The organism is Mesorhizobium sp. CA6, from assembly GCF_020165035.1.
In the GTDB taxonomy this organism is placed as follows: domain Bacteria; phylum Pseudomonadota; class Alphaproteobacteria; order Rhizobiales; family Rhizobiaceae; genus Mesorhizobium.
Genome location: NZ_JAIUHI010000016.1, coordinates 57,378 through 147,114 on the forward strand (window position 1 = coordinate 57,378; position 89,737 = coordinate 147,114).

Annotated in this window: 87 protein-coding genes, 1 tRNA gene and 1 other RNA gene (1 of these 89 running past the window's edge); 46 read left to right on the forward strand and 43 right to left on the reverse strand. The window is 64.3% G+C overall.

What is annotated here, in order from left to right; genetic code table 11:
- Positions 1-699, forward strand: the 3' portion of a protein-coding gene (locus tag LB526_RS22815; protein WP_126079682.1) for a dipeptide ABC transporter ATP-binding protein. The gene continues 126 nt to the left of window position 1, outside the view; only the last 699 of its 825 coding nucleotides appear in the window; the start codon falls outside the window, past its left edge; the stop codon is at positions 697-699.
- A 208-nt stretch (positions 700-907) separates the two neighbouring features.
- On the opposite strand, the gene LB526_RS22820 is transcribed toward LB526_RS22815, so the two are convergent.
- The 5 genes from LB526_RS22820 to LB526_RS22840 form a co-directional block, all read right to left on the reverse strand.
- Positions 908-2,194 carry a cysteine desulfurase-like protein gene (locus LB526_RS22820; protein WP_224629911.1) on the reverse strand — a complete coding sequence of 429 codons (1,287 nt, stop codon included), beginning with the start codon at positions 2,192-2,194 and terminating at the stop codon, positions 908-910.
- Positions 2,195-2,236: 42 nt separating this feature from the next.
- Positions 2,237-2,911: an amino acid ABC transporter permease gene (locus LB526_RS22825; RefSeq protein ID WP_095766038.1), complete on the reverse strand. Its 675-nt coding sequence runs from the start codon at positions 2,909-2,911 to the stop codon at positions 2,237-2,239.
- 217 nt (positions 2,912-3,128) lie between these two features.
- Complete coding sequence (locus tag LB526_RS22830) at positions 3,129-3,926, reverse strand: ABC transporter substrate-binding protein (protein ID WP_140543112.1); 798 nt, start codon at positions 3,924-3,926, stop codon at positions 3,129-3,131.
- 73 nt (positions 3,927-3,999) lie between these two features.
- Positions 4,000-5,199 carry a pyridoxal phosphate-dependent aminotransferase gene (locus LB526_RS22835; protein ID WP_224545175.1) on the reverse strand — a complete coding sequence of 400 codons (1,200 nt, stop codon included), beginning with the start codon at positions 5,197-5,199 and terminating at the stop codon, positions 4,000-4,002.
- A gap of 160 nt (positions 5,200-5,359) precedes the next feature.
- Complete coding sequence (locus LB526_RS22840; RefSeq protein WP_224629912.1) at positions 5,360-6,133, reverse strand: HpcH/HpaI aldolase family protein; 774 nt, start codon at positions 6,131-6,133, stop codon at positions 5,360-5,362.
- Positions 6,134-6,253: 120 nt separating this feature from the next.
- Here LB526_RS22840 and LB526_RS22845 point away from each other — a divergent pair, with 120 nt between their 5' ends.
- The gene (locus tag LB526_RS22845) at positions 6,254-7,345 is read left to right on the forward strand and encodes an LLM class flavin-dependent oxidoreductase (RefSeq protein ID WP_224629913.1); all 1,092 of its coding nucleotides are present in this window, start codon (positions 6,254-6,256) and stop codon (positions 7,343-7,345) included.
- On the opposite strand, the gene LB526_RS22850 is transcribed toward LB526_RS22845, so the two are convergent.
- From LB526_RS22850 to LB526_RS22910, 13 genes are all read right to left on the reverse strand, one after another.
- Positions 7,346-7,741, reverse strand: a complete 396-nt coding sequence (locus LB526_RS22850; RefSeq protein WP_224545178.1) for a RidA family protein — start codon at positions 7,739-7,741, stop codon at positions 7,346-7,348. It abuts the gene before it with no gap.
- A 29-nt stretch (positions 7,742-7,770) separates the two neighbouring features.
- Positions 7,771-8,919 (reverse strand): acyl-CoA dehydrogenase family protein, encoded by a 1,149-nt coding sequence (locus LB526_RS22855; RefSeq protein WP_224629914.1) that lies wholly within the window; start codon positions 8,917-8,919, stop codon positions 7,771-7,773.
- Positions 8,920-9,150: 231 nt separating this feature from the next.
- Positions 9,151-9,963: an enoyl-CoA hydratase family protein gene (locus tag LB526_RS22860; protein ID WP_224629915.1), complete on the reverse strand. Its 813-nt coding sequence runs from the start codon at positions 9,961-9,963 to the stop codon at positions 9,151-9,153.
- Positions 9,960-10,424, reverse strand: a complete 465-nt coding sequence (locus tag LB526_RS22865) for a MarR family winged helix-turn-helix transcriptional regulator (RefSeq protein WP_140543119.1) — start codon at positions 10,422-10,424, stop codon at positions 9,960-9,962. Before LB526_RS22865 ends, LB526_RS22860 begins: the two co-directional genes overlap by 4 nt.
- Positions 10,418-11,191: an SDR family NAD(P)-dependent oxidoreductase gene (locus LB526_RS22870; protein ID WP_224629916.1), complete on the reverse strand. Its 774-nt coding sequence runs from the start codon at positions 11,189-11,191 to the stop codon at positions 10,418-10,420. The genes LB526_RS22865 and LB526_RS22870 overlap by 7 nt, the downstream gene beginning before the upstream one ends.
- Positions 11,188-13,482, reverse strand: coding sequence for a bifunctional salicylyl-CoA 5-hydroxylase/oxidoreductase (locus tag LB526_RS22875; RefSeq protein WP_224629917.1), 2,295 nt, complete (start codon positions 13,480-13,482; stop codon positions 11,188-11,190). The genes LB526_RS22870 and LB526_RS22875 overlap by 4 nt, the downstream gene beginning before the upstream one ends.
- A gap of 192 nt (positions 13,483-13,674) precedes the next feature.
- Positions 13,675-14,274, reverse strand: coding sequence for a VOC family protein (locus LB526_RS22880; RefSeq protein ID WP_224526834.1), 600 nt, complete (start codon positions 14,272-14,274; stop codon positions 13,675-13,677).
- A 78-nt stretch (positions 14,275-14,352) separates the two neighbouring features.
- Positions 14,353-15,177, reverse strand: a complete 825-nt coding sequence (locus LB526_RS22885; protein ID WP_224629918.1) for an ATP-binding cassette domain-containing protein — start codon at positions 15,175-15,177, stop codon at positions 14,353-14,355.
- Entirely contained in the window at positions 15,170-16,048 is an 879-nt protein-coding gene (locus LB526_RS22890; protein ID WP_224629919.1) for an ABC transporter ATP-binding protein, read from the reverse strand. The genes LB526_RS22885 and LB526_RS22890 overlap by 8 nt, the downstream gene beginning before the upstream one ends.
- The gene (locus LB526_RS22895) at positions 16,045-16,893 is read right to left on the reverse strand and encodes an ABC transporter permease (RefSeq protein WP_224545186.1); all 849 of its coding nucleotides are present in this window, start codon (positions 16,891-16,893) and stop codon (positions 16,045-16,047) included. The genes LB526_RS22890 and LB526_RS22895 overlap by 4 nt, the downstream gene beginning before the upstream one ends.
- Positions 16,886-17,893, reverse strand: a complete 1,008-nt coding sequence (locus LB526_RS22900; RefSeq protein ID WP_224545187.1) for an ABC transporter permease — start codon at positions 17,891-17,893, stop codon at positions 16,886-16,888. Before LB526_RS22900 ends, LB526_RS22895 begins: the two co-directional genes overlap by 8 nt.
- Before the next feature lie 181 nt (positions 17,894-18,074).
- The gene (locus LB526_RS22905; RefSeq protein WP_224545188.1) at positions 18,075-19,601 is read right to left on the reverse strand and encodes an ABC transporter substrate-binding protein; all 1,527 of its coding nucleotides are present in this window, start codon (positions 19,599-19,601) and stop codon (positions 18,075-18,077) included.
- A gap of 167 nt (positions 19,602-19,768) precedes the next feature.
- A complete protein-coding gene (locus LB526_RS22910; RefSeq protein ID WP_224629920.1) occupies positions 19,769-21,343 on the reverse strand; it encodes a phytoene desaturase family protein in 1,575 nt (524 codons plus the stop codon).
- Between the two features lie 120 nt (positions 21,344-21,463).
- On the opposite strand from LB526_RS22910, the gene LB526_RS22915 reads away from it, so the two are divergent.
- The 6 genes from LB526_RS22915 to LB526_RS22940 all read left to right on the forward strand — a co-directional run bounded on the left by LB526_RS22915 (position 21,464) and on the right by LB526_RS22940 (position 28,785).
- Positions 21,464-22,255, forward strand: coding sequence for a cyclase family protein (locus LB526_RS22915; RefSeq protein WP_224602771.1), 792 nt, complete (start codon positions 21,464-21,466; stop codon positions 22,253-22,255).
- Positions 22,256-22,600: 345 nt separating this feature from the next.
- On the forward strand, positions 22,601-24,172 hold the full coding sequence (locus LB526_RS22920; protein WP_224629921.1) for a phytoene desaturase family protein: 1,572 nt from the start codon (positions 22,601-22,603) through the stop codon (positions 24,170-24,172).
- Positions 24,172-24,654, forward strand: coding sequence for a MarR family winged helix-turn-helix transcriptional regulator (locus LB526_RS22925; protein WP_140724517.1), 483 nt, complete (start codon positions 24,172-24,174; stop codon positions 24,652-24,654). The genes LB526_RS22920 and LB526_RS22925 overlap by 1 nt, the downstream gene beginning before the upstream one ends.
- Before the next feature lie 45 nt (positions 24,655-24,699).
- The gene (locus tag LB526_RS22930; protein WP_224629922.1) at positions 24,700-26,853 is read left to right on the forward strand and encodes an indolepyruvate ferredoxin oxidoreductase subunit alpha; all 2,154 of its coding nucleotides are present in this window, start codon (positions 24,700-24,702) and stop codon (positions 26,851-26,853) included.
- Positions 26,846-28,444 (forward strand): indolepyruvate oxidoreductase subunit beta family protein, encoded by a 1,599-nt coding sequence (locus tag LB526_RS22935; protein WP_224629923.1) that lies wholly within the window; start codon positions 26,846-26,848, stop codon positions 28,442-28,444. Before LB526_RS22930 ends, LB526_RS22935 begins: the two co-directional genes overlap by 8 nt.
- A 74-nt stretch (positions 28,445-28,518) precedes the next feature.
- Complete coding sequence (locus LB526_RS22940) at positions 28,519-28,785, forward strand: GCG_CRPN prefix-to-repeats domain-containing protein (protein ID WP_224629924.1); 267 nt, start codon at positions 28,519-28,521, stop codon at positions 28,783-28,785.
- 346 nt (positions 28,786-29,131) lie between these two features.
- Here the strand turns inward: LB526_RS22940 and LB526_RS22945 are convergent, their stop codons facing one another.
- From LB526_RS22945 to LB526_RS22985, 9 genes are all read right to left on the reverse strand, one after another.
- Complete coding sequence (locus tag LB526_RS22945; protein WP_224629925.1) at positions 29,132-30,370, reverse strand: DUF1501 domain-containing protein; 1,239 nt, start codon at positions 30,368-30,370, stop codon at positions 29,132-29,134.
- 19 nt (positions 30,371-30,389) lie between these two features.
- Positions 30,390-31,877, reverse strand: coding sequence for a DUF1800 family protein (locus LB526_RS22950; protein WP_224629926.1), 1,488 nt, complete (start codon positions 31,875-31,877; stop codon positions 30,390-30,392).
- A 55-nt stretch (positions 31,878-31,932) separates the two neighbouring features.
- Entirely contained in the window at positions 31,933-32,220 is a 288-nt protein-coding gene (locus tag LB526_RS22955) for a GCG_CRPN prefix-to-repeats domain-containing protein (RefSeq protein ID WP_095766014.1), read from the reverse strand.
- A 110-nt stretch (positions 32,221-32,330) separates the two neighbouring features.
- Positions 32,331-32,774 (reverse strand): periplasmic heavy metal sensor, encoded by a 444-nt coding sequence (locus tag LB526_RS22960; protein ID WP_224629927.1) that lies wholly within the window; start codon positions 32,772-32,774, stop codon positions 32,331-32,333.
- The gene (locus tag LB526_RS22965; RefSeq protein WP_224629928.1) at positions 32,771-33,220 is read right to left on the reverse strand and encodes a hypothetical protein; all 450 of its coding nucleotides are present in this window, start codon (positions 33,218-33,220) and stop codon (positions 32,771-32,773) included. Before LB526_RS22965 ends, LB526_RS22960 begins: the two co-directional genes overlap by 4 nt.
- Before the next feature lie 74 nt (positions 33,221-33,294).
- Positions 33,295-33,837 carry an RNA polymerase sigma factor gene (locus LB526_RS22970; protein WP_224629929.1) on the reverse strand — a complete coding sequence of 181 codons (543 nt, stop codon included), beginning with the start codon at positions 33,835-33,837 and terminating at the stop codon, positions 33,295-33,297.
- Between the two features lie 45 nt (positions 33,838-33,882).
- Entirely contained in the window at positions 33,883-34,326 is a 444-nt protein-coding gene (locus LB526_RS22975) for an EF-hand domain-containing protein (RefSeq protein ID WP_224629930.1), read from the reverse strand.
- A 154-nt stretch (positions 34,327-34,480) separates the two neighbouring features.
- Positions 34,481-34,669, reverse strand: coding sequence for a YodC family protein (locus LB526_RS22980; protein WP_095766010.1), 189 nt, complete (start codon positions 34,667-34,669; stop codon positions 34,481-34,483).
- Between the two features lie 1,511 nt (positions 34,670-36,180).
- Positions 36,181-36,256, reverse strand: a tRNA-Thr gene (locus LB526_RS22985).
- A 337-nt stretch (positions 36,257-36,593) separates the two neighbouring features.
- Here LB526_RS22985 and LB526_RS22990 point away from each other — a divergent pair.
- Entirely contained in the window at positions 36,594-37,790 is a 1,197-nt protein-coding gene (locus LB526_RS22990; protein WP_224629931.1) for a hypothetical protein, read from the forward strand.
- Between the two features lie 165 nt (positions 37,791-37,955).
- Here the strand turns inward: LB526_RS22990 and LB526_RS22995 are convergent, their stop codons facing one another.
- Both LB526_RS22995 and LB526_RS23000 read right to left on the reverse strand, forming a co-directional pair.
- Positions 37,956-39,557 (reverse strand): cisplatin damage response ATP-dependent DNA ligase, encoded by a 1,602-nt coding sequence (locus tag LB526_RS22995; RefSeq protein ID WP_224629932.1) that lies wholly within the window; start codon positions 39,555-39,557, stop codon positions 37,956-37,958.
- A 235-nt stretch (positions 39,558-39,792) separates the two neighbouring features.
- Entirely contained in the window at positions 39,793-40,803 is a 1,011-nt protein-coding gene (locus LB526_RS23000; protein ID WP_224629958.1) for a ligase-associated DNA damage response exonuclease, read from the reverse strand.
- Between the two features lie 110 nt (positions 40,804-40,913).
- On the opposite strand from LB526_RS23000, the gene LB526_RS23005 reads away from it, so the two are divergent.
- The 3 genes from LB526_RS23005 to LB526_RS23015 all read left to right on the forward strand — a co-directional run bounded on the left by LB526_RS23005 (position 40,914) and on the right by LB526_RS23015 (position 42,972).
- On the forward strand, positions 40,914-41,858 hold the full coding sequence (locus LB526_RS23005; RefSeq protein ID WP_224629933.1) for a class I SAM-dependent DNA methyltransferase: 945 nt from the start codon (positions 40,914-40,916) through the stop codon (positions 41,856-41,858).
- A 135-nt stretch (positions 41,859-41,993) separates the two neighbouring features.
- A complete protein-coding gene (locus LB526_RS23010; RefSeq protein ID WP_140843790.1) occupies positions 41,994-42,368 on the forward strand; it encodes a hypothetical protein in 375 nt (124 codons plus the stop codon).
- Positions 42,369-42,441: 73 nt separating this feature from the next.
- A complete protein-coding gene (locus LB526_RS23015) occupies positions 42,442-42,972 on the forward strand; it encodes an AAA family ATPase (RefSeq protein WP_224629959.1) in 531 nt (176 codons plus the stop codon).
- On the opposite strand, the gene LB526_RS23020 is transcribed toward LB526_RS23015, so the two are convergent.
- The 7 genes from LB526_RS23020 to LB526_RS23050 all read right to left on the reverse strand — a co-directional run bounded on the left by LB526_RS23020 (position 42,969) and on the right by LB526_RS23050 (position 52,526).
- Positions 42,969-43,910, reverse strand: a complete 942-nt coding sequence (locus LB526_RS23020) for a 2-hydroxyacid dehydrogenase (RefSeq protein ID WP_224629934.1) — start codon at positions 43,908-43,910, stop codon at positions 42,969-42,971. The two genes, LB526_RS23015 and LB526_RS23020, sit on opposite strands and share 4 nt — an antisense overlap.
- A gap of 40 nt (positions 43,911-43,950) precedes the next feature.
- On the reverse strand, positions 43,951-45,579 hold the full coding sequence (locus LB526_RS23025) for an ABC transporter ATP-binding protein (protein WP_224629935.1): 1,629 nt from the start codon (positions 45,577-45,579) through the stop codon (positions 43,951-43,953).
- A complete protein-coding gene (locus tag LB526_RS23030) occupies positions 45,576-46,715 on the reverse strand; it encodes an ABC transporter permease (protein ID WP_224602820.1) in 1,140 nt (379 codons plus the stop codon). Before LB526_RS23030 ends, LB526_RS23025 begins: the two co-directional genes overlap by 4 nt.
- Positions 46,715-47,809, reverse strand: coding sequence for a microcin C ABC transporter permease YejB (locus LB526_RS23035; RefSeq protein ID WP_140545611.1), 1,095 nt, complete (start codon positions 47,807-47,809; stop codon positions 46,715-46,717). The genes LB526_RS23030 and LB526_RS23035 overlap by 1 nt, the downstream gene beginning before the upstream one ends.
- Positions 47,810-47,839: 30 nt before the next feature.
- Positions 47,840-49,717, reverse strand: a complete 1,878-nt coding sequence (locus LB526_RS23040) for an extracellular solute-binding protein (protein ID WP_224629936.1) — start codon at positions 49,715-49,717, stop codon at positions 47,840-47,842.
- On the reverse strand, positions 49,717-51,597 hold the full coding sequence (locus LB526_RS23045; RefSeq protein WP_224526768.1) for an extracellular solute-binding protein: 1,881 nt from the start codon (positions 51,595-51,597) through the stop codon (positions 49,717-49,719). The genes LB526_RS23040 and LB526_RS23045 overlap by 1 nt, the downstream gene beginning before the upstream one ends.
- 257 nt (positions 51,598-51,854) lie before the next feature.
- Positions 51,855-52,526 (reverse strand): c-type cytochrome, encoded by a 672-nt coding sequence (locus LB526_RS23050; protein ID WP_224526766.1) that lies wholly within the window; start codon positions 52,524-52,526, stop codon positions 51,855-51,857.
- Positions 52,527-52,719: 193 nt separating this feature from the next.
- On the opposite strand from LB526_RS23050, the gene LB526_RS23055 reads away from it, so the two are divergent.
- Together LB526_RS23055 and LB526_RS23060 are read left to right on the forward strand one after the other, a co-directional pair.
- Positions 52,720-53,448 carry a 3-deoxy-manno-octulosonate cytidylyltransferase gene (locus LB526_RS23055; RefSeq protein WP_224629937.1) on the forward strand — a complete coding sequence of 243 codons (729 nt, stop codon included), beginning with the start codon at positions 52,720-52,722 and terminating at the stop codon, positions 53,446-53,448.
- Between the two features lie 9 nt (positions 53,449-53,457).
- The gene (locus LB526_RS23060) at positions 53,458-54,321 is read left to right on the forward strand and encodes a prephenate dehydratase (protein ID WP_224629938.1); all 864 of its coding nucleotides are present in this window, start codon (positions 53,458-53,460) and stop codon (positions 54,319-54,321) included.
- A gap of 276 nt (positions 54,322-54,597) precedes the next feature.
- On the opposite strand, the gene LB526_RS23065 is transcribed toward LB526_RS23060, so the two are convergent.
- From LB526_RS23065 to LB526_RS23075, 3 genes are read right to left on the reverse strand one after another with little or no spacing between them, the layout of a single operon-like run.
- Positions 54,598-54,900, reverse strand: a complete 303-nt coding sequence (locus tag LB526_RS23065) for a Dabb family protein (protein WP_140843772.1) — start codon at positions 54,898-54,900, stop codon at positions 54,598-54,600.
- 10 nt (positions 54,901-54,910) lie between these two features.
- Positions 54,911-55,852 (reverse strand): NAD(+) diphosphatase, encoded by a 942-nt coding sequence (gene nudC, locus LB526_RS23070; RefSeq protein WP_224629939.1) that lies wholly within the window; start codon positions 55,850-55,852, stop codon positions 54,911-54,913.
- A 43-nt stretch (positions 55,853-55,895) separates the two neighbouring features.
- Entirely contained in the window at positions 55,896-56,315 is a 420-nt protein-coding gene (locus LB526_RS23075; protein ID WP_224629940.1) for an HIT domain-containing protein, read from the reverse strand.
- A gap of 183 nt (positions 56,316-56,498) precedes the next feature.
- Between LB526_RS23075 and ffs the strand changes: the two genes are divergently transcribed.
- From ffs to LB526_RS23135, 12 genes are all read left to right on the forward strand, one after another.
- Positions 56,499-56,595, forward strand: an RNA gene (ffs, locus tag LB526_RS23080) — signal recognition particle sRNA small type.
- 106 nt (positions 56,596-56,701) lie between these two features.
- Positions 56,702-58,516 carry a DNA polymerase III subunit gamma/tau gene (locus LB526_RS23085; RefSeq protein ID WP_224629941.1) on the forward strand — a complete coding sequence of 605 codons (1,815 nt, stop codon included), beginning with the start codon at positions 56,702-56,704 and terminating at the stop codon, positions 58,514-58,516.
- A gap of 21 nt (positions 58,517-58,537) precedes the next feature.
- Positions 58,538-58,861 (forward strand): YbaB/EbfC family nucleoid-associated protein, encoded by a 324-nt coding sequence (locus tag LB526_RS23090; RefSeq protein WP_095765991.1) that lies wholly within the window; start codon positions 58,538-58,540, stop codon positions 58,859-58,861.
- A 217-nt stretch (positions 58,862-59,078) separates the two neighbouring features.
- On the forward strand, positions 59,079-60,062 hold the full coding sequence (locus tag LB526_RS23095) for a cell wall hydrolase (RefSeq protein WP_224629942.1): 984 nt from the start codon (positions 59,079-59,081) through the stop codon (positions 60,060-60,062).
- A gap of 201 nt (positions 60,063-60,263) precedes the next feature.
- Complete coding sequence (gene recR / locus LB526_RS23100) at positions 60,264-60,869, forward strand: recombination mediator RecR (protein WP_140687603.1); 606 nt, start codon at positions 60,264-60,266, stop codon at positions 60,867-60,869.
- A gap of 172 nt (positions 60,870-61,041) precedes the next feature.
- Positions 61,042-62,319: a lytic murein transglycosylase gene (locus LB526_RS23105; RefSeq protein WP_224629943.1), complete on the forward strand. Its 1,278-nt coding sequence runs from the start codon at positions 61,042-61,044 to the stop codon at positions 62,317-62,319.
- 268 nt (positions 62,320-62,587) lie between these two features.
- Positions 62,588-64,225: an ABC transporter substrate-binding protein gene (locus LB526_RS23110; protein WP_411968009.1), complete on the forward strand. Its 1,638-nt coding sequence runs from the start codon at positions 62,588-62,590 to the stop codon at positions 64,223-64,225.
- Between the two features lie 15 nt (positions 64,226-64,240).
- Positions 64,241-65,305: an ABC transporter permease gene (locus tag LB526_RS23115; RefSeq protein WP_224602847.1), complete on the forward strand. Its 1,065-nt coding sequence runs from the start codon at positions 64,241-64,243 to the stop codon at positions 65,303-65,305.
- A 196-nt stretch (positions 65,306-65,501) separates the two neighbouring features.
- Complete coding sequence (gene nikC / locus LB526_RS23120) at positions 65,502-66,428, forward strand: nickel transporter permease (protein WP_224602849.1); 927 nt, start codon at positions 65,502-65,504, stop codon at positions 66,426-66,428.
- Complete coding sequence (locus LB526_RS23125) at positions 66,425-67,261, forward strand: ABC transporter ATP-binding protein (RefSeq protein ID WP_224629944.1); 837 nt, start codon at positions 66,425-66,427, stop codon at positions 67,259-67,261. Before nikC ends, LB526_RS23125 begins: the two co-directional genes overlap by 4 nt.
- Positions 67,258-68,004 (forward strand): ABC transporter ATP-binding protein, encoded by a 747-nt coding sequence (locus LB526_RS23130; RefSeq protein ID WP_095766200.1) that lies wholly within the window; start codon positions 67,258-67,260, stop codon positions 68,002-68,004. The genes LB526_RS23125 and LB526_RS23130 overlap by 4 nt, the downstream gene beginning before the upstream one ends.
- A gap of 182 nt (positions 68,005-68,186) precedes the next feature.
- On the forward strand, positions 68,187-69,464 hold the full coding sequence (locus tag LB526_RS23135; RefSeq protein WP_224629945.1) for a 4-aminobutyrate--2-oxoglutarate transaminase: 1,278 nt from the start codon (positions 68,187-68,189) through the stop codon (positions 69,462-69,464).
- 48 nt (positions 69,465-69,512) lie between these two features.
- On the opposite strand, the gene LB526_RS23140 is transcribed toward LB526_RS23135, so the two are convergent.
- Genes LB526_RS23140 through LB526_RS23150 form a run of 3 tightly spaced genes read right to left on the reverse strand, consistent with a single transcriptional unit; the run spans position 69,513 to position 71,366 of the window.
- Positions 69,513-69,839, reverse strand: coding sequence for a type II toxin-antitoxin system RelE/ParE family toxin (locus LB526_RS23140; protein ID WP_224629946.1), 327 nt, complete (start codon positions 69,837-69,839; stop codon positions 69,513-69,515).
- 4 nt (positions 69,840-69,843) lie between these two features.
- Entirely contained in the window at positions 69,844-70,074 is a 231-nt protein-coding gene (locus LB526_RS23145) for a type II toxin-antitoxin system ParD family antitoxin (protein ID WP_224526731.1), read from the reverse strand.
- Positions 70,075-70,112: 38 nt separating this feature from the next.
- Complete coding sequence (locus LB526_RS23150) at positions 70,113-71,366, reverse strand: NAD(P)/FAD-dependent oxidoreductase (protein WP_224629947.1); 1,254 nt, start codon at positions 71,364-71,366, stop codon at positions 70,113-70,115.
- A 415-nt stretch (positions 71,367-71,781) separates the two neighbouring features.
- On the opposite strand from LB526_RS23150, the gene LB526_RS23155 reads away from it, so the two are divergent.
- The 18 genes from LB526_RS23155 to trmB all read left to right on the forward strand — a co-directional run bounded on the left by LB526_RS23155 (position 71,782) and on the right by trmB (position 89,155).
- Positions 71,782-73,071, forward strand: a complete 1,290-nt coding sequence (locus LB526_RS23155; protein WP_224629948.1) for an imelysin family protein — start codon at positions 71,782-71,784, stop codon at positions 73,069-73,071.
- A gap of 101 nt (positions 73,072-73,172) precedes the next feature.
- Entirely contained in the window at positions 73,173-73,484 is a 312-nt protein-coding gene (locus LB526_RS23160) for a (2Fe-2S)-binding protein (protein WP_224526726.1), read from the forward strand.
- A complete protein-coding gene (bfr, locus tag LB526_RS23165; protein WP_224629949.1) occupies positions 73,450-73,935 on the forward strand; it encodes a bacterioferritin in 486 nt (161 codons plus the stop codon). Before LB526_RS23160 ends, bfr begins: the two co-directional genes overlap by 35 nt.
- Before the next feature lie 129 nt (positions 73,936-74,064).
- Positions 74,065-75,549, forward strand: a complete 1,485-nt coding sequence (locus tag LB526_RS23170) for a di-heme oxidoredictase family protein (protein ID WP_411968014.1) — start codon at positions 74,065-74,067, stop codon at positions 75,547-75,549.
- 20 nt (positions 75,550-75,569) lie between these two features.
- The gene (locus tag LB526_RS23175; protein WP_224629961.1) at positions 75,570-76,643 is read left to right on the forward strand and encodes an imelysin family protein; all 1,074 of its coding nucleotides are present in this window, start codon (positions 75,570-75,572) and stop codon (positions 76,641-76,643) included.
- A 4-nt stretch (positions 76,644-76,647) separates the two neighbouring features.
- Entirely contained in the window at positions 76,648-77,754 is a 1,107-nt protein-coding gene (locus LB526_RS23180) for a DUF1513 domain-containing protein (protein WP_224629951.1), read from the forward strand.
- Positions 77,755-77,893: 139 nt separating this feature from the next.
- Positions 77,894-78,649, forward strand: coding sequence for a tRNA (adenosine(37)-N6)-threonylcarbamoyltransferase complex dimerization subunit type 1 TsaB (gene tsaB, locus LB526_RS23185; protein WP_224629952.1), 756 nt, complete (start codon positions 77,894-77,896; stop codon positions 78,647-78,649).
- Positions 78,649-79,143, forward strand: coding sequence for a ribosomal protein S18-alanine N-acetyltransferase (gene rimI / locus LB526_RS23190; protein ID WP_224629953.1), 495 nt, complete (start codon positions 78,649-78,651; stop codon positions 79,141-79,143). The genes tsaB and rimI overlap by 1 nt, the downstream gene beginning before the upstream one ends.
- A 26-nt stretch (positions 79,144-79,169) precedes the next feature.
- Positions 79,170-79,970 (forward strand): lysophospholipid acyltransferase family protein, encoded by an 801-nt coding sequence (locus LB526_RS23195; protein WP_224629954.1) that lies wholly within the window; start codon positions 79,170-79,172, stop codon positions 79,968-79,970.
- A gap of 144 nt (positions 79,971-80,114) precedes the next feature.
- Positions 80,115-81,524 carry a tRNA (N6-isopentenyl adenosine(37)-C2)-methylthiotransferase MiaB gene (gene miaB, locus LB526_RS23200; protein ID WP_224629955.1) on the forward strand — a complete coding sequence of 470 codons (1,410 nt, stop codon included), beginning with the start codon at positions 80,115-80,117 and terminating at the stop codon, positions 81,522-81,524.
- 84 nt (positions 81,525-81,608) lie between these two features.
- Positions 81,609-82,601: a PhoH family protein gene (locus LB526_RS23205; protein ID WP_411962568.1), complete on the forward strand. Its 993-nt coding sequence runs from the start codon at positions 81,609-81,611 to the stop codon at positions 82,599-82,601.
- Positions 82,602-82,613: 12 nt separating this feature from the next.
- Positions 82,614-83,111, forward strand: a complete 498-nt coding sequence (gene ybeY / locus LB526_RS23210) for an rRNA maturation RNase YbeY (protein ID WP_224602907.1) — start codon at positions 82,614-82,616, stop codon at positions 83,109-83,111.
- Between the two features lie 27 nt (positions 83,112-83,138).
- Positions 83,139-84,212, forward strand: coding sequence for a hemolysin family protein (locus LB526_RS23215; protein WP_224602909.1), 1,074 nt, complete (start codon positions 83,139-83,141; stop codon positions 84,210-84,212).
- Between the two features lie 12 nt (positions 84,213-84,224).
- Entirely contained in the window at positions 84,225-84,743 is a 519-nt protein-coding gene (locus tag LB526_RS23220; RefSeq protein WP_224545235.1) for a VOC family protein, read from the forward strand.
- Positions 84,744-84,871: 128 nt separating this feature from the next.
- Positions 84,872-86,458 carry an apolipoprotein N-acyltransferase gene (gene lnt / locus LB526_RS23225; protein WP_224545236.1) on the forward strand — a complete coding sequence of 529 codons (1,587 nt, stop codon included), beginning with the start codon at positions 84,872-84,874 and terminating at the stop codon, positions 86,456-86,458.
- Positions 86,459-86,597: 139 nt separating this feature from the next.
- Entirely contained in the window at positions 86,598-87,020 is a 423-nt protein-coding gene (locus tag LB526_RS23230) for a helix-turn-helix domain-containing protein (protein WP_140545192.1), read from the forward strand.
- Positions 87,021-87,182: 162 nt separating this feature from the next.
- On the forward strand, positions 87,183-88,448 hold the full coding sequence (gene metK / locus LB526_RS23235; protein WP_095765968.1) for a methionine adenosyltransferase: 1,266 nt from the start codon (positions 87,183-87,185) through the stop codon (positions 88,446-88,448).
- On the forward strand, positions 88,445-89,155 hold the full coding sequence (gene trmB / locus LB526_RS23240) for a tRNA (guanine(46)-N(7))-methyltransferase TrmB (protein ID WP_224545245.1): 711 nt from the start codon (positions 88,445-88,447) through the stop codon (positions 89,153-89,155). Before metK ends, trmB begins: the two co-directional genes overlap by 4 nt.
- A 29-nt stretch (positions 89,156-89,184) precedes the next feature.
- Here trmB and LB526_RS23245 read toward each other — a convergent pair whose 3' ends face one another.
- A complete protein-coding gene (locus LB526_RS23245; protein WP_181174833.1) occupies positions 89,185-89,346 on the reverse strand; it encodes a hypothetical protein in 162 nt (53 codons plus the stop codon).
- On the opposite strand from LB526_RS23245, the gene LB526_RS23250 reads away from it, so the two are divergent.
- Both LB526_RS23250 and LB526_RS23255 read left to right on the forward strand, forming a co-directional pair.
- Positions 89,330-89,572, forward strand: a complete 243-nt coding sequence (locus LB526_RS23250; RefSeq protein ID WP_224526699.1) for a CopG family ribbon-helix-helix protein — start codon at positions 89,330-89,332, stop codon at positions 89,570-89,572. The genes LB526_RS23245 and LB526_RS23250 overlap by 17 nt on opposite strands.
- A partial coding sequence (locus LB526_RS23255; RefSeq protein ID WP_224629962.1) for a type II toxin-antitoxin system RelE/ParE family toxin occupies positions 89,569-89,737 on the forward strand: 169 nt, incomplete at its 3' end. The genes LB526_RS23250 and LB526_RS23255, both read left to right, overlap by 4 nt.

Sequence of the window (89,737 nt, forward strand, 5' to 3'; positions counted from 1 at the left end):
CTTGCCATCGTCGGCGAGAGCGGCTGCGGCAAGTCCACGCTTGCCCGCATCATCACGCTGATCGATCCGGCCACCTCAGGCGAGCTCTTCATCGACGGCAACAAGGTCGATATCGCCAGGGACGGGCTCACTAAGGAAATGCGCCGCAAGGTGCAGATCGTGTTCCAGAATCCTTATGGCTCGCTCAATCCGCGCCAGAAGATCGGCGATGTGCTGGGCGAGCCGTTGCTCATCAACACCGACAAGCCGGCCGAAGAGCGGCGCGACCTGGCGATGAAGATGCTGAAGAAGGTCGGTCTCGGACCCGAGCACTACAACCGCTACCCGCATATGTTCTCGGGCGGCCAGCGCCAGCGCATCGCCATTGCCCGGGCGCTGATGCTGAACCCGAGCCTGCTGGTGCTCGACGAGCCGGTCTCGGCGCTCGACCTCTCCGTGCAGGCGCAGGTGCTGAACCTGCTTGCCGACCTGCAGGACGAGTTCCAGCTGACCTATGTCTTCATCAGCCACGACCTCTCGGTGGTCCGCTATATCGCCGACGACGTGATGGTCATGTATTTCGGCGAAGCCGTCGAATACGGCCCGCGCGACGAGGTCTTCTCCGACCCCAAGCACGCCTACACCAAGACGCTCTTCGCCGCGACGCCGCGCGCCGACATCGCCAGCATCAAGGCCCGGCTGGCGAAGAAGGCGGCGTAGGCCTCCTGCTTCGTCATTCTAGGGCGGAGCGCAGCGAAGCGGCGCGAAGACCCTAGAATCCATGCCGGTACCTCAGCCGAAGAATGCAGCGGAGTAGAATTTCTGCACCGTGAGCGGCGCTCTCATGTCACGGAATGGATCCTCGGGTCTGCGCGCGTCGCTTCGCTCCTTGCTTCGCCCGTGGATGACGACGCGGAGGTGGTCGGGATCACCGCAACTTCGCAATAACCGCCCGCAGCGCTTCCCCAAAACGGTGCACCTCTTCCACCGTGTTGTAATGCACCAGCGAGGCACGAATGGCGCCGCTGTCCATCGACAGATTCAGCCGCTTCATCAGCCGCGGCGCATACATGTGACCGTCGCGTATGCCGATCTGCATGGCGGCCATCTCCTCGACGATCCGCTGCGGCGACAGCTTGCCGATGTTGAAGCAGAAGGTCGGCACGCGCTCGGTGATGCGCGCCTCGTCAGCGACGCCGTAGATCGTGGCATTGCAATCCCTCAGCACCTTCAGCATTGCGCGCGCCAGCATCAGCTCATAATCGCGGATGGCGTTCATGCCGGCGACGATGTTGTCGCGGCGCGAGCGGTTGTTTTCGGGAAGGAAGTTGCGGCCGATCGATTCCAGATAGCGCACCGCCGCGTCCATGCCGGAGACGTTCTCGTAGATGAAGGTGCCGGCTTCGACCTTGTAGGGCGGCTCGTCGGGAATGAAGTCCTCGCGGAAGGTCGGCAGCCGCTTCAGCGTGTCGAAGCGGCCCCATAGGAAGCCCATATGCGGCGAGAAATTCTTGTAGCCGGAGCAGACGAGATAGTCGCACTGCCAGGCTTGCACGTCGATCAGCCCATGCGGGCCGTAATGCACGCAATCCAGGAACACTTCGGCGCCGGCCGCATGCGCGATCCTGGCCACCGAGGCGACGTCGACGATCGAGCCGATCGAATGCGCCGTCACCGTGCAGGCGACGAGGCGCGTGCGCTCCGACACCAGCGGCTTGAGGTCGTCGACATGCAGATTGCCGTTCTCGCGCATGCGCCACCATTTGAACTTGGCGCCGGCGGATTCCAGCGCCAGCCAGGTGGCGATGTTGGCGTCGTGATCCATGTCGGTAACGACGATCTCGTCGCGCCCCCCAGGATCTTTCGCGAGCATCTGGCCGATGCCGAGGCTGACCAGGCGGATGAACGAGGTGGCGTTCATGCCGAAGCAGATTTCGGACGGACTGTAGGCATTGATCAACAGCGCCACACTCTCGCGTGCGTCGGCGACCGACTGATCGACGGTGACGCTGCGGCCATAGCGGCCGCCGCGCTGCACATTGTGTGAAACCAGATGGTTGGTCACGGCGTCGAGCACGCTTTGCGGGATCTGCGCGCCGGCGGCATTGTCGAGGAAGATGAAGTCGCCGGCCTGTTGAAGCGCCGGAAACATGGCGCGGATCTTCTCGACCGGGAACGCGGCGGCGTTGGTATTGTCGGACTGGTGCTTGTTCACGGGCAGGCTCCTGCGGGGACTTGGACGATCGGTGGACGGGGTTCAGCGCGTCTTCTCGGTCTGGAAGCGGCGCTCGAGCAGGCTGACGAGGCGCACCATCGGCCAGAGGAAGATGAGGTAGACAAGCGCCGCGCCGATCAGCGGCGAGGGATTGGCGTAGAGCGACTGCGCATTGGTCGCTTCCTTGAGCAGCTCCGGCAGCGCCACGGTCGAGGCGAGCGAGGTGTCCTTGAACATCGAGACGCAGTTGCTGGTCATCGGCGGGATGACCACGCGGATCGCCTGCGGCAGCACGACCTTGCGCAGGGTCAGCATGAACGGCAGGCCAAGCGCCTGCGCCGCTTCGAACTGGCCGCGCGGAATGCTTTCGATGCCGGAGCGAAATACCTCGGCCGAGTAAGCCGACATGATGATGGCGAAAGCCGTCACGGCGGACGCCCAGGACGACAGGCGTATGCCAAGGAAGGGCAGCGCGTAGTAGATCAGGATCAAAACCACCAGCACCGGCAAAGCGCGAAAGATGTCGGTGTAGCCGACTGCGAGCAGCCGCAGCGGCTTCGGCGCATAGAGCCGCACGAGGCTGATCGCCAGGCCCGCCGCGATGCCGATGACGATGCTCATCACTCCAAGCAGCAGCGTGTTGAGAAAGCCGCGCAGCAGCGCCGGCAGGCTGGCTGCAATAACGCCGGGATTGAAGAAGGTGTCGATCAGCGACATGGGAGCGTTCCCGAACCGTTTTGCGCCCAGAGCAATTCCACGAAAAGTGCGAAACGGCTTTTCATCCGCAATTGCATCAAATCAAGGAGACAGACGCCAGAGCCAAGCACCGATACCGATTTTGCCGCACCGGCTTCGGCGATGGCAGGGCTCATGGGTGAAAAAAACGGACGTGCCGGCCTCTCGCGCCGGCACGTCCTGTTGTGTTCGTCGCCGCTCAGGCCTTGGGCAGCGGCATTTCCTTGACCGTGGAGGAGTCCGCCGGAGCATCGCTGTCGAACCACTTCTTGTGGATCGCGGCCAGCGTCCCGTCCTTCTTCATCGCCGTCAGCGCGTCGTTCAGCTTGCCGAGCAGCGGGTGGTCCTTGGTCATCATCAGGCCGTATTGCTCGCCGGTCTTGATGCGCTGCTTGACGACGAGGTCCTTCATCTTCTTGAAGGAATATTGCATGCCGGGGATATCGCTGACGGCGGCATCGACGCGGCCGGCGCTGAGGTCGAGCAACAGGTTCTGCTGCGTGTCATAGCCCTTCACGTCGCTGAAGCCGTCGGCCTGCTGATGGTCCTTGACCCAGGTTTCGCCGGTGGAACCGGAAAGCACCCCGACGACCTTGCCCTTGAGGTCCGCCTCGGTGCTGATCGGGCTGTCGGCCTTGGTGGCGATGCCCATGTCGGAGTCATAATAGGGCTGCGTGAAGGACTGCGACTTCAGCCGCTCCTGCGTGATGGTGATCGAGGAGATGGCGACGTCGATGCGCTTGGAGGTGGTAGCGGCGAACAGCGCCTGGAACCCGAGATCGGCGATGTCGGTGGTCATGCCGATGCGCTTGGCCGCCTCGTTGACGATGTCGACCTCGAAACCCTCGAAGGTGCCGCTCTCGTTCTTGTATTCGAAAGGCGGATTGGTCGGGTAAGCGCCGACATTGAGCACATCCGCGGCGTAAGCGGTGGCGGGGCCGGCGGCGATGCCGATAGCGGCGGCCATGAGAAGCAGGTTGCGACGAGTAAAGCTCATTTCTGTTCCCTCTGTTGTTGAACGGGCGGGTTTTCCCCGCACGGTTTTTTGCCGCCCCGCTTCCGGCAGGGCGTCAATTCATTGCGGCGGTCATGCGTTGAAGCGCCGTTTCTATCTGGCTGGTGTCGCGGCACACGCACATGCGCAGGAACGCCGCCGCCGAATTTCCGAACAGGTGACCGGGCGCAAGCCCGACCCGCGCCGTCTCCAGAATGCGGGCGCAGGCGCGGCGCGCGTCGTTCTCACCCTCCAGGGCGAAGAACGCATACATGCCGCCGCGCGGCTTGGTCGGCAGGATGGTGCCTGGGATTTGCGCCAGCCGCTCATAGGCGAGGTCGAGGCCTATCCTGATCCGCTGCCTGATTTCCTCGACCAGCGGCTCGCCCTGGCGGATTGCGGCGACGGCGCCGGCCTGGATCGGCGCGGCGGTGCCGCTGTTGACATATTGCGTCATCGCGCCGAGCTGGTCGGCAACGCCCGACGGATGGGTCAGCCAGCCGATGCGCCAGCCGGTCATCGCCCAAGCCTTCGAAAAACTGTTGACCGACAGCACCCTGTCGCCGTCCTCGGCGATCTGCAGGATGGAAGGGGCGACGTCGCCTTCGAGATAGAGCCGGCCATAGACCTCGTCGGAGATGATCCAGATGCCGGTGCGCCTGCTGAAGTCGAGCAGCGCCTGCATCTCCTCGCGCGTCGCGGTCCAGCCGGTCGGATTGGACGGCGTCGACAGGAAGATCGCGCGGGTGCGCGCATCGCAGCTTGCAAACAATCGGTCGAGATCGAGTTGCCAGTCGCCCTTGAAGTCGAGCGAGAACGGGCGCGGCTCGCCGCCGATCAGATGGATGGCGTTGTGGATGTTGGGCCATTGCGGCGCGACATAGACGACGTTGGTGCCGGTATCGACCAGCAGTTCCAGCGCCAGATAGAGCGCCTGCATGCCGCCCGGCGTCACCGTGGTCCGCGCGATCGGGATCGAGCGGCCGTGGATGCGCGTCTGGTACTCTGAAAGCGCCTCGTTCAGCGGGCCGTGCCCGCGCATGTTGGGAACGTAGAAGGTCAGGCCTTCGTCGAAGGCGGCCTTCGCCGCGTCGCGGATGAAGGCTGGCGTCACCATATCGCCTTCGCCGTACCAGAGCGCGATGACATCGCCGAGTTCCCGCGCGCGAACCGCGAGGTTGGCGATGTTTTCGGTGTGCAGATCGCGAATCTGGGCACGCACGCCATCGAAGGCATAGCGCGCGCTGGACGACGAATGGGGCAATATGAACGACAAGGACCGAACCCCTCTCACCCGGAACACTGCGATGGACCGGAAAAGCCCCTCCAGCCGGACAGTCGCGATCTTGATGCTATCCAAAGTACGGCGCTTTTCAAGGCGAAAGTTTTAAGCTTAAAGTTTGATGGCTCCGTGTCCTGCAGATACGCTCTTTCGCCTAGCCGGCTCCTTGCGCCAGTTCGGCGCGGGCGGCGGTGCCGTTGGCCGCGGCGCCGGCGCCGAGAAACATCGTGTCGCTGGCCAGCACGAAGAAACTCGCGCCGATGGCTGCCCATCGGGTGACGGTCTGCGCGCTGGCGCAAAATATGCCGGCAGTCCTGCCATGTGCGATCGTTACGCGAATGATTGTTCCTATCGCCTCGGAGAGCTTGTCCGCGCCTGCCGGGCCGACAGCGTCGATCGACACCGAAAGATCGCCAGGGCCGACGAAGACCACGTCGATGCCGTCGACGGCCGCGATCGCTTCGATGTTGGCCAGCCCCTCCGATGTCTCGACTTGGAGCGCGACGATCGTCCGGTCGTTGGCGGAGGCATGATATTCGGGAATGCGATAGCCATAGCCCGCGGCCCGGCCGGGACCGACACCGCGCGCGCCTTGCGGCGGATAGCGCGAGGCCTTCACCGCCATCGCGGCCTGCTCCGCTGTCGAGACGCGCGGCACGAGTACGCCTTGCGCGCCGCTGTCCAGCGCCGCCTGAATGGCTTCCGGCGCATGGCCGGGAACCCGGACCATCGCCGGCACGCGATGCACGTCGGCTGCTCGCACCATGGCCTCGATCATGTCGCGCGAGATCTGCGCGTGCTCCCAGTCGATGCATAGGAAATCGAGGCCGGACAGCGCCATGACCTCGACGGCGACCGGATGGGGAATGGCGGCGAATGACCCGACGAGGTTCGTCTTGCCGATGCACTTCTGGCGGAACTCGCTCATGCCATCCCCTTTTTGAGTTGCCCAATGCATACGCGCAAATGGCGGCGAGGCGAAGCTATTTCAGGCTTGAAATATTTTCACGCCGGCCTAGCGTGTGGCGTCCCGCCGCGAGTTTCCGAGATGATCAAAGCCCATCCCCTGCACGGCCCGAACAGACTGAAGCTCGGCGTCTTCTCGACCAATGCCGATGGCGGGCTTGCCATCACCGACGTGCCGGAACGCTGGACGGCGAGCTGGCGGGATAATCTGACGGCGGCGCAGATAGCCGACCGCGCCGGCCTCGAATTCATGTTGCCGATCGCGCGCTGGCGCGGTTTCGGCGGTCGCAACAAGGTCCGCGAATTCTCCTTCGAGACCTTCACCTGGGCGGCGGCGCTCGCGGCCGTGACCGAGCAGATCGGCCTGTTCATGACGGTGCATGTGCCGCTGGTGCATCCACTCTACGCCGCCAAGGCGCTGGCGACGGTCGACCACATCAGCCAGGGCCGCGCCGGGCTCAACATCGTTTGCGGCTGGAACCCGAAGGAATTCGGCATGTTCGGCACCCCGCTGGTCGAGAAGGGCTATGATCAGGCGGCGGAATGGATTGAAATCCTCGAGCGGCTTTATGCATCGAGCGAGCCTCTCGACTACGAAGGCGCTTATTATCGGCTCAAGCAGGCGGTGAGCCGGCCGGCCAGTCTTCAGGTTCCGCGTCCGGTGACGATGAATGCCGCTTTCGGCGGCCCGGGCCGGGATTTCGCCGCCGCCAGATGCGACTATCTGTTCACGACCTTTTCCGAGATGAACGATGCCGGCAAGCATGTCGCCGACATCAGCGAGCGCGCCGACAAGGCGGGCCGCGATGTCGGCGTCTATACGGTTGCGCATGTCGTCTGCCGCCCGACGGTGGAAGAGGCGCAGGCCTATTACACGCGCTACGCCGTCACGATGGCCGATCACGAAGCCGTCGATGCCCATATGGCCGGCAAGAAGGAATTCTCCCAGTCGCATGACCCGCACGCCTATGATCTCTATCGGCAGCGCTTTGCCGGCGGCGCCGGTACTTATCCATTGATCGGAACCCCTGAAAAGATTGCCGCCGATATGGTCGCCATTGCCGGGCATGGCTACCAGGGCATCGCATTGTCCTTCGTCAACTACACCCAGGAACTGCCCTATTTCTGCGACCATGTTCTGCCGCTGCTGCGGCAGGCCGGGCTTCGCGGGTAACTATTCCGGGATAACAGCCGTCGCCTGAATCTCAACCTTGGCCCGGTCCTCGACCAGCGCCACCACTTGCATCGCCGCCATCGCCGGGAAGTGTCGGCCGATCACGTCGCGATAGGCCTCGCCGATGCCCTTGAGGTTGCCGACATACTCGGCCTTGTCGGTAAAGTACCAAGTCATCGAGGTGATGTGCCGCGGCTCGCCGCCGGCTTCGGCGAGCACGGCAACGATGTTGGCGAGCGTCTGGCGCACCTGGCCGACGAAGTCGTCGGTCTCGAACCGGCATTCGGCATTCCAGCCGACCTGGCCGCCGATAAAGACGAGCCGGCCACGCGCGGCCACACCATTGGCGTAGCCGATCGGTTTGGCCCAGCCTTCCGGCTGCAGGATGGTGTGCATGTCCAGTTCCCCCTGGTTCAAACTCGTTGTCACGCCCCGCCCATCACCTGCCTGGCGATGACCACCTTCTGCACGTCCGAGGCGCCCTCATAGATGCGCAGCGCCCGGATCTCGCGATAGAGGCTCTCGATGATGTGTCCTTTGCGGACGCCATCGCCGCCATGCAGTTGCACCGCCTTGTCGATCACGTCCTGCGCCTTGTCGGTGGCGAAGAGCTTGGCCATGGCGGCCTCGCGCGTCACCCGCGCGGCGCCCATGTCCTTGGTCCATGCGGCGCGGTAGATGAGGAGCGCAGCCGCGTCCACATCCAGCGCCATGTCGGCGAGGTGACCCTGCACCATCTGCAACTCCGCCATCGGCGCGCCGAACAGCTTTCGCTCGGTCGCGCGTTTGATGCTTTCGTCCAGTGCGCGCCGCGCAAAGCCGAGGGCGGCCGCGCCGACCGTCGAGCGGAACACGTCGAGCACCGACATGGCGACGCGGAAACCGTCGCCCGGCTTGCCGATCAGCGCGGAAGCCGGAATGCGCACATTATCGAAGGAGAGCCGCGCCAGAGGGTGAGGGGCGATGACCTCGAGCCGCTCGGCGACGCTGAGCCCCTTCGTCTCCGCCGGCACGACGAAAGCGGAAATCCCCTTGGCGCCGGGCGCCTCGCCGGTGCGGGCAAACACCACGTAGAGGTCGGCGATGCCGCCATTGGAGATCCAGGTCTTTTCGCCCGAGAGCAGATAGTCGCCGCCTTCGCGGACAGCGGTCATTTCCATATTGGCGACATCCGACCCCGAGCGTGGCTCGGAGAGCGCAAAGGCGGAGATCGCTTGGCCGGCCCGCGTCTTCTCCAGCCAGCGCTGCTGGTCCGGCGTGCCGAACAGCGTGATCGCGCCGGTGCCCAGCCCCTGCATGGCGAAGGCGAAATCGGCGAGTCCGTCGTGGCGGGCAAGCGTCTCGCGCGTGATGCAGAGCGTGCGCACATCGAGCGGTCCGGGTTTGGCCGGGTCGAGCGCCGTCGGCTTCAGCCACCCGTCGCGGCCGAGCATCGCCACGAGATCGCGGCAGGCGGCGTCGACATCGTGGTGGTCGACGGGAAGGTTTTGTTGGCACCAGGCCTCGAGACGCTCGGCGAGTTGGCGGTGGCGATCTTCGAGGAAGGGCCACGAGAGGAAGGTGCGGTCAGGCATTTGCACCTCCGCAGTGCTTAGGGCGTTGCGCTCTACGGCGCCCCCCTCTGTCCTGCCGGACATCTCCCCCTCTAGGGGGGAGATTGGCAGTTTTGGCGTCCCGCTCAATCCTGCGGCGTTGGTGGTTGGCGAAAGCGGGGGCGACATCCGATCTCCCCCCTAAAGGGGGAGATGGCCGGCAGGCCAGAGGGGGGCGCTGTCCTGCCAACCTCTCCAAGAACACACCCATCCTCAACTCCCCTCGAACACCGGCTTTTCCTTCGCGGCGAACGCCTTGTACGCCCGCTCGAAATCGCCGGTCTGCATGCAGATCGCCTGTGCCTGCGCTTCCGCCTCGATCGCCTGGTCGAGGCCCATCGACCATTCCTGGTTGAGCTGCGTCTTGGTGATGCCATGCGCGAAGGTCGGGCCGGAGACGATGCGCGCCGCCATGTCGAGCGCGTCGTCCTCCAGGGCCGCGGGCTCGACAAGCCGATTATAGAAACCCCAGCGCTCGGCTTCGGCGGCGCTCATGGTGCGGCCGGTGTAGAGCAGTTCGGCGGCGCGGCCCTGGCCGATGATGCGCGGCAGGATCGCGCAGGCGCCCATGTCGCAGCCGGCGAGGCCGACGCGCGTAAACAGGAAGGCGGTCTTTGCCTCCGGCGTGGCGATGCGGATGTCGGAGGCCATGGCGATGATCGCGCCGGCGCCGACCGCGACGCCGTCGACGGCCGCGATGATCGGCTTGCCGCAGTTGAGCATCGCCTTGACGAAATCGCCGGTCATGCGGGTGAAGGCGAGCAGCGCCTTCATGTCCATCTTGACCAGCGGCCCGATGATGTCGTGGACATCGCCGCCCGAACAGAAATTGCCGCCATTGGGCAGGAACACCACGGCATCGACGTCGTCGGCATAGACGAGCTCGCGAAACGTGTCGCGCAGCTCGGCATAGCTGTCGAAGGTCAGCGGGTTCTTGCGCTCCGGCCGGTCGAGCCGGATCTTCGCGATCTTGCCTTCGACCTGCCAGAGGAAGTGCTTCGGCTTGAGCTTGGCCATGGCGCTCATTCGCGTCCCTCCCAATTGCTGCGGAACGATTTCAACATGCCGGTCAGCTGCCGCGCCTCGTCCTCGCTGACATTGCCGAGAAGCTCGCCGACCCAATTCTCATGCGCGGCGGCGATCGCGGCGAAGGATTTCGAACCTTCCTCGGTCAGACGCACCATCGAGGTGCGGCGGTCGCCATTGCGCCGCGCCCGTGTCACCAGCCCTTCCGAAACCAGCCGGTCGACGATGCCCGTCACATTGCCGTTCGACACCAGCAGAAAGCGCGACAGGTCGCTCATCAGCATGCCTTCCGGCGAGCGGTAGAGCGCCGCCATCACGTCGAAGCGAGGCAGTGTGGTGTCGAATTCCTTCTTCAGCCGTTCGCGCAACTCGGCCTCGATGGTGCGCGAGGCGCGTAGCAGGCGTATCCACAGCCGCAGCCTGTCCTTGCCCGGTCCGGCGGAAGTCGGTCCCGCTACCATGTCTCGCCCCCCGAGATCGAAATGGCCTGCCCGGTGATCGACCGCGCGGCGTCGCTGCACAGCCAAAGCACCGCCGCCGCGACTTCTTCCGGCTGGATGAAACGCCCTTGCGGGTTCGTCGCCGCAAGGCTCGCGCGCGCCTCGTCGGTGGAACGTCCGGTCTTCTCGACGATGCGCTGGACGGACTCCTCTAGCATCTCGGTTTCGACGAAGCCCGGGCACACGGCATTCACGGTGACACCGGATTTGGCGGTCTCGGCCGCTAAAGCCCGCATCAGCCCGACAACACCGTGCTTGGCCGCGACGTAAGGTGCGACATAGGCATAACCCTTGAGGCCCGCGGTCGAGGCAATGAAAATGATCCGGCCTGTCTTTCGCGCGAGCATTCCGGCGAGCGCCGGCTTCACGGTCAGGAAGGCGCCGGTGAGATTGACGTCGAGCGTGCGCTGCCAGTCGGCCAGCGCGGTCTTGTGCGCCGCCGCGCTGCCCGCCATGCCGGCATTGGCCACGACGATGTCGAAGGGGCCGCGTGCGGCTTCCGCCTTCTGGTACACGTCCGCCATGGCGGCCTCGTTCGTGACATCGGCGGTGACGGCAAAGATGCGGTCGTTTTCCTTTGTAACCTCAGCCAGCGTCGCTTCGCGCCGCCCGCATATGGTGACGGCCACACCTTCTGCCGCCAGCGCTTGCGCAATGGCTTTGCCGACGCCGGAGCCGCCGCCGGTGACCAGCGCGTGCTTGCCGGCAATTTCGCGCACGGCGCTCATACTTTGAGCCCCGCAGCCGCTTCGCGCTCGGCCAGCCGGTAGATCTGGTCGCGTCCCGGCAGATAGGGATCGGGCCATTTGACGCCGCGGTCGCCGAGCGTCACCGCCGCGTGCAGCGTCCAGTAGGGATCGGCAAGATGCGGCCTTGCCAGCGCCACCAGGTCGGCGCGCCCGGCCATCAGGATCGAGTTGGCGTGGTCCGGCTCGTAGATATTGCCGACCGCCATCGTCGCCATGCCGACCTCGTTGCGGATGCGGTCGGAAAACGGCGTCTGGAACATGCGGCCATAGACCGGCTTGGCGGCGATGGTGGTTTGCCCGGCCGACACGTCGCAAAGGTCGACGCCCGCTCCGTGCAGAAGTCTGGCAATCTCGACCGCATCCGAAGGCGTGACGCCTTCGATGCCCACCCAGTCATTGGCCGAGATGCGCATCGAGATCGGCTTTTCGGCCGGCCACACGGCGCGCACCGCATGGAAGATTTCCAGCGGATAGCGCATGCGGTTTTCCAGCGAGCCGCCATAGTCGTCGGTGCGGCGATTGGTCAGCGGCGTGATGAAGGCCGACAGCAGGTAGCCATGCGCGGCATGGATCTCCAGCATGTCGAAGCCGCAGCGTTCGGCCATCTCGGCCGAGGCGACGAACTGATCGCGAACCAGATCCATGTCGGCGCGGTCCATCGCCTTCGGCACCTGGTTCTTCGGCGACCATGGCACGGCCGAAGGCGCCATCACCGGCCAGTTGCCGTCCGGCAGCGGCACGTCGGTTCCTTCCCAGCCCACCCGGGTCGAGCCCTTGGCGCCGGAATGGCCGATCTGGGCGCAGATCTTTGCTTCGGTCTCGGCATGGACGAAATCGACCAGCCGCTTCCACGCGACCTCATGCTCCGGTCTGTAGAAGCCAGGACATCCGGGCGTGATGCGCCCTTCCGGGCTGACGCAGGTCATCTCGATATAGAGCAGGCCGGCGCCGCCCTTGGCGCGCTCGGCATAATGCGAAAAATGCCAGTCGGTCGGACAGCCGTCGACGGCCTTGTACTGCGCCATCGGCGAGACGACGATGCGGTTGCTGAGCGTCATGTCGCGCAGCTTGAACGGCGCGAACATCGGCGCGCGGCGTAAGCTGTTGCCGCCGGCGCCGGCCTTGCGCTGGAACCATTCTTCGGCGCCCGCCAGCCATTCGGCATCGCGCAGCCTAAGGTTCTCGTGGCTGATGCGCTGCGAGCGGGTGAGCAGCGAATAGTTGAATTGAACTGGATCTAAACCGAGATATCGTTCGACTTCTTCGAACCATTCCAACGAATTGCGCGCCGCCGATTGCAGCTTCAGCACCTCGGTGCGCCGCGCATCCTCATATTTGCGGAAGGCCGCATCGAGGTCCGGCTCGGACTCGACATAGTCGGCGAGCGCCACCGCGCTCTCCAGCGCCAGCTTGGTGCCGGAGCCGATGGAGAAATGCGCTGAAGCCGCCGCATCCCCCATAAGCGCCAGGTTCTTGTACGACCAGCGCTCGCACAGCACCCGCGGGAAGTTGATCCACGCCGAACCTCGAATGTGGTTGGCGTTGGTCATCAGCGGGTGGCCGCCGAGATGCTTTGCAAAAATGCGTTCGCAGACCGCGATCGATTCCTGCTGCGTCATCTGGCCGAAGCCGAACGCAGCCCAGGTCGCTTCGCTGCATTCGACGATGAAGGTCGCGGTCTCGCTGTCGAACTGGTAGGCATGCGCCCACACCCAGCCATGCTCGGTCTTCTCGAAGATGAAGGTGAAGGCGTCGTCGAATTTCTGCGTGGTGCCGAGCCACACGAACTTGCATTTGCGGGTGTCGATGTCCGGCTTGAAGACGTCGGCGAACGTGGCGCGGGATTTCGAGTTCAACCCATCCGCGGCGACCACCAGGTCATGCGTTTCCATAAAGGGTTTCGGATCGGAAATCTCGGTCTCGAACATCATCTTGATGCCGAGCTCGCGGGCGCGCCGCTGCAAGAGGATCAGGAGCCGCTTGCGGCCGATGCCGCAAAAGCCATGACCTGAAGACACCGTGCGCACGCCGTCATGGATGACGGCGATGTCGTCCCAATAGGCGAAATGCTTCTTGATCCAGACGGCGCTGACCGGATCGTTCCTGGTCAGGTTCTCCAGCGTCTCCGCCGACAAAACCACGCCCCATCCGAATGTGTCGTCGGCGCGGTTGCGCTCATAGACCGTCACCTCATGCGCGGCATCGCGCAGCTTGAGCGAGATGGCAAAATAGAGGCCGGCTGGTCCGCCGCCGAGAACCGCAACCTTCATGTCTTGCGATCTCCTCTAGAGCAATTCCAGGAAAAATGCGTAGCGGTTTTCCGTCCGGAATTGCATGAAACGCTCTAAGGCATCGGGAACGCCGGCAAGCCGGCGACCCAACTGTCAGTATCGCGCTGGCCGGCCATTATTTCAAGCTTAAAGTTTTATAATTGAATGATCAACGCCAGCCTGTTTGGTTAGTCACTTGGTCGGATCCTTTGGGCTCCACAGCACCGTCTCGGCGCCCTTTTCATACGCCATCCCTTCGGGGTAGCTGATCGTCTCGAGCTGCAGCCCCCACGGCGCCTGGAAATAGAGGATGGTCTGGCCTGCAGCCGGCCCTTCCTTCACCGGCAGCGGCCCCATCCGGGTCTTCACGCCCTTGGCCTCGAGATAGGTCTTCGCGGCGGCGACATCGTCGACATAGAAGGCGATGTGGAAGCCACCGATATCGCTGTTCTTCGGTGTCAAATCCTTCTGGTCGGGCGCGGTATATTTGAACAGCTCGATGTTCGATCCGTAGCCGCAGCGCACCAAGGTGATCTCCTCGATCACCGCCTTCGGATCGACGCCAAGCAGATCCTGCATGAAGGTGCCCTTGTCGTCCGCGAACGGCCCGAAGGACATCGCCTTCTTGCAGCCGACGACATTGGTGAAGAAGTCGACGGCCTGCTTCATGTCGGGCACGGTGATGCCGGTGTGGTCGTGCCCGCGCATGCCGGGGATCGAATCCGCGGAAGCTGCTCCTATTGCGCCGAACAAAGAGGCCGCGAAGGCCGCTGCCTGGATTGCGTATTTCATGTCACCCTCCGTTGGCGGGCTGACTTGTCCTTGCGCACATCCGAGGCCCGCTGGTCGGCGTGCGGATCAAAACTCACGTCATGCCGATGCCTTGGGCCGCAGCCAGTCCGGGTCGATTTCCGGCAGCGGAATGGCGGCGAGCAGGTCGCGCGTGTAAGTCTCCTTCGGGTTCTCGAACAGCGCGTCCGTGGCGCTAGCCTCGACGATCCTGCCTTCGCGCATCACGATGACCTGCTGGCAAAGCCGCCGGATCACCGACAAATCGTGGCTGATGAAGGCCACCGTCAGCCCCATCTCGGCCGCCAGCTTTTCCAGCAGCGTCAGGATCTGCGCCTGCGTCGAGACGTCGAGGCCGGAGACGATCTCGTCGGCCAGCACGAATTTCGGCGACAGCGCGAGCGCTCGTGCGATACCGACACGCTGACGCTGGCCGCCCGACAATTCGTGGCGGTAGCGGCTGGCAAAACTCTGCGGCAGGCCGACGCGCTGCAACGCTTCCGCGACGCGTTCCTTCAGCCTGTCGCCAAGGCCGTTCTGCCTCAAGGGTGCGGCGATGATGTTGAAGATCGTATGCCGCGGATTGAGCGACGACATTGGATCCTGGAAGATCATCTGCAGGTCGCGGCGCAGCGGCCTGAGCTCCGCTTCCGAAAGACGGCTGATGTCGCGCCCCTCGAAGCCGATGGAGCCGGCACTCGGCTCGATCAGCCTTACCAGCGCGCGGCCGAGCGTCGACTTGCCGGAGCCGGATTCGCCGACAATGCCGGTGACAGATCCCTTTGGCAGGTCGAAGTCCAGTCCGTTGAGAATCTCGGCCAGCGGCGCGCGGCCGATCAGCGGCTTGCGCGTCATGTCGGGCAGCGCCACCTTCAGCCCGCGCACAGAAATCAGCGGCTCAGCCATGGCCGGGCCTCCAGTCCTTGTCGGCGGCGGCGATCTCCACGGCCAGTCCGGCAAGCACGCTTTCGTCCACCGGCTTCAGCGAGGCGTATGGGTCGGTGTAGCGCGGTGTCGCCGCCATCAGCGCGCGCGTATAGGGGTGCTGCGGTGCCGCAAACAGCGCCTCGGTCGCGGCTTCCTCGACCACCTTGCCGGCATAGAGCACCGACACTTTCTGGCTGATCTTGGCGACCACGCCGAGGTCGTGGGTGACGAACAGGATCGCCGTGCCGTGATCGCGCTGCAGTTGCGCGATGAGCCGCAGGATCTGTTTTTGCACCGTCACGTCCAGCGCCGTCGTCGGCTCGTCCGCGACAATCAATCGGGGCTCCGCCGCGAAAGCCGCCGCGATCAGCACACGTTGGCGCATGCCGCCGGACAATTCATGCGGATAGCTCTTCAGCACTCGCTCGGGGTCGCGGATCTGCACCTCGTCGAGCAACTGCCATATGCGCTGGTCCGCCCTCTCGCCGCTCCAGCCGAGGATGCGCACCAGCCGGTCGGTCATCTGCGGGCCGATGCGGCGCGACGGGTTGAGCGCGGTGAGCGGATCCTGCGGGATTAGCGCCGTGCGCGCGCCGATCAGGGTCCGCCGCGCCTTGGCATCGAGGCGGCCGAGGTCCTCGCCCTCGATCAGCATCTTGCCTTCGACGATGCGCACGCTCTTCGGCAGCACGCCGAGCACCGCCTTGCCGATCATCGTCTTGCCGGCGCCACTTTCGCCGACAAGCGCGCGCACCTCGCCCGGCTGGACGGCGAGCGACACGGAGCGCAGCACGCGCTGGCCGTTGGGCAGCACGGCGCTCAAACCGCGGATTTCCAGGCACGCGCTCATCGCAGCACCGGATCGAAGCGCGCCTTCAGCGCTTCGCCGAACTGGCTGAAGGAAAGCACGGTGAGGATCAGCGTGATGAGCGGGAACACCAGCACCCACCAAGCCTGGTGGATCGACAGCCGTCCCTCGGCGATGATGCTGCCCCAGGTCGGGTCGTCGGTCGAGATCGACAGATTGACGAAGGACAGGATCGCCTCGACGATGACGGCGATGCCCATCTCCAGGGACAGCAGCGCCACCACCGACGGCAGCACATTGGGCAGCACTTCGCGCAGCATGATGCCGATACGGCCATAGCCGGCGATGCGCGCGCTTTCGACATAATCCATGCGCGCCTGGCTCATCGCCTCGGCGCGGATCACCCGGCAGAAGCGCGTCCAATCGATGATCGCGATGGCGAGGATGATGGAGCTCAAGCCGGTGCCCAGCACCGCTACCAGAAGGATCGCGAACAGCACCGGTGGGAACGCCATCCAGACATCGACGATGCGCGAGATGATGCGGTCGGGCCAGCCGCCGAAATAGCCGGCGATCAGCCCCAGCGCCGAGCCGAGAACACAGGCGGACGTCGCCGCCGCGAAGGCGACGATGAAGGCGATGCGGCCGCCGAAGATCAGCCGCGACAACAGATCACGTCCCAGGCTGTCGGTGCCCAGCCAATAGCCGGGCTCGGCGCCGTCCAGCCAGAAGGGCGGCAGCCGCTCCAGCATCAGATCCTGCGCCAGCGGATCCTGCGGCGCGATCAATGGCGCGAAGATGGCCGCGAGCAGCGCCAGCAGAAGCCAGCCGCCGGCCAGCCACAGCCTCGGAGCCAAACCGCGCCTGGCGACACTTGCCTCATCCATGGCGCAGCCTCGGATTGAGCAGCGCATACGTCATGTCGACGGCGAGGTTGATCAGCACGAAGAGCAGCGCGAAGACCAGCACGATGCCCTGGATCAGCGGCAGGTCGCGGTTGATGACGGCGTCGATCGCCATGTTGCCGAGGCCTTCATAGGAAAACAGCCGCTCGACGATGACGGTGCCGCCGATAAGGAAGGTGAACTGAACGCCGACCAGCGTCAGCGTCGGCAGCGCCGCGTTCTTCAGCGCCTCGCGCAGGATCACCTGTGTCTCGGAAAAACCCTTCACGCGCGCCAGCACCACATAGTCGAGGTCGAGCACTTCCTTCAGCGACTGTTTGAGCAATTGAGCGATGATCGCCGCCAGCGGCAGCGCCAGCGCCACGGCCGGCATCAGCATGTGCTTGATGAGGTCCCAGGTGAGATCGAAGCGCAGCCTGAGAATGCTCTCGGCCAGATAGAACTGGGTGGCGAAGGGCAAATCGAGCTGCGGCGACACGCGGCCGGAAATGTCGAAGACGGGGACCAGCACGCCGAACAGCAGAATCAGCACCAGGCCCCAGAGGAAATCGGGGATGGAGAGCGTCGCGCCGCTGGCGACGTCGATGCCGGCCTCTATCGCCGTGCCGCGTGAGCGCGCGCCGAGGAGCGCGGCGGTCGTGCCGATCGCGATCGCCATCAGCAGCGCGACCGTCGCAAGCTCCAGCGTGGCCGGCAGCCGGTTGAAGACGAGGCCGAGCACGTCCTGACGCAATGATATTGACGTGCCGAAATTCCCATGCAGCACGCCGCCGAGCCAGATGAAGAATTGCTGCACGATGCTCTTGTCGAGTCCATAGAGCGCGCGCAGCCGCGCGATATCGTCATTGCTGGCGCCGGGCGGCAGCATCATCGCGATCGGGTCCCCGGGCGCGACGCGGATGACGACGAAGACGACGACGGCGACTCCGAAAAGCGTCACCATCATCGTCAGCAGACGAACGAGGAATCTTTGCAGCAGCATGCGCCCTAATCACTCTGAACGGACTCCCCCTCATCCGGCCCTCGGGCCACCTTCTCCCTGGGGGGAGAAGAGGTCGCAGACGGCTGAGCTAGTCTCTTCTCCCCTCGGGGAGAAGGTGGCCGCGAAGCGGCCGGATGAGGGGCCCTGCCGGGCGAAGACCGGCAGGGGTCAAGGCCGACACTCAGGCCGGGGTCATCAGCGCCGGCAGCAGCGCGCCGGACACATGCTGCACGACATTGACCTTCTTCGAATGCACGATCGGTTGCGCATATTGGATCAGCGGCAGCACGTAGGCCTGCTCGGCGATGTACTTGTCGACGGCCTTCCAGCCGGCGATGCGCTTGGCCTCGTCCTTCTCGCCCCACAACGGGTTGATCATGTCGATCAGGTCCTGGCTGTCCCACACCGAATGCGGGCTTGGGCCATACATGGCAAATCCGGTCGAGGTGGTCGGATCGCCGATCGAGTTGCCCCAGTTGTAGAAGGCGGCCGGCGCCAGCTTGTCGGCGGCGCGCAGCTCGTAATGCTTGGCGATCTCGTAGACCTCGATATTGGCCTCGATGCCGACCTTGCGCCACATGCCGACGATCGCCTGGATCATCTCGTAATCCTTGGGCTTGAAGCCCTTGGTCGTCTGAATCGTGAACTTGACCGGCTTCTTAGGCGAATAGCCGGAAGCGGCGAGCAGCTCCTTGGCCTTCTCCGGGTTGTGCTCGACCTTGATCGAGGGATCGAAGGCCGTGTATTCCGGCGTCTCCAGCGTCGCGATCGGCTGCCCGTAGCCGCGCAGCAGCCGCTTGACCAGAAGCTCCTTGTCCACCGCCATCACGGCGGCCTGGCGGACGTTCTTGTCCAGCATTGCCTCGATGTCGTTGAAGAAGATCATGCCGATGTCGGAGACGTTCTTGATTGAGCCGGCCAGCCCGTCCTTGGCGATCAGCCGGTCATATTCCTCATAGGGGATTTCGAGCGTCACCTGCGAGGAGCCGGATTCGATCTCGGCGACGCGGCTTGCGGCGTCTGTGACGAACTTGATCGTCACGTTCTCGAAGGCGGGCTTGGTGCCCCAATAGTGTGGATTGGCCTTCAGCCGCAGGAACGCATTGCGCTCGAACTTGTCGACCATATAGGGACCGGTGCCGATCGGCGCCTTCTCGAAGCCTTCCGCGCCGACCTTCTCGTAATAGGCCTTCGGCAGGATGTAGCCGGTCAGGAACGACATCCACTTGAAATAGACCGGGTCGAACTGCACCACGTCGCCGGTGATCTTGTTGCCGTCGATCTTGAAGTTGTTCACGTTCTTCCAGACGAACTGGATCGGATTGCCGGTCTTCTCGTCGCCGGCCCGCTGCAGCGACCACACCACGTCCTCGGCCGTGAAGGGCGAGCCGTCATGCCATTTCACGCCGTCGCGCACCGTCATCGTCACCTTGGTGCGGTCGTCGTTCCAGCCCCATTCGGTGAGCAGGCCCGGCGTGAAGGAGAGGTCCGGCTTCTGGCCGATGATCTGATCGAACACGGACTGGTAAAGACCCTGGATGGTCGGATTGACAGCGGAGGGCCCGGTTGTCGGGTCCCATGAAGGCAGGTTGACGTTGTAGGCGATGGTGAGCTCGTCCGCCGCGTTTGCCGCCCTCGGCAGGCCAAACGTGGCGGCACCGATCGCCGCGGCGCCATATCCAAGCAAGTCACGTCTGTTGATGGTCATGGTCGTTCCCCTTGTTGGTTATCATTTGTCCGCGCGGCATTTTTATTCGGTGGTGGGCAACCGCGCCTTGTCCATCCCGGAATTCTAGCCCTTTGTTGGAGCATGATCTTTCCCGAAAACCGGTTCCCACTTTTTGCGTTCGCTGACCTTCGGTTCGGGATCATGCTCTAGTTCCCTCCCAGCTGTTGGGCGAGCATGAAGCCGGAACCTGCGCCCGTGCCGGCGCCGGGCCATGTCGCGGCGCCGGTGAGGTAAAGGTTCGAGACCGGCGTGTTCCAGCGCGCGAAGCCGCGCGCCGGACGGAACAGGAAATTCTGCGCCAGGTGATGGCTGCCGCAGATCTGGTCGCCGCCGACGAGGTTCGGATTCTCGCGCTCGAGGTCGAGCGGCGAGAAGATCGCGCGGCCGAGGATTTTTTTGCGCAATCCCGGCGCATAGCTCTCGATGATGTCGAGCACGCGCTCGGCATAGGCGTCCTTGACCGCATCCCAGTGCGCGGGCGCGATCTTGCCCGCGGCATCGCCGACGATCTCCGCCGGCAGCATGCGCACCTGCACCCACAGCACATGCTTGCCTGGCGGTGCGCGCGACGGATCGACCGCCGTCGGCTGGCCGACGACCAGCACCGGCTGGTCAGGCAGCAGCCCGGCGATCGCCTGCTGATAGACGCGCGACATGGCGTCGAGCGACGGTGCCAGATGTACATAGGCGAATTGGCGAAGCTCGGCGCCGGCGCTCCAGTCGGGCAGGTCGTCCAGCGCCATATGGATCATCATCGTGCCCGGCGCGTGGCGGAATGTCTTCATCGCCGCATCGAAACCGGCGTCACCGGAACCATTGGGCAGCAGCCCGCCTGCCAGCGCCTTGGGCGCGACGCCGGCGATGACGGCCTTGGCCGCGACATGCGTTTCGCCGGATGCCAGCCGCACCCCCGTCGCTCGGCCGCCGGCCATCGTGATCTCCGACACCTCCGCGCCTGTTACGATCTTGCCGCCGGCCGCCTTGAGCATGCCCGCAAGCGCCAGGATGATGGTATCGGCGCCGCCTTTGCCGAGCACCATGCCGAAACTCTGGTTGGCCATCGATTCCAGATAAGGGAACACGGCGCCGCCGGCGGTGTCGGGCGCGAAATCGAGATGCATGCCCCAGGCCGCGAGTGTCGTGCGCACATGCGGCGTCTCGAAATTTTCCTCGAGCCACGCGCGCGGTGACGACAACAGCAATCGGGCCGTATCGAGCGCGCCGGAAAAACCCTTCTTGCGCCAGAGATTCCAGCCTGTGCCGGCCAGCGCCCTTGCGCTCATCGGCGAACCCAGCAGGCGGAACAGATGCTCGGCCTCGCCTGGAAAAGCACCGACCAGCCGGCGCCACGTGGCCGCGTCGGCGGCCGAGAAAGCGGCCAGTCGCGACGCCGTCTTTTCGAGATCATTGCTGACGCCGAACCATGTTCCGTCCGGGAAGGCGCTGGCGAAACAATCGGCCACCGGCGCGAATTCCAGCCCGTGGCTTTTCAATTCATTTGCATATTTCCGATGGAAGGCCGAGCCTGCAAAGAGGCTCAAATTCATCGCGCCGAAATCGTGCCGGAAACCGGGAAGCGTGTACTCGGCGGTCCGTACCGCGCCGCCGATCGCCTCGCCGCGCTCGTAAACCGCTATTTTCCAGCCTTTGAGCGCCAGATGCGCGGCGCATGCCAGACTGTTGTGGCCCGCCCCGACAAAGATGGCGTCGAACTCGCTCACGCCCCGCCCCAAAAAGCTTTATGCTTAAAGATAATTGCAGATGCATATGTTTTCGTCTAGTAGGTATATTAAGGGCCGCAACGAGCCTTGAAGGTCACGAACAAGAGGGAACAAAAGACCATGGACACGCAAGAACTCCTCGGCGAGGTCGCCGGCCAGCTGCTTTCGGGCGCCATCAAGGTGGTCGACCTGACGGCGCCGCTCGGGCCGAACACGCCGCTGATCAAGCTGCCGCCGGAACTCGCCGTCGACACGCCAAAGGTCGAGATCCACGAGATCTCCAAATACGACAAGAACGGCCCGTGGTGGGCCTGGAACTGGCTGAAGCTCGGCGAGCATTCGGGCACGCATTTCGACGCGCCGCAGCACTGGATCACCGGCAAGGATTATCCGGACGGCGCCACCGACACCATTCCGGCGCAGAATTTCATCGGACCGGTCAACGTCATCGACTGCTCGAAGGAAGCGGCCGCGGACCATGACTTCCTGCTCACCGTCGACCACATCAAGGCCTGGGAGGCCAAGCACGGCGCCATCAACCCCGGCGAGTGGGTGGTGATGCGCACCGACTGGTACAAGCGCAACGGCTCGGAAGCGGAGTTCCTCAACGCCAACGAGACCGGCCCGCACACGCCGGGCCCGACGGCCGAGGCCATCCAGTTCCTGATCGCCAAAGACATCAAGGGCTGGGGCTCGGAAACGATCGGTACCGACGCCGGCAAGGCCGGCGGCATGGAGCCGCCGTTCCCGGCCCACACGCTGATGCACAAGGCCAACCGTTATGGCCTGGCCAGCCTCTGCAACCTCGACCAGCTGCCGCCGAAGGGCGCGATCCTGATCGCCGCCCCGCTCAAGATCGAGCACGGCACCGGTAGCCCGATCCGCGCATTGGCGCTGGTGCCGGGCAAATAGGCGAGGCGACGGTCTTCGGGAGAAGATCATGCTTGCGGGCGATGGAGTGATGACAGCGAGAGGGCGGCAGCCTGGCAAGGCCAGCGCTCTACGGCGCCCCCCTCTGTCCTGCCGGACATCTCCCCCTCTAGGGGGGAGATTGGATGTCACCCCCGCTTTCGCCAATCTCCCACGTCGCAGCACGATGTGGGGCGCCAAAACTGCCAATCTCCCATGTCGCAGCACGATGTGGGGCGCCAAAACTGCTGATCTCCCCCCTAGAGGGGGAGATGTCCGGCAGGACAGAGGGGGGCGCGAAGGAACTCGGCTTCGCGCGATTGACGCCCTCGTACCCGCGAGCCTCCAATGAACGCCCCCGATCACATCATCGTCGGCAGCGGCATCAACGCCCTGGTTTGCGCGGCGATGCTGGGCGCCAAGGGCGCCAAGGTGCTCGTGCTCGAGCGCAACGACCGTATCGGCGGCTGCGTGCGCAGCGAGGAGATCACGGCGCCGGGCTTCGTCCATGACGTGATGGCCACGACCTTCGTGCTGTTCATTACCTCGCCGGCCTTTGCCGCGCTCCGCAAGGACCTTGCACGGCATGGGCTGGAGTTCTGCCACACCGCCACCCCGACAGGCGTGCTCACGCCCGACGGCAGCCATGCCGTGCTCACCACCGACCGTGCCGCCAACATTGCGGCGCTGAACCGGATCGCCTCCGGCGACGGCGACCGCCATGGCGGCGATGTCAGCGGTATCGAGCGCAATGCCGGGCTGCTGTTCGGCCTGCTCGGCGGCGCACTGTGGTCCTATCCGACGACCAAGCTCATCGCCGGCGAGGCCTGGCGGCGAGGCCCGCGCAACCTTGCCGCCTTCATGGGCGAGGCGCTGGTGCCCGCGCGCGGCTGGCTGGAAACGACTTACAGTTCCGGCCTCGTCCGCGCGCTCTGGGCACCCTGGGTTTTGCATGCCGGGCTCGGGCCGGAAGATGCCTTCTCCGGCCAGATCGCCAAGGTTATCGCCTTCGCGCTGGAGGCGGCCGGCGCGCCGATCGTCAAGGGCGGCGCGAAAAACCTGCTCGCCGCCTTCGAGGCGCTGATCAGGGAACGCGGCGGCGAGATCCGCGTCAACGCCGACGTCGCCTCGATCGTCCAGACCGGCGGCCGCGCCGGCGGCGTGCGGCTCGCCTCCGGCGAGACGTTGAACGCCGAGAAAAGCGTCATCTGCTCGGTCACGCCGACGCAGCTCTATGGCCGCCTGCTCGGCGATGCGGCTCCGAAGCGCGACGTCGAAGCGACGCGCGTTTATCGCTACGGCAAGGGCAATTTCCAGGTCCACTATGCGCTGAACAAGCCGCCCGCCTGGCGCGGCGAGGGCCTCGACAAGGTCGCGCTGCTGCATCTGACGCCGGGTTTGGATGGCGTGTCGAAAGCCTGCAACGAGGCGGTGCGCGGCCTGCTGCCGGAAGTGCCGACCATCTGCGTCGGCCAGCCGCATGTGCTCGACCCGTCGCGCTGTCCCGAGGGCAAGGCGATCCTCTGGCTACAACTGCCGGAGGCGCCGCGCCACATCAGGGGTGATGCTGCCGGCAAGCTCGAAACGCCCGCCGACGGCCGCTGGACCGAAGCGCTGCGCGAGGCCTATGCCGACCGGATCGAAGCGATCCTCGCCAACCACATCGACGGTTTCCGCGAGACGGTCATTGCCCGTCGCGCCTATTCGCCGGCCGACCTCGAAGCCATGAACATAAACCTTGTCGGCGGCGATGCCTATGGCGGCTCGTCGACCATCGACCAGTCCTTCCTGTGGCGGCCGTTCAAGGCGAGCCGCAACCACGAGACCGGCATCAAAGGCCTCTACCATATCGGCGCTTCCACGCATCCAGGCGCCGGCCTCGGCGGCGGCTCCGGCTTTCTGCTGGCGGGGAGGCTATGATGGAACAGAAGCTCGCCGAAAAGCGCCAGCGCATCTCGACCCTCGGCCAGATCGGCCTGCAGCAATTCGCGCCCTATCTGATGAACCGCATCATGGGCCGCTACAACGCCACGCTTCGCGACGACTTCCGCAAGCAGGGCCTGACCATCCCGCAGGTACGGACGCTGGCCGTGCTGTCGGTCGCCGACGGCGTCACCGTCAACGATCTCTCGGTCTACACGGTCATCGAGCAGTCGACCTTGAGCCGCACGCTCGATACGCTGGAAGGCCAGGGCCTGGTGCGGCGCGAGCAGGGCGTCACCGACAGCCGCATCCGCCATGTTTTTCTTACCGATGATGGGCGAGCGCTGTTCACCCGCGCCTGGCCCGCAATGCATGACGCTTTCGAGGCCATGTTCGACGGTATCGACGATGCCGAATACGCCGCGCTGATCGCGACGTTGCAAAAAATGCTGAAGAACATCCGCAAGCACGAGATCTAGATGCACGCGCCGCCCCATGGAAGGCGGCAACGGAAGGAGGCGGAGATGGCCGAACGGTCTTTTGCCAAGGAAGTCGAAAAGCTGAGGCTTGGCGCCGGAGAGGAATTCGCCGGCGAGGGCATCCTCGCCATCACCAAGGCGCTCTTGCAGTGCGGCGTAGGCTATGTCGGCGGCTACCAGGGCGCGCCGATCAGCCATCTGATGGACGTGCTGGCCGACGCGCAGGATATCCTGGGCGAGCTAGGCGTGCATTTCGAGGCGAGCGCCTCCGAAGCGACAGCCACCGCCATGCTCGCCGCCTCCGTGCATTATCCGATCCGCGGTGCCGCCACCTTCAAGTCGACGGTCGGCACCAATGTCGCTTCCGACGCGCTGGCCAACCTCGCCTGCGGCGGCGTCACCGGCGGCGCGCTGATCATCGTCGGCGAGGACTATGGCGAGGGCTCCTCCATCATGCAGGAGCGCAGCCATGCCTTCGCCATGAAGAGCCAGGTCTGGCTGCTCGACCCGCGCCCGAACCTGCCGTCGATCGTCAAGGCGGTCGAGGACGGCTTCGAGCTGTCCGAGGCGTCGAATACGCCGGTGATGCTGCAGGTGCGCATCCGCTGCTGCCACGTCCACGGCCACTTCATCGCCAAGGACAACAAGCGCCCGCCAATGTCTGTCGCCGATGCGCTGTCTGCGCCGCGCCGCGACACCGGCCGCATCGTGCTGCCGCCCGCCTCCTTCCTGCATGAGAAGGAAAAGGTCGCCAAGCGCTGGCCGGCGGCTGTCGATTTCATCAAAAACCGCAAGATCAACGAGATCTTCGGCTCGGACCATGGCTCGGTCGGCATCGTCATGCAGGGCGGCATGTATAATTCCGTCATCCGGGCGCTGCAGCGGCTCGGCCTTGCCGACACCTATGGCGAGACCGACGTGCCGCTTTACGTGCTCAACGCCGTCTACCCCCTGGTCGACGATGAGTTTCTCGCCTTCTGCGAAGGCAAGCAGGCGGTGCTGGTCGTCGAGGAAGGCCAGCCCAATTATATCGAGCAGGCCTTTGCCGCGATGCTGCACAAGGCCGGGCGCGGCACCAGGCTGGTCGGCAAGGAACATCTGCCGATGGCCGGCGAATATACCGGGCAGGTCATGCTCGACGGCATCGGCTCCTTCCTGCGCGCCAACGCTCCGCATCTGCTGCCGGGCGAGGTGCGGGCGCCGAACAAGGCGGGCGAGGGCGTCGACACGGCCGACCTCATCAATGTCGTTCCCGGACGGCCTCCGGGCTTCTGCATCGGCTGTCCCGAGCGACCGATCTTCGCCGCGACGAAGCTGGTCGAGCAGGAGCTCGGCAAGCACCACATCGCCTCCGACATCGGCTGCCATCTGTTCTCGATCATGCCACCCTTCGAGCTCGGCGCCACCACCATGGGCTATGGGCTGGGGCCGGCCTCGGCTTCCGCCTTCAACTCACCTGATGCCAAGCGCCGCTCGATCTCCTTCGTCGGCGATGGCGGCTTCTGGCACAACGGCCTGACCTCCTCGATCGGCAATGCTGTCTTCAACAAGAATGACGGCGTCATCGTCATCGTCGACAATTTCTACTCCGCCGCCACCGGCGGCCAGGACATCCTGTCCTCGCGCGCAAACAACCGCACCAAGTCGACCAAGCATCCGATCGATGAAGCGGTGAAGGGCATGGGCGTCAAATGGCTGCGCCATATCGACCGCACCTATGATGTCGGCAAGATGCAAGCCGCGCTGCGCGAGGCGCTGACCACCGAGGAGAAGGGGCCGAAGGTCATCGTCGCCTCGTCGGAATGCATGCTCAACCGCCAGCGCCGCGAGAAGCCGCTGGTCGACAAGGCGATCAAGGGCGGCGAGCGCGTGGTCAAGCCGAAATTCGGCGTCGACGAGGACATCTGCACGGGCGACCATGCCTGCATGCGGCTGTCCGGCTGCCCGTCGCTGTCGGTGAAGTCGCTCGACGATCCGCTGCGCGACGATCCGGTCGCCTCGATCGACCAGAACTGTGTCGGTTGCGGCAATTGCGGCGAGGTGGCGGATGCGGCCGTGCTTTGCCCGTCCTTCTACCGCGCCGACGTCGTCCACAATCCAGGCCGATGGGACCGTTTCCTGGAAGGCGCGCGCCGCGCCGCGATCGGCCTTCTGCAGCGTCGCCGCGAGAGCCGCAGATTGACGTTCGCCGATGCTTGATCAGGCTTCTCCCCTGCGCCCCAAGGCGGGCGCCTCTGACGACGAGCGGGTGATAAAACTCGCCGTGCTCGCGGTCGGCGGCCAGGGCGGCGGTGTGCTCGCCGACTGGATCACCGACGTCGCCGAGCGCAACGGCTATATCGCCCAATCGACCTCCGTGGCCGGCGTCGCGCAGCGCACCGGCGCCACGATCTATTACATCGAGATGGCCCGCGACACCGGCCGGCTGCCGGTTTTCGCGCTGTCGCCCTCGCAGGGCGATGTCGACATATTGATCGCCGCCGAGCTGATGGAAGCCGGCCGCGCCATCATCCGCGGTTTCGTCACGCCCGAACGTACGACGCTGATCACGTCCTCGCACCGCATCGCCGCCGTCTCGGAAAAGATCGAGCCGGGCGACGGCCGCGCCTCGTCGGAAAAGGTCCACGCGACGGCGCAAGCGGCGGCCAGGCGCTTCATCGCCTTCGACATGGAAAAGATCGCCGCGGACAACGGCACCATGATCTCGGCCAGCCTGCTTGGCGCGCTGGCCGGCTCCGACGCGCTGCCCTTCACCCGCGAAACTTACGAGCAGGCGATCGGCGCCGGCGGCCGTGGCGTCAAGCCGAGCCTCGCCGCCTTCGGCGCGGCCTACGAGCGCGCGCGCGGGATCGCGGCAGCGCCGGCCGGGGAAAAGGCGGCGGCGGAACCCGCCGTTGCCCAGCCCAGGCCAACGGCGAGGGTCAGCGGACCGGAAACCCTGCTCAAGGGCTGGCAGGCGCTTGCCGCTCGCGTCGCGTCGCTTCCCGAGCCCGTGCGCGACATGGCCGAGCTCGGGCTGAAGAAGGTCGTCGACTACCAGGACATCGCCTATGGCGGCGAGTATCTCGACCGGCTGGACAGAGCGGTGGCGCTGGACAATGCGGAGCGCGGCTACGCGCTGTCGATCGCCGCGGCAAAGCATCTCGCCAACGCCATGTGCTATGACGACATGATCCGCGTCGCCGATTTGAAGACGCGCTCGACCCGAGACAAGCGGGTGCGCAAGGAGGTTGGCGTGAAGGAAGGCTCGGTCCTGCAGGTCACCGAATATTTCCATCCACGCATCGAGGAATTCTGCGGCACGCTGCCGGCAGGGCTCGGAAGCTACATCGACAACCGGCCCAAGCTCGCCGCTTTCCTCGACCGCCGCATCAATCGCGGCCGCCATATCCGCACCGACAGTTTCACCGGCTTCGCCATGCTCTGGTTCATCGGCGGCCTGCGCCGCTGGCGCCGCCGCCTGCTGCGCCACAAGGTAGAGCTCGAGCATCTTGAGCGTTGGTATAGCCTGGCGCTTAGCCACGCGCGCCAGGACTACGCTTTGGCCACCGAGGTCCTGAATTGCCGCCGGCTGATCAAGGGTTACAGCGACACCCATGCCCGCGCCCAGTCGAAGTTCGACCGCGTGCTCTCGGCGCTGCCGACGCTCGAGGGCAGGGAGGACGCCGCCGACTGGATCCGCCGCCTGCGCGAGGCGGCGCTGAAGGACGAGAAAGGCGACATGCTGGACGGCGCGCTGAAGACCGTAGCGACGCTCAACGAAGGCGCTACCCCGCTAACGAAGACGTGATCCGCACCGCTCCGACGGAATTCGGCCCTGTCCTCCGTTTCACGGAGGTAGGGACAAATTTACGGAGACAACGCATGTTCGCAAAATACTTTCTGCCTCTCGCCATGGCTGCCGGCACGTTGATGCTGTCCAGTGTCGGCTCGCAGGCCATGCCGATGGCCAGGCCCGATGCTGCGCCGCTGCCCATCGAAAGCGTCGGCTGGCGCTGCGGTCCCGGCTGGCACGTGAACCGCTGGGGCAATTGCGTGCCCAACGGCCGCCGGTTCATCCGGCCCGTGCGCCATTGGCATCCCGGCTTCTGGGCGCATCACCGCTGGCACCCCGGCTATTGGAGCCGGTGACCGCTCTCGGATCGCCGTTGATGCCCGCGCTGGCAACGGCGCGGGCGGTTTGGCTAAGGTCCCACGCACAGGTTCGAAACCTCCGCGCCAGCGTTGGTGATTGGCCGAGGCTCCTCAGCCTCGTCATCCACGGGCGGAGCAAGGAGCGAAGCGACGCAGCGCAGACCCGAGGATCCATTCCGTGACGTTCAGGCGTTGCCACGGTTCAGAATTCTGCTCCGCAGCACCCACGATCAAAGTCACGGAATGGATCCTCGGGTCTCCGCGTCCGCTTCGCTCCCGCTCCGCCCGTGGATGACGAACTGACTGGCGCCGCCAGCCTATCGCTGACCGGCAAACTCACGGCTCACGCCACCAGATCCCGCATCGGCTTCACCGCCGCCGACTCCGGAAACACCTTGTCGCAAAGCACTGCCGCCGACAGCCCGAACTGGTCGGCCAGAAGCCCCTTCAGCACCGCACGCACATCGCTGGTTGGCGCCAGGTCGCGCTGTTCATAGAGCTGCGCCGGCTTCAGTCCCGGCCAGTCGGCGATGACGCGGCCGCCCTTGACCGCGCCGCCGGCGAGCAGCACCACCGTGCCGGTGCCATGGTCGGTGCCGACAGTGCCGTTGATGCGCGCCGTGCGGCCGAACTCGGTGATGGCGACGACCGCCGTGTCCTGCCAACGCTCGCCGAGCCCTTTCTCCAACTCCTCGAAGGCGCCGTCCAAGCCGCCGAGCAGATTGGCGAGCCGCCCTGTGGCGCCGCCTTCGTTGACATGGGTGTCCCAGCCGTCGAAGGCGAGCGCCGCGATGCGCGGCCCGTCGTCGGCGGCCATCAGCCGCGCCGCGCCTTGCGCCGATTGCCGCATGCCGGCGGCGTTGTCGAGGCCGCCCTTAGGCTTCATCGTCGTGCCGTCGAGCTGGTCGCCCAGCGCCATGCGGTCGGCGTCGAGCCCTTTCTGAAGCGCGGCCGCCAGCACCGGATCGCGATGGTTGTAGAGATCGAGCACACGCTCCGCCAGCGCATCGCCGGGCGTCGGCAGCGCCTGCGGTGCCCAGCCGAGCACGGGCGCGGCGCCACGGATCACCAGCGGCGTCGACGGCCCGACCGCCAGCCCGCCGAGCCTCGCCACGCGCTCGCCCGCCGGCAGGCTGGCTAAAGCCCGGTTGAGCCAGCCGGTGGTGGCGTTGCCGGGGCCCGGCAGGCCGCTTTCCAGCACGTCCTGGCCATCGAAATGCGAGCGGTCGCGGTAGCCGGTCGCGGCCGCGTGCACGACCGCCGCCTGGCCCGCCTTGAACAGGCGCGCAAACACCGGCATTGCCGGGTTGACGGCGAAGAAACCGTCAAGCGGCAATGCCGGGTTGGCGCCTGAGAGCGAAAGCGCGATGTCGCCATGCAGGCCGGCATAGTTTGGATCGCCAACCGGCCCGACGGTCGACAGCCCGTCCAGCGCGCCGCGCAGCACGACGACGATCAGGCGCGGGTCGCGCTTGTCGGCTGCGCGCGCGAAGCGCGGCAGATAGGCCCAGGCAAACAGCGCGCCGCCGGTCATCAGCACCGCGCGCCGGGAGAGGCTGGGGGTTCCGCAAAGAAGGCTCATGGCCGCATCTCCATCACTGTTACCGGCGCTGGAATTCCGGCGCCATCAGCAGCAGCGCCAGGCCTTGCTGCCTGGACTCCGCGCGCGAAATCGCCTGCCGCGTCTCGGCCGAGACGGATGTGCCGATCAGCGACGCGAGCATCTCGTCGGGATCGCCGATATCGTCCGCCTGCTTCGCCGCCTGCCACGCAATGTCCAGCCGCGTCTTGAGGCCCTCGGCGGAAACCCATGCGTCCGTCCGGTCGGGAAAGCCGTTCGGCCCCGGCGGTCGCCACAGCGGTTCGCCGAGCACGCTCAGCCAGCGAAGCGATCGTTGCGGTTCGTTGCCGGCGGTAGCGCCGACCGCCCGCCGCAGCGCCACGACATAGTCCAACGGCGAGCGCAGCTTCGTGAGCGGCGTCGACCAGGCTTCCGGCATGTCGACCAGCGTCAACGCGATCGCGCGCAGGTCGCCGTCGGTCTTGGTGAAGATCGTGGCCAGGCGGGCGATCGCCGCCGGCGGTGGATCGTCCGCGATGAAATGGCGGGCAAGCTTGGTGGCGATGTGCCGCGCGGTGGCCGGGTGACGGGCAATGTCGTTGAGCGCGGCCTCCGCCTGGCCCATGCCGCCATCGGGATAGGTCTTGCCGAGCAGCACCGCCTTGCCCGGCTGATGCGCATTGGCGTTGAAGACGAAGCTTCCCGGCTCGCCCAGCCGCCCCTCGCGGCCGGCCATCGTCCAGCCGGTCAGCATGTTCGCGAAACTGGTGACGTCGGCCTGGGCATAGCCGCTGTCGACGCCCATCGTGTGCAATTCCAGGATCTCGCGGGCGAGGTTCTCGTTGAGGCCGCGTCCGCGCCGCTTGCCGGCGCGGGAATCGGGGCCGATGGACTGCCGGTTGTCGAGATAGAACAGCATGGCCGGATGGTGCTCGACGGCCAAAAGCATATCGGCGAAGCGGCCGAGCACGAAGGGCCGGATCGCCTCGCGCTCGAAGGCGCCGGCGCAGGCCCGCACGACCGGCGCTTTGGCGACGGAGACGCAGAAATGGTTCGACCAGAAGCCGACCAGGCGCTCCACGAAGCCAGGCGTCGCAGTGAGCGCCTTGTCGAACCGGGCCTGCGCCTCGTCGCGATAGATATCGGCCTCGACACGCGGCACCGCGGGTTTGGCTTTTGCCACGGCCGGGCCGGCTGGATCATCCGCCGCCATCGGCTGCATGACAGCCGCCGCCCTCTCGGCCCGCGCCGCCTTGCGCTCCATGGCTGCCGCCATGCTGGCCTGGATCGCCGCGGTGCTGTCCAGCAGCCCGGCATTCCGTGGGTCGTCGGGGGAAATGAGCGCGATGTCCTGCTGCTTGAGCTCGGCCTCGAGGTAGCCGCGCGGATCGGCGGCGATCTTGCCAAACTCGTCGCCGGGTTTCGCGCCGAGGCCGAAGCGGTTGAGCGCCACCAGGGCGGGGTCCGGCGAGACGGAATTTGCAAACGGTGCGGCCAACGAAGCCTCCGTTGAAGCCGTCGGTTTCATGGATCATCGGGGATCCTCACGATGACGGCCACAGCACCGGCATCGCGAAGGGTTGTTACCAGCGGCGCCAGTGGTGCCAGCGATGGTAGGGATGCCAGACGGGGCCGATATAGACGCGCGGTCCGCCCCAGTAGTAATAGCCAGGATAGATCACGCGGCGATTGGGCACGCAGCGGCCCCAGTGGTTGGGATGCCAGCCTGGACCGCAGCCCCAGGCGACGTGCTCTATCATTGCGGGCGCCGGCGCAACAGGTGCGATCGGCATCGCTGAGGCGGCGCTTGCGGCGGCCGTTCCGCCGAGGGCGAGCGCAGCCGCGATCGAATATTTTGCCAGACTGTTCATGCGATACTCCCGAGAGTTTCGAGGTTGAAGAGAACCTGCCGCCGCCAAAGGCGGTCGCAGGCCTGTCCCTCTTCCCTTGAACGGGGCGTGCTCGCCGTTTCCGTCGCCGCCTATGGCGATTTTTTTGCAGGCGGCGGCTGCCGGCCGGCGCGTCGCAACAAGGCGTCCGCCAGCAGCCGGCGGTCCTCCGGCGAGCCCGATGCGGCGAATTCGATGATGCGTTGCTCGATCCGGGTGCGCACGGTGACATCGGCATTGCGCGCGCGCTCCAGGGCGGCGGCAAGCGCGTTGGTGTCGAGAGCCGGCTGTTGCAGAAGGTTTGCCGCCTCACGCCGCGCGGCTTGGCCGTCGAGGATCACGTCGCGCGACTGCCGGCGAACGTCGCGCAACGCTTGGCGGAAGACCTTGCGGTCGGCGGCAGGCAACCTACCGCCAGCCGATTCCAGCGAATAGCCCGGATTGGACTTGCCGATCAGCCAGCCGGCGCCGCCGGCCACCGCGCCGATCAGAAAAACATTCAGCACCAGCGATGCCGCGACAAGACGGGGGCTCATAGGTTTTCCTCGTAAGGATCGGCGTCGGGGCCGGCATCGCCGAACGACGTCGCATTGGCATCCATCACATAATGGTCGGGCTGCATATCCGGGCTGACGACGGCCACCAGCGCCAGCCCGGCCACGGCGCCGGCCAGGCCGACACCCGCAAGCCCGAAGCCCAGCCACCAGAACCGTCGGCGGCGGCTCTGCCTGACCTCGGCCGCTGCCCGGACGACAATGGTGCGATGGAGCGCCGGGCTGGGTGCGTCGACCCGATGTCGGTCGAGCATGGCGTCGAGCCTGCCGGCGCGCGCCAGGATAGCGCGGCCCTCGTTGGTGTCGGCAAACAGCATCGCGGCCGCCTGATCGGCCGGCGGCCAGCGGTGCAAGGCGCTGCCATAGGCATCCGCCAGCGCGGCGAAGCGCTTGGCATCTATCGGGCCTTCCGTTCTCTTCTCAGCCATCCCGTTCCCCCTTCCGCCGTTCCGACGTGGCCCCCCACGTCCTTGCCCGCAACGCCGGCAATGCCTTTGCTGTCTCAGTCATTGCCATCGTCTCCAATGAGCATGGCCTGCAAAGCGCGCCGGCCGCGCGCGAGCAGGCTTTCCAGCGCATCGACGCTGACTTGCATGGCGCTGGCGGCCTCGATGTTGGACAGCTCCTGATAATAGACCAGCACGATCGCCTCGCGTTGGCGCGGCGCGATGCGCTGCAGTGCTTGGTTGACCCTGCGCTCGTCGTCGTCAGGCATTGCATCGGGAAGCGGCGTTTCATCGGCCACCTCCGGCAGCTCGTCCGTCGTCCATTCGCGCCGGCGCCGCAGCCGGTCGTAGCAGAGGTTGAGCGCGACGCGGTGGACCCAGGTGTCGAAGCGTGCGTGCCCCTGGCGCCAGCCCGAGGCATGGCGCCAGATGCGCACGAAAGTCTCCTGGGCGACGTCCTCTGCTTCCGCCGGGTCGCCAAGCATCCTGGCGGCCAGGGCCAGGATGCGCGGCAGCTTGCGCGCCACCATCACCTGCACCGCGGCGGTGTCGCCGGTGCCGATGCGGCGTACCAGTTCCTCGTCCGGATCGGCGCCCATCACGTCGGGCGCTCGCGGCTGTCATCGTGCGGCATAGCCTCTTGGTCATTGCTCCTGATTGGGAGCGGTTTTATGGCCCGGCCTCTCGTCGGCGCCGAGCACGCCGTCGCTATTCTTGTCGAGCCTGGCGAAGCGCTCGGCGAGAAAGGCGTCGAGCTCGCCCCTGTCGACGAAACCGTCCTTGTTGGCGTCGATGCGCGCGAAGGATTTGGCCGGATCGCCCTTGGCCTTGCGCGCGGTCTGGAAAGCGGTCCATTCGGCGAGGCTGACCTTGCCGTCATTGTCTGTGTCGGCCCGCATGAACGCCCTTTCCCGGCGCGCCTCGAACTTTTCCAGCGTCAGGCCGGATTTGGGTTGGTCAGACTTGGCGGCCGGAGCCGGGCTGCTCGGCGCCGTCTGGGCCGGGGCAGGGGGCGGCGTCGTTGTCTGGGCGACCGCGGCCGCGGTCTGCAGGCCAAGGGCAACGACGAATATGGTGGGGCGGATCATGCTCTCGTCTCCGGTTGGGCGCGGCCATTGGCGGCCACGCTTCAGCCGTTGAACGCGAGACAGAGCAAAATCCGTCGGTCTTTTTCGACCGGACACCAACCTACCGGATCCGGCGCAGCCGGATCGAAGGATTGCTAAGCACAGGAGGCGACGGCTATCTCGGCTGGTCGACCGCCACCAACTGGTCCTGCTTGAAACCTGCATGTTGCGGCGTCCAGACGTCGCCCTCGCGGTTGAACCAGTGGCACAGATACGTGCCGGAAGCCGCCCCGTCGCTGACAGTCATTTCGGGGCCTCCGGACTTCAGCCTGACGACGTCTCCGGTCTTGAAACTATTGGGCATTTCGACCTCCCATGCTGACAAAGGGAGTTTCCCACCAACAGCTGTTCCCGACAATGGCCGAGATGCGCCGATCACGTGGTGCAGGGGGAAGGCGTGAGAATGATGCCGCTTGTGAAACACGCCAGGTAGCACCGTGGGCGTGGCCAGATCATGTCGAGGCTTTGGAGCCGAAGCGAGCGACCCGGTCGCTCCTTGGGTTCAATCGGTGTCGCGCCGTGGGGCCGGCGGCTGTGCCGATTGGCTGTCTTCTGTGGCCGGGCGGACGGTCATGGACCTTTCATCGGGCCACAATGCCTGTGCCTTCATCACCGCCGCCAAAAGATTGTCTGCTTCAACGCTTCCGATTTCAGTTAGAAGCTGTCTGCTGCCCCCTGCTCTGAAACCGACGTGATAGACCGTCCAACTCCTCATTGCATTTCCGGCAGATTGCGTCACGGCACGGGCACGCGGATGGAAGCCCGGCTCGCTTTTGTGGTTAGGATTTTGAGATCCGCAAGCCGGGCATGCACCGACCGATAGGGCGGGGGGCTTGGGGTTATCAGCCGGTGCGATCGCGAGACTGTCTGATTTGCCCGCCAGCCCACAATCGACCGAGGTCCATCCTGCCGAACGCATTGGTCCGAAAGGACCAAAGATATAGCCCCTTATTCCGTTGGGGCAGGTTGCCTGCGCCGGTGACTTTTTGTCATCCGCCGATGGCCCATGGTTCACGGCAGACCGCTCAAGCGCTCGGCCTCCGCTAATGCGCCTGGGCAGAGATGGCGGGGACCGGCGAATCGCGGGACGTGAACCGCTGGACCTCACAGGCCCAGCATTTCGCCGGAGCCTGTGAGGAAGATCCGCCCTAGCCCCCGTTAGCAGGTGCCGGTGCCGGTTTGGCGGGAGCGGCGGGCTTGGAGACGGACGGTGCGGACGGCGCCTCAACCTTGGGCGTGTTCACGCTAACGTTCACATCCTTACCTCCGCCCCCATTTATGTTTATCACCCCCGTGAAGAATAGTAGGGCAACAACTGCGATGATGCCAAGGATTATCGCAACGGCTGTTCCGCCACCACCAGAGTTTACGACTGTAGGGCCGTCAGACATGGCTTTTCTCCTTTTCTTGAGTTCTCACACGGAAGAAAAGAGAACTTTGTGGTATTTGTTCCGCACTCGGGCCACAGTCTTAAAGTACATACGACCGAAGTCCATTGACTGGAATGCCCAGACGGTTGTCGCCGAGCTGTAACAGAATGAAAAAACCCGCCGGCCGAAGCCAGCGGGTGAAGGTGGTTGGGCTCGGCCCCGCCAGGACCGAGCGCCCTATCATGTGCACACGGCCGAACTGGTCGCGCCTACAAATGTTAGGGCTAAAGGAAATTCCGAAGCACGGTCTAGGCGAGCAGGGAGAAAGTTAGCTGATCAGACGGTGAAGTTCGCGGTCGCTCAGGTCTACAGCCTTCGGCATCAGGTGTTTCTGTGCGGTTTCTGTACAAATCCGGCGAGGCGATCGGCTAAGTTATTGGAATTTTGGTGCCGCTTGCGTGACTCGAACACGCGACCCCATCATTACGAATGATGTGCTCTACCAACTGAGCTAAAGCGGCCCGGGAAGCGCTGAGCTTCCAGAATGGGCTGGGTGATAGACTCAACCGCTCGCTAATTCAAGATGGGCAGCGGTGAATTCCGGCCTCGCCGGCGGCAATTCCGATCTACGGTTACCGCGCGACGGGCGCCGGCGCGGCCCGCGGCGGCGTGCGGGTAAGCGGTCCTTCGCATCCGGCTGGCCGGCGCGGCTGCAGCCGCGGTGACGAAAAATGTTGATTCTTCAACAAAAAATGCCGAAATGGCTTTGGCCGGCAAGGCGGCCGCTCGCCGTTGATCGATTGGTCGTCTGCGGCCGACGACCAGACAACCGGGAGCGAACGCGCAGAGGGAGCTCGCTTGGACCCCATCGAGAAAGCGATCCGCAATGCCTTCGAGAAAGGCAATGCCGAGGACCGGGCGTTCCGCGAGAGGGTCTATCGATCCGCTTTTGCCGCGCTCGACCGCGTCCTGCAGGCCAATCCGAACGTCACGGTTGAGGCCGCCATCGGTCGCCGCAAGGCAGTCCAGGCCAAGATCACCGAGATCGAATCGGAGTTCCTGCCGGCCGTGCCAGAGGTGACGCTGCCGCCGGAAAACGTAGCGCCCACCGGCAATGGCGCACCGGACCCCCGCGTCGAAGCGCCGTCCGAATCGGCCGCGCCGTCTGTCGACGCGCCGCTGCCGCCGTCGCAAACCGCGCCCTCGCCCTCGATCACCGTCGACGGCCCGGTCCAGCCCGATGCTTCGGACCGGCCGCGTGCGCGTGTGCTGCCGCGCGTGCCCGACATCATGCCGGATGAGACAGCGCTTCCCGATGCGCCCTCGCTCGATGATTCGCCGGGTGCTCCCGTCGGCAACGGCGCGCAGGTCGCGCCCGACCGTGACGAGCGGCGCATCAGGGGCCGGCGCTTGCCGCTCACCGCGATCTTCGTCGTCGCGACATTGCTCGCGGCCGCCGGCATCGGCCTCTACTTCGCCAAGCAGACCGGTGTCTTCAAGACGGCGGCCGAGCTCAACACCGGCCCGCCGGAGCCGGCGCCGGCGCTGGACGACGAGGACTCCTCGCAGCCGACCGAGCCAGGCTCGCCGCAGAAACCGGGCGAAGCCGACCAGTCGAAGAACTGGATCAACGTCTTCTCGCCCGCCGACCCGACCCATGTCAGCGCGCCGTCCGACGCCGCCGCCGAGGTGATGAAGGACGACACCGGCCAGTTCCTGCGCATCCGCTCGGGCGCGTCCGGTTCGGCCATCGCCTTCGATGTCGGTCAGGGCGTGCTGGAGAAGCTTGCGGGCAAGCATGCCATGTTCGACATCGTCGCGCGTTCGGAAGAAGGCAAGGAGACGCAGATCTCGATCGACTGCAATTTCGGCGATCTCGGCGATTGCGGCCGCAAGCGCTACGCGGTCGGCCACGAGCGCAACGAATATCTGTTCGACGTGCAGTTCCCGAACAAGCATCCGGGCGCCGCCGGCACGATCGCCGTCAATTCCGATTTCGACCAGAAGGGCAAGTCGGTGGATATCTACGAGATACGCGTCTCGATAGCGCAGTGATCGCGCCGCTCTATCCGCCAACGCAGGCGCTGCACCCCACCCGCGCCTTCGGCGCGACCTCCCCATCAAGGGGAGGTAGAAGGTCGCGCCACCCCCTGCCTCCCTTTTTTGATGGGGAAGGTCGGTGCGAAGTGACGGGTGGGGTGAAGCGCCGGCGCTGGTCTATTAACGATCCAGCAATGCCTGCAGCGTCTCGATTCGGTCGGCCTCCGCCGCCGGCTTGTCCCAACGCAGCCGTGAGATGCGGGGAAAGCGCATCGCGACGCCCGATTTGTGGCGGGTCGAGCGGTTGAGGCCTTCGAACGCCACCTCCAGCACCAGGCCGTTCCTGCGGTCGGCGCGCACCGAGCGCACGGGCCCGAAACGCTCGATCGTGTTATCGCGCACATATTTGTCGATTTCTCTCAGCTCCTCGTCGGTGAAGCCGAAATAGGCCTTGCCGACCGGCACCAGCTCTTCTGAGCCCTCCGGACCGGACCAGACGCCGAATGTGTAGTCGGAATAGAAGCTGGAACGCTTGCCATGACCGCGCTGCGCATACATCAGCACCGCGTCGATGGTGTGCGGGTCGCGCTTCCACTTGAACCACGGGCCCTTCGGCCGGCCGGCGAGATAGGGCGAATCCCAGCGCTTCAGCATCACCCCTTCGATGATCGGATGCGGTGGCGCCTGGCGCAGCCGCTCCAGCATCTCCCAGTCGGAAAACGCGACCAGCGGCGAGAGATCGAAACGGCTCGGGTCGAGGGTTTTGACGAAAGCCTCGAGTCGCTTGCGGCGCTCGGCGAAGGGCAGCGCGCGCAGGTCCTCGCCGTCGATCTGCAGCGCGTCGTAGCAGCGCATGAAGGCCGGATATTGCTGCTGGATCTTTGGCGACACGCTCTTGCGGTTCAGCCGCTGCTGCAGGTCGGAGAACGTTCCGGTCGCCTCACGCGGGTCGCCGACCAGCAATTCGCCGTCGAGCGCCGCCTCGAAATTCATGGCGGCGGCAAGGTCCGGGAAGGCGCCGGACACGTCGTCGCCGGTGCGCGAATAAAGCCGGCGCACACCGCCTTCGCACACCGCCTGCACGCGTATACCGTCCCACTTCCATTCCGCCGCATAATCGGCCGGGTCGAGCTTTTCGAGGTCGCTGTCGTCGACGGCATTGGACAGCATCACCGGACGGAACAGCGCCAGCGCGGCGCTCGTTGGCTTTTCCGCCCGGCCCTCGAGCCAAGCGAACAGCTCGGTGTAAGGCGGCGCCAGCCCATGCCAGAGCTCCTCGATCTCAGCGACGTCGACTTGGCCAAGGTCGGCCAGCGCCTGCTTGGCGAGCCGCGCCGACACGCCGATGCGCAAGCCCCCGGTGACCAGCTTGATGATGGCGAAGCGCGCTGAGATGCTGGCGTCGTCGAGCAGCCGTGACAGAACCTTCGGCCCGTCGGAGCGGCTTGCCGCCTGCAGTCTGGCTACCACCTCGGCAAGCGTCGGCACATGATTGGGGATGTGCCCTTGTGGTTGCGGCCAGACCAGCGACACCGTCTCGGCGAGATCGCCGACATAGTCGTAGGAATAGCCGAACAGCACCGGGTCCATGCGCTCGACCACCAGCGCGCGCAGCATCGCCGGCTTCACCGCCGCGATCGAGAGATCGCCGGTGATGGCGGCGAGCGCCAGACCGCGATCGGGATCCTCGACGCTGCGGAAATAGTCGGTCAGCAGCGTCAGCTTGCCGTTGCGCGACGGCGTCAGCACGAGACGGTCGAGGAGCTCGGCGAAGCGGTTCATGGGCGGCACGCCAATGACGAAGGCCGGCGCGAGGCACCCCCCTCTGTCCTGCCGGACATCTCCCCCGCAAGGGGGGAGATTGGCAGTTTCGGCCTTGCCGCCCATCCTGCAACGTCGATGATTGGCGAAGGCCGTCGCGACATCCGATCTCCCCCCTTGCGGGGGAGATGGCCGGCAGGCCAGAGGGGGGTGTGAAGGATCGCGGCGTTGCCAATTCCCGCATCAAGAATCGCCATCAATCGCCCTCATCCTCATACCCTACGAGATGCAGCGGCCGCGCCGCGATGCCCTCCAGCTCGCACCAGCGCACCAGCGCCTCCTCGCGGCCATGCGTGACCCAGATTTCCTCCGCGCCGGTTTCCCTGATCGTGATGATCAGCTCGTCCCAATCGGCATGGTCGGAAATGATCAGCGGCAGCTCGACGCCGCCTTGCTTGGCGCGCTGGCGGATGCGCATCCAGCCCGAGGCGAAGCAGGAGATCGGGTCGGGAAAACGCCGCGCCCAGCGGTCGGCGAAGGCCGACGGCGGGCCGACGACGATCGCGCCGGCGAAGTCGGCCTTGCCGCGGCTTTCCACCGTCCCCGGCTCGAGCTTGCCGAGATCGATGCCTTGGCTCTGATAATATTCGCTGAGCTTCGCCAGCGCGCCATGGATATAGATCGGCCTGTCGTAGCCGGCGTCGCGCAACAGCCGCATCACGCGCTGCGCCTTGCCGAGCGCATAGGCGCCGATCAGATGCGAGCGTTCGGGAAATTGCGCCGCCGATTTGAGCACACGCGCGATCTCGTCCTGGTCCGGCGGATGGCGAAACACCGGCAGGCCGAAGGTTGCTTCGGTGATGAAGACATCGCATCGGATAGGCTCGAATGGCAGGCAGGTGGCGTCCTTCTGACGCTTGTAGTCGCCGGAGGCGACGATGCGCATGCCCGCATGCTGGACGCAGATCTGCGCCGAGCCCAACACATGCCCCGCCGGATGGAAGGTCACGGCGACGCCGTTGATGTCGATTGTCTGGCCGAAAGCGGCCGCCTGCGTGGTTCCGGCGAAATCCTCGCCATAACGCAGCCCCATGATGTCGAGCGTCTCTTGCGTGGCCAGCACCGAGCGGTGGCCGGAGCGCGCATGGTCGGAATGGCCATGCGTGATCAGCGCCCGCCCGACCGGCCGTACCGGATCGATGAAGAAATCGCCGGGCGGGCAGTAGAGGCCCTCCGGCCGGGGCTTGAGCAGGTCGCTGGCGCGCATGGCTTTGAACATAGTGGCTAAATTTGCCTCGGGAAGCCTGTTGCAAGAGACTGCTGACTCGTCCTACAGCCCCTTGCCGGCTCCGCCTCGCCGGTGGGATTTTTCAAAAGATGAAACCGCTCCAGGCCTCCTCGGGCGATTTGAACGCCGATCGTCGCGCCGATTTCGCCGAGACGCTGCTCGCCTCGGGCGAGCTGGCGCAGGCGGCCGAGCTTCTGCTTGGCGCGCTGGAGCTGGCGCCGCAATGGGCGGCGGGCTGGTTTCGCCTCGGCGAGATGCAGGAGGCGGCAGGCCTGCTCGACCAAGCCGCGCAGGCCTGGGCCATGGCGCTGAAGCTCGAGCCCGCGGACCGCCTTGGCGCCGCGCTGAAGCTTCAACTGATCGGCAAGGCGCCCGCCGCCGAGGCGCCGCCCAGCGCCTTTGTCGAGACCTTGTTCGATCACTACGCCGACAGTTTCGAGGACTCGCTTGTCGGGAAGCTCGGTTATGGGCTGCCGGATTTTCTCTGGCGCGCCATAAGCAAGGCACGGCCCGGCCGGTTCCGGCTGGCCCTCGACTTCGGCTGCGGCACCGGCCTGATGGGCGAGAGGCTGCGCCCGTTCGCCGACCGGCTGGAGGGCTACGACATCTCGGCCGGCATGCTGAGGAAGGCGAAGGCCAAGGGCATCTACGACCGGCTGGCCAAGGCCGACCTCCAGCATTTCTCTTACACAGGCGCCAAGGCCGACCTCGTGGTCGCGGCCGACGTGTTCATCTATCTGGGCGCGCTCGAACGCATTGTCGGTGCGGTCGCGAACATGCTTGCCGATGGCGGCCTGTTCGCCTTTTCGCTCGAGACGCTTGCGGGCGACGGCGATTTCGCCCTTTTGCCGTCGCGGCGTTATGCCCATTCCGAGGCCTATGCGCGGCTATTGCTCGCGGCAAACGGCCTTGCGGTCCTGTCGCTGGAAAGCACGGTTATCCGGCACGACCGGCGGGATCCGGTCGAGGGCCTGGCCATTGTGGCTGGGTTTCCCGCTGCAGCCGCCGAGCTGGGGAATCCGGCAACGGCATGAGGTCGACCTTGCTGCGAAAAAGCCCGAATGGCATGGTCCCGGTTGCGCGGGGCGGATACCGAGTCTTTGTTTTTGCGCAATTCCGGACGGAAAACCACGAGGCACTTTTCCTGGAATTGCCCTAGGGAGATATCCATGCGCTGGACCATGGTTGCGTTGGCGTCTTGCCTGACGGTCTCCGGCTGTGTCGGCGGCACGTCGATGGCCGAGCGTCAGGACGAGGATGTCCAATCCTCATTGCAATATGACGATGTGCCTTGCGACCAGTTGCTGGCGCAGCGCAATCAGCTGGCGCGGCAGAACAATCTGCCCGTCACTGCCAAGCCGGGCTTCTCCAATCCGGCCATGGGCTTCGGCCCGTTCATGCCGGATATGCGCTCCAAGGCGCAGCGCGCCAGCAACAAGGCGAGCGGCGAGATCGACGCCATGAACCGCTCGATCGAACGCCGCGACTGCGGCAAGCCGAAGAAGAAGGAGACGCTTGGGCTGCCCGGCTCGAAACCTTCCTGAGCGTTCGATTCGATATTCCGTTTGACGCTCGGCTGGACCGACGAGCGTTTGACCGCGCTTGAAAGACCGCCCGATGAACCTCTCAGACCTCGGCGACCGCATCTGCATCCTGGGCCCGTCCAATAGCGGCAAGTCCACCCTTGCCGACGCGATAGCGCGCAAGCGCGGCCTGGAACCCGTTCACCTCGATCAGCTCTTTCATCTGCCCAATACGGATTGGGAGCAGCGCCCGAGGGCCGAATTCATTGCCCTGCACGATGCCGCGATAGCCGGCGAGCGCTGGGTGACGGACGGGAACTATTCGGTTTGCATGCCGCAGCGACTTCGGCGGGCGACAGGCTTGATTCTGCTGGATATCTCCACGGCCGCGAGTCTTCTGCGCTATTTAAGGCGAACGCTGTTCGAGAAGGACAGGCTCGGTGCTCTGGAAGGCGGGCGCGACAGCATCAAATGGGACATGATCCACCACATCGCCGTCATCACGCCGCGAAACCGCAGGAAATACCGGGCGATGTTCGACGCGCTCGATCTGCCGAAGCTGCAGCTGTCTTCGCTGCGGGCGATCAAGCAGCGCTTCCGCGACTGGGGTCTGACTCCCGATTAATACCCCGCCTCGCGGTCAACCAGGTTCTCGAGCTTCTCGCCGCGCTCGAAGGCGGCAATCTGGCGAAGCATGATCGGCACCAGATGCGCCGGGTCCGACGTCGCCGCCGCATGCGGCGTGACGAACACTTTCGGATGGCTCCACAGCGGGCTGGTCTTCGGCAGCGGTTCGACCTCGAACACGTCGAGGCTCGCTTCCTTCAGCGTGCCGTCGTCCAGCGCGCGCAAAATGTCGGCGTCCTTCTGCAGCCGTCCGCGCCCGGCATTGATCAGCACGGCGCCGCCGAGCCCGTTGCGCCGGCGCAGTTCCTTGAGCAGTCCGTAATTGACGATGCCCTGGGTCTGCGGCGTGAGCGGCAAGAGCACAACCAGGATGTCAGTGGCATTGAGGAAGGGGATCAGCCCCGCCTCGCCGGCATAGGTCGAAACGCCCTTCATCCCCCGCTCGCTGCGCGACCATCCGTTGACGGCGAAGCCGAGCGACAACAACGCCGAAGCCGCGGCGCGGCCAAGACTGCCAAGCCCCATGATGCCGACGGAGACGTCGCCCGCCACCCGTTGCGGCGGCTCGTGCCAGATCTTCTTTTGCTGCTGGGCCCGGTAAAGCGAGGCCTGCCGATGGTGGTCGAGCACGCGCCAGACGACATATTCGACCATGTGCTGGGTAAGATTGTCGGCGGCGATCTTGACGATCGGCACGTCGGGCAGGCCTGGATCGGCAAAGATGTGGTCGACGCCGGCGCCGATCGAGAAGATGGCGCGCAGATTGGGCAGCGACTTGAGAAGGTTGGGCTTCTGCTTCCACACCACCGCATAGGTGATCGAAGGATCGTCGGCGCCGTTCGGCTCCAGCACGACCTCGCGCTCGGCCGACAGCAGCTCGTGCCAGCGCTGCGGGTGGATGCCCGTGAGGGCAAGCAGGATTTTGCCTTTTTCCATTCTCGGATTTTTCTTCCCTGTTTCGCCGGTGCGGATCCGGCTACTCGCTGACCACGCCGGTCGGCGCGGTCTCGATCTTGAAGGCCGCCGCCATCAGCGCCCGCGTATAATCGGTTTGCGGGCTGCTGAAAATCTGCTCGGAAGGTCCCGCCTCGACGATCCGGCCATTGCGCATGACGATGACATCATTGGCAAGGGCGCGGACGACCTTGAGGTCGTGGCTGATGAAGAGGTAAGCGAGATTGTGCTTGGCCTGCAGGCTGCGCAAAAGGTCGACCACCTGCGCCTGCACGCTCATGTCGAGCGCGGAGGTCGGCTCGTCGAGCATGACGAAGCGCGGGTTGAGCACCATGGCGCGGGCGATGGCGACGCGCTGGCGTTGGCCGCCGGAGAATTCATGCGGATAGCGGTGGCGCGTTTCGGGATCGAGGCCGACCTCCTTCAGCACGGCGACCACCTTGTCGTCGCGCTGGTCGGCCGAGAGCTTCGGCTCGTGGATCTTCAGTCCTTCCTCGATGATCTCCGAGACCGACAGGCGCGGGCTGAGCGATCCGAACGGATCCTGGAAGACGATCTGCAATTCGCGCCGCAGCGGCCGCATGGCGCCGAAGGACAGCTGGTTGATGTCGCGTCCGTTGAAATTGATCGTACCGGTCGAGGAGATCATCCGCGCGAGCGCCAGCCCCAGCGTCGTCTTGCCCGAGCCGGATTCGCCGACGACGCCAAGGGTCTGGCCGGCCCGCACTGTGACGTCGATGCCGTCCACGGCCTTCACATGGTCGACCGTGGTCCGGAAGAAGCCCTTCTTGATCGGGAACCAGACCTTGATGTCCTTGCCGGTCATGACGGATTTGGCGCCCGGGTCGGTTGTGGGCGGCTTGCCCTTCGGCTCGGCCGCGAGCAGATGCTTTGTATAGTCATGTCGCGGATTGGCGAAGATTTCTCTGGTCGGGCCGCTCTCCACGATCTTGCCCTTGGTCATGACGCAGACGCGGTCGGCGATCCTGCGCACGATGCCGAGATCATGCGTGATGAACAGCAGCGACATGCCCTTGCGGGCTTTGAGCTCCGCCAGCAATTCCAGGATCTGCGCCTGCACGGTGACGTCGAGCGCGGTCGTCGGCTCGTCGGCGATCAGAAGCTCCGGCTCGTTGGCCAGAGCCATGGCGATCATGACGCGCTGGCGCTGGCCGCCGGAGAGCTGGTGCGGATAGGCGTCGAGGCGTTTCTGCGGATCGCGGATGCCGACTTCGGTGAGCAGTTCCAGCGTGCGGGTGCGCGCGGCTTGGTCACGCAGGCCCTGATGCAATTGCAGCACCTCGACGATCTGCTGCTCGATCGTGTGCAGCGGGTTGAGCGAGGTCATCGGCTCCTGGAAGATCATGGTGATCTTGTTGCCGCGCACGCCGCGCAACGCCTTCTCGTCCATGGCGAGCAGGTTGGCCCCACTGAACAGGATCCTGCCCGACGGATGGCTGGCGGCGGGATAGGGCAGGAGCTTCAGCACCGACAGCGCCGAGACCGATTTACCCGAGCCGGATTCGCCCACCAGGGCCAGCGTCTCGCCCTTGGCGATGTCGAATGAGATGTGATCGACGGCGATCGCCTGGTTGCCGCCTTGCGCGAAGGCGACGCTCAGGTCCTGGACGGAAAGCAGGGCTTGGCTCATTTGAACGTCTTGCGCGGATCGAAGGCGTCACGCGTCGCCTCGCCGATGAAGACCAGCAGGGACAGCATCAGCGAGATCACGATGAAGCCGGAGATGCCGAGCCAGGGGGCGTTGAGGTTGCGCTGCGCCTGTTTCAGCAATTCGCCGAGCGAGGCCGAGCCCGGCGGCAGGCCGAAGCCAAGATAGTCGAGCGAGGTCAGCGTCGAGATCGAGCCCGAGAGCAGGAAGGGCAGGAAGGTCAACGTCGCCACCATGGCATTCGGCAACAGGTGGCGGAACATGATGGTGAGGTTCGGCACGCCCAGCGCGCGCGCCGCGTTGACATATTCGAAGTTGCGCGCGCGCAGGAATTCGGCCCGCACCACGCCGACCAGCGCCACCCATGAAAACAGCAGCATCAGGCCGAGCAGGATGAAGAAGCCGGGCGGCAGGATGGCCGAGATGATGAGCAGCAGATAGAGAACCGGGATCGCCGACCAGATCTCGATGAAACGCTGGAAGAGAAGGTCGGTCCAGCCGCCGAAATAGCCTTGCACCGCGCCGGCCGCGACGCCGATCAGCGACGAGCCGAGCGTCAGGATCAGGCCGAACAGAACCGAGATGCGGAAGCCATAGAGCACCCGCGCCAGCACGTCGCGGGCCTGGTCGTCCGTGCCCAGCCAGTTCCAGTTGCCGACGGTGCAGTTGGCGTCGGCCTCGCCTTGCGGATACTGGCTGCAGCGCGTCTTCTTGTCGTAAAGCCAGGACGGCTTTGCCGGCGCCGGTTCCGGAATGGCGTTGTTGACCGTCTGATAGGAATAACGGACCGGCGGCCAGATCATCCAGCCATTGGAGTTGATCTCGTCCTGGATCACCGGATCGCGATAGTCGGTGACGGCGTAGAAACCGCCGAACTTCTCCTCCGGATAGGCGACCAGGACCGGAAACAGGATCTCGCCCTTGTAGGAGGCGACGATCGGCTTGTCGTTGGCGATCAGCTCTGAGAACAGCGACAGCACGAACAGGAACAGGAAGATCCAGAGCGACCAGTAGCCGCGCCGGTTGGCTTTGAAATTCTGCAGCCGCCGCTGGTTGAGCGGCGACAGAAATGGCCTGCGAGGCCGCGCCGGCGCGCTTTCGATCGCCGCCTCGGCCATCAGATGTCTCTCCGCTCGAAGTCGATGCGCGGATCGACCCAGGTGTAGATCAGGTCGGACAGAAGGCCGACGAACAGGCCAAGCAGCGAGAAGATGTAGAGGGTGGCGAACACCACCGGATAGTCGCGGTCGATCACTGACTTGAAGCCGAGCAGGCCGAGGCCGTCGAGCGAGAAGATGTTCTCGATCAGCAGCGAGCCGGTGAAGAAGGCCGAGATAAAGGCGCCGGGAAAACCGGCGATGACGATCAGCATGGCGTTGCGGAACACGTGGCCGTAGAGCACCTTGTGCTCCGACAGCCCCTTGGCGCGCGCCGTCACCACATATTGCTTGCGGATTTCTTCGAGGAAGGAGTTCTTGGTGAGCAGGGTGGTCGTCGCGAAAGCCGAGAGCACGAGCGCCGTCAGCGGCAGCGTCATGTGCCAGAAGTAATCGGCGATCTTGCCCGGCCAGGAGAGCTGATCCCAATTGTCCGAAACGATGCCGCGCAGCGGAAACCAGTCCCAGAACGAACCGCCTGCGAACAGCACCATGAGCATGATGCCGAACAGGAAGCCTGGAATGGCATAGCCGACGATGACGACGCCGCTGGTCCACACGTCGAAGGTCGAGCCGTCCTTCACCGCCTTGCGGATGCCGAGCGGGATCGAGATCAGGTAGGATAAAAGCGTGATCCAGAGGCCGATGGAGATGGAGACGGGCATCTTCTCCAGGATCAGGTTCAGCACCGAGATATCGCGGAAATAGCTGTCGCCGAAATCGAAGCGGATATAGTTCCACAGCATCATGCCGAAGCGCTCGAGCGGCGGCTTGTCGAAGCCGAACTGCTTTTCCAGCTTCTTGATGAATTCGGGATCGAGCCCCTGCGCGCCGCGATATTTCGAGCCGACATCACCGGCCACGTCGAAATTGCCGCCGCCGGCGTCGCCGCCACCGCTGCCGAGGCGGTCGTTGCCGCCCTGGTTGGTCAGCCGGGCGATCACCTGTTCGACCGGCCCGCCCGGGGCGAACTGGATGACCGCGAAGGAGATCGCCATGATGCCGAACAGCGTCGGGATCATCAGAAGAATGCGGCGCAGGATATAGGCGCCCATCAGGCGACGGGCCCCGCGCGAACAGTGATGTCAGGCTTTGCCAATCTTTGCCGCCTTGCCCTTGTCGAACCACCACAGCGCCTCGACCGGAAAGCCGAAATCAGGTTTCTGTTCGGGAAAGCCGAACATGTCCCAATAGGCGCTTCGGTGATTCGCCAGATACCAACTTGGAATCCAATCGCGCCGCGCGCGCAAGGCCCGGTCCAACGCTCGCATGGCGGTGGTCAGGCTTTCACGATCCTTGGCGGCGCCGACGGCATCGATCAGCGCATCGACTGCCGGGCTTGCAACGCCCGACAGGTTGCGCGAGCCCGATACGGCGGCGCTTCGCGAGTGGAAGAAAATTTCCAGATCGTCGCGGGTCGGCGTGGCGCTGAAATTGAAGGCGGCCGAGAGCAGGTCGAAATCGAATGTCGATTGCCTGAGCTGGTACTGCGCCGAATCCACCAGGCGGATCGAGGCATCGATGCCGATGGCCTTCATGTTGGCGACCCAGGGCGAATAGACCTGCACGAAGGTCTCGTCGTCGACCAGGAATTCGGCTGCCAGCCGCCCGCCCTTGTCATTGACCACGAAATCACCGGAGCGTCTCCACCCGGCCTGAGCGAGCAATTTCAGTGCCGCGCTCAGTTGCTTGCGGTCTCGCCCGGACCCGTCCGACGGAGGTTGCGTCACCGCTTCGCCGAATGTCTCCGCCGGCAGCTGGTCGCGCAGCGGCTCAAGCAGCGCCAGTTCCTGCGGCGTTGGCATGCCCGCGGCACGGAAGTCGGATTTTTCGAAGCAGGATTGCGAGCGCTCATAGGAACCATAAAAGAAGTTGCGCCGTGTCCATTCGAAATCGAAGCAGAGCGCGATCGCTTGCCGCACGCGTGGATCCTTGAACTGCTCACGCCGCTGGTTGACCGCGGTGGCCTGCATCGAGGGCACCGTTTCAGCCGGGAACTCATGCTTGATCACCTTGCCGGCGGTAAAGGCCGGAAAATCGTAAGCCGTCGCCCAGACGCGCGACGTGAATTCCTCGCGGTAGAGGATCTCGCCCTTCTTGAAGGCCTCGAACCCGGCCGTTCGATCCTGGTAGAATTCGATGCGGATGCGCCCGAAATTGTTCAGGCCGCGATTGACCGGCAGGTCGTTGCCCCAATAGTCGGCCACCCGCTCATATTCGATCCAGGCGCCCGCCGACCAGCGGCCGACCTTGTAGGCGCTTGAGCCGAGCGGCGGATTGAGCTGCGAGGAATCGAACGGGTTGGCCGTAAAGAAGGCCTTCGAAAGGATAGGGAATCCGACGACGTTGAGGATGGTGCGGGCCGACTGCTTGCCGGAGAATTTGAGCTCGACCGTGTGGGTGTCCTTCGCCACCGCGTCATCCAGATGCGTCAGGGACAGCGCATAGTCTGGATGCCCTTGGTCTTTCAGCAGCTTGAAGGTGAAGGCAACATCGTCGGCGGTGAGCGGCGTGCCGTCATGGAAGCGCGCCTGCGGGCGCAGCGAGAAGGTGAAGGTGTTGCGGTCGTCGGAGATCGTGACACTCTCGGCGATCAATCCATAGGCCGCATCCGGCTCGTCAAGCGCCCGCACCATCAAGGAATCGAAGCACATTTCCATGCGCTGCGGGGAATCGCCCTTGGGGACGAACGAATTCAGCGTGTTGAAGGTCTGCGGGCTCTGGTTGGCGCCCCAGTTGGGCGGCGAGAAGTTGAAGGTGCCGCCTTGCGGCGCATCGACATTGACATAGTCGAAATGCGTGAAGTCAGGCTTGTATTTCAGATCGCCGAAGGCCGACAGGCCATGCAGCCTGATGCCGGTCGGGGTACCGGCAAAGGCGCGGCCGGGCAGCAACGCGGCGGCCGTGGCCGCGGCGCCGAGCGCCAGGAAGTCGCGGCGAGGAAGCAAAGTCCGCCGCTCCATCAATTGAGGCCTTTGTACCTGGCGGCCAGCGCCTTTTCCTTGGCCGTGTCGATCCACCAGGAATCGATATCGGCGCCGCGGTAGCTGGGCTGCTTATCCGGCATGCCGAATTTATTCCAGTAGGCGTACCAGACAGCGGTGCGATGGTACTGCGGCAGGACGTAGAAGTTCCACAAGAGCACCCGGTCAAGGGCGTGGGTGGCGGCGATAAGATCGGCGCGGTCGCCGGCAAAAACGATCCGATCTATCAGGGCGTCTACGACCGGGTCCTTAATGCCCATCAGGTTACGCGAGCCTGGGGCGTCTGCTGCCTTCGAACTCCAGAATTCGCGTTGCTCGTTGCCGGGCGATTCAGATTGCTGAAGCACCGTCGTTACCATATCGAAGTCGAAGTGGTTGATCCGGTTGATGTACTGGGTCTGGTCGATGATGCGTAGGGTCGCGTCGATCCCTATTTTGCGGAGGTTAGCGATGTAAGGGCTGGAGATGACTTGGTCGGTGTCGTTCGAACCGAGTATCTCGAACTTAAGCGGCTCGCCGGACTTTGTGTTGATCATCTTGCCGCCCTTGATCTGCCAGCCGGCCTGAGCAAGGAGATCAACGGCCCGCTTAAGATGTTTCCGCTCCGCTTGCGGTGAGTCATAGACAGGTAGCTTGAACTCCTGAGTGAACAATTCGGGCGGCAGCTTGTCGCGATATTTTTCCAGGATTTCCAGTTCCTTGCCTTGCGGCAGGCCGCTCGACGCCAGTTCGGTGCCTTGGAAATAGCTCGACGTTCTGGTGTTGAAGCCAAAAAACAGCGTCCTGTTCATCGTCTCGAAATCGAAGGGCTGGGTCAGCGCCTCACGCACCCGACGATCTTGGAAAAGTGCTCGCCGCTGGTTGAACACGAAGCCCTGCATGGGCTGCGCATGTTCGCTTTCGAAGGTCTTCTTGATCACGTCGCCGCCCTTGAAGGCCGGAAAGTCATAGGCCGTTGCCCATTTGCGCGAACTCATTTCGCGGTGGATGTCGTCGAGCCCCCCCTTGGTGAAGGCCTGCCAGGCAGCGTTGTCATCGAGGATGTAGGTAAAGCGCTGGGTGTCGAAATTCTCGCGCCCGATCTTGACCGGCAGCTTGGCGCCCCAATAGTCCGGCACGCGCTGCCAGACGATTTCCGAGCCTGGCTTGAAGCTGGCGATCTTGTAGGCCGCGGAGCCCAGTGGCGGCTCGAGCGTCGGCCTTGTGATGTCGCGCTTCTTGCCGCTGGCGTCCGTGCCTTCCCACCAGTGCTTCGGCAAGACGACGAGATCGCCGAGGATCTTGGGCAGCTCGCGGTTGCCCTTCTGGTTGAAATGGAACTCGACCTCGCGGTCCGAGACCGCGACCGCCTCGGTCACGTTCTCGAAATAGCGATTGTATCTGGGGCTGTTGGCCTTCAGCACCTGGAATGACCAGACCACGTCGTCGACGGTGATCGGCTTGCCGTCATGCCATTTTGCACGAGGATCGAGTCGGTAGGTGGCTGAGGAAAAATCGGCAGGATACTTGAAGGCGTCTGCGATCAGGGGGTGGCTCACACTGCCTTCATCAGTAGCCTGTTCCATCAGCGTGTCGTAAAGCAGGCTGCCACCAAAATCGGCGAAGCCAGCAGCGGGTGACCCTTGCACTATGAAGGGATTGAAGCTGTCGAAGGTCCCTATAGCGACGGCATTGTAGGTGCCGCCCTTCGGCGCATTCGGATTGACGTAGTCGTAATGCTGGAAATTGTCGCCGTATTTTGAAGGTCCGATCAGCGACGATGTCGTGCGCCATTCGTCGGCGAAGCCGGCCTGCAGGCTGGCGGCGAAGGCAAGCGCGAATGCCGATGCGAAAAGCGTGCGGAAGCGGCCAACCTTCATGCGTTCTCCTCGTCGCGAACTCCAGAGCGGTTCATCGTTTCCCGGAAACGACAACCGCTCTATCGCTTTGTTTCGACGCAATTCCGGACGGAAACCCGGTTCCCGCTTTCGTGGAATTGCTCTGCCCACCCGCAATCTAGATCATTTGACGCGGGTGGAAACCGCAAGTGCCGCCTTTGTCGCGATCCATGCAGCTTTCCTAACAAAAAAGCCGGGATGAACCCGGCTTTTCCAAGGAAGTCTCTATGACAAATTGTTTATTGAGCGGGCGCGGCGGGCTTGGCCGGAGCGGTTCCCTCGGCCGGCTTGGCCGGCGCGGCGCCTTCGGCGGGCTTCGCGGGTGCGGCACCTTCCGCCGGCTTGGCTTCCGCCGAAGCACCCGGCTGCGGCAGCGGCTTCGGATTGTCCGACAGCGTGCGCAGATAGGCGATCACATTGGCGCGGTCTTCATCCTTCGGCAGGCCGGCGAAGCCCATCGCCGTGCCCTTCACGAACTTCTTCGGCGAGGTGATGAAGTGGTTGAGATTGTCGTACGTCCAGTGCTCCTGGCCGCCCTTGGAGAAATCCTTCATGCCGGCCGAATAGGCGAAGCCTTCATGCTCGGCGACGGGGCGGTCGACGATGTCCCAAAGGTCCGGACCGACCTTGTTCGGACCGCCTTTTTCGCCGGAATGGCAGGCCTGGCATTTCTTGAAGATCGCGGCGCCCGCCTCGGCATTGGCGGTGGCGAGCAGGTCGGCGATCGGTTTGGCTTCCGCCGCGGGAGCAGCCGGACCGCCTTCGGCCGGTTCCTGCGCTTCGATGGCGAAGCCGGGCTTTTCGGGCGTCGGCGAGGCGAACAGCCCGTCCGAGACGAGGCCTATGGAAAAGACGATGAAGCAGGTTCCAAGAAATCCGCCGAGCAGCTTGTTGACTTCGTTGGAATCCATACGCCCCTTGCTCCCTTTTCCGGCGGACCGTCCCGTCCACTCCGTCCGTCGGTATCGCGAACTGCCCTGAAAGGCCAGTCAAACCGCGCGGAAACTAGGTCTTTTGCTCTGGCGTTGCAACACCTATAAGGGCGCTTCCAGTGAGACCTTTTGCCACTTTTCCATCCGCTTTTTTCGGCTGCCCTGAAATCCGATGTCGACCTTGATCCTGATCCCCGCCCGCATGGCCTCGACGCGCCTGCCGGGCAAGCCGCTGGCCGACATTGCGGGCGTACCGATGATCGTCCATGTCGCCCGGCGCGGAGCCGAGGCCGGGCTTGGCCGCGTGGTGGTGGCGACCGACACGGAAGCGGTCGCACAGGCAGTGCGGGCGCATGGTTTCGAGGCTGTCATGACCCGCGCGGATCACGAATCGGGCTCCGACCGCATCTTCGAGGCGCTGACGGCCCTCGACCCCGAAAAGCGGGTGCAAACGATCGTCAACGTCCAGGGCGATCTGCCGACCATCGCCCCCGAAATCATCGGCGCGTCGCTGCGGCCGTTTGAGGACAAATCGGTCGACATCGCCACGCTCGGCGTCGAGATCGTGCGCGACGAGGAGAAGACCAACCCCAATGTCGTCAAGATCGTCGGCTCGCCGCTGTCGTCGACACGGCTGAAAGCGCTCTACTTCACCCGCGCCACCGCGCCCTGGGGCGAGGGGCCGCTCTACCACCACATCGGCCTCTATGCCTATCGGCGCGCCGCGCTGGAACGTTTCGTCGCGCTGAAGCCGTCGCCGCTGGAGCGTCGCGAGCGGCTGGAGCAGCTGCGCGCGCTGGAAGCCGGCATGCGCATCGACGCCGAGATCGTCAAATCGCTGCCGCTCGGCGTCGATACGCCGCATGATCTCGAGCGGGCAAGACAGATCCTTTCAAATTGAGATATCGGCATGGCTGACAAGACCAACAGAATTTCCTTCCAGGGCGAGCCCGGCGCCAATTCAGACACGGCCTGCCGCAACATGTTCCCGTCGATGGAGCCGTTGCCGTGCCCGACCTTCGAGGACGCCTTCAACGCGGTCGAGACCGGCAAGGCCGAGCTCGCCATGATCCCGATCGAGAACACGATCGCCGGGCGCGTCGCCGACATCCACCACCTCTTGCCTGAATCGAAGCTGCACATCGTCGGCGAATATTTCCTGCCGATCCATTTCCAGCTCATGGTGCTGCCGGGCGTGAAGCGCGAAGAGATCAGGACCGTCCACAGCCATATCCACGCGCTCGGCCAGTGCCGCAAATATATCCGCAAGAACGGCTGGAAGCCGGTGGTCGCCGGCGACACGGCGGGTTCGGCCAAGATGGTGTCGGAGGTGAAGGACCGCACCATGGCCGCGCTGGCGCCGGCTTTAGCCGCTGAGCTCTATGGGCTCGACATCATTGAGAAGAATGTCGAGGACACCGATTCCAACGTCACCCGCTTCGTCGTGCTGACCAAGAATAAGCAATGGGTGGAGCGCCCCGCGCCGGACGCCAAGATGATGACCACCTTCATCTTCCGTGTCCGCAACGTGCCGGCCGCGCTCTACAAGGCCATGGGCGGCTTCGCCACCAACGGCATCAATATGACCAAGTTGGAGAGCTACCAGCTCGGCGCCTTCACCGCGACGCTGTTCTACGCCGACATCGAGGGCCACCCGGACGATCCGCTGGTCAAGCTGGCGCTGGACGAGCTGCGCTTCTTCTCGCGCGAAATGCGCATCCTCGGCGTCTATCCGGCCAGCGCCTCGCGCGAGCAGTGGAAGGTAGCGGACTGAACGGTCTTCGGTCCGTAAGCTGAGGGCTCAAAGGGCACGACTACCCCTCGGGGATTGGCAGAGGCTTTCGAGCTTCGTCATCCACGGGCGGAGCAAGGAGCGAAGCGACGCGCGCAGACCCGAGGATCCATTCCGTGACTTCGACGCGCTGCGACGGTCCAGAATTCTGCTCCGCTGCACCTTCGGCAGAGTCACGGCATTCCAGGGTCTCCGCTACGCTCCGCCCTGGCATGACGATGTCACGGGAGGCGCTAGTCTCGATGTCAGCGCTGTCGTTCAGCCGAAACCCAACGGCACGTAGTCGATCTCCATGAACTTCTCGACCTCGGGCACCCAGCGGTCGCGCACGAAGGCGACATGGTCGGGGTGCTCGTTGTAGCGCGTGTAGGCCGCCTGGTCGGCGAATTCCATCGAGAAGCCGAACTGGTAGTCGTTCTTCGGGCTCACCTGCCGCAACTGCTCGAAATGCGTGACGCCCTTGATCCCGGTCAGGATCTTCTTCGCATCGTGCAGGAAGCGCTTCGTCTCCAGCGATTGCAGCGGATGCTTCAGCGTGAACACGACGGTATGGCGGATCATGTCTCGTCTCCTATTCGCTGTCGACCCAGGCGCGGATGAGGTGATGGGCGATTGCCCCTTTCGGCGGTGTAATCAAGCCATCGGCATGCTGCCTGTCCAGCATCGTGCGCACCTCGTCGCGGAAGAACCAGCGGCAGTCCTCCAGCTCGTTGAGGTCGGCCTGGATATCCTCGTTAAGGGGCTCGCCGAAACAACCGATCATCAGCGAATAGGGGAACGGCCAGGGTTGGCTGGCGTGGTAGACGACGCGGCCGAGCCGGATGCCGGCCTCTTCGAGCGTCTCGCGCCGTACCGCCGCCTCGATTGTCTCGCCCGGCTCGATGAAGCCGGCAAGCGCCGAGTACATGCCGGGCGCGAAATGCCTGCCGCGCCCCAATAGGCATTTCTCGCGCGTCGCCGTCAGCATGATTGCCACCGGGTCGGTGCGCGGGAAATGGTCGGTGCCGCAGGCGGGGCAATGGCGCCGGTAGCCGCCGGCGCGCATCTCCGAGCGGTTGCCGCATTTGGAGCAGAAGGCATGGCTTACGTGCCAGGCAAGCAGCGCCGCGCCTTGCGCCAGCGCGCCGGCCGCCGCCTCGTCGACCAGCCCTTGCATATAGACGGAACGATAGTCGATCGCCTTGATCGTCTCGGGCAGCTTTTCCGGCTCGATGCCGGCGGGCACGGCCAGCACCGGCCCGCTGTCGGAGAAGCCGAGCAGCACGCCGCGATCGAGTGCGGCTTCGAAAGCTCCACTCTCATCCGTCCTGAACCAGGGGTCGAACGTGCCATCCTCGAGTTTGAGATAGAGCCGGCCGGCATGCATCAGCATCAGCCGAGCGGCCTGGTCGGCCAGCGCATTTTCGACCGCATCATCGGCGCGGTTCTCGGACTGCCGATCGATGCGGTTGCCGGCAAAACCGACGAATTGGCTGGGCTCGCGCAAGGGCGCGTCGAACAGGCGAAAGCTCATGGAAACTCGGGTGGGCTCGATGTGCGGATGGACACTGGTCAGCTTATAGCGCCGCCTTGATCATTTCGGCAAACCGCCTGATATCGGAGCGCTGGTAGGGCTCGCGTATGCCATAGCCCCAGACCGGTCCCGGCCAGCCTGGATCGCCCTCCGAGCGGGCGACGACGTGAACATGCAGCTGACGCACGATGTTTCCGAGGGCGCCGGTGTTGATCTTGGTGCATCCGGTCACCCGCTTCAGCGCCTGCGCCACCATATTGGTCTCGAAGGTCAGCATCGCCTGGTCGAGCGGCGTCAGGTCGTGAATTTCCTCCACGCCCGTCCGCTGCGGCACCAGAACCAGCCATGGCCAGCGGCGGTCGTTCATCAGCCTGAGCTCGCAAAGGCCAAGCCACATAAGCTGCTCGCTGTCCGCCTCCAGCCGGGCGTCCAGCGTGAATCCGGCCTCGAGGCCCGGCAGCATGAGCGTTTCCTTCGCTTTTGTTGTAAGCATTTTCCAAACCAGGAACGCTAGAGCGGCGGCAGGGTGGCTGCAAGCGATTCATTGACCGCCATTATCGATTTGAAGGACTTTCCGCCTTCGATGCGGTTGCGGGTTGCGGCTCGGCCCTTGCATTTCGCCACTGAATTGCCGATATGGAGCGCGGGAGGTTGGTGGTGGACGATCCACTCGCCAACCGGGTCAGGTCCGGAAGGAAGCAGCCCTAACGAGCCCGGAACGGGTCATTGTTCCAGCCTCCCACCTCTTCGCCTTTCTCCCGCGACATTGACGGCGCCAAGCCGTGCGGGTGAGACTATGCGCAGGAATCGGCCGCCTTCCGTCGCGGTCCTTGGAGCTTTTGACGGCGAATGAGCGAAGCCGGAAATTTGGGGCCACAAAGCCTGGAAACAGGCAAGGCCGCCGCTTATCGCGTCCTGGCGCGCAAATATCGCCCTTCGAATTTCTCCGAGCTGATCGGCCAGGAGCCGATGGTTCGCACGCTGACCAACGCCTTTGCCACCGGCCGCATCGCCCAGGCCTGGATGCTGACCGGCGTGCGCGGTGTCGGCAAGACGACGACCGCGCGCATCCTGGCGCGGGCCCTCAACTACAAGACCGCGACCGTCGACCAGCCCTCCGTCGACCTTTCGATTCTCGGCGAGCATTGCCAGGCGATCATGGAAGGCCGCCATGTCGACGTCATCGAGATGGACGCCGCCTCACATACCGGCATCGACGACATCAGGGACATCATCGACCGGGTGCGCTACGCACCGGTCTCGGCGCGCTACAAGGTCTACATCATCGACGAAGTGCACATGCTCTCCACCCAGGCCTTCAACGGCCTGCTGAAGACGCTGGAAGAGCCGCCGCCGCACGTCAAATTCATCTTCGCCACCACCGAGATACGCAAGGTTCCGATAACGGTCCTGTCGCGTTGCCAGCGCTTCGATCTCCGCCGCATCGATGCCGGCGCGCTTGTCGGGCATCTGTCCTCGATCGCGGCCAAGGAAGGCATTGCCGTCGACGACGAGGCGCTGGCGATGATCGCGCGGGCCGCCGAAGGCTCGGCGCGCGATTCGCTCTCCATCCTCGACCAGGCGATCGCCCATGGCAGCGGCACGGTCAGCGCCGAGGCGGTGCGAGCCATGCTCGGCCTTGCCGACCGCGCCCGCATCATCGACCTGTTCGAGCATGTCATGAAGGGCGATGTCGCAGCGGCCTTGGCCGAATTCCGCGCGCAATACGACACCGGCGCCGATCCGGCCGCCGTGCTTACCGATCTTGCCGAGTTCAACCACCTCGTCACCCGCCTGCGCTTCGTGCCGGCGGCAGCCGACGATGCTTCGCTTTCCGAGGATGAGCGCCGGCGCGGCGCCGAATTCGCCGGCACGCTTTCGGTGCGCGTGTTGTCGCGGACCTGGCAGATGCTGCTCAAGGGTATTCCTGAGGTGCAGTCTTCCAACCGCCCGGTCAGCGCCGGCGAAATGGTGTTGATCCGCCTGGCGCATGCCGCCGACCTGCCGACGCTGGACGAGGCGCTGAAATCGCTGGAAGGTGCGGCCCCGCAGTCGAATGTGGCGCCGCGCGCCAACGGAACACCCGCGGGGTCCGGCAATGGCAGCGCAACTGCTGTCGCGCAGACCCGGGTGCCAGCTTCCCCCGGCGGCGCGCAGACGATGCGCCTGGTCGAGGCGCAGCCTGTGCCGGATACTTTCGTTCCCGCGCCGGAGCCGGTCGCCGAGGCGCCTGTCGTTCCAGTGAAATCGCTGGCCGACATCGTTGCGCTTGCCGACGCCAATCGCGACATGGCCTTCAAGGTGCTGCTGAAACGCTGCGTGCGGCCGGTTCGCATCGAGCCCGGCCGGCTCGACGTTGCCTTGACTAACGACGCGCCGAAGATGCTGCTCAACGACCTCACCGCCAAGCTGCGCGCCTGGACCGGGCGCAACTGGCTGGTGTCGCTGTCGAAGGAAGAAGGCGGCCAGACATTGGCCGAGATGGAGACGACGAAGCGCGAGAACGCCTTCTCCGACGCCAAGAGCGATCCCGTAGTCGCGGCCATTCTCGCCCGTTTCCCTGGCGCCAAGATCATCGATGTGCGCATCCCGGACGTCCCGGATGTGGAAGAGGCCGAGGCCGACCTGCCGGTCGAGCCGGCGGCCGATGACGACGAGACCTGAAACATTTATGAGGACCAACCGATGAAAGATCTTCTCGGCCTGATGGGCAAGGCGAAGGAAATGCAGGCCAAGTTCCAGGCCATGCAGGACGAGATCGCCACGCTTGAAGCCACCGGCCAGGCCGGCGGCGGTCTGGTCAGCATCACGCTGACCGGCAAGTTCGAAATGAAGACGCTGAAGATCGATCCGTCTCTGATCAAGGCGGACGAAGCCGAGATCCTGGAGGACCTCATCCTGGCCGCCCACAATGACGCCAAAAATAAGGTCGAGCAGATCATGCAGGAGAAGACCAAGGCGTTGACGGCAGGCTTGCCGATCCCGCCCGGAATGAAATTGCCTTTCTGAGGCGGTGTCCGCCAGTTAATTGATTATGAACGGAAATTGAGTCCAGCCTGCAATATTAACCATTTTGCCGGCAATGCTCACGGGCTCATTTCGCGGCATTCATAAAGTTTTACCCAAGTCCAGAAGTTGCTAACCTTCTAGCCATCTTTTTGCCTGAAAGAGTCTCATTCTTGCCACATCTCGGGGCGGGCTGGCATCTGGACATGAGGCTTTTTTGGTGATCGCGACGCGATGGAAGATGCCGCTGCTGCTTATCGGCATCGTCACTTCCCCCTTGCTCCTGGCCGGTTGCAGCCAGACCACTTCCTCCCATGGCATGTCGGCGTCGGGTCTGACCGACGCCCTTACGCCGAGCTTCCTCAGCTCGCGCTCCTACACGATGAAGGACAAGGAATGCCTGCAAAGGGCGATGTTCTTCGAGTCCAACCGGTCGAGCCGTGACGGCATGATCGCCGTCGGCACGGTCGTGATGAACCGGCTGCGCTCGGGCCAGCATGGCAACACCATCTGCGAGGTCGTCGGCGAGAGGGGCCAGTTCGCGCCCGGCGTGCTGACGCGGCCGATGAACTCCAGGGCGCTGCCCGGCGTCGAGGAAGCCGCGAACGCGGTGCTGAAAGGCGAGCGCAAGGCCAAGCTCAAGAACACAATGTATTTCCACACCGCCGGCCTGCGCTTCCCTTACAAGAACATGCATTACACCATGGTGGCCGGCGGCAACGCCTTCTATGAGAAGCGCGGCCGCAACTGGCAGCCGCTGCCGGACGAGCCGATAGTCGCCATGGCCTCCGACAAACAGCAGAAAATCGACCCTGCCGCCCCCGTGCTGTTGGCTTCCGCCGAGCCGGTGGTCAAGACGATCGTACGCCCGGATCCGGCCAAGCAGGCCGCGATGAATGCGGCCGAACCCACGCTTCCGGCCAAGGCGGCAATCGTTCCGGCCGAAGCGACCTATGTGACGGCTGCTGCTGCTCCTTCGCAGAAATCCGGCCGCCTCGCGCAGAAGCCGATGGTCGTGGCGATGCAGGAGCCGATGGCCGAGCCGGACGCCTCGCGTTTCGGCGGCACGCTCAAGGGCCGCTACGTCTCTTCGGTGCCCAGCGCGCCGCAGGAAGCGTCGATGGGCTTCCAGTCGACACCTGAGAACACCGACGCCATCGGCGCGATGATCGCCAGCCAGGATCGGCCGCTCGAAACCAACTGAGCCCGATTTCATCCGAGGCAGGGCCCGCCATGGCAGCAAGGCGGGCCCGGTGCCCTTGCTGGCTGTTCCAAACCGCTCTGAAAAATCCTGGATCAGTCCACCGTTTCAAGAAGCGGCGAACTGATCCATCTTTTCCCTTGCACGCAATTCGGGACGGAAAACCGCTTCGCACTTTTCCTGGAATTGCTCTAGATCAGGGCGATGTCGAAGAGAATCGCCGGTCCGGAAATCGAACGCCTGATCCAGCTCCTGGCCAAGGTGCCGGGGCTAGGGCCGCGCTCGGCCAGGCGCGCAGCGCTTCATCTCATCAAGAAGAAGGAACAGCTGCTCGAGCCCCTGGCTGCCGCCATGAGCGAAGCGGTCGACAAGGTTCGCATCTGCTCGACCTGCGGCAATGTCGATACCGCCGATCCTTGCATGATCTGCACCGACCCACGCCGCGACGCCGGCACGCTGATCGTCGTCGAAGACGTCTCGGACCTTTGGGCGCTGGAGCGCGCGGCGGCGATGAACGTGCGCTATCACGTGCTCGGCGGCACGCTGTCGCCGCTCGACGGTATCGGTCCCGATCAGCTCAACATCCGCTCGCTGGTCGACCGCGTTGCCGGCGGCGAGGTGAAGGAAGTCATCCTCGCCGTCAATGCCACCGTCGAGGGGCAGACGACCGCGCATTATTTGACTGATCAGCTGTCGGGCTTTGATGTGAAGGTGACGCGGCTCGCGCATGGCGTGCCGGTCGGCGGCGAGCTCGACTACCTCGACGAAGGCACGCTGGCCGCGGCGCTGCGGTCGAGGACGGCGTTTTGAGGGGACTTATGGGGGCTTGGAGATGACAGCGTTCCTTCGCGCCCCCCTCTGTCCTGCCGGACATCTCCCCCTCAAGTGGGGAGATCAGACGTCACGCCGGCTTTCGCCAATCTCCAACGTCGCAGGATTGAGCGGAGCGCCGAAGCTGCCAATCTCCCCCCTAGAGGGGGAGATGTCCGGCAGGACAGAGGGGGGCGCGACAGAACGCCAGCCTTCCAGATTGGTCGTCCTTTCCTTTCTGGCGGCGTTGATCGCTCTCTTCATTACCACCCCCACCCATGCCGCCCCCATCGACGACCAGTTCCAGGCCTGGCTTCAAACCGACCTCTGGCCCGAAGCCAAGTCCAAAGGCATCTCCAAGAAGACCTTCGACGCGGCCTTCCTCGGCGTGAAGCCGAACTTGAAACTGCCCGATCTCGTCCTGCCCAGCGAGAAGCCGACGACGCCTGAGAAGCAGCATCAGGCCGAGTTCGGCCCGCCGGCCAGCTACTTCGCCGAGAAGGTGGTTCGGGCCGTCACCTCGGGCGGAAGGACGCGCGAGAGCGCCAATGCCCGGACGCTCGGGCTGATCGAGAAGCGCTATGGCGTTCCGGGCGAGATCGTGCTGGCGATCTGGGGCCGCGAGACCGGCTTCGGCGCGGCCAAGATGCCTTACGACGCCTTCGAGGTGCTGGGCACCAAGGCGTTCATGTCGACCAAGAAGGATTTCTTCCGCACCGAGGTGCTGGCGGCGCTCGAAATCGTCGAGCGCGGACTGGCGCCGGTCAATGCGATGAAATCGTCCTGGGCCGGCGCGCTCGGCCAGCCGCAATTCATGCCGACCTCCTTCTTGAAGCATGCCGTCGATTTCGACGGCGACGGCCGGCCCGATATCTGGAATTCGACGCCCGATGTGCTCGCCTCGATCGCCAACTACCTCGTCCACTATGGCTGGGTGAGGGGGCGCGGCTGGGGGGCCGAGGTGACGGTGCCGGCAAATGTGTCGTGCTGGCTCGAAGGACCCGACCGGGGCAAGAGGATCTCTGATTGGGTGGCGATGGGCATCAGGCGCGTCGACGGCAAGGCATTCGCAGCGAGCGAATTGAAGGCCGAGGGCTTGCTGCTGATGCCGGCCGGGCGCAGCGGTCCGGCCTTCCTCGTGACGCCGAACTTCTATGTGCTGAAGCAATACAACAACAGCGATCTCTACGGCCTGTTCATCGGTCATGCCGCCGATCGCATCGCCAAAGGCGACGCCGCCTTCGTCGGCGGCTGGGGCGCGGTCGGCGATCTCCACCGCTCCGATATCGCCGCCCTGCAGCGGGCGCTGGAAGCCAAGGGCTACGATGTCGGCAGCGTCGACGGCCTGCCCGGCTTCAAGACCCGTCGCTCCATCGGCATCTGGCAGGCAAAGAACGGCAAGCCCGCCACCTGCTTTCCCGATGCGGGCCTCGTCGCGCAGTTGAAATAGCGGCTGCCTCGCGAGGGACGGACCTGATAATTTTTTGCGGATTGGCGGCCTCAATTAGCCGGCGCATGGGTCGACTCATGTGGCTCGACTGGTCCCCCGATATAGCGTCTCGCAAAATGTCCGTTGCCGGTTCGAGAACCGCTGAATAGGGTGTTGACCAACTGGACAAAAAACACGACGGTAAGCGGTCAAAGCCGCAGCCGGCCTTGCAAAGAACAATACAGCCCTGAGCCGGGAACTCAGGTCAACAAAACAGGGAACGATCACTATGATGCTGGAAAAGTTTGCTCTCCGCTCGCGCGCCTTGCTTGCCGGCGCCGCGCTGTCCGCGCTGCTCGTCGCGCCCGCTTTCGCGGTCACGCCCGCCGATACGCTGGTCGAGGGCTTTGCCATCGACGACATCATCTCGATGGATCCGGGCGAAGCGTTCGAGCTGTCGACGGCCGAGGTCACCGGCAACACCTATGATCTTCTGGTCCGCCTCGATCTCAGCGACACCTCCAAGGTCAAGCCCGACCTCGCCGAGAGCTGGACCGTTTCCGATGATGGCCTGACCTATACGTTCAAGCTGAAGCCCGGCATGAAATTCGCCTCCGGCAATCCGATCACCGCCGCCGACGTCGCCTATTCCTTCGAACGCGCCGTCAAGCTCGACAAGAGCCCGGCCTTCATCATCAACCAGTTCGGCATTACCGGCGACAACGTCACCGAAAAGGCCAAGGCCGTCGACGACACCACCTTCCAGTTCGTCGTCGACAAGGCCTATGCGCCAAGCTTCGTGCTCAACTGCCTGTCGGCCACCGTCGCGTCGGTCGTGGATGCCAAGCTGGTCAAGGAACATGTCGCCGCCGCCACGCCGAGCGCCGACTACAAATGGGACAATGATTTCGGCAATGCCTGGCTGAAGACCGGCTATGCCGGCTCCGGTCAGTTCAAGCTGCGCGAATGGCGCGCCAACGAGGCCGTCGTCCTGGAGCGCAACGACAACTACAACGGCGAGAAGGCCAAGCTCGCCCGCGTCATCTACCGCAACATGAAGGAAAGCTCGGCACAGCGCCTGGCGCTCGAAGCCGGCGATATCGACGTCGCCCGCAATCTCGAGCCGAACGACCTTGATGCCATTGCCAAGAACGCCGATCTCACCACCACCAGCGCGCCGAAGGGCACGGTCTATTACATCAGCCTCAACCAGAAGAACCCGAACCTCGCCAAGCCCGAGGTGCGCCAGGCGTTCAAATATCTGGTCGACTACGACGCGCTCAGCACCACCATCCTCAAGGGCATCGGCGAAATCCACCAGTCCTTCCTGCCCAAGGGCGATCTCGGCGCCATCGACGATAACCCGTTCAAGCTCGACGTCGCCAAAGCCAAGGAATTGCTTGCCAAGGCCGGCCTGCCGGACGGCTTCAAGGTGACCATGGACGTGCGCACTGGACAGCCGACCACCGGCATGGCGGAATCGATCCAGCAGACGCTCGGCCAGGCCGGCATCAAGCTGGAGATCATTCCGGGCGATGGTAAGCAGACGCTGACCAAATATCGGGCCCGCAACCACGACATCTATATCGGCAACTGGGGCCAGGACTATTTCGATCCGAACTCCAACGCCCAGACTTTTGCCTCCAACCCGGACAATTCCGACAACGCCAAGATCAAGACGCTGGCCTGGCGCAATGCCTGGGACATTCCGGACCTGACCAAGGAAACCGAGGCGGCATTGCTGGAGAAGGATGCGGCCAAGCGCGCCGATATGTACAAGGACCTGCAGCAGAAGATCATGGACACCAGTCCCTTCGTCATCATCCACCAGCAGCTGGAAGTGGCGGGGCTACGCAAGAAGCTTCAGGGCTTCAAGCTCGGCCCGAGCTTCGATACCAATTTCGTCTGGGCGGTGTCGAAGCAGTAACCCCGGGCGCCACGCGTGAGCGTAGCTGAAAACCAGGCGGCCGGGCGCGGTAGCGCCCGCGCCGTCGCCATCCTATCGTCGCTCGGCCGTTTTCTGGTCGTCGCGGTGACGACCTATCTTGGTCTGCTCGCGGTGACCTTCTTCATCGGCCGGGTCATCCCGATCGATCCGGTGCTGGCCGTTCTCGGCGACCGGGCGCCGACGGCCGTCGTCGAGCGCACGCGCCGCGAAATGGGCCTCGATCTGCCCTGGATCGAGCAGTTCTATATCTACGTCAAAGCGGCGCTGAGGGGCGACTTCGGCACGTCGGTGCTGACCACCAATCCGGTGATGACCGATATCCGCCGCGTTTTCCCGGCGACCATCGAGCTGGCGACGCTGGGCACGATCATCGGCGCCGTCATCGGCGTGCCGCTCGGCGTGCTGGCCGCCGTCAAGCGTGGCAGCATCATCGACCAGATCGCCCGCATCGTCGGCCTCATCGGCTATTCCGTGCCGATCTTCTGGCTGGGGCTCCTCGGGCTGGTGCTGTTCTACGCCAAGCTGCAGTGGATCGCCTTTCCGGCGCGGCTCGATGTCGTCTACGAATACACGTTCACGCCGATCACCGGCTTCTACCTGCTCGATGCCGCGATCCAGGGGCAGTGGGACGTCTTCTACGACGCCTGGCGCCACATCGTCCTGCCGGCTTCGCTGCTCGGCTACCTGTCGCTTGCCTATATCAGCCGCATGACGCGTTCCTTCATGCTGAACGAGCTGGCGCAGGAATATATCGTCGCGGCCCGTGCGAAAGGCCTGTCGGAGACGCGCATCATCTGGGGCCACGCGCTGCGCAACGCCGCTGTGCCGATGGTGACGGTGATCGCGCTTTCCTACGCCAACCTGCTCGAAGGTTCGGTGCTGACCGAGACCGTCTTCTCTTGGCCGGGCATCGGCCTCTACATCACCAACTCGCTGCAGAACGCCGACATGAACGCCGTGCTCGGCGGCACCATTGCCATCGGCTCGGTCTTCATCGCCATCAATCTTTTCTCCGATCTGCTCTACCGGCTGCTCGATCCAAGGACGAAGACCGGATGATCGGAGCTATTGCCGTTTTGGGCTTGGCCGCGGCCAGCCACCCCCGCTCCGGCCCTTCGGGCCGCCTCTCTTCGTGCCCGGGGGAGAGGAAAAGCTGGTCGCATGCCAGGCGCCTTTCTTCTCCCCCGTCGAACGGGGGAGAGGTGGTCTGCGAAGCAGACCGGAGTGGGGGTCGACTATTTCAGGAGGCATTGTCATGACCGCCGCCGACGCCGGCGCCTTCTCCCGTCGCGCATGGCTGCTGAGCGACCGACCGGCCTCGCGCCTGCAGGCGAGGCTCGGCCGCGCCTATGTCGCCTGGCGCCGCTTCTCCGCCAATCGCTTGGCGCTGGTCGGCATGCTGATTATCATCGCGCTGCTGGTGGTCGCCGCCCTTGCCGATGTGCTGGCACCGTATTCGCCGACCGTTGGCGATCTCAAGAACGCCCGCCTGCTGCCGCCCGGCGCCGCGCACTGGTTCGGCACCGACGACCTCGGCCGCGACATCTATTCACGCATCGTCTATGGCTCACGCTGGACGCTTTATGTGGTGATCCTCGTCGCCATCATCGCCGCGCCCATCGGCCTTCTGGTCGGCACGATCGCCGGTTATGCCGGCGGCTGGACCGACACGATCCTGATGCGCATCACCGACATCTTCCTCGCCTTTCCCAAGCTGGTTCTGGCGCTGGCTTTCGTTGCCGCGCTCGGCCCCGGCATCGAGAACGCCGTGCTGGCGATCGCCATCACCTCATGGCCGCCCTACGCGCGCATCGCGCGCGCCGAGACGCTGACGGTGCGCAATTCCGACTACATCAAGGCGGTGCAGCTGATGGGCGCCTCGCCCTTCCGCATCGTGCTGCGCCACATCATGCCGCTCTGCATCTCCTCGCTGATCATCCGCGTCACGCTCGACATGGCGGGCATCATCCTGACCGCCGCCGGCCTTGGCTTCCTCGGCCTCGGCGCGCAGCCGCCGCTGCCCGAATGGGGCGCGATGATCGCGTCCGGCCGCCGCTTCATCCTCGACCAGTGGTGGGTCGCCGCAGCCCCAGGTGCCGCCATCCTCATCGTCAGCCTCGGCTTCAACCTGCTCGGCGACGGCCTGCGCGACGCGCTCGACCCCCGGAGTGGCGACCAATGAGCGACACGCTTCTCGAGGTCGACAATCTGCGCGTCACCTTCCCGACCCGCACCGGCCTTGTTCAGGCCGTGCGCGGCGTCTCCTTCTCGCTCGGACGCGAGCGGTTGGGCATCGTCGGCGAGAGCGGCTCCGGCAAATCGCAGACCGGCCGCGCCATCATGGGGCTGACCCCGCCGCAGGCCGAGGTGTCGGCGAAGAGGCTCGCCTTCGACGGCATGGACTTGCTTTCCATGTCGCCGCGTGAACGCCGAGCGCTGCGGGGAAGCCGCATCGCCATGATCCTGCAGGATCCGAAATATTCGCTCGATCCGGTGATGACCATCGGCCGCCAGATCGTCGAGACGCTGCGCACGCACGAAAAAGTCTCCAAGGCCGAGGCGCGCGAGCGCGCTTTAGCCATGCTGCAGGCGGTGCAGATCCGCGATCCGGCCCGCGTCTTCGACCTTTACCCGCACGAGGTCTCGGGCGGCATGGGCCAGCGCGCCATGATTGCCATGATGCTGGTCACCGGACCCGAATTGATGATCGCCGACGAGCCGACCTCGGCGCTCGACGTCACCGTGCAGCTCGACGTGCTCAATATCCTCGACAAGCTCGTCGCCGAGCGCGGCATGGGGCTGATCTTCATCTCGCACGATCTGCGCTTGGTCTCCTCCTTCTGCGACCGCGTCGTCGTTATGTATGCCGGCAAGGTGGTCGAGCAGATCAAGGCTTCGGAGCTGCGCGACGCTCAGCACCCTTACACGCGCGGCCTGCTCAACTGCATGCCCAGAATCGGCTTCGAGCGCCATCCGCTGCCAGTGCTCGACCGCAAGCCGGAGTGGGCGGCATGACGGCTTCCATCACTGTCGAAGGGCTGGAAGTGGTCTTCGACCGGTTTCGCGCGCTGAAGGGCGTCAGCCTCGAAGTCAGGGAAGGCGAATCCTACGGCCTCGTCGGCGAAAGCGGTTCCGGCAAGTCGACGCTGCTGAGAGCCATCACCGGTCTCGCGCCGGTTTCTTCCGGCACCATTACCGTCAACGGCAAGACGCTCGGCAAAACTCGCGACAAGGCGTTCTATCGCGAGGTGCAGATGGTCTTTCAGGATCCTTACGGCTCGCTGCATCCGCGTCAGACCGTCGACCGCCTGCTGCAGGAGCCTCTGGCCATCCACGGCATTGCCGACGGCGAGAAGCGCATCGAGCGCGCGCTGGACGAGGTAGGGCTTGGCAAGGGCTTCCGCTTTCGTTACGCGCACCAGCTGTCCGGCGGCCAACGCCAGCGCGTCGCCATTGCGCGTGCGCTGATCCTCGAACCTTCGATCCTGTTGCTCGACGAGCCGACTTCGGCGCTCGATGCCTCGGTGCAGGCGGAAGTGCTGAACCTGCTGGAAGAGGTGCGGCGGCGCCGCAAGCTCACCTTCCTGATGGTCAGCCACGACCTCGCCATCATCACCCATATGTGCGAGCGGCTGATGGTGATGCAGAATGGCGAGGCCGTGGAGACGCTGACAGCGAGCCAGCTGATCGGCCATCGCGTCAGCGAGGATTATACGCGCAATCTGTTGAGGGCCAGCGAAGGGTTTGTGAGGGTTTAGCTCGCAATTGCCAAGCCGCGTCCCTGCCCAGGTGTACCGGGAGGCTTTATCTGAGGCAGGCCCAATTGACTGGACCGCGTGCTGACTTGAGCAAAACGTGAAATAAGGTCAGAAGGGATTTCAACGGCAGCAAACGAGAACGGGCCTAGTCTCGATGAGGGATGGCCCGATTGAGGGACGATATGAAGAATTCAGCCATTTCCGAACGCAAGAACCAGTCGATCTCGCGCGGCGTCGGCATGACGACACAGATCTACGCCGATCGCGCCGAGAATTCGGAAATCTGGGATGTCGAAGGCCGCCGCTATATCGACTTCTCGTCCGGCATCGCCGTCGTCAACACCGGCCATCGCCACCCGAAGGTGATCGGGGCCGTCAAGGCGCAACTTGACCGCTTCACCCACACCTGCCACCAAGTCGTACCCTATGAAAGCTACGTGCATCTCGCCGAGCGCCTGAACGGCCTGCTGCCCGGCAAGTTCGATAAGAAGACCGTGTTCGTCACCACCGGCGCCGAGGCGGTCGAGAACGCAATCAAGATCGCCCGCAACGCCACCGGCCGTCAGGCGGTCATCGCCTTTTCAGGCGGCTTTCATGGCCGCACCTTCATGGGCATGGCGCTGACCGGCAAGGTCGTGCCCTACAAGGTCGGCTTTGGCGCCATGCCCCCCGATGTCTTCCACGCCCCGTTCCCGGTGGCGCTGCACGGTGTCTCGGTCGCCGATTCGCTTGCCGCGCTCGACAAGCTGTTCAAGGCCGATGTCGATCCGGGCCGCGTTGCAGCCATCATCGTCGAGCCGGTTCAGGGCGAGGGCGGCTTCTACGAGGCGCCGCGCGATTTCATGGCAGCGCTGCGCAAGATCTGCGATCAGCACGGCATCCTGCTGGTCGCCGACGAAGTGCAGACCGGCTTTGCCCGTACCGGCAAGATGTTCGCCATGGATCATCATGACGTGGCCCCCGACCTCACCACCATGGCTAAGAGCCTCGCCGGCGGCTTCCCGCTGTCGGCCGTCACCGGCCGCGCCGAGATCATGGACGCGCCCGGCCCCGGCGGGCTCGGCGGCACCTATGGCGGCAGCCCGATCGGCGTTGCCGCCGCGCACGCAGTGCTCGACGTCATCGAGGAGGAAAAGCTCTGCGACCGCGCCAATGCGCTGGGCGCGCGGCTGAAGCAGCGGCTGGTATCGATCCGTGAGGACGTGCCGGAGATCGTCGACATCCGCGGTCCAGGCTTCATGAACGCCGTCGAGTTCAACGACGTGCAGAAGGGGCTTCCGTCAGCGGAGTTCGCCAACGCGGTCAGGCTGAAGGCGCTGGACAAGGGCCTCATCCTGCTCACCTGCGGCGTCTACGGCAACGTCATCCGCTTCCTGTCGCCGATCACCATCCAGGACGGCGTCATGACCGAGGCGCTGGATATCCTGGAAACCTCGATCCGCGAGGCGCGGGCCGCCTGAGGATGGTGCGGTGCTCTTCTGACGGTCTGCAACGGCGCGCGCAAGCCGTCAGGAGCCCGGATGTTGTAACCAGGATGGGATATCCATCTTGGCGTGAAGCACGCGCCACACATCGATGTGGTCTGCCTGTTCAATATAGAAGATCAAATATGGATGACGCTTGAGCGGCAGGCTGCGTAGGCCGGGCAACCCAACTTCATAACTATATCTCAGAGAGCCTGATGCCGGGTGGCTGGCTATTAACTTGTAGGCATTCTGAAGGTCCTCGACATAGCCTAACGCCACGTGCGAACCAGCTTCACGTGCATAATAATCGACAGCGTCCTCGATATCGCGCAGAGCAAGCCTTCGAGGAATAATTGGCTTGGTGGCCACTAACTTATTGGCCCTGCGCTCGTTTCCTCAACGCTGCGAAATAATCATCGTCAACGGGCTCACTCGGCGCGGACGACGCGCCCTCTAGGAGCAAGCGGCGCAAAAGTTGACGATCCTGATCCTGGCGGATCAATTCACGCACATATTCGCTGCTCGTGCCATAGCCTCGATCAGTCACTTGCTGATCGACAAAATTCTTCAAGCTGTCGGGCAGTGAAATATTCATCGTGCTCATTCAGCCATTTTATGGTCTATGGCAAAAATTGGCAAGCCTTACGCGTTGGCCCTTGCCGGTTCGTCCTCACTGAAGGCCGCAAGCGCCGCCTTCAGCGCATCCGGCCCGCCTGCCACCGTTTGCGGCGTCGGCGAGAAGCCGGCGCCGAGCATCTTGCGGCCAAGCATGTGGTCGGCCGGGCGGTTGACGGATTCGATACCGAGCAGCCGGTTGCCTGCATAGTGGTAGATCGAGAACTTGTTCTCGGCGAGATCGCCCAGCACGACATGGTGATCGCCGCCTTGGGTCAGGCCCACCATCTGCAGCTTCATGTCGCCGATATCCGACCAGAACCATGGCACGGCCGAGAAGGGCTCGCCATGGCCGAGAACGGTACGTGCGGCAAGCCTGGCCTGGTCGGTGGCGTTCTGCACCGATTCCAGCCGCACGTCGCCCCCGGTGAACCAGTGCCGGTAGGAGGCCGCGTCGCCGATGGCGAGGATTTCGGGAACAGAGCTTTGCATATGCTGGTCGACGCGGATGCCGTTGCCGGTAGCCAGACCGGCGGCTTCAGCCAGTTCGACATTGGGCACCACGCCGATGCCGATGATCACCATTTGCGCCGGCAGGCGTTCGCCGCCCGACGTGATCGCGGCCGAGACGAGGCCGCCTTGGCCCTCGAGGCGGGCAATGGTGGTGCCGGTCAGGATGCGCACGCCGATCGCTTCCAGGCGCTGGCGCACATGCGCGGCGATGACCGGCGCCACGGCGCGGCCGAGCAGCCGGTCGACCGCCTCGACGACGGTGACGTTGCGGCCGGCCGCTCTCAGCGTCGCCGCGATCTCCAGGCCGATGAAGCCGCCGCCGAGAATGACCACGTCCTCGCTTTGCGCGCTGAGCTCGCGGATCAGGCGCGCATCGGCCAGCGAGCGTAGCGAGATCACGCCAGCAAGGCCGGCGCCGTCGAGCTTGAGCAGGCGCGGCCGCGAGCCGGTGGCAAGCACCAGCCGGTCGAAGGCAAGCGTTCCACCGCCTGCGACATTCAGCCGGCTCGCGCGGGCATCGATGCTGTCGATGCGCACTCCCGGCCGGTAATCAATGTTGTTGCCGGTGTAGAAGGCTTCGCCGCGCAAGGGCTGCGGCTTGGCCTCGGCGTCCTTGATGAAGGTCTTGGACAACGGCGGCTTGTGATAGGGCAGGTCCTGCTCGTCGCCGACCAGGACAACCGGCCCTTCATAGGCCTCTTCGCGCAGGCTGGCGGCCGCCTGCACGCCGGCATGGCCCGCACCGACAATCACAACCCCGTTGGTCATCGCAATCCTTTTTGGCCAGCAAATTTAGGCCTTTGCGCCAAGTGGCGATTGTCCGTCACCGCCGCAAGGGCCGCGCATCGGGTCGCACCCAGAATGGCTGTCTGTCAATCGGTCCAGCGAGGCAGTCCCGGGCTTAAAGTTGACATTTGCAGTTTAGAATAATTCTAAACTGTTGTTTCAATTGAATATTTTCTATCTCACCAGTTGACTCCCAACCTCTCCATCGTTTTATGGAGAGCTGCGCGCAAAGCGCATCCCTTTGATGTCTGGGCCTTGAACCCTTTCGATTGGAGGCAAGTGGGTGTTTTTTTATCGCGAACCGCGCATCGACGCGGCCACCATTTTTCCCGGCATGATTATGCCTCGGCGCGGGTGGGCGCCTTTTATTGAATTTCCAAAGAACTGGAGAAGGATGATGACGGCACGTAATGGCGGCAGGCTGGCTGCGATCTGCGCCACGGCTGCACTGACCGCGGCGGTGTTCGTGTTGCCGGCAAAAGCCGAAACCGACGCCAAGGCGGTGATCAAGACCTATGCCGACATCGCTTTGGCCAAATATGAGGATTCTCTGACCACTGCGCAGGCGCTGGATAAGGCGGTGGATGCGCTTATTGCCAGCCCCTCGGCAGACACGCTGAACGCCGCGCGCGAGGCCTGGAAGGCGGCGCGCATTCCTTACCAGCAGACAGAAGTCTACCGCTTCGGCAACAAGATCGTCGACGACTGGGAAGGCAAGGTGAATTCGTGGCCGCTGGATGAGGGCCTGATCGACTATGTCGCCAAGAGTTACGGCACCGAGTCGGACGAAAACGCGCTCTATACGGCCAACGTCATCGCCAACAAGGAAATCGAGATCAACGGCAAGAAGGTCGATGCCTCGAAGCTAACGCCCGAGTTCCTCTCCGGCACGCTGCAGGAGGCCGGCGGCGTCGAAGCCAATGTCGCGACCGGCTATCACGCCATCGAATTCCTGCTCTGGGGCCAGGACCTGCATGGCACCGGGCCGGGCGCCGGCGAGCGGCCCTTTACCGACTACGACCTCAAGAACTGCACAGGCGGCAATTGCGATCGCCGCGCCGAATATCTGAGATCGGCGACCGATCTTCTGGTGTCCGACCTGCAGGAAATGGTCGGCAACTGGAAGGAAGACGGCGCCGCGCGCAAGAACCTCACCGAGGGCGATGCGAATGCCGCCATCTCCACCATCTTCACCGGCATGGGCTCGCTCTCCTATGGCGAGCTCGCGGGCGAGCGCATGAAGCTCGGCCTGTTGCTGCACGACCCGGAAGAGGAGCACGACTGCTTCTCCGACAACACCTACATCTCGCATCTCTATGACGCGGTCGGCATCCGCGATGCCTACCATGCCAGCTACAAGCGGCTCGACGGTTCCGTGGTTTCGGGCCCGTCGGTGTCGAACATGGTGAAGGCGGCCGATCCGGCGATCGACAAGGAACTGTCGGGCAAGCTCGACACCACCGTCGCCAAGATGGAGGCCATCCAGGCGCGTGCCCTTGCCGGCGAGGCCTATGACCAGCAGATCGCCGAGGGCAACACGGAAGGCAACGCCACGGTGCAGGCGGCGATCGACGCCCTCATAGACCAGACCAAGTCGATCGAGCGCGCCGTCGGCTCGCTCAAGCTGAACGAGATTGCTTTCGAGGGCTCCGACAGCCTCGACGCGCCCGACAAGGTGTTCAAGTAAGATCGGGCATGATCCCAAAAGCCGGTTTTTGGACAAGATCATGCTCAATTGAGAAACCAGCCAAGCGGCGCCGGAACGGCGCCGTTAGCCAGAGCAAGTAGATGCTGATCTGCCATTGCAACATCATTACCGAAAAGGAGATCGAGCAGACGATCGTCGGCCTGCTGGATCAGGATCCATGGCAGTTGATCGTGCCCGCGAAGGTCTACCACGCGATGGCCAAGCGCGGTCGCTGTTGCGGCTGTTTCCCAAATGTGGTGGAAACGATCATTCGGGTCACCGAGAATTACCACGCCCGCTCAGAGGTGGGGGGCGTGGACATCGTTTCACACCTGGATCGCGTGCGAGGCTTGCGCGGCCAATACGGGAGCAGAACCCATGAAAGGCGAACCGCAGGTCATCGAGCGGCTTAATGAAGCTCTGTTTCTCGAGCTTGGAGCTGTCAACCAGTACTGGGTGCATTATCGTCTGCTCGAGGATTGGGGCTACACCAAGCTGGCAAAGAAGGAGCGGGCGGAATCGATCGAGGAAATGCATCACGCCGACCGGCTGATCGCGCGCATCATCTTCCTCGAGGGTCACCCGAACCTGCAGTCCGTCGCGCCGTTGCGCATCGGCCAGAATGTCAAGGAAGTGCTCGAATCCGATCTCGCCGGCGAATATGACGCACGCACCGCCTACAAGCGCTCGCGCGAGATCTGCCAAGACGAAGGCGATTTCGTTTCGATGAAGCTGTTCGAGGAACTTTTGGCGGACGAGGAAGGACATATCGACTTCCTGGAAACGCAGCTCGATCTGCTTGCCTCGATCGGCGAGGAAAAATACGGCCAACTCAATGCCGACTCGGCCAACGAGGCGGAGTAAGGACATGCGGGAATGCGGCGCCCCGTAGATTTTTCGCGCCGCGCGTGGTGGGCCGGGATTCACGGCTTGCCGTCCCAAATGACCCCGCGATACCGGATTTATCGCGGGGCACCGCTTTTGCTGGCGATCATGCTTTCCGCATCCGCCTTGGCTGGTGAGCCCGCCGTCCTGCCGACGAGCCGCGCCGACCTGACGCCGAAGGACCAGGCGCGGGTTCTGGCGGTCACCATGCCGACGACCGATTTCACCAGGCCGGAGCCGTTCGAGCTGATGCAGGGCGGCGCCGGCACCTCGCGCAAGGACATCAACCGCGATGCCTTCTCGCAATCCTCCGCCAATATCACCTTCGAGGAAGAAGGAACCTTCAAGCTCGGCAACGCGCTGTTTCGCAAGAACTGGGTGTCGTCGCCGTCCTCGACCCAGGCTTCGGACGGGCTCGGCCCGCTTTTCAACGAACGCGCCTGCCAGAACTGCCATCTGAAGGATGGCCGCGGGCGTCCTCCGGAAGGCGATGCCGGATCGACATCGATGTTCCTGCGACTGGCGCGCGACGCCGGCAGCGCCGAGGAAAAGGCAGCGCTTGCCGACCATAAGCTGCTGAATTTTCCGGACCCGGTCTATGGCGCGCAATTGCAGGACCTTGCGGTTCCAGGCCTCGAAGGCGAAGGCCGGATGCGCGTCGATTACCAGGAGCAAAAAGTTACGCTCGGCGACGGCACCGTCGTTTCACTGCGCAAGCCGCGCTATACGATCGAGAATCTCGCCTACGGCCCGCTCGATCCGCGCACCACGCTGTCGCCGCGCCTGACGCCGCCGATGATCGGGCTGGGCCTGATCGAGCAGATCGCGCCGGCCGATATCCTTGCCCGAGCCGATCCGGGCGATCGTAACAGTGACGGCATTTCGGGCCGGCCGAACATGGTGCGCGACGAGCTGAACGGCCAGGTGACCTTGGGCCGCTTCGGCTGGAAGGCGCAGACCGCTTCGATCCGCCAGCAAGCGGCCGACGCCTTTGTCGGAGATATCGGCATCTCGACGCCGGAAATGCCGAAGCATTGGGGCGATTGCACCGAGGCGCAGAAGGATTGCCTGGCTATGCCAAACGGGGTGCAGCAACGCCTCGGCACGGCCGAGGCGCCGCCGCCGGTGATGGACCTCGTCACCTTCTATTCGCAGAACCTGGCCGTGCCGGCGCGACGCAATCTCGACGAGCCGGACGTGCTTGCCGGCAAGAAAAAGTTCTACGAGATGGGCTGCATTGCCTGTCACACGCCGAAATTCGTCACCATGCGCGGCACGCCGAACAAGGCGCAGGCCTTTCAGCTGATCTGGCCCTATTCCGACTTCCTGTTGCACGACATGGGCGAGGGTCTTGCCGATGGGCAGCGGGTGGGCGAAGCCACGGGGACCGAATGGCGCACCCCGCCGCTCTGGGGCATCGGGCTTACCGCGACGGTCAACGGCAATGCCTTTTACCTGCATGACGGCCGCGCGCGTACGCTTGCTGAGGCGATCCTGTGGCATGGCGGCGAGGGACAGAAGGCGCGCGACCGCTTTGTCGGTGCCGCCGCGGCCGATCGCGACGCGCTGATCAAATTCCTGGAGTCCCTCTGATGTCGAAACGCGTCGCTCTGATGTCGAAACGCATGGCCCTTGCTCTTCCGTTCCTTCTGGCCGCAGTGATGCCGGCATCAGCCGCGGTCAAGGCTTCCGATGTCATCGGCCGCGCGATCGATGGCTTCGTCCGCCCCGCCTATGCCAGCCTCGATGAGCATGCGGCGGGCCTGACCAAGGCGATGCACCAGCTTTGCGAAGCGCCGTCCAAGGAGAAGCTCGAAGCGGCTCGCGCGGCGTTTTCAGGCACGGTCGAGGCCTGGTCGGTAGTCGAGATCATCGCCTTCGGACCGATCAAGGAGAACAACCGGCTGGAACGCATGCTGTATTGGCCGGACCGCAAGAGCATCGGCCTGAGGCAAGTGCAGGCCACGCTCGCATCCAAGGACCCATCAGCCACCGATCCGGCGCAACTGGCGCAAAAGAGCGTCGCTATGCAGGGCCTCGGGGCCCTCGAATATGTGCTTTACGGCGACGGCGCCGAAACGCTTGCCGGGAAAGACGATCCTTACCGCTGCGCCTATGGCGCGGCGGTTGCCGGCAATATCGAAACGATGGCGGGCGAGGTGCGCGACGCCTGGCAAAAGCCCGACGGCTTTGCGTCGCTCTGGGCCAATCCGGGGCCGAAGAACCCGCTCTACCGCGACGGCAACGAAGCGGTGACGGAACTGGTCGGCGTCTTCATCAACGAGCTGGAAATGATCCGCGACGTGCGGCTCAAGGGATTTCTCGGCGCGAAACCCGATGCCGACAAGCCGAAGCAGGCGATCTACTGGCGCTCGCAGAACACGACGGCCTCGCTCGCCGGAAATCTCTCCGGCATCGACCAGCTGTTTCATGCCTCCAGGCTCGGCGACGCTCTGCCCGCCGACGCGCAATGGATAGCCGAGTCCATCCACATCCAGCTCGCCAACGGCGTGACAACCGCGAAATCCGTTGCCCGGCCGATCGACAAGGCGCTCGCCGACCCCGCCCTGCGCGACAAGCTCGAGCATTTCGCGCTGATCACCTCCAGCCTGTCGACCTTGATCGGCACCAGGATGACCGCCGAGTTCGGCCTGACCGCCGGCTTCTCGTCGCTGGATGGGGATTGATGCCGTGAGAACCGCCCTCATCGACCGCCGCGATTTCCTTCGGGCCGCGGGCGTGGGCTTCGCCGCCGCCATGGCGCCGCGCGCATGGGCGGACACGCTTGCCGCGGACGCGGTGTTCGCCACGGCCTTCGTCAAGCGCGACGGCAGCTTCGGCGCCGCCGTGCTCTCCGAGGCGGGGAAAATCCTGCACACGATCGGTCTGCCCGAGCGCGGCCACGACGTCACTTTCGATCCGGTGTCGAAGCGCTCGGTGGTCTTTGCCCGCCAGCCCGGCACCTTTGCGGTGGTCTTCGACCATGCCGGCCGCGACAAGCCGCTGACCATCGCCAGCATCGCCGGCCGGCATTTCTTCGGCCATGGCGTGTTCTCGCCTGACGGCGCTCTGCTCTACGCTACGGAGAACGACTTCGACAACGCGGCAGGTGTCGTAGGCGTCTACGATGCGCGGGCGAAATTCAATCGCGTCGGCGAGTTCCCGACCTACGGCATGGGACCGCATGAACTGCTCCTGCTTAGCGATGGCCGCACTTTAGCCATCGCCAATGGCGGCATCGAGACCCATCCCGATTTCGGTCGCGCCGAACTCAACATCGCGACGATGAAGCCCTCCTACACACTGGTCGACCGGATCACCGGCGACCTTATCGAAAAGCACGAATTGCCGCCGGCGCTGCATCAGCTTTCGATCCGCCACATGGATCGCGACCAGGCGGGCACCGTCTGGTTCGGCTGCCAGTATCGCGGGCCGGCGACCGACCGACCGGCATTGGTCGGCCGCGCCGCGCGCGGCAGGGAGCTCGAGCTCCTGGAGATGCCGCAGGACGTGCTCTCAGGCTTGCGCAATTATGTCGGCTCGGTCGCCGCCAATGGCGCAACGGGCACCGTCGCCATCACCTCGCCGGAGGGCAATTCGCTGGCCGTCATCGATGCCGCCAGCGGACGCGTGGTCACGACAAGAGCGCTGGTCGAGGTCTGCGGCGTCGCGCCCGACGGCGCCGGCTTCATGGCGACGACCGGCGCCGGCGAGATCGTCGGTGGCGACGGCGCCACCCGTTCCGAACCGGACTATGTCTGGGACAATCACATGCTGTGCATCGCGGCCACGGCCTGACAACACCAAGATCCCGCTGTGGCGCTGAACCGAAGCCGCTTAACATTTCTCCGCCCTGGCCCTTGCGGCGGCGGCCTATGCCGGGCAGAGGGAATTGTGTTTCGATCCAGTTCGTTAACCGGCCTATGAAGCTGCCCGTATGAAGCTGCTTGCCATCGATTGCGCTGCCAATCTCTGCGCCGCCTGCGTCTATGACGCGGGCGCGGGGAAGGAGCTTGGCCGCGAAGTGCGCGACCTAGGCAAGGGGCATGCCGAGCATCTGATGGCCGTCATCGAGACGGCCTTGAAAGCGGGCGGCATCGGCTACCCTGATCTCAACGCCGTTGCCGTCTCGATCGGACCCGGCTCGTTCACCGGCCTGCGCGTCGGCGTCTCGACCGCGCGCGGCCTGGCGCTGGCGTTGAAAATCCCGGCGATCGGCGTGACGACGCTGGAAGCCCTGGCGGCGGAGGGTGCGAAAACTTTTCCCGGGCGCGCGGTGCTTGCCGCGCTCGACGCCGGCCGCGACGAAATCCACGCGGCGCTCTTTGACAAAGCGTTAGCGGAAACTTACGGACCTTCGGCTACCACGCTTTCCGTGGCGGCGATCATGGCCAACGGCGCCGATGCCGTCCTTGTCGGCACCGCTGCGCCACAGATTGCCGCAGCGGCGGGACGGGCCTTCGACACCGGCCCGGTTGCCGCCACCGCCGACATCGCGACCTATGCCAGGCTGGCGTCGGCCAGAGGGCCGGGCGAAAAGCCCAAGCCGCTCTATCTGCGCGGCGCCGACGCCAAGCCGCAGGCGGGCTTCATTCTTCCAAGACAGGACAACAGTCCAAAGGAAAACCATGATCCCAAAAAGGGGGAGGCGGTTTTGCGGAAAAGTCGTGGTCCAAAAGGAAACGACGCCTGATGCGCATACCGTTCTTTCAGCCGCGCCGCAGGGAATATGCCTTGGAACCGCTGACGGTTGCCGACAGCGCCGCCGTCTCGGAGCTGCATCGCGAGGATTTCGTGCGGCCCTGGACCGATGGCGAGTTCGCAGCGCTGCTCGAGCAGGACACGGTGTTCGGCTACGCCGCACGCGAGACAGGGCAGGGATCGAAACCTCCGGTCGGGTTCGTGCTGGCACGGCTCGCGGCCGGCGAGGGTGAGATCCTGACCGTGGCCGTCGCCCGCACGCATCGCCGGCAGGGTCTTGGCTGGCAATTGATGGATGCGGTGCTGCGCGAGCTTCATGCGCAGCGCGCCGAAGCGCTCTTCCTCGAGGTCGACGAGACCAATGCGCCGGCGATCGCGCTTTATCGCAGGCTCGGCTTCATCCAGGTCGGTCACCGCCCGAACTATTACCGTTCGACCGAGCACGGTCCGACCGGCGCGCTTGTCATGCGCCGCGATCTTCGCTAGCCAGTCCGCGCGATCGGGCGGAGCGAATGATCAAGAAATTGCGGATTTTCCTGGCGCTCTTCTATGTCGTCGTCTCTTCACTGGTGCTGGTGCCGCTGCAGATACTGTCGATGAAGACGGGACTCTGGCCCGAGATCTTCATCCTGAAAATCTGGCATCGCATGATCCTGAGGGCGCTGGGCATGCGGGTGCATGTGAAGGGCGCGCTGGCCAGGGAACGTCCGCTGCTGATCGCGGCCAACCATATCTCCTGGACCGACATCATGGTGCTCGGCTCCTTTGTCGATGTGAAGTTCATCGCCAGGGCCGACATGGAAGGCTGGCCGCTGATCGGCATGCTGTCCAAGTTGCAGCGCACCGTCTACATCGAGCGCGAGCGCAAGCGCACCTCCGGCGACCAGGCGAGCGAGATCGCCAAAAGGATGGCAAAAGGCGACGCCATGGTGCTGTTCGCCGAAGGTTCGACCGGGGACGGCAACCTTGTGCTGCCGTTCAAGAGCACGCTCTTCGGCGCCGCCTCGATGGCGATTTCGGAAGGTGCGGCGGACCAGGTCTTCATCCAGCCCGTGGCGATCGCCTATACGCGCCTGCATGGCATGCCGATGGGCCGCCGCCATCGGCCGATGTCCGCCTGGATCGGCGATCAGGATTTGATGCCGCACCTGAGAACCCTGCTTGCCGAAGGCGCGATCGATGCCGAGGTGCATTTCGGCGAGCCTGTGCCGTTCTCCAAGGGCTCGAACCGCAAGGAAACGGCACGGCTGATGGAAGCCAGGGTGCGCGAGATGATGCAGGCCGTCCTCGCCGACCCGGCCAAGAGCCGGTAGCCGATGCATTTCGCCCAAAGTGCGTAGCGGTTTTGGAATAACGACATACATAAAGAAAAAGACCTGAAGCGCGTCCTGTCGGGACGACCTGCTTCAGGCAGATTCGTCTGTTTTTTGTCACGGAAAGGCGCTAGAAGCCGCCCGATGGATTTGAACACGATTGAAAGCCACGGCATCGGCGCTGCCGCCGAGCACTCGGCCGGCACGGACCGGACGGCGAAAAAGGTCTTCGTCAAGACCTATGGCTGCCAGATGAATGTCTACGATTCCCAGCGCATGACCGATGCGCTGGCGGCCGACGGCTATGTCGCCACCGACGCCGTCGAAGATGCGGATCTTGTGCTGCTCAACACCTGCCATATCCGCGAAAAGGCGGCGGAAAAGGTCTATTCCGAGCTTGGCCGCATTCGCGACATGAAGGCCGAACGCGCCGAGACCGGCCGCGAATTGCTGATCGGCGTCGCCGGCTGCGTGGCGCAAGCCGAGGGCGCCGAGATCATCCGCCGCTCGCCAGCGGTCGATCTGGTCATCGGCCCGCAGACCTATCACCGGCTGCCCGACGTCCTGGCGAGGGTCCGTGGCGGCGAAAAGATCGTCGAGACCGAATACGCCGTCGAGGACAAGTTCGAGCATCTGCCGCAGCCGAAGCGCGCCGAGCTAGCCAGGCGCGGCGTCACCGCTTTCCTGACGGTGCAGGAAGGTTGCGACAAGTTCTGCACCTTCTGCGTGGTGCCTTACACGCGCGGCTCCGAGGTTTCGCGCCCGGTGGCGCAGATCGTCGCCGAGGCCGAGCGCCTCGCCGAGGCCGGCGTGCGCGAGGTGACGCTGCTCGGCCAGAACGTCAATGCCTGGCACGGCATCGGCGAAAATGGCGAGGAATGGGGCCTTGGCCGCCTGCTGTTTCGTCTGGCGGAAATCCCCGGCCTGGCGCGGCTGCGCTACACCACCAGCCATCCGCGCGACATGGACGACGAATTGATCGCCGCGCATCGGGACCTGCCGGCGCTGATGCCCTATCTGCATCTGCCGGTACAGTCGGGCTCCGACCGGATTTTGAAGGCGATGAACCGGCGCCATACGGCGCGCCACTATCTGGCGCTCATCGAGCGCATTCGCGCCGCCCGCGCCGATATCGCCATGTCCGGCGACTTCATCGTCGGCTTTCCCGGCGAGACGGATGAGGATTTCGAAGCGACACTGAAATTGGTGCGCGAGGTGAACTATGCCTCGGCCTTCTCGTTCAAATATTCGCCGCGCCCCGGCACACCGGGCGCCGAAATGGACGGCCATGTCTCGGAAGCGGTGAAGGACGAGCGTCTGCAGGCTCTGCAGGCTCTGCTTCTCAGGCAGCAGCAGGATTTCGGCTTGAGTCTGGTCGGCAGGACCATCGGCACGCTGATCGAGAAGCCTGGCCGGCAGGCCGGGCAGAAAGTTGGCCGTTCGCCTTGGCTCCAGCCCGTTATTGTTGACGACAAGGCCGGCGGAATCGGTGACATTATCGACGTACGAATCACAAGGACCGGCTACAATAGCCTGTTCGCCGAACTGGCCTGACGGGCCTCGGCAGATGAGGAGAGACGGTTGAGCGCTGCTGAACTGAAGAATCCGCCCCCGAACCAGGCGTCCGGGGCTTCCGACATGGCGCACATCGTACTGACCTTCGACAACAACAAGCTTGCCAGCGCCCTTTATGGTCAGTTCGACGAGAATCTGGCCCGGCTCGAGCAGAAGCTCGGCGTGGATATCCGTTCGCGCGGCAACCAGCTTGCGATCAAAGGCTCGGCTCCGGCCGCCGAGCAGGCGCGCCGGGCGCTGGATACGCTCTACGGCATCCTGCAGAAGGGCGTCGACATCGGCCAGTCGGATGTCGACGGCGCCGTGCGCATGGCGATTGCCGCCGACGACCAGCTGACGCTGCCCACCTTGGAGCGCAAGGGCAAGGTTTCGGCCGCCCAGATCGCGACGCGCAAGAAGACGATCTATGCCCGGTCGCTGACGCAGGACGCCTATATGCGGGCGCTGGAGCGCTCGGAAATGGTCTTCGGCATCGGCCCGGCCGGCACCGGCAAGACCTATCTTGCGGTCGCGCATGCGGCCATGCTGCTCGAACGCGGCATGGTTGAGCGCATCGTGCTGTCGCGCCCGGCCGTCGAGGCCGGCGAGCGGCTGGGCTTCCTGCCCGGCGACATGAAGGAGAAGGTCGACCCCTATCTGCGGCCACTCTACGACGCGCTCTACGACATGATGCCGGCCGACAAGGTCGAGCGCGCGATCGCCGCCGAAGTCATCGAGATCGCGCCATTGGCCTTCATGCGCGGCCGCACGCTGGCGCATGCGGCGGTGATCCTCGACGAGGCGCAGAACACCACGCCGATGCAGATGAAGATGTTCCTGACCCGTCTCGGCGAGAACTCGCGCATGATCGTCACCGGCGATCCGACCCAGATCGACCTGCCGCCCAACACCAAGTCGGGGCTGGTCGAGGCGCTGCGCATCCTCGACGGCGTGCCGGGCATCGTCACGGTCCGCTTCAACGAAGGCGACGTGGTGCGCCACCCGCTGGTCGCCGAGATCGTCAAGGCCTATGACCGCGACGGCAAGCTGGCGCGAGGCCTCGGCGCCGAAAGCTGATCAAAAGGCCGCATGGCTGCAGACAACAAATCCTCTGCCGGAATCCCGGTCGACATCGATATTTTCATCGAGGCCGGCGCTTGGCCCGCGGAAGCCGAGTTGACGCGTCTGGTCGAGCGCGCAGTTGCGGCCGCTTTTGCCGAGACCGGCGCGGGCGGCGCTTCCGAGCTCAGCGTCGTTTTTTCCGACGATGCCCATATCCAGGCGCTCAATGCCGAATGGCGCGGCAAGGACAAGCCGACCAACGTCTTGTCTTTCCCGGCTTTTTCGTTTTCGAAAGGCGGCAAGCTGCCGCCGATGCTGGGCGATATCGTGCTGGCTTCCGAGACGGTATCTCGCGAGGCGGCACTGGAAGACAAGCCGGTTGCGAACCATATCACCCATCTTGTTATCCATGGCCTGCTGCATCTTTTGGGCCATGATCATGAGACCGACGCCGAGGCCGAGGAGATGGAAGCGATCGAGCGCGCGGCGCTTGCGAGACTTGCCATTCCCGATCCCTACGCGTAACAAAAAAGCTCAATTGACCCGATGGCGATGAACGACACACCAGAAACTGCCGCCCGTCCGGACGCCGGCAGTGCTGCCAAGTCTTCCGAAAAGACGGAAGAGGGCTCAAGTCCGAGTATTCCGACCGGCAGCGCGGCCGCTGAGCCGACGCATGCCGGTCCTTCCCTTGTCGACCGTGTGCTTGGCCTGTTCCGGCACCGCAACGGCACCAGCCTGCGCGAGGAAATCGCCGGCGCGCTTGCCGAAACGGCGACCGATGCCGGCGCCTTCTCGCCCGGCGAACGCGCCATGCTCAACAACATCCTGCGCCTGCGCGAAGTCCGGGTGGAGGACGTCATGGTGCCGCGCGCCGACATCGAGGCGGTCGAGATCAACACGACGCTTGGCGATCTGCTTGGGCTGTTCGAGCAGTCCGGCCATTCGCGCATGCCGGTCTATTCCGAGACATTGGACGATCCGCGCGGCATGGTCCACATCCGCGACGTACTCGCCCACATCACCAAGGTCGCCCGCGTCAAGAAGGGCCGCACCAGAGCGAAGGCGCCGGTGTCGACCGCGCTCGACCTTGCTCAGGTCGATCTCGCGCGCACCATCGGCGATCTCAGCCTGATCCGTCCGGTTCTGTTCGTGCCGCCCTCGATGCTTGCCTCCGACCTGATGGGGCGCATGCAGACGACCCGCACGCAGATGGCGCTGGTCATCGACGAGTATGGCGGCACCGACGGCCTCGCCTCGCTGGAGGATATCGTCGAGATGGTGGTCGGCGACATCGAGGACGAGCATGACGACGACGAGCCGATGATCACGCAGACCGGCGACGGCGTCTTCGTCGTCGACGGCAAAGCCGAGATCGACGAGGTCGCCAAGATGATCGGCGAGGATTTCGCCGCCGGCGAGCATGGCGAATATGTCGACACAATCGGCGGCATGATCTTCAACACGCTCGGCCGCGTCCCCGCTCGCGGCGAAGTGGTGCAGGCTATCCCAGGTTTCGAGTTCCACGTGCTCGACGCCGACCCGCGCCGCGTCAAGCGCGTGCGCATCGTGCAGAGCCAGAAAGGCGAGCGTCGCCGCCGCGCCGCGCGCACCGAGCAGGCCTGACACCGTCGCGACATGCCCGTCGACGATCCTTTCAAGCATGCCGTTCTCGGCTCAGGCGTCTTCTATAAAGATCCGCGCGCCGCATTGACCTGGCTGCAGGCGGCCTTCGGCTTCGAGCCAAGCATGGTGGTGAGCGACGCCGACGGCCGGCTTGTCCATGCCGAAATGCGTTTCGGCGACGGCTACATCATCGTCGATTGCGAATGGGCCGAGCATGTCGCCAGCCCGGCCTCGGTCGGCGGCAAGAACACCCAGGCCGTCTATATCCGGCTGCGGCAGGATCTCGACGCTCATTGCGAAAAGGCACGTGCGGCCGGCGCGGAAATTCTTCAGGGACCGACGGATCATTTCTACGGCGAGCGCCAATACCGCGCCCGCGATCCCGAGGGTCATGTCTGGACGTTCAGCCAGACCGTGCGCGTTGTCCCGAAGGACGAGGCCGAGCGGCTGAGCGGCTGCGGATCGAGGGCTGGCACAACTGAGCATTTTGCACCCAACCGGAATCGCTTGGCGTTGCAGAAATGCGGCTAAGGCAAAGAGCTATGGCGGGATACCGATATAGCGCGACGGCGCATCAGGCTGCGCTTATCTGGGTTTGGATCGGGCGGTGCAGCCTGTTAAACCTCTAGCTCCCTGATTCGCGCGACTTGGGACGCTTGATGCAGCGCTTTGCCGGCCGGATAATTCTGCTGTGGGGGTGGCGGCGGGCTCTGGTTGCGTTTGCCGCCGGAGCGCTGGCGGTGCTTGCCCAGGCGCCTTATGATTTCTTCGCCGTCTGCTTCGTTTCGTTCCCGGTCCTTGTCTGGCTGCTCGACGGCGCCACCGGCGAGGCGTCAGATGGCTGGTTGAGGCGCCTGAGGCCGGCCTTCGCCGCTGGCTGGTGGTTCGGCTTCGGCTATTTCCTGGCCGGTCTTTGGTGGATCGGCCAGGCATTGCTGGTCGAGGCCGACAGCTTCGCGTGGGCCTTGCCCTTCGCCGTTGTCGGCATCCCGTTCGCGCTCGCTTTCTTCTATGGCTTTGCCACCGTTGTAGCGCGGCTGTTCTGGAGCAGCGATATCGGTCGTATCGCGGCGTTAGCCTTCGGCTTCGGGCTCGCGGAATGGCTGCGCGATTTCCTCTTCACCGGCTTCCCGTGGAATGCCGTCGGCTATGCCGCAATGCCGGTGCCGCTCCTGATGCAGAGCGTATCGGTGACCGGCATGATCGGCATGAATGCGCTTGCGGTCTTTGTCTTTTCGCTTCCTGCGCTCCTCGCCGCGCGCCACCATCTCAAGCTCGGCCTCGCCTTGTTCGTGATCCTCGTCGCCGCCCATGTCGGCTTCGGCTATGTCAGGCTTGCGGCACCGGTCGAATCGAGCCGCGCGATCGACGTTCGCATCGTCCAGCCGGCGGTCGATCTCAGCGAGAAGTGGGATGCCTCGGTGCGCGACCGCATCTTCGCGACTTTGCTGGGGATATCGGGGAAAGCGCCGGAACAGGGCCATGCCAAGCCGCAGCTTATCCTGTGGCCGGAGACATCGGTGCCGTTCCTTTTCACCGAGCGTCCGGACGCGCTGACGGCGCTGGGCGACATGCTGGCCGACGGTCAGATGTTGATTGCCGGTGTCGTGCGCGAAGAAGGCGGATCGGCCAATGCCGGCAGCCGCTACTACAATTCCGTCGTAGCGATCAACGACAAGGGCGAGATCGTCGATGCCGTCGACAAGGTGCATCTGGTGCCGTTCGGCGAATATCTGCCCTTCGCCGACTTGTTCGAACGCTTGGGCATAGGCCAACTCGTTGCCGGGCCGATGAATTTCGCCGCCGGCAACGAACGCCATCCGATCGGCGTTCCGGGCGGCCTGCGTGCCGCTCCGTTCATCTGCTACGAGGTGATTTTTCCCGATCTCGTCGCTGCTGACGCTGCATCCGCCGACTTGATTGTAAACGTCACCAACGACGCATGGTTCGGCGACACGCCAGGCCCGTATCAACACTTCAGGCAGGCGCAGATTCGCGCAGCGGAGAATGGAATGCCTCTGTTGCGCGCGGCTAACAATGGCATATCGGCCGTCGTCGATTCGCGCGGGCGCATTGTCGATGCGCTTGCCGTCGACGCGCGCGGCGCTATCGACGCGCATGTGCCCGTTTCTGGGCGCTCCCTCCTGCCCGCCGAACAGCGACGCATTAACGGATTGCTGATCATGTTGCTGTTTGCGCTGATTGCCTTCACACTGAATGTAAGGCAGCGGCTACGGGTGAATTGACAGTCGGCACATTAGAAACTCATACTGTAACGCCTAAAATTTTCTCGAAGTCGGTTGGAGGGTTCTGTTGGGGCAGGTGGCTCCGGCTTCATATGGGCGGAACAAATAGAAAAAGCCGGAAAAATTCGGCGAGGAAAAAATGACAGAAGAGAACAAGAAGAAGCCGAATCCGATCGACATCCATGTCGGGAGCCGCATCCGGCTGCGTCGCAATATGCTTGGAATGAGCCAGGAAAAGCTGGGTGAAAATCTCGGCATCACCTTTCAGCAGATCCAGAAGTACGAGAAGGGCACAAACAGGGTTGGCGCCAGCCGCCTGCAGGCGATCGCCTCCATCCTGAGCGTTCCTGTCGCCTTCTTCTTCGAGGATGCCCCGGGCGAGGAGCCCGCCGGCGGCACCAGGGGATTTGCCGAAGACTCCTCGATGGCGTTCGCCATCGAATTCTGCGGCAGTCCCGAGGGTCTCCAGCTCAACCGGGCCTTCGTCAAGATCGGCGACGTCAAGGTGCGCCGCAGGATCATCGATCTGGTGAAGGCGCTTTCCGCCGAGGACGCCGATTGATTTGCCTGATGCCGCCGGCGGTTTCATGCCGCTGGTGGCATAGCCGACCTTGCCTACATTCATGCCAGATCCGTCGCGCCGCTTGACGAGCGGCGCCCGGCACCGCTAACACGTGGCGCGCCAAAATCGGCAGCTTGCCGATCTTTTCAAGAGGGGACACCCGTGACGCGGCAGAACTATCTCTTCACCTCGGAATCCGTCTCCGAGGGTCATCCCGACAAAGTCTGTGACCGTATCTCCGACGAGATCGTCGATCTGGTCTATCGCGAAGCCAAGAAGACGGGCATGGATCCGTGGAAGGTGCGCGTTGCCTGCGAGACGCTGGCCACCACCAACCGCGTCGTCATCGCCGGCGAGGTCCGCGTCCCGGACACGCTTTTGAAGAAGGACAAGGCGGGCAACGTCCTCAAGGACGCGTCCGGCCACCCTGTGGTCAACCCGGCCAAGTTCAAGTCGGTTGCCCGCAAGGCGATCCGCGAGATCGGCTACGAGCAGTCCGGCTTCCACTGGAAGACCGCCAAGATCGACGTGCTGCTGCATGGCCAGTCGCCCGACATCGGCCAGGGCGTCGACAATGCCGCCGACCGCCAGGGCGAGGAAGGGGCCGGCGACCAGGGCATCATGTTCGGCTACGCCTGCCGCGAGACGCCCGACCTGATGCCGGCACCGATCTATTACAGCCACAAGATTCTCGAACTGCTGGCAGCGGCACGTCATGAAGGCAATGGCGAGGCCGGCAAGCTCGGTCCGGACGCCAAGAGCCAGGTCACCGTGCGCTATGCCGACGGCAAGGCGGCGGAAGTCACGCAGATCGTGCTCTCCACCCAGCATCTCGATGCGAACTGGGACTCCAAGAAGGTCCGCAAGGTGGTCGAGCCCTATATCCGCGAGGCGCTTGGCGACTTGAAGATCGCCGAGGACTGCAACTGGTACATCAACCCGACCGGCAAATTCGTCATCGGCGGGCCTGACGGCGATGCCGGCCTCACCGGCCGCAAGATCATCGTCGACACCTATGGTGGCGCAGCCCCCCACGGCGGCGGCGCCTTCTCGGGCAAGGACACCACCAAGGTCGACCGTTCGGCCGCCTATGCGGCGCGCTATCTTGCCAAGAACGTGGTGGCGGCCAAGCTTGCCGACCGCTGCACCATCCAGCTCTCCTACGCCATCGGCGTCGCCCAGCCGCTGTCGGTCTATGTCGACCTGCACGGCACCGGCAAGGTGGACGAAGCGAAGCTCGAGGATGCGCTGCGCAAGGTGATGGACCTGTCGCCGTCGGGCATTCGCCGTCATCTCGACCTCAACAAGCCGATCTATGCAAAAACCTCGTCCTACGGCCATTTCGGTCGCAAGGCCGGTCGCGACGGCTCCTTCTCCTGGGAAAAGACCGATCTTGCCAAGGCGCTCAAGGACGCCGTCGCCGCCTGACGCCAGCGGACGCAAAGGATAGGCCGAGCCGGGCGACCGAAGGATTCTTCGGTCGCCGGCACGGCAAGACTATCCGCCCGCAGCAGGCGATCGCCCTCGAAAGCGGCCTGCGCCAATACCGGGTCGACCTGACGGCGGAAGCGCCGGCCGATCTCAGGACCTTGTTCAAGGCACCGGTCTCGACGCTGCAGCTGGAAATCGGTTTCGGTGGCGGCGAGCATCTCCTGCATCGCGCGACGGAAGCGCCGGGAACCGGTTTCATCGGCGTCGAGCCTTTCGTCAACGGCATGGCCAAGATGATGACGGCGCTCGGCAAGGCGCCGCTTGCCAATCTCAGGGTCTATGACGACGACGCCACGCGGCTGCTCGACTGGCTGCCGGAAGCCTCGCTCGACGGCATCGACTTGCTTTATCCCGATCCGTGGCCGAAGAAGAAGCACTGGAAGCGGCGTTTTGTCGGCGCCGCCAATCTCGACCGCTTTGCCCGGGTGCTGAAAGCCGGCGGCAGGTTCCGCTTCGCATCCGATATCGACAGCTATGTGAACTGGACGCTGCTTGCCTGCCGCGAACACGGCGCCTTCGCATGGCAGGCCGAGGACGCTTCCGGCTGGCACCAGCCCTATGACGGCTGGCCAGGCACCCGCTACGAGGCCAAGGCCATCCGCGAAGGACGGCGGCCGGCCTATCTGGCCTTCATCCGGAAATAGACGGCACCAAGGTGTCGTAATCAGCCGCTCTAGAAGCGGCCGATTCGGTCGAAAGCGGCCGGATCGATGCCGAGTTTCTTCAGGTCGCTGCGTCGCCGCTCCGCCTCACGGCATGCGGAGTTGACGAACCACTTTGGTTCTACCACATTCACAATGAACCAGAATGGAGACAGGATGATGAGCGCCTTCACCGTGCGGCTTCCGGATGAGACTGTGGCCAAGCTGGACCAACTGGCGGAAAAGGTGGATCGCTCTCGTTCCTACGTCGCCGCTCAAGCGATCGAAGACTATGTCGCCAGGGAAGAATGGCAGCTTGCCGAGATCGAGGCCGGCCTTGACGAAGCCGATCGAGGAGAATTCGCACGCGAGAAGGACTTGGCCGGCGTCATAGCGAAATACGTCAAGCCCGAACGATGAAGCTGACCCGCTGGACCCAGCGCGCCGTGCGTCGTCTCGACCAGGTTGGCGCTTTCATCGAAAAGGACAATCCAACGGCCGCGGCACGAGTGGTTGCCGGTATCGTTTCCTGTGCGGACAATCTCGCCGAGCAACCCGCCATGGGGCGGGTCGGGCGTGTGAAAG

Bases quoted from the DNA above. Each gene is read 5' to 3' on its own strand.
- LB526_RS22890 (WP_224629919.1), bottom strand. From the start codon at position 16,048: ATGAGCGCGTGCCTGGAAATCCGCGGTTTGAGCGCCGTGCTGCCCAAC.
- LB526_RS22895 (WP_224545186.1), bottom strand. From the start codon at position 16,893: ATGGATGAGGCAAGTGTCGCCAGGCGCGGTTTGGCTCCGAGGCTGTGG.
- LB526_RS23060 (WP_224629938.1), top strand. From the start codon at position 53,458: ATGGCTGACAAGACCAACAGAATTTCCTTCCAGGGCGAGCCCGGCGCC.
- LB526_RS23010 (WP_140843790.1), top strand. From the start codon at position 41,994: ATGCGCTGGACCATGGTTGCGTTGGCGTCTTGCCTGACGGTCTCCGGC.
- LB526_RS23250 (WP_224526699.1), top strand. From the start codon at position 89,330: ATGATGAGCGCCTTCACCGTGCGGCTTCCGGATGAGACTGTGGCCAAG.
- recR (WP_140687603.1), top strand. From the start codon at position 60,264: ATGTCGAAGAGAATCGCCGGTCCGGAAATCGAACGCCTGATCCAGCTC.
- LB526_RS22975 (WP_224629930.1), bottom strand. From the start codon at position 34,326: ATGATCCGCCCCACCATATTCGTCGTTGCCCTTGGCCTGCAGACCGCG.
- LB526_RS22970 (WP_224629929.1), bottom strand. From the start codon at position 33,837: ATGGGCGCCGATCCGGACGAGGAACTGGTACGCCGCATCGGCACCGGC.
- LB526_RS22825 (WP_095766038.1), bottom strand. From the start codon at position 2,911: ATGTCGCTGATCGACACCTTCTTCAATCCCGGCGTTATTGCAGCCAGC.
- LB526_RS23020 (WP_224629934.1), bottom strand. From the start codon at position 43,910: ATGGAAAAAGGCAAAATCCTGCTTGCCCTCACGGGCATCCACCCGCAG.
- LB526_RS23160 (WP_224526726.1), top strand. From the start codon at position 73,173: ATGCTGATCTGCCATTGCAACATCATTACCGAAAAGGAGATCGAGCAG.
- LB526_RS22940 (WP_224629924.1), top strand. From the start codon at position 28,519: ATGTTCGCAAAATACTTTCTGCCTCTCGCCATGGCTGCCGGCACGTTG.
- LB526_RS23015 (WP_224629959.1), top strand. From the start codon at position 42,442: ATGAACCTCTCAGACCTCGGCGACCGCATCTGCATCCTGGGCCCGTCC.
- nikC (WP_224602849.1), top strand. From the start codon at position 65,502: ATGACCGCCGCCGACGCCGGCGCCTTCTCCCGTCGCGCATGGCTGCTG.
- LB526_RS23065 (WP_140843772.1), bottom strand. From the start codon at position 54,900: ATGATCCGCCATACCGTCGTGTTCACGCTGAAGCATCCGCTGCAATCG.
- LB526_RS22995 (WP_224629932.1), bottom strand. From the start codon at position 39,557: ATGAACCGCTTCGCCGAGCTCCTCGACCGTCTCGTGCTGACGCCGTCG.
- LB526_RS23110 (WP_411968009.1), top strand. From the start codon at position 62,588: ATGATGCTGGAAAAGTTTGCTCTCCGCTCGCGCGCCTTGCTTGCCGGC.
- LB526_RS22830 (WP_140543112.1), bottom strand. From the start codon at position 3,926: ATGAGCTTTACTCGTCGCAACCTGCTTCTCATGGCCGCCGCTATCGGC.
- LB526_RS22875 (WP_224629917.1), bottom strand. From the start codon at position 13,482: ATGAAGGTTGCGGTTCTCGGCGGCGGACCAGCCGGCCTCTATTTTGCC.
- LB526_RS23145 (WP_224526731.1), bottom strand. From the start codon at position 70,074: ATGAGCACGATGAATATTTCACTGCCCGACAGCTTGAAGAATTTTGTC.
- bfr (WP_224629949.1), top strand. From the start codon at position 73,450: ATGAAAGGCGAACCGCAGGTCATCGAGCGGCTTAATGAAGCTCTGTTT.
- LB526_RS23035 (WP_140545611.1), bottom strand. From the start codon at position 47,809: ATGGGCGCCTATATCCTGCGCCGCATTCTTCTGATGATCCCGACGCTG.
- LB526_RS22930 (WP_224629922.1), top strand. From the start codon at position 24,700: ATGGCCGAACGGTCTTTTGCCAAGGAAGTCGAAAAGCTGAGGCTTGGC.
- LB526_RS23230 (WP_140545192.1), top strand. From the start codon at position 86,598: ATGACAGAAGAGAACAAGAAGAAGCCGAATCCGATCGACATCCATGTC.
- LB526_RS23125 (WP_224629944.1), top strand. From the start codon at position 66,425: ATGAGCGACACGCTTCTCGAGGTCGACAATCTGCGCGTCACCTTCCCG.
- tsaB (WP_224629952.1), top strand. From the start codon at position 77,894: ATGAAGCTGCTTGCCATCGATTGCGCTGCCAATCTCTGCGCCGCCTGC.
- LB526_RS22865 (WP_140543119.1), bottom strand. From the start codon at position 10,424: ATGGTAGCGGGACCGACTTCCGCCGGACCGGGCAAGGACAGGCTGCGG.
- LB526_RS23195 (WP_224629954.1), top strand. From the start codon at position 79,170: ATGATCAAGAAATTGCGGATTTTCCTGGCGCTCTTCTATGTCGTCGTC.
- rimI (WP_224629953.1), top strand. From the start codon at position 78,649: ATGCGCATACCGTTCTTTCAGCCGCGCCGCAGGGAATATGCCTTGGAA.
- LB526_RS22880 (WP_224526834.1), bottom strand. From the start codon at position 14,274: ATGAAATACGCAATCCAGGCAGCGGCCTTCGCGGCCTCTTTGTTCGGC.
- LB526_RS23055 (WP_224629937.1), top strand. From the start codon at position 52,720: ATGTCGACCTTGATCCTGATCCCCGCCCGCATGGCCTCGACGCGCCTG.
- LB526_RS23135 (WP_224629945.1), top strand. From the start codon at position 68,187: ATGAAGAATTCAGCCATTTCCGAACGCAAGAACCAGTCGATCTCGCGC.
- LB526_RS22980 (WP_095766010.1), bottom strand. From the start codon at position 34,669: ATGCCCAATAGTTTCAAGACCGGAGACGTCGTCAGGCTGAAGTCCGGA.
- nudC (WP_224629939.1), bottom strand. From the start codon at position 55,852: ATGAGCTTTCGCCTGTTCGACGCGCCCTTGCGCGAGCCCAGCCAATTC.
- LB526_RS22920 (WP_224629921.1), top strand. From the start codon at position 22,601: ATGAACGCCCCCGATCACATCATCGTCGGCAGCGGCATCAACGCCCTG.
- LB526_RS22840 (WP_224629912.1), bottom strand. From the start codon at position 6,133: ATGAGCGAGTTCCGCCAGAAGTGCATCGGCAAGACGAACCTCGTCGGG.
- LB526_RS23005 (WP_224629933.1), top strand. From the start codon at position 40,914: ATGAAACCGCTCCAGGCCTCCTCGGGCGATTTGAACGCCGATCGTCGC.
- LB526_RS23075 (WP_224629940.1), bottom strand. From the start codon at position 56,315: ATGCTGCCGGGCCTCGAGGCCGGATTCACGCTGGACGCCCGGCTGGAG.
- LB526_RS23040 (WP_224629936.1), bottom strand. From the start codon at position 49,717: ATGGAGCGGCGGACTTTGCTTCCTCGCCGCGACTTCCTGGCGCTCGGC.
- LB526_RS22925 (WP_140724517.1), top strand. From the start codon at position 24,172: ATGGAACAGAAGCTCGCCGAAAAGCGCCAGCGCATCTCGACCCTCGGC.
- LB526_RS22935 (WP_224629923.1), top strand. From the start codon at position 26,846: ATGCTTGATCAGGCTTCTCCCCTGCGCCCCAAGGCGGGCGCCTCTGAC.
- LB526_RS23085 (WP_224629941.1), top strand. From the start codon at position 56,702: ATGAGCGAAGCCGGAAATTTGGGGCCACAAAGCCTGGAAACAGGCAAG.
- lnt (WP_224545236.1), top strand. From the start codon at position 84,872: ATGCAGCGCTTTGCCGGCCGGATAATTCTGCTGTGGGGGTGGCGGCGG.
- LB526_RS23170 (WP_411968014.1), top strand. From the start codon at position 74,065: ATGCTTTCCGCATCCGCCTTGGCTGGTGAGCCCGCCGTCCTGCCGACG.
- LB526_RS23130 (WP_095766200.1), top strand. From the start codon at position 67,258: ATGACGGCTTCCATCACTGTCGAAGGGCTGGAAGTGGTCTTCGACCGG.
- LB526_RS23150 (WP_224629947.1), bottom strand. From the start codon at position 71,366: ATGACCAACGGGGTTGTGATTGTCGGTGCGGGCCATGCCGGCGTGCAG.
- LB526_RS23155 (WP_224629948.1), top strand. From the start codon at position 71,782: ATGACGGCACGTAATGGCGGCAGGCTGGCTGCGATCTGCGCCACGGCT.
- LB526_RS22945 (WP_224629925.1), bottom strand. From the start codon at position 30,370: ATGAGCCTTCTTTGCGGAACCCCCAGCCTCTCCCGGCGCGCGGTGCTG.
- ybeY (WP_224602907.1), top strand. From the start codon at position 82,614: ATGGCTGCAGACAACAAATCCTCTGCCGGAATCCCGGTCGACATCGAT.
- LB526_RS22870 (WP_224629916.1), bottom strand. From the start codon at position 11,191: ATGAGCGCCGTGCGCGAAATTGCCGGCAAGCACGCGCTGGTCACCGGC.
- LB526_RS23030 (WP_224602820.1), bottom strand. From the start codon at position 46,715: ATGGCCGAGGCGGCGATCGAAAGCGCGCCGGCGCGGCCTCGCAGGCCA.
- LB526_RS23220 (WP_224545235.1), top strand. From the start codon at position 84,225: ATGCCCGTCGACGATCCTTTCAAGCATGCCGTTCTCGGCTCAGGCGTC.
- LB526_RS23050 (WP_224526766.1), bottom strand. From the start codon at position 52,526: ATGGATTCCAACGAAGTCAACAAGCTGCTCGGCGGATTTCTTGGAACC.
- LB526_RS22885 (WP_224629918.1), bottom strand. From the start codon at position 15,177: ATGGCTGAGCCGCTGATTTCTGTGCGCGGGCTGAAGGTGGCGCTGCCC.
- LB526_RS22905 (WP_224545188.1), bottom strand. From the start codon at position 19,601: ATGACCATCAACAGACGTGACTTGCTTGGATATGGCGCCGCGGCGATC.
- LB526_RS23045 (WP_224526768.1), bottom strand. From the start codon at position 51,597: ATGAAGGTTGGCCGCTTCCGCACGCTTTTCGCATCGGCATTCGCGCTT.
- LB526_RS22845 (WP_224629913.1), top strand. From the start codon at position 6,254: ATGATCAAAGCCCATCCCCTGCACGGCCCGAACAGACTGAAGCTCGGC.
- LB526_RS23090 (WP_095765991.1), top strand. From the start codon at position 58,538: ATGAAAGATCTTCTCGGCCTGATGGGCAAGGCGAAGGAAATGCAGGCC.
- LB526_RS23105 (WP_224629943.1), top strand. From the start codon at position 61,042: ATGTCCGGCAGGACAGAGGGGGGCGCGACAGAACGCCAGCCTTCCAGA.
- LB526_RS23215 (WP_224602909.1), top strand. From the start codon at position 83,139: ATGAACGACACACCAGAAACTGCCGCCCGTCCGGACGCCGGCAGTGCT.
- LB526_RS23205 (WP_411962568.1), top strand. From the start codon at position 81,609: ATGGCGCACATCGTACTGACCTTCGACAACAACAAGCTTGCCAGCGCC.
- LB526_RS23000 (WP_224629958.1), bottom strand. From the start codon at position 40,803: ATGCGCGCCAGCGACCTGCTCAAGCCCCGGCCGGAGGGCCTCTACTGC.
- LB526_RS22860 (WP_224629915.1), bottom strand. From the start codon at position 9,963: ATGAGCGCCATGGCCAAGCTCAAGCCGAAGCACTTCCTCTGGCAGGTC.
- LB526_RS22855 (WP_224629914.1), bottom strand. From the start codon at position 8,919: ATGCCTGACCGCACCTTCCTCTCGTGGCCCTTCCTCGAAGATCGCCAC.
- LB526_RS22950 (WP_224629926.1), bottom strand. From the start codon at position 31,877: ATGAAACCGACGGCTTCAACGGAGGCTTCGTTGGCCGCACCGTTTGCA.
- miaB (WP_224629955.1), top strand. From the start codon at position 80,115: ATGGATTTGAACACGATTGAAAGCCACGGCATCGGCGCTGCCGCCGAG.
- LB526_RS22850 (WP_224545178.1), bottom strand. From the start codon at position 7,741: ATGCACACCATCCTGCAGCCGGAAGGCTGGGCCAAACCGATCGGCTAC.
- LB526_RS22955 (WP_095766014.1), bottom strand. From the start codon at position 32,220: ATGAACAGTCTGGCAAAATATTCGATCGCGGCTGCGCTCGCCCTCGGC.
- LB526_RS22960 (WP_224629927.1), bottom strand. From the start codon at position 32,774: ATGAGCCCCCGTCTTGTCGCGGCATCGCTGGTGCTGAATGTTTTTCTG.
- LB526_RS22915 (WP_224602771.1), top strand. From the start codon at position 21,464: ATGGACACGCAAGAACTCCTCGGCGAGGTCGCCGGCCAGCTGCTTTCG.
- LB526_RS23025 (WP_224629935.1), bottom strand. From the start codon at position 45,579: ATGAGCCAAGCCCTGCTTTCCGTCCAGGACCTGAGCGTCGCCTTCGCG.
- LB526_RS22900 (WP_224545187.1), bottom strand. From the start codon at position 17,893: ATGCTGCTGCAAAGATTCCTCGTTCGTCTGCTGACGATGATGGTGACG.
- LB526_RS22965 (WP_224629928.1), bottom strand. From the start codon at position 33,220: ATGGCTGAGAAGAGAACGGAAGGCCCGATAGATGCCAAGCGCTTCGCC.
- LB526_RS23175 (WP_224629961.1), top strand. From the start codon at position 75,570: ATGTCGAAACGCATGGCCCTTGCTCTTCCGTTCCTTCTGGCCGCAGTG.